Source organism: Cellulomonas fimi ATCC 484, from assembly GCF_000212695.1.
Taxonomy (GTDB): Bacteria; Actinomycetota; Actinomycetes; order Actinomycetales; family Cellulomonadaceae; genus Cellulomonas; species Cellulomonas fimi.
This window is the reverse complement of record NC_015514.1, coordinates 2,863,510-2,976,494: the sequence shown is the minus strand read 5'-3', so window position 1 is coordinate 2,976,494 and position 112,985 is coordinate 2,863,510. Positions and strand designations below refer to the sequence as shown.

109 protein-coding genes and 1 other RNA gene (1 of these 110 running past the window's edge) are annotated in these 112,985 nt (G+C 74.8%); 61 read left to right on the top strand and 49 right to left on the bottom strand.

Annotation, left to right across the window (positions count from 1 at the left end; all coding sequences use genetic code 11):
- Positions 1-9: 9 nt before the first annotated feature.
- Positions 10-894, bottom strand: coding sequence for a hypothetical protein (locus tag CELF_RS13495; protein WP_013771827.1), 885 nt, complete (start codon positions 892-894; stop codon positions 10-12).
- A 44-nt stretch (positions 895-938) separates the two neighbouring features.
- On the opposite strand from CELF_RS13495, the gene CELF_RS13490 reads away from it, so the two are divergent.
- Entirely contained in the window at positions 939-1,325 is a 387-nt protein-coding gene (locus CELF_RS13490; protein WP_013771826.1) for a DUF1304 domain-containing protein, read from the top strand.
- Between the two features lie 6 nt (positions 1,326-1,331).
- Here CELF_RS13490 and CELF_RS13485 read toward each other — a convergent pair whose 3' ends face one another.
- Positions 1,332-2,444 carry a heparan-alpha-glucosaminide N-acetyltransferase domain-containing protein gene (locus tag CELF_RS13485; protein ID WP_013771825.1) on the bottom strand — a complete coding sequence of 371 codons (1,113 nt, stop codon included), beginning with the start codon at positions 2,442-2,444 and terminating at the stop codon, positions 1,332-1,334.
- A gap of 132 nt (positions 2,445-2,576) precedes the next feature.
- Between CELF_RS13485 and CELF_RS13480 the strand changes: the two genes are divergently transcribed.
- On the top strand, positions 2,577-3,398 hold the full coding sequence (locus CELF_RS13480) for a methyltransferase domain-containing protein (protein ID WP_013771824.1): 822 nt from the start codon (positions 2,577-2,579) through the stop codon (positions 3,396-3,398).
- A 20-nt stretch (positions 3,399-3,418) separates the two neighbouring features.
- On the top strand, positions 3,419-4,204 hold the full coding sequence (locus CELF_RS13475; protein ID WP_013771823.1) for a fumarylacetoacetate hydrolase family protein: 786 nt from the start codon (positions 3,419-3,421) through the stop codon (positions 4,202-4,204).
- A 10-nt stretch (positions 4,205-4,214) separates the two neighbouring features.
- On the opposite strand, the gene CELF_RS13470 is transcribed toward CELF_RS13475, so the two are convergent.
- A complete protein-coding gene (locus CELF_RS13470) occupies positions 4,215-4,718 on the bottom strand; it encodes a hypothetical protein (RefSeq protein ID WP_013771822.1) in 504 nt (167 codons plus the stop codon).
- Positions 4,719-4,828: 110 nt separating this feature from the next.
- Here CELF_RS13470 and gltX point away from each other — a divergent pair, with 110 nt between their 5' ends.
- Both gltX and CELF_RS13460 read left to right on the top strand, forming a co-directional pair.
- Complete coding sequence (gene gltX, locus CELF_RS13465; protein ID WP_013771821.1) at positions 4,829-6,343, top strand: glutamate--tRNA ligase; 1,515 nt, start codon at positions 4,829-4,831, stop codon at positions 6,341-6,343.
- Complete coding sequence (locus CELF_RS13460; RefSeq protein WP_013771820.1) at positions 6,340-7,116, top strand: HAD family hydrolase; 777 nt, start codon at positions 6,340-6,342, stop codon at positions 7,114-7,116. The genes gltX and CELF_RS13460 overlap by 4 nt, the downstream gene beginning before the upstream one ends.
- 19 nt (positions 7,117-7,135) lie before the next feature.
- Here the strand turns inward: CELF_RS13460 and CELF_RS13455 are convergent, their stop codons facing one another.
- The 6 genes from CELF_RS13455 to CELF_RS13430 all read right to left on the bottom strand — a co-directional run bounded on the left by CELF_RS13455 (position 7,136) and on the right by CELF_RS13430 (position 12,322).
- The gene (locus CELF_RS13455) at positions 7,136-7,870 is read right to left on the bottom strand and encodes a class I SAM-dependent methyltransferase (protein WP_013771819.1); all 735 of its coding nucleotides are present in this window, start codon (positions 7,868-7,870) and stop codon (positions 7,136-7,138) included.
- Positions 7,871-7,902: 32 nt separating this feature from the next.
- Positions 7,903-8,700 carry an inositol monophosphatase family protein gene (locus tag CELF_RS13450; protein WP_013771818.1) on the bottom strand — a complete coding sequence of 266 codons (798 nt, stop codon included), beginning with the start codon at positions 8,698-8,700 and terminating at the stop codon, positions 7,903-7,905.
- Between the two features lie 49 nt (positions 8,701-8,749).
- Positions 8,750-9,832: a ribosome small subunit-dependent GTPase A gene (gene rsgA / locus CELF_RS13445; protein WP_013771817.1), complete on the bottom strand. Its 1,083-nt coding sequence runs from the start codon at positions 9,830-9,832 to the stop codon at positions 8,750-8,752.
- On the bottom strand, positions 9,832-11,142 hold the full coding sequence (aroA, locus tag CELF_RS13440; RefSeq protein ID WP_013771816.1) for a 3-phosphoshikimate 1-carboxyvinyltransferase: 1,311 nt from the start codon (positions 11,140-11,142) through the stop codon (positions 9,832-9,834). Before aroA ends, rsgA begins: the two co-directional genes overlap by 1 nt.
- A gap of 118 nt (positions 11,143-11,260) precedes the next feature.
- Positions 11,261-11,764 (bottom strand): hypothetical protein, encoded by a 504-nt coding sequence (locus tag CELF_RS13435; protein ID WP_013771815.1) that lies wholly within the window; start codon positions 11,762-11,764, stop codon positions 11,261-11,263.
- 12 nt (positions 11,765-11,776) lie between these two features.
- Positions 11,777-12,322 (bottom strand): ferritin, encoded by a 546-nt coding sequence (locus CELF_RS13430; RefSeq protein WP_013771814.1) that lies wholly within the window; start codon positions 12,320-12,322, stop codon positions 11,777-11,779.
- Between the two features lie 76 nt (positions 12,323-12,398).
- Here CELF_RS13430 and CELF_RS13425 point away from each other — a divergent pair, with 76 nt between their 5' ends.
- Together CELF_RS13425 and rsrA are read left to right on the top strand one after the other, a co-directional pair.
- Positions 12,399-13,184, top strand: coding sequence for a sigma-70 family RNA polymerase sigma factor (locus CELF_RS13425; RefSeq protein WP_013771813.1), 786 nt, complete (start codon positions 12,399-12,401; stop codon positions 13,182-13,184).
- On the top strand, positions 13,181-13,471 hold the full coding sequence (gene rsrA, locus CELF_RS13420) for a mycothiol system anti-sigma-R factor (RefSeq protein ID WP_013771812.1): 291 nt from the start codon (positions 13,181-13,183) through the stop codon (positions 13,469-13,471). The genes CELF_RS13425 and rsrA overlap by 4 nt, the downstream gene beginning before the upstream one ends.
- Positions 13,472-13,539: 68 nt before the next feature.
- Here the strand turns inward: rsrA and CELF_RS21520 are convergent, their stop codons facing one another.
- The gene (locus CELF_RS21520; protein WP_376698507.1) at positions 13,540-13,614 is read right to left on the bottom strand and encodes a 50S ribosomal protein bL37; all 75 of its coding nucleotides are present in this window, start codon (positions 13,612-13,614) and stop codon (positions 13,540-13,542) included.
- 140 nt (positions 13,615-13,754) lie between these two features.
- Here CELF_RS21520 and CELF_RS13415 point away from each other — a divergent pair, with 140 nt between their 5' ends.
- The 3 genes from CELF_RS13415 to CELF_RS13405 all read left to right on the top strand — a co-directional run bounded on the left by CELF_RS13415 (position 13,755) and on the right by CELF_RS13405 (position 16,393).
- Positions 13,755-14,843: a type IV pilus twitching motility protein PilT gene (locus CELF_RS13415; RefSeq protein WP_041553525.1), complete on the top strand. Its 1,089-nt coding sequence runs from the start codon at positions 13,755-13,757 to the stop codon at positions 14,841-14,843.
- A gap of 135 nt (positions 14,844-14,978) precedes the next feature.
- Positions 14,979-15,785, top strand: coding sequence for a DUF4097 family beta strand repeat-containing protein (locus CELF_RS13410; protein ID WP_013771810.1), 807 nt, complete (start codon positions 14,979-14,981; stop codon positions 15,783-15,785).
- Positions 15,785-16,393 (top strand): PadR family transcriptional regulator, encoded by a 609-nt coding sequence (locus CELF_RS13405; RefSeq protein ID WP_013771809.1) that lies wholly within the window; start codon positions 15,785-15,787, stop codon positions 16,391-16,393. Before CELF_RS13410 ends, CELF_RS13405 begins: the two co-directional genes overlap by 1 nt.
- Before the next feature lie 157 nt (positions 16,394-16,550).
- Here CELF_RS13405 and CELF_RS13400 read toward each other — a convergent pair whose 3' ends face one another.
- Entirely contained in the window at positions 16,551-17,144 is a 594-nt protein-coding gene (locus CELF_RS13400; RefSeq protein WP_041554339.1) for a GDSL-type esterase/lipase family protein, read from the bottom strand.
- Between the two features lie 150 nt (positions 17,145-17,294).
- Positions 17,295-17,468, bottom strand: coding sequence for a hypothetical protein (locus tag CELF_RS20665; protein WP_013771807.1), 174 nt, complete (start codon positions 17,466-17,468; stop codon positions 17,295-17,297).
- Between the two features lie 94 nt (positions 17,469-17,562).
- Between CELF_RS20665 and CELF_RS13395 the strand changes: the two genes are divergently transcribed.
- Positions 17,563-18,519 (top strand): GlxA family transcriptional regulator, encoded by a 957-nt coding sequence (locus tag CELF_RS13395; protein ID WP_013771806.1) that lies wholly within the window; start codon positions 17,563-17,565, stop codon positions 18,517-18,519.
- A gap of 84 nt (positions 18,520-18,603) precedes the next feature.
- Here CELF_RS13395 and CELF_RS13390 read toward each other — a convergent pair whose 3' ends face one another.
- From CELF_RS13390 to CELF_RS13370, 5 genes are all read right to left on the bottom strand, one after another.
- The gene (locus tag CELF_RS13390; RefSeq protein ID WP_013771805.1) at positions 18,604-22,413 is read right to left on the bottom strand and encodes a multifunctional oxoglutarate decarboxylase/oxoglutarate dehydrogenase thiamine pyrophosphate-binding subunit/dihydrolipoyllysine-residue succinyltransferase subunit; all 3,810 of its coding nucleotides are present in this window, start codon (positions 22,411-22,413) and stop codon (positions 18,604-18,606) included.
- A 262-nt stretch (positions 22,414-22,675) separates the two neighbouring features.
- Positions 22,676-23,485, bottom strand: coding sequence for an ABC transporter permease (locus CELF_RS13385; protein ID WP_013771804.1), 810 nt, complete (start codon positions 23,483-23,485; stop codon positions 22,676-22,678).
- The gene (locus CELF_RS13380; protein ID WP_013771803.1) at positions 23,485-24,453 is read right to left on the bottom strand and encodes an ABC transporter ATP-binding protein; all 969 of its coding nucleotides are present in this window, start codon (positions 24,451-24,453) and stop codon (positions 23,485-23,487) included. Before CELF_RS13380 ends, CELF_RS13385 begins: the two co-directional genes overlap by 1 nt.
- Before the next feature lie 36 nt (positions 24,454-24,489).
- A complete protein-coding gene (locus CELF_RS13375) occupies positions 24,490-25,575 on the bottom strand; it encodes a HAMP domain-containing sensor histidine kinase (RefSeq protein WP_013771802.1) in 1,086 nt (361 codons plus the stop codon).
- Positions 25,572-26,327 (bottom strand): response regulator transcription factor, encoded by a 756-nt coding sequence (locus CELF_RS13370; protein ID WP_041553523.1) that lies wholly within the window; start codon positions 26,325-26,327, stop codon positions 25,572-25,574. Before CELF_RS13370 ends, CELF_RS13375 begins: the two co-directional genes overlap by 4 nt.
- Positions 26,328-26,622: 295 nt before the next feature.
- Here CELF_RS13370 and CELF_RS13365 point away from each other — a divergent pair, with 295 nt between their 5' ends.
- The 3 genes from CELF_RS13365 (at position 26,623) to CELF_RS19595 (ending at position 31,013) form a co-directional block, all read left to right on the top strand.
- Entirely contained in the window at positions 26,623-27,951 is a 1,329-nt protein-coding gene (locus CELF_RS13365; protein WP_013771800.1) for a hemolysin family protein, read from the top strand.
- Entirely contained in the window at positions 27,948-28,991 is a 1,044-nt protein-coding gene (locus CELF_RS13360; RefSeq protein WP_013771799.1) for a hemolysin family protein, read from the top strand. The genes CELF_RS13365 and CELF_RS13360 overlap by 4 nt, the downstream gene beginning before the upstream one ends.
- Before the next feature lie 378 nt (positions 28,992-29,369).
- Complete coding sequence (locus CELF_RS19595) at positions 29,370-31,013, top strand: D-alanyl-D-alanine carboxypeptidase family protein (RefSeq protein ID WP_013771798.1); 1,644 nt, start codon at positions 29,370-29,372, stop codon at positions 31,011-31,013.
- 137 nt (positions 31,014-31,150) lie between these two features.
- Here CELF_RS19595 and CELF_RS13350 read toward each other — a convergent pair whose 3' ends face one another.
- Positions 31,151-32,086: an aldose 1-epimerase family protein gene (locus CELF_RS13350; RefSeq protein WP_013771797.1), complete on the bottom strand. Its 936-nt coding sequence runs from the start codon at positions 32,084-32,086 to the stop codon at positions 31,151-31,153.
- 95 nt (positions 32,087-32,181) lie between these two features.
- Here CELF_RS13350 and CELF_RS13345 point away from each other — a divergent pair, with 95 nt between their 5' ends.
- From CELF_RS13345 to CELF_RS13295, 11 genes are all read left to right on the top strand, one after another.
- Positions 32,182-32,940, top strand: coding sequence for an SDR family oxidoreductase (locus CELF_RS13345; protein WP_013771796.1), 759 nt, complete (start codon positions 32,182-32,184; stop codon positions 32,938-32,940).
- A 4-nt stretch (positions 32,941-32,944) separates the two neighbouring features.
- Positions 32,945-33,535: a TetR/AcrR family transcriptional regulator gene (locus CELF_RS13340; RefSeq protein ID WP_013771795.1), complete on the top strand. Its 591-nt coding sequence runs from the start codon at positions 32,945-32,947 to the stop codon at positions 33,533-33,535.
- Between the two features lie 2 nt (positions 33,536-33,537).
- On the top strand, positions 33,538-34,548 hold the full coding sequence (locus CELF_RS13335) for an NADPH:quinone oxidoreductase family protein (protein ID WP_013771794.1): 1,011 nt from the start codon (positions 33,538-33,540) through the stop codon (positions 34,546-34,548).
- Between the two features lie 54 nt (positions 34,549-34,602).
- Positions 34,603-35,334, top strand: coding sequence for a glucose 1-dehydrogenase (locus tag CELF_RS13330; protein ID WP_013771793.1), 732 nt, complete (start codon positions 34,603-34,605; stop codon positions 35,332-35,334).
- A gap of 79 nt (positions 35,335-35,413) precedes the next feature.
- Positions 35,414-36,010 (top strand): ArsR/SmtB family transcription factor, encoded by a 597-nt coding sequence (locus tag CELF_RS21455; RefSeq protein ID WP_013771792.1) that lies wholly within the window; start codon positions 35,414-35,416, stop codon positions 36,008-36,010.
- The gene (locus CELF_RS13320) at positions 36,007-37,680 is read left to right on the top strand and encodes a SulP family inorganic anion transporter (protein WP_013771791.1); all 1,674 of its coding nucleotides are present in this window, start codon (positions 36,007-36,009) and stop codon (positions 37,678-37,680) included. The genes CELF_RS21455 and CELF_RS13320 overlap by 4 nt, the downstream gene beginning before the upstream one ends.
- 116 nt (positions 37,681-37,796) lie before the next feature.
- Positions 37,797-38,549, top strand: coding sequence for an ABC transporter ATP-binding protein (locus CELF_RS13315; protein WP_013771790.1), 753 nt, complete (start codon positions 37,797-37,799; stop codon positions 38,547-38,549).
- Positions 38,546-39,262: an ABC transporter ATP-binding protein gene (locus CELF_RS13310; RefSeq protein WP_013771789.1), complete on the top strand. Its 717-nt coding sequence runs from the start codon at positions 38,546-38,548 to the stop codon at positions 39,260-39,262. Before CELF_RS13315 ends, CELF_RS13310 begins: the two co-directional genes overlap by 4 nt.
- On the top strand, positions 39,263-40,135 hold the full coding sequence (locus CELF_RS13305) for an ABC transporter permease subunit (protein WP_013771788.1): 873 nt from the start codon (positions 39,263-39,265) through the stop codon (positions 40,133-40,135).
- The gene (locus CELF_RS13300) at positions 40,132-41,289 is read left to right on the top strand and encodes a branched-chain amino acid ABC transporter permease (protein WP_013771787.1); all 1,158 of its coding nucleotides are present in this window, start codon (positions 40,132-40,134) and stop codon (positions 41,287-41,289) included. Before CELF_RS13305 ends, CELF_RS13300 begins: the two co-directional genes overlap by 4 nt.
- A gap of 1 nt (position 41,290) precedes the next feature.
- The gene (locus CELF_RS13295) at positions 41,291-42,562 is read left to right on the top strand and encodes an ABC transporter substrate-binding protein (protein WP_013771786.1); all 1,272 of its coding nucleotides are present in this window, start codon (positions 41,291-41,293) and stop codon (positions 42,560-42,562) included.
- Positions 42,563-42,673: 111 nt separating this feature from the next.
- Here CELF_RS13295 and CELF_RS13290 read toward each other — a convergent pair whose 3' ends face one another.
- The 5 genes from CELF_RS13290 to CELF_RS13270 all read right to left on the bottom strand — a co-directional run bounded on the left by CELF_RS13290 (position 42,674) and on the right by CELF_RS13270 (position 47,854).
- Positions 42,674-44,263 carry a long-chain-fatty-acid--CoA ligase gene (locus CELF_RS13290; protein WP_013771785.1) on the bottom strand — a complete coding sequence of 530 codons (1,590 nt, stop codon included), beginning with the start codon at positions 44,261-44,263 and terminating at the stop codon, positions 42,674-42,676.
- A complete protein-coding gene (locus tag CELF_RS13285) occupies positions 44,260-45,510 on the bottom strand; it encodes an acyl-CoA dehydrogenase family protein (protein WP_013771784.1) in 1,251 nt (416 codons plus the stop codon). The genes CELF_RS13290 and CELF_RS13285 overlap by 4 nt, the downstream gene beginning before the upstream one ends.
- A gap of 4 nt (positions 45,511-45,514) precedes the next feature.
- Positions 45,515-46,576 (bottom strand): phosphotransferase family protein, encoded by a 1,062-nt coding sequence (locus tag CELF_RS13280; protein WP_013771783.1) that lies wholly within the window; start codon positions 46,574-46,576, stop codon positions 45,515-45,517.
- Between the two features lie 124 nt (positions 46,577-46,700).
- Positions 46,701-47,108 (bottom strand): acyl-CoA thioesterase, encoded by a 408-nt coding sequence (locus CELF_RS13275; RefSeq protein WP_013771782.1) that lies wholly within the window; start codon positions 47,106-47,108, stop codon positions 46,701-46,703.
- Positions 47,105-47,854: a QsdR family transcriptional regulator gene (locus CELF_RS13270; RefSeq protein WP_013771781.1), complete on the bottom strand. Its 750-nt coding sequence runs from the start codon at positions 47,852-47,854 to the stop codon at positions 47,105-47,107. The genes CELF_RS13275 and CELF_RS13270 overlap by 4 nt, the downstream gene beginning before the upstream one ends.
- A 90-nt stretch (positions 47,855-47,944) precedes the next feature.
- Between CELF_RS13270 and CELF_RS13265 the strand changes: the two genes are divergently transcribed.
- Positions 47,945-49,141 carry an acyl-CoA dehydrogenase family protein gene (locus tag CELF_RS13265; protein WP_013771780.1) on the top strand — a complete coding sequence of 399 codons (1,197 nt, stop codon included), beginning with the start codon at positions 47,945-47,947 and terminating at the stop codon, positions 49,139-49,141.
- A gap of 100 nt (positions 49,142-49,241) precedes the next feature.
- The gene (locus CELF_RS13260) at positions 49,242-50,465 is read left to right on the top strand and encodes an acetyl-CoA C-acetyltransferase (protein WP_013771779.1); all 1,224 of its coding nucleotides are present in this window, start codon (positions 49,242-49,244) and stop codon (positions 50,463-50,465) included.
- 189 nt (positions 50,466-50,654) lie between these two features.
- On the opposite strand, the gene CELF_RS13255 is transcribed toward CELF_RS13260, so the two are convergent.
- The 3 genes from CELF_RS13255 to CELF_RS13245 are packed head-to-tail and all read right to left on the bottom strand — an operon-like array spanning position 50,655 to position 53,012.
- A complete protein-coding gene (locus tag CELF_RS13255) occupies positions 50,655-51,122 on the bottom strand; it encodes a MaoC family dehydratase (protein WP_013771778.1) in 468 nt (155 codons plus the stop codon).
- Positions 51,119-51,874, bottom strand: a complete 756-nt coding sequence (gene fabG / locus CELF_RS13250; RefSeq protein WP_013771777.1) for a 3-oxoacyl-ACP reductase FabG — start codon at positions 51,872-51,874, stop codon at positions 51,119-51,121. The genes CELF_RS13255 and fabG overlap by 4 nt, the downstream gene beginning before the upstream one ends.
- A gap of 19 nt (positions 51,875-51,893) precedes the next feature.
- Positions 51,894-53,012, bottom strand: coding sequence for an alcohol dehydrogenase catalytic domain-containing protein (locus tag CELF_RS13245; RefSeq protein WP_013771776.1), 1,119 nt, complete (start codon positions 53,010-53,012; stop codon positions 51,894-51,896).
- A gap of 208 nt (positions 53,013-53,220) precedes the next feature.
- On the opposite strand from CELF_RS13245, the gene CELF_RS13240 reads away from it, so the two are divergent.
- Positions 53,221-54,045, top strand: coding sequence for an alpha/beta fold hydrolase (locus CELF_RS13240; protein WP_013771775.1), 825 nt, complete (start codon positions 53,221-53,223; stop codon positions 54,043-54,045).
- 21 nt (positions 54,046-54,066) lie between these two features.
- Here the strand turns inward: CELF_RS13240 and CELF_RS13235 are convergent, their stop codons facing one another.
- Positions 54,067-54,852, bottom strand: coding sequence for a glycoside hydrolase family 16 protein (locus tag CELF_RS13235; RefSeq protein ID WP_013771774.1), 786 nt, complete (start codon positions 54,850-54,852; stop codon positions 54,067-54,069).
- Between the two features lie 191 nt (positions 54,853-55,043).
- On the opposite strand from CELF_RS13235, the gene CELF_RS13230 reads away from it, so the two are divergent.
- From CELF_RS13230 to CELF_RS13195, 8 genes are all read left to right on the top strand, one after another.
- Positions 55,044-56,270 (top strand): TadA family conjugal transfer-associated ATPase, encoded by a 1,227-nt coding sequence (locus tag CELF_RS13230; protein WP_013771773.1) that lies wholly within the window; start codon positions 55,044-55,046, stop codon positions 56,268-56,270.
- A gap of 225 nt (positions 56,271-56,495) precedes the next feature.
- Positions 56,496-57,356 (top strand): type II secretion system F family protein, encoded by an 861-nt coding sequence (locus CELF_RS13225; RefSeq protein ID WP_013771772.1) that lies wholly within the window; start codon positions 56,496-56,498, stop codon positions 57,354-57,356.
- Entirely contained in the window at positions 57,353-58,285 is a 933-nt protein-coding gene (locus tag CELF_RS13220; RefSeq protein WP_013771771.1) for a type II secretion system F family protein, read from the top strand. Before CELF_RS13225 ends, CELF_RS13220 begins: the two co-directional genes overlap by 4 nt.
- Before the next feature lie 375 nt (positions 58,286-58,660).
- Positions 58,661-58,867, top strand: coding sequence for a hypothetical protein (locus CELF_RS13215; protein WP_013771770.1), 207 nt, complete (start codon positions 58,661-58,663; stop codon positions 58,865-58,867).
- 56 nt (positions 58,868-58,923) lie between these two features.
- The gene (locus tag CELF_RS13210; RefSeq protein ID WP_013771769.1) at positions 58,924-59,319 is read left to right on the top strand and encodes a TadE family protein; all 396 of its coding nucleotides are present in this window, start codon (positions 58,924-58,926) and stop codon (positions 59,317-59,319) included.
- Positions 59,316-59,846 (top strand): pilus assembly protein TadE, encoded by a 531-nt coding sequence (locus CELF_RS13205; protein WP_013771768.1) that lies wholly within the window; start codon positions 59,316-59,318, stop codon positions 59,844-59,846. Before CELF_RS13210 ends, CELF_RS13205 begins: the two co-directional genes overlap by 4 nt.
- A gap of 197 nt (positions 59,847-60,043) precedes the next feature.
- Positions 60,044-60,520 (top strand): pilus assembly protein TadG-related protein, encoded by a 477-nt coding sequence (locus tag CELF_RS13200; protein ID WP_232014242.1) that lies wholly within the window; start codon positions 60,044-60,046, stop codon positions 60,518-60,520.
- A 612-nt stretch (positions 60,521-61,132) separates the two neighbouring features.
- On the top strand, positions 61,133-63,532 hold the full coding sequence (locus CELF_RS13195) for a zinc ribbon domain-containing protein (RefSeq protein ID WP_013771766.1): 2,400 nt from the start codon (positions 61,133-61,135) through the stop codon (positions 63,530-63,532).
- 59 nt (positions 63,533-63,591) lie between these two features.
- Here CELF_RS13195 and dinB read toward each other — a convergent pair whose 3' ends face one another.
- Positions 63,592-64,821 (bottom strand): DNA polymerase IV, encoded by a 1,230-nt coding sequence (dinB, locus tag CELF_RS13190; protein WP_013771765.1) that lies wholly within the window; start codon positions 64,819-64,821, stop codon positions 63,592-63,594.
- Between the two features lie 65 nt (positions 64,822-64,886).
- A complete protein-coding gene (locus CELF_RS13185) occupies positions 64,887-65,324 on the bottom strand; it encodes an NUDIX hydrolase (RefSeq protein WP_041553514.1) in 438 nt (145 codons plus the stop codon).
- Positions 65,325-65,376: 52 nt separating this feature from the next.
- On the opposite strand from CELF_RS13185, the gene prfB reads away from it, so the two are divergent.
- Positions 65,377-66,489: a peptide chain release factor 2 gene (gene prfB, locus CELF_RS13180; RefSeq protein ID WP_041554320.1), complete on the top strand. Its 1,113-nt coding sequence runs from the start codon at positions 65,377-65,379 to the stop codon at positions 66,487-66,489.
- On the opposite strand, the gene CELF_RS13175 is transcribed toward prfB, so the two are convergent.
- Positions 66,440-67,765 carry an MFS transporter gene (locus CELF_RS13175; protein ID WP_013771762.1) on the bottom strand — a complete coding sequence of 442 codons (1,326 nt, stop codon included), beginning with the start codon at positions 67,763-67,765 and terminating at the stop codon, positions 66,440-66,442. The genes prfB and CELF_RS13175 overlap by 50 nt on opposite strands.
- 82 nt (positions 67,766-67,847) lie before the next feature.
- On the opposite strand from CELF_RS13175, the gene CELF_RS19590 reads away from it, so the two are divergent.
- The 11 genes from CELF_RS19590 (at position 67,848) to CELF_RS13120 (ending at position 79,667) form a co-directional block, all read left to right on the top strand.
- Positions 67,848-68,438: a TetR/AcrR family transcriptional regulator gene (locus CELF_RS19590; RefSeq protein ID WP_013771761.1), complete on the top strand. Its 591-nt coding sequence runs from the start codon at positions 67,848-67,850 to the stop codon at positions 68,436-68,438.
- 311 nt (positions 68,439-68,749) lie between these two features.
- Positions 68,750-69,877, top strand: a complete 1,128-nt coding sequence (gene chvE / locus CELF_RS13165) for a multiple monosaccharide ABC transporter substrate-binding protein (RefSeq protein ID WP_013771760.1) — start codon at positions 68,750-68,752, stop codon at positions 69,875-69,877.
- Positions 69,878-69,958: 81 nt separating this feature from the next.
- A complete protein-coding gene (gene mmsA, locus CELF_RS13160) occupies positions 69,959-71,506 on the top strand; it encodes a multiple monosaccharide ABC transporter ATP-binding protein (RefSeq protein WP_013771759.1) in 1,548 nt (515 codons plus the stop codon).
- Positions 71,503-72,735, top strand: a complete 1,233-nt coding sequence (mmsB, locus tag CELF_RS13155; protein ID WP_013771758.1) for a multiple monosaccharide ABC transporter permease — start codon at positions 71,503-71,505, stop codon at positions 72,733-72,735. Before mmsA ends, mmsB begins: the two co-directional genes overlap by 4 nt.
- A gap of 39 nt (positions 72,736-72,774) precedes the next feature.
- Positions 72,775-74,019: an ROK family transcriptional regulator gene (locus tag CELF_RS13150; RefSeq protein WP_013771757.1), complete on the top strand. Its 1,245-nt coding sequence runs from the start codon at positions 72,775-72,777 to the stop codon at positions 74,017-74,019.
- A 77-nt stretch (positions 74,020-74,096) separates the two neighbouring features.
- Positions 74,097-74,876, top strand: coding sequence for an ATP-binding cassette domain-containing protein (locus tag CELF_RS13145; RefSeq protein WP_041554317.1), 780 nt, complete (start codon positions 74,097-74,099; stop codon positions 74,874-74,876).
- A 168-nt stretch (positions 74,877-75,044) separates the two neighbouring features.
- Entirely contained in the window at positions 75,045-75,734 is a 690-nt protein-coding gene (ftsE, locus tag CELF_RS13140; RefSeq protein ID WP_013771755.1) for a cell division ATP-binding protein FtsE, read from the top strand.
- A gap of 9 nt (positions 75,735-75,743) precedes the next feature.
- Positions 75,744-76,658, top strand: a complete 915-nt coding sequence (gene ftsX / locus CELF_RS13135; protein WP_013771754.1) for a permease-like cell division protein FtsX — start codon at positions 75,744-75,746, stop codon at positions 76,656-76,658.
- Between the two features lie 2 nt (positions 76,659-76,660).
- Positions 76,661-77,959, top strand: a complete 1,299-nt coding sequence (locus CELF_RS13130) for a peptidoglycan DD-metalloendopeptidase family protein (protein ID WP_013771753.1) — start codon at positions 76,661-76,663, stop codon at positions 77,957-77,959.
- Positions 77,960-78,061: 102 nt separating this feature from the next.
- Positions 78,062-78,532, top strand: a complete 471-nt coding sequence (gene smpB / locus CELF_RS13125) for an SsrA-binding protein SmpB (RefSeq protein ID WP_013771752.1) — start codon at positions 78,062-78,064, stop codon at positions 78,530-78,532.
- Between the two features lie 133 nt (positions 78,533-78,665).
- A complete protein-coding gene (locus tag CELF_RS13120; protein WP_013771751.1) occupies positions 78,666-79,667 on the top strand; it encodes a UDP-glucuronic acid decarboxylase family protein in 1,002 nt (333 codons plus the stop codon).
- Between the two features lie 98 nt (positions 79,668-79,765).
- Here CELF_RS13120 and CELF_RS13115 read toward each other — a convergent pair whose 3' ends face one another.
- The 9 genes from CELF_RS13115 to CELF_RS13075 form a co-directional block, all read right to left on the bottom strand.
- Positions 79,766-80,776 (bottom strand): glycosyltransferase family 9 protein, encoded by a 1,011-nt coding sequence (locus tag CELF_RS13115; RefSeq protein WP_013771750.1) that lies wholly within the window; start codon positions 80,774-80,776, stop codon positions 79,766-79,768.
- Positions 80,773-81,477, bottom strand: a complete 705-nt coding sequence (locus CELF_RS13110; protein ID WP_013771749.1) for an SDR family oxidoreductase — start codon at positions 81,475-81,477, stop codon at positions 80,773-80,775. The genes CELF_RS13115 and CELF_RS13110 overlap by 4 nt, the downstream gene beginning before the upstream one ends.
- Positions 81,478-81,547: 70 nt before the next feature.
- Positions 81,548-82,960, bottom strand: coding sequence for a PfkB family carbohydrate kinase (locus CELF_RS13105; protein ID WP_013771748.1), 1,413 nt, complete (start codon positions 82,958-82,960; stop codon positions 81,548-81,550).
- Positions 82,957-83,688, bottom strand: a complete 732-nt coding sequence (locus CELF_RS13100) for a D-sedoheptulose-7-phosphate isomerase (RefSeq protein ID WP_013771747.1) — start codon at positions 83,686-83,688, stop codon at positions 82,957-82,959. The genes CELF_RS13105 and CELF_RS13100 overlap by 4 nt, the downstream gene beginning before the upstream one ends.
- On the bottom strand, positions 83,685-84,920 hold the full coding sequence (locus tag CELF_RS13095; protein WP_013771746.1) for a glycosyltransferase: 1,236 nt from the start codon (positions 84,918-84,920) through the stop codon (positions 83,685-83,687). The genes CELF_RS13100 and CELF_RS13095 overlap by 4 nt, the downstream gene beginning before the upstream one ends.
- A complete protein-coding gene (locus CELF_RS13090; RefSeq protein WP_013771745.1) occupies positions 84,917-85,873 on the bottom strand; it encodes a glycosyltransferase in 957 nt (318 codons plus the stop codon). Before CELF_RS13090 ends, CELF_RS13095 begins: the two co-directional genes overlap by 4 nt.
- The gene (locus CELF_RS13085; RefSeq protein WP_013771744.1) at positions 85,870-86,925 is read right to left on the bottom strand and encodes a glycosyltransferase family 9 protein; all 1,056 of its coding nucleotides are present in this window, start codon (positions 86,923-86,925) and stop codon (positions 85,870-85,872) included. Before CELF_RS13085 ends, CELF_RS13090 begins: the two co-directional genes overlap by 4 nt.
- Positions 86,922-88,439, bottom strand: a complete 1,518-nt coding sequence (locus CELF_RS21450) for an HAD-IIIA family hydrolase (RefSeq protein WP_013771743.1) — start codon at positions 88,437-88,439, stop codon at positions 86,922-86,924. Before CELF_RS21450 ends, CELF_RS13085 begins: the two co-directional genes overlap by 4 nt.
- Complete coding sequence (locus tag CELF_RS13075; RefSeq protein ID WP_013771742.1) at positions 88,436-90,112, bottom strand: carbamoyltransferase family protein; 1,677 nt, start codon at positions 90,110-90,112, stop codon at positions 88,436-88,438. Before CELF_RS13075 ends, CELF_RS21450 begins: the two co-directional genes overlap by 4 nt.
- Before the next feature lie 246 nt (positions 90,113-90,358).
- On the opposite strand from CELF_RS13075, the gene CELF_RS13070 reads away from it, so the two are divergent.
- Together CELF_RS13070 and CELF_RS13065 are read left to right on the top strand one after the other, a co-directional pair.
- Complete coding sequence (locus CELF_RS13070; RefSeq protein WP_013771741.1) at positions 90,359-91,093, top strand: alpha/beta fold hydrolase; 735 nt, start codon at positions 90,359-90,361, stop codon at positions 91,091-91,093.
- Positions 91,090-91,923, top strand: coding sequence for an esterase/lipase family protein (locus CELF_RS13065; RefSeq protein ID WP_013771740.1), 834 nt, complete (start codon positions 91,090-91,092; stop codon positions 91,921-91,923). The genes CELF_RS13070 and CELF_RS13065 overlap by 4 nt, the downstream gene beginning before the upstream one ends.
- Positions 91,924-91,958: 35 nt before the next feature.
- On the opposite strand, the gene CELF_RS13060 is transcribed toward CELF_RS13065, so the two are convergent.
- Complete coding sequence (locus tag CELF_RS13060; protein ID WP_013771739.1) at positions 91,959-93,020, bottom strand: ATP-dependent DNA ligase; 1,062 nt, start codon at positions 93,018-93,020, stop codon at positions 91,959-91,961.
- A gap of 186 nt (positions 93,021-93,206) precedes the next feature.
- On the opposite strand from CELF_RS13060, the gene CELF_RS13055 reads away from it, so the two are divergent.
- A complete protein-coding gene (locus CELF_RS13055) occupies positions 93,207-94,841 on the top strand; it encodes a S1C family serine protease (RefSeq protein WP_013771738.1) in 1,635 nt (544 codons plus the stop codon).
- Positions 94,842-94,896: 55 nt separating this feature from the next.
- Here CELF_RS13055 and CELF_RS13050 read toward each other — a convergent pair whose 3' ends face one another.
- Entirely contained in the window at positions 94,897-95,775 is an 879-nt protein-coding gene (locus CELF_RS13050) for a hypothetical protein (RefSeq protein ID WP_013771737.1), read from the bottom strand.
- Positions 95,776-95,901: 126 nt separating this feature from the next.
- Here CELF_RS13050 and CELF_RS13045 point away from each other — a divergent pair, with 126 nt between their 5' ends.
- Together CELF_RS13045 and ssrA are read left to right on the top strand one after the other, a co-directional pair.
- Positions 95,902-96,462 carry a GNAT family N-acetyltransferase gene (locus CELF_RS13045; protein ID WP_013771736.1) on the top strand — a complete coding sequence of 187 codons (561 nt, stop codon included), beginning with the start codon at positions 95,902-95,904 and terminating at the stop codon, positions 96,460-96,462.
- 166 nt (positions 96,463-96,628) lie between these two features.
- Positions 96,629-96,997: a transfer-messenger RNA gene (ssrA, locus tag CELF_RS20010) on the top strand.
- Between the two features lie 85 nt (positions 96,998-97,082).
- Here ssrA and CELF_RS13040 read toward each other — a convergent pair.
- Positions 97,083-98,981 carry an acyl-CoA dehydrogenase family protein gene (locus CELF_RS13040; RefSeq protein ID WP_013771735.1) on the bottom strand — a complete coding sequence of 633 codons (1,899 nt, stop codon included), beginning with the start codon at positions 98,979-98,981 and terminating at the stop codon, positions 97,083-97,085.
- 182 nt (positions 98,982-99,163) lie between these two features.
- Between CELF_RS13040 and CELF_RS13035 the strand changes: the two genes are divergently transcribed.
- Both CELF_RS13035 and CELF_RS13030 read left to right on the top strand, forming a co-directional pair.
- On the top strand, positions 99,164-99,640 hold the full coding sequence (locus tag CELF_RS13035; RefSeq protein WP_013771734.1) for a CoA-binding protein: 477 nt from the start codon (positions 99,164-99,166) through the stop codon (positions 99,638-99,640).
- Between the two features lie 84 nt (positions 99,641-99,724).
- Positions 99,725-100,513: a GNAT family N-acetyltransferase gene (locus CELF_RS13030; protein ID WP_013771733.1), complete on the top strand. Its 789-nt coding sequence runs from the start codon at positions 99,725-99,727 to the stop codon at positions 100,511-100,513.
- A 15-nt stretch (positions 100,514-100,528) separates the two neighbouring features.
- Here the strand turns inward: CELF_RS13030 and CELF_RS20800 are convergent, their stop codons facing one another.
- Positions 100,529-101,434 (bottom strand): Ltp family lipoprotein, encoded by a 906-nt coding sequence (locus CELF_RS20800; RefSeq protein WP_013771732.1) that lies wholly within the window; start codon positions 101,432-101,434, stop codon positions 100,529-100,531.
- Positions 101,435-101,621: 187 nt separating this feature from the next.
- Between CELF_RS20800 and CELF_RS13020 the strand changes: the two genes are divergently transcribed.
- Positions 101,622-102,221, top strand: coding sequence for a hypothetical protein (locus CELF_RS13020; protein ID WP_013771731.1), 600 nt, complete (start codon positions 101,622-101,624; stop codon positions 102,219-102,221).
- A 104-nt stretch (positions 102,222-102,325) separates the two neighbouring features.
- On the opposite strand, the gene poxB is transcribed toward CELF_RS13020, so the two are convergent.
- A complete protein-coding gene (poxB, locus tag CELF_RS13015) occupies positions 102,326-104,044 on the bottom strand; it encodes a ubiquinone-dependent pyruvate dehydrogenase (RefSeq protein ID WP_013771730.1) in 1,719 nt (572 codons plus the stop codon).
- A 34-nt stretch (positions 104,045-104,078) separates the two neighbouring features.
- Complete coding sequence (locus tag CELF_RS13010) at positions 104,079-104,702, bottom strand: TetR/AcrR family transcriptional regulator (protein ID WP_232014241.1); 624 nt, start codon at positions 104,700-104,702, stop codon at positions 104,079-104,081.
- 127 nt (positions 104,703-104,829) lie between these two features.
- Here CELF_RS13010 and arr point away from each other — a divergent pair, with 127 nt between their 5' ends.
- Positions 104,830-105,258, top strand: a complete 429-nt coding sequence (gene arr / locus CELF_RS13005; protein ID WP_013771728.1) for an NAD(+)--rifampin ADP-ribosyltransferase — start codon at positions 104,830-104,832, stop codon at positions 105,256-105,258.
- Between the two features lie 68 nt (positions 105,259-105,326).
- Here the strand turns inward: arr and CELF_RS13000 are convergent, their stop codons facing one another.
- Entirely contained in the window at positions 105,327-105,713 is a 387-nt protein-coding gene (locus tag CELF_RS13000) for a hypothetical protein (protein ID WP_013771727.1), read from the bottom strand.
- A 267-nt stretch (positions 105,714-105,980) separates the two neighbouring features.
- On the opposite strand from CELF_RS13000, the gene CELF_RS21385 reads away from it, so the two are divergent.
- The 4 genes from CELF_RS21385 (at position 105,981) to CELF_RS12980 (ending at position 111,826) form a co-directional block, all read left to right on the top strand.
- Positions 105,981-109,247: a [FeFe] hydrogenase, group A gene (locus tag CELF_RS21385; protein ID WP_013771726.1), complete on the top strand. Its 3,267-nt coding sequence runs from the start codon at positions 105,981-105,983 to the stop codon at positions 109,245-109,247.
- Between the two features lie 176 nt (positions 109,248-109,423).
- Positions 109,424-110,290: a PhnD/SsuA/transferrin family substrate-binding protein gene (locus CELF_RS12990; protein WP_218916843.1), complete on the top strand. Its 867-nt coding sequence runs from the start codon at positions 109,424-109,426 to the stop codon at positions 110,288-110,290.
- Between the two features lie 145 nt (positions 110,291-110,435).
- Positions 110,436-111,209 (top strand): ABC transporter permease, encoded by a 774-nt coding sequence (locus CELF_RS12985; RefSeq protein WP_041553507.1) that lies wholly within the window; start codon positions 110,436-110,438, stop codon positions 111,207-111,209.
- Positions 111,206-111,826, top strand: a complete 621-nt coding sequence (locus CELF_RS12980) for an ATP-binding cassette domain-containing protein (protein WP_013771723.1) — start codon at positions 111,206-111,208, stop codon at positions 111,824-111,826. Before CELF_RS12985 ends, CELF_RS12980 begins: the two co-directional genes overlap by 4 nt.
- A gap of 29 nt (positions 111,827-111,855) precedes the next feature.
- On the opposite strand, the gene CELF_RS12975 is transcribed toward CELF_RS12980, so the two are convergent.
- From CELF_RS12975 to CELF_RS12965, 3 genes are all read right to left on the bottom strand, one after another.
- On the bottom strand, positions 111,856-112,233 hold the full coding sequence (locus CELF_RS12975; protein WP_145965421.1) for a hypothetical protein: 378 nt from the start codon (positions 112,231-112,233) through the stop codon (positions 111,856-111,858).
- Positions 112,234-112,420: 187 nt separating this feature from the next.
- A complete protein-coding gene (locus tag CELF_RS12970) occupies positions 112,421-112,660 on the bottom strand; it encodes a hypothetical protein (protein WP_013771721.1) in 240 nt (79 codons plus the stop codon).
- Between the two features lie 239 nt (positions 112,661-112,899).
- Positions 112,900-112,985, bottom strand: the 3' portion of a protein-coding gene (locus CELF_RS12965; protein WP_013771720.1) for a hypothetical protein. Its footprint extends 217 nt past the window's final position; 86 of the gene's 303 nt are visible here — the last part of the coding sequence; its start codon lies beyond the right edge, outside the window; its stop codon occupies positions 112,900-112,902.

Here is a 112,985-nt window from a genome sequence, read left to right as displayed (position 1 = left end):
GCAGCAGGGTCAGCCCAGCAGCAGCGCCGTGACGTCCAGGAGCCGACGACGCAGCGCGTTGCCCTGCTCCGCGTGCGCGCGCTGCCGCCGCACGTACTCCGCCTTGCCCTCGGCCGTCTCGATCGCGACCGGCGCGAGCCCGTACGCGCCGACGTCGTAGGGGGAGGCCTGCATGTCGAGCGTCCGGATCTCGCGCGCGAGCGCGAAGCAGTCGAGCAGCAGCTCGCCCGGCACCGCGGGCCCGAGCTTGAGCGCCCACTTGTAGACGTCCATCCCCGCGTGCAGGCAGCCGGGCTGCTCGAGCGCGACCTGCTGCTCCCGTGTCGGCTGGAGGGTGTTGCGGGGCGCGGCCTCGGGCGTGAAGAACCGGAACGCGTCGAAGTGCGTGCAGCGGATCCGGTGCGCCTCGACGACCGCGTCCGTGCCGGCGCCGCCGAGCCGCAGGGGGAGCGGGTGGCGGTGGGCGTCCTGGCCCTCGCGGTAGACCATCGCCCACTCGTGCAGGCCGAAGCAGCCGGTCTGGGCGGGCCGGCCCAGGGTCGCCTCGAGGAGCGCCGCGACGAACCGCACGGTGTCGCCCCGGTCGGCGAGGAAGGCGTCGACGTCGAGCGCGACGGTCCCGTCGTGCGCGGTCGCGAACCACCGCCACGCGGCGTGCGGCGCGGGGCCGTCGCCGTCCGGGGCCAGGCTGACGCCGGCGCCCGGGTGCCAGCGCCGCAGCGCGGCCGGCTTGGCGGGGTAGTACTCGAACAGGAAGTCCTCGACCGCGTGCCGCTCGTGCCGCGAGCGGCGGTCACGGTGCCCGGCGGTGAAGGCGTCCGCGCGTGCGGCGTGCGCGTCGGCCCGTGCACGCCACGTCGTGGCGGTCAGCGCGGGGGCGGCGGTCGCGGTCACGCCCTCCAGGGTAGGTCGGCGCGACGCGGTGCCACACTGGCCGCATGCTCGTCGCCGCCCTGGTCCTGGCTGCGCTCGCCGGAGTGCTGCACGTCGTCATCTTCGTCCTCGAGTCGGTGCTGTTCGAGCGCCCCGACGTGCACGCGCGGTTCCGCACGCGCCCCGAGGACGTCGCTGCCGTGCGGCCGTGGGCGTACAACCAGGGCTTCTACAACCTGTTCCTCGCGCTGGGCGCGTTCGCGGGGGTGCTCGCGGCGGCGCTCGGGCCCGACGACGTGGGCCTCGCGCTCGTCCTGCTGTCGTGCGGCTCGATGCTCGCCGCGGCGCTCGTGCTCGTCGCGTCGGACCGGCGCATGGGCCGTGCGGCGGCGACGCAGGGCACCGTGCCGCTGCTGGCCGTGGTCGCGGCCGTCGCGGCGCTCGCCGCCTGACGCGCCTCAGGCGAGGCGCGTGCCGGCGGCGGGCGGCTCGGGTGCCGGGGCGGCCGCCAGGTGCGACGCGTCCGCGGGCCCGCCGGGCTGCGCGGGCACGGGCGGGAGGGTGTCCGGGCGGACGTCCGCGGCGCGGGTCGAGACGCCGTGCAGCAGGCGCTCGAACGGCCCGCGGCCCAGCGCGGTGCGCCACGACCAGCACAGCACGGTCGTGGTGAGGAGGAACGCGAGCCACGTCTCGGTGCGCTGCGCCCACACGACGTCGGCGCCGAGCAGCGCGATGACGACGACGTGGATCGTGTAGGCGCTGAGCGCGAGCTCGCCCACCGCGCCGAGCGGGCTGACCAGGCGCGGGAGCCGCTCGGCGACGACCAGGCACGCGACCAGGACGACCAGCGCGACCCCGGTGTTGCCCAGCACCTCGAACGTGGTGGACGTGTGCGGCTCGGTCGTGGCGATCGTCGTCGGCCAGCCGAGCACCTCGCGGGCCAGCCACGCGCCGCCGTGCCCGACGACCACGAGCGCGGCCCCGGTCCCGGCCGCCACGAGCCGCACGCGCGTCGAGCGCAGGTCGCTGCGCCCGACGGCGAGCCCGGCGAGCAGGTAGGCGAGCCAAACCACTGCGGGGTAGAAGTGGCCGACCAGCATCTCGGCGAGCAGCGTCGGTGCGGCGCGCCCCTCCAGCAGGGCCTCGAGCGCGGTGCGGGCGAACGGGCCCACGAGCGCGACGGCGACCGCGGCCGCGACGAGCGCGCGCACGGGCCACCGCAGCGCGAGGCAGCCGACGGCGAACAGCAGCGCGTACGTCGGCAGGATCACCGCGACCGGCGTCCCCAGCATGACGAGCAGCTCGCCGACGACGAAGAGCAGCACGGCGCGGACGAGCACGCGCAGCCGGGACTGGACGAGCCGGGTGCCGGACACGGGGGCGACGCCGCCGGACAGCAGCGCGAGCCCCACGCCGGCGAGGACCACGAACAGCGCGGACGGGCGGCCGTCGGCGAGCTGCGACCAGCCGCCCGGGGGGACGGGTCCGTGGTCGTCGGGGCCCACGTGCGCGGTCATCATGCCAAGCACGGCGAGGCCCCGGGCGACGTCCACTCCGGCGATGCGGCGCATGGGTCGCATGCTAGGCGCGGCGGCCCACGAGGTCGGTGCCCGGGGACTCGGGCGACACCGCCCGGTCTCACGAAGCGGTACGTCGCGTCCCGGTTCTTGAAACCGTCGTCGCACAGATGATTAGAGTTCGGTGTGAACACCCCCGTCCACGCCGACGTGTACACGCACGGCCACCACGAGTCGGTCCTGCGCTCGCACCGGTGGCGCACCGCCGAGAACTCCGCCGCGTACCTGCTGCCGTCGCTGCGCCCCGGCCTGCGCCTGCTCGACGTCGGCTGCGGCCCGGGCTCGGTGACGATCGACCTCGCGTCGCGGGTCGCACCCGGCGAGGTGATCGGCGTCGACATGTCGGCGAAGGTGATCGACAGCGCGCGCACCGCCGCGGCCGACGCCGGCGCCGCCAACGTGACGTTCGCGGTCGCCGACGCGTACTCCCTGCCGTTCGAGGACGACGCGTTCGACGTCGTCCACGCGCACCAGGTGCTCCAGCACCTGTCCGACCCGGTCGCGGCGCTGCGCGAGATGCGCCGCGTCGCGAAGCCGGGCGGCGTCGTCGCGGTGCGCGACGCGGACTACGCGGGCATGACGTGGTACCCGCCGTCGCCCGGTCTCGACGAGTGGCAGGCGCTCTACCAGGAGGTCACCGAGGCCAACCGCGCGGAGGCCGACGCGGGCCGCCGCCTGCTGTCGTGGGTCCGCGCCGCGGGCTTCGACCCGGCCGGGATCGCCCCGTCCGCGGGCGTGTGGTGCTACGCGACGCCCGAGGACCGCACCTGGTGGGCGGACCTGTGGGCCGACCGCTGCGTGAAGTCGAACTTCGCCGCCCAGGCCATCGACCACCGGCTCGCCGACGAGGTCGGCCTCGAGCTGCTCGCCGACGCGTGGCGCGAGTGGGGCGCCGAGCCCGACGGCTGGTTCACCGTGCTGCACGGCGAGGTCGTCGCGCGGGCCTGAGGTCCACGTAACCTGGGCCCGTGCGCATCGCCCGCTTCACCACAGGTCAGGACCCGCGCTACGCCGTCGTCGAGGGCGAGCCCGGCGCGGAGGAGCTCGTCGTCATCTCCGGCGACCCGATCTACACGCCTATCCAGCCCACGGGGGAGCGGCGTCGCCTCGACGACGACGGCGTCCGCCTGCTCGCCCCCGTGATCCCGCGGTCCAAGATCATCGGCGTCGGCCGCAACTACGCCGACCACGCCCAGGAGATGGGCAACGAGGTCCCGACGGCTCCGCTGCTGTTCCTCAAGCCCAACACGTCGGTCATCGGCCCGGACGACCCGATCGTCCTGCCCGACTGGACCGAGCACGTCGAGCACGAGGCCGAGCTGGCCGTCGTGATCGGCAAGGTCACGAAGGACGTGAGCCCGGAGCGGGCGCTCGACCACGTGTTCGGGTTCACGGTCGCGAACGACGTCACCGCGCGCGACGTCCAGCGCAGCGACCTCCAGTGGACGCGCGCCAAGGGCTTCGACGGGTCGTGCCCGATCGGACCGTGGATCGTCCCCGGCCTCGACGTCGACGACCTGGCGGTCACCGCGCGCGTCAACGGCGAGACGAAGCAGGACGGCCGCACGTCCCAGATGATCTTCGACACCGCCTACCTCGTGTCCTACGTCTCCGAGGCGTTCACGCTCCTGCCGGGCGACGTGATCCTGACGGGCACGCCCGCGGGCGTGAGCCCGATCGTCGACCGCGACGTCGTCGAGGTGGAGGTCGAGTCGATCGGCGTCCTGCGCAACCCGGTGCTCCGCCGGGGGTGAGGTCCGCGCGTCACACGTGCGTGCCGAGCAGTCCTGTCGTGATGAACAGCGTCCAGACCGCCACGACGACGAGCACCGGCGCGGCGACGATCGTGGCGGCGAACGCGACCCAGTAGGCGGACGTCCGGCGCCCCCGGTCCGCGAGCCGGCGGGTCGCGACCGCCGCCGGGACGGCGCCGAGCACGCCGACCGCGGCGAGCTGGACGAGGCCCAGCAGGCACGGCAGCGCCGTGACGACGACGACGAGGGCCACGTGGCTCCGGCGCACGGGCGGCAGCGGCACCGTCGGCGACCCGCACACGGCGCACACGTGCCGGGGCTCGGCGCGGCCCGCACGGCGGCAGCCCTCCTGCACGCAGCCGCGCACCGGCGGACGCCGGGCGGGGCGTCGTGGGGGCTCGGCCGGACCGCCGGCGGGTGTCGACCGCCGTCCGCACAGCGCGCACAGGGCGTCGTGGGTGTCCACGCCGTGCCGCAGGCAGGACGCGTCCGCGCAGCGGTACGTCGTCGGCACGGTCACCTCCTCGACGGGTCCCGACGTGTCTACCGGACGAGCCCGCGGGTGGCGCCGCCCGGACGGGTGACCGATCGGGTCGCCCCGGCCGGGCGACTACCCTGGACGCCGTGACCACCCCCACCTCCGCGACCTCGGCCGTGCGCGTCCGCTTCTGCCCGTCGCCGACCGGAACGCCGCACGTCGGCCTCATCCGCACGGCCCTGTTCAACTGGGCGTACGCCCGGCGCACGGGCGGGACGTTCGTGTTCCGGATCGAGGACACGGACGCCGAGCGGGACTCGGAGGAGAGCTACCTTCAGCTCCTCGACGCGCTGCGCTGGCTGGGGCTGGACTGGGACGAGGGCGTCGAGGTTGGCGGCCCGCACGAGCCGTACCGGCAGTCGCAGCGCTACGACCTGTACACGGACGTCGTGCGCCGGCTCGTCGAGGGCGGCTACGCGTACGAGTCGTTCGCGACGCCGGAGGAGATCGAGGCCCGGCACCGCGCCGCGGGCCGCGACCCGAAGCTCGGGTACGACGGGTTCGACCGCGACCTGACCGACGAGCAGAAGGCTGCCTACCGCGCTGAGGGGCGCTCGCCGGTGCTGCGGCTGCGGATGCCCGACGAGGACGTGACCTTCACGGACCTCGTGCGCGGCGAGATCACGTTCAAGGCCGGCTCGGTGCCGGACTACGTCATCGTGCGCGCGAACGGCCACCCGCTCTACACGCTCGTCAACCCCGTCGACGACGCGTTCATGGGCATCACGCACGTGCTGCGCGGCGAGGACCTGCTGTCGTCCACGCCGCGGCAGGTCGTGCTCTACCGCGCGCTGCTCGACCTGGGCGTCGCGACCGTCATGCCGCAGTTCGGCCACATGCCGTACGTCATGGGCGAGGGCAACAAGAAGCTCTCCAAGCGCGACCCCGAGTCGAACCTGTTCCTGCACCGCGAGCGGGGCTTCACGCGCGAGGGCCTGCTCAACTACCTCGCGCTGCTCGGCTGGTCGATCGCGCCGGACCGCGACGTGTTCTCGCTCGAGGAGATGGCGCAGGCGTTCGACATCGCCGACGTCAACCCGAACCCGGCGCGCTTCGACCTGAAGAAGGCCGAGGCCATCAACGCCGAGCACGTGCGCCTGCTCGCGCCCGACGACTTCCGCGACCGGCTCGTGCCGTACCTGCACGCGGGCGGGCTGGTCCCGGCCGACTCCTACGCGGACCTGTCGGCCGAGCACCGCGCGCTGCTGGACGCCGGGGCGCCGCTCATCCAGACGCGCATCACGCTGCTCGGTGAGGCCGTCGGCATGCTCGGGTTCCTGTTCACGGCCGACGACGCCGTCGAGGTGGCCGAGGACGCGCACAAGGCCCTGCGCGACGACGCGGCCACGGTCCTCGCCGCGTCCCGTACCGCGCTCGCGGCGCTGCCCGCGGACGGCTTCACGACGGAGGCGACGCAGGAGGCCCTGCAGGCCGCGCTCGTCGACGAGGGCGGGCTCGGGATCAAGCCGCGGTTCGCGTACACGCCGCTGCGCGTCGCGCTGTCGGGGCGCCGGGTCTCGCCGCCGCTGTTCGAGTCGATGGAGATCCTCGGCCAGGCGTCCACGCTCGCGCGGATCGACCGCCTGCGCGCGGCCCTGTGACCGACCGCTCCGCCGCGCCGGAGCGCCTCGTCGACGGCGTCCTGTTCGACATCGACGACACGCTCGTCGACACGCGTGGCGCGTTCGCCGTCGCGCTGGCCGACGTCGCGCGCCGCTGGCTGCCCGACGTCACGCCGGACCGCGACCACGAGCTCGTGACGACGTGGCGTGCCGACGTGGGCGGTCACTACGCCCGCTACACGCGCGGGGAGGTCGACTACCACGCGCAGCGGCGCGCCCGCGCGAACGAGCTGCACGCCCGGTACGGCGGCCCGGCCCTCGACGAGGACGGCTACCGCGCGTGGAGCGAGGTGTTCGACGACGGGTTCCGCGGCGCGTGGGCGGCGCACGTCGACGTGGAGGCGGTCGTCGACGACCTGCTCGCGGCCGGGCTCGCGGTCGGGGCCCTGTCGAACGCGTCGGTCGCGCTGCAGACGGACAAGCTGCGCCGCGTCGGTCTCGTCGACCGGGTGCCCATGCTCGTGGGCGTCGACACGCTCGGCTTCGGCAAGCCCGACCCCCGCGTGTTCGTCGAGGCCTGCCGCCTGCTCGGCACGTCGCCCGCGCGGACCGCCTACGTGGGCGACGAGCTCGACGTCGACGCGGCCGCCGCCCGCGCGGCCGGTCTCGTCGGTGTCTGGCTCGACCGCCCCGGCCCGCGCCGCGTGCCGGTCCCGGACGAGGACGTCGCGACCGCCCGGGCGGCGGGCGTCCGGGTGATCGGCTCGCTGGCCGACCTGCCCGGCGCGCTCGGCCTGCGCGCGGGCCGCTGAGCCCGCACGCGACCGCGGGTCAGCGGCGGCTCGCCCGCCATGCGCGGGTGACGTAGGGGACGTCGACCTCGGTGCGGCCGCGCAGGTCGGGGTGGGTGGCGACGAGCTCGTCCACGCGGTCCAGGAGCGCGTCACGCTCGCCGGCGGGGAGCGTGAGCAGGTGGCTGCGGCTCGCGGCCAGGACCCGCAGGTCGGACGTCGCCATCCGCATCGACCAGGTGAACGTGCGGTGCTCGGGTGCGTCGAACGCCGGCCCGAGGCCCGGCTCGCGGGCGCTCGTGTCGAGCGGGTCTCCCGTGTGCACGATCTCCGTCCAGCGCGCGACCCAGTCGGTCGTCGCGTCACGCACGTTCCACAGGACCGCGAGCCGCCCGCCGGGGCGCAGCACGCGCGCGACCTCGCTCGCCGCGGCGGCCTCGTCGAACCAGTGCCACGCCTGCGCGACCGTCACGGCGTCCACGCACGCGTCGGGCAGCCCGGTGGCCTCGGCGCTGCCGGGGCGCGCGTCCGCCTCGGGGACCGAGCGCTCCAGCTCGGCGCGCATGCCGTCCGACGGCTCGACCGCGACGACGTCGTAGCCGGACGCGACGAGGCGTGCGGTGAGCTTGCCGGTCCCCGCGGCGAGGTCGAGCACGTCGCGCGCGCCGTGCGGCACGCACCAGCGGACCACCTCGTCGGGGTAGCCGGGCCGGGCGGCCTGGTACGCGGCGACGCCGTGCTCGAACGACGCCGCCCGTGCAGCCCTCTGGTCCATCGCGTCCCCCTCCGGCCGACGGACCCGGGCCGTCAGGGCATCGGGTCCAGCAGCTCCAGCGCCTGCTCGTGCAGGAGCCCGTTGCTCACCAGGGCCGATCCGCCGAACGGGCCGGGCACGCCGCGCACGGACGTGAACCGCCCGCCCGCCTCGGTGACGATCGGCACGAGGGCGGCCATGTCGTGCAGCGCGAGCTCCGGCTCCGCCGACAGGTCGACAGCCCCCTCGGCGACGAGCACGTGGCTCCAGAAGTCACCGTACGCGCGGGTGCGCCACACGCGCCGGGTGAGGTCGAGGAACCGGTCGAGACCGCCGTGCTCCTCCCAGCCGGTGAGGCTCGAGTACGACAGCGACGCGTCCTCGAGCCGGTCCACGCCGGACACCTGCATGCGCGTCGCGGAGGCGAGCGAGCGGCCCGTCCACGCGCCCGAGCCCTGCGCGGCCCACCACCGGCGGCCGAGCGCGGGGGCGCTGACCAGGCCGACGACGACCTCGTCGCCGTCGATCAGCGCGATGAGCGTCGCCCACACCGGCACGCCCCGCACGAAGTTCTTGGTGCCGTCGATCGGGTCGACCACCCACCGCCGCGGCCCGTGCCCGGTGTCGGGCATCTCCTCGCCCTGCACGGCGTCGCGGGAGCGGGCGCGGGAGAGCTGGCCGCGGATGAGCTCCTCGGCCGCGCGGTCCGCGTCGGACACCGGCGTCAGGTCGGGCTTCGTCTCGACGCGCAGGTCCTGCGCCTTGAACCGCGACATGGTCAGGGAGTCGACCTGGTCCGCCATCACGTGGGCGAGGCGCAGGTCGTCGTCGTACCCGGGGCGCAGGCTCATGGCGGACACCGTAGCGTCCGAGCCCGCGCGCGAGCCGCAGGTCAGCGCGTCACGGACGCGCGGACTCCCGGGACTCGCGCGGGTCCGGGTCGGTGGTGCCGAGCCGGCTCGCGAGCAGGCGGCGGAACGACTCGACGCGGGCCGCCCGTGCGTCACGCGTCTCGCCCTGCGCGTCCGCGACCCAGTCGTCGAGCGCGCAGTCGGGGGAGTCGCCCGCGTGCGTGCACCCGCGCGGGCACTCCTGCGCGACCTCCGCGAGGTCGGCGAAGGCGCCGAGCAGGTGGGCGGGGTCGACGTGCGCGAGACCGAACGACCGCACCCCCGGGGTGTCGATGACCCAGGTCGGTGCACCCTCGCCGGGCACCCGCAGGGCCACCGCGGACGTCGACGTGTGCCGTCCGCGGCCCGTCACGTCGTTCACCACGCCCGTCGCGCGCGCCGCGTGCGGCACCAGCGCGTTGACCAGCGTGGACTTGCCGACGCCGGAGTGCCCGACGAGCACCGACGTGCGCCCGTCGAGCGCGGCCCGCAGGTCGTCGAAGCCGTGGATGACCCGCTCGTCGCTCGGCCCCTCGGTGCGCGTCACGACGACGCGCACGCCGATCGGCGCGTACATCGCGACGAGCTCGGCCGGGTCCGCGAGGTCCGCCTTGGTGAGCGCGAGAAGGACGTCCATGCCCGCGTCGTACGCCGCCGCGACGCAGCGGTCGATCATGCGCGTGCGCGGCTCGGGGTCGGCGAGGGCCGTGACGATCACGAGCTGGTCGGCGTTCGCGACGATGACGCGCTCGACGGGGTCGGTGTCGTCGGCCGTGCGACGCAGCACCGTCCGGCGCTCGCCGATGCGCACGATCCGGGCGAGCGAGCCGTCGTCGCCGGTCGTGTCGCCCACGACGTCGACCCGGTCACCGGGCACGACGCGCTCGCGCCCGAGCTCGCGTGCCTTCATGGCGGTCGCACGGCGCTCGTCGGGGCCGCCCGGGTCGACGAGGACCGCGTAGCGGCCGCGGTCGACGCCCGTGACGAGGGCGACGTCCGCGTCGGCGTGCTCCGGACGGATCTTGGTGCGCGGCCGCGTCCCGCGACCGGGACGGATGCGCACGTCCCGTTCGTCGTAGCGGCGACCCGCCATCAGCGGCCCTGCGTCCCGGCGAGCATGGCGTCCCACATCGCGACGAAGTCGGGGAGCGTCTTGCCGGTGGTGGCGACGTCCTCCACCTCGACACCCGGGACCCGCAGGCCCACGAGCGCGCCCGCGGTGGCCATGCGGTGGTCCGCGTAGGTGCGCCACACCCCGCCCGTGAGCGGGCGCGGCGTGATGACGAGGCCGTCGGCGGTCTGCTCCGCCTGACCGCCGAGGCGGGTGATCTCGCTCGCCAGCGCCGCGAGCCGGTCCGTCTCGTGGCCGCGCAGGTGCGCGATGCCGCGCAGCCGGGTGGGGGAGTCGGCGAACGTCGCGAGCGCCGCGAGGGTGGGGGCGAGCTCCCCGGCGGGCTTGAGGTCGAGGTCGACGCCGTGCACGGTGCCCGTGCCGGTCACGGACAGCACGTCACCGTCCAGGCGCGTCGTGGCGCCCATGCGCTCGAGGATGCCGGGCAGCAGGCCGCCGGGCTGCGTCGTCGTCGCGGGCCAGCCGGGGACGCGCACCGTGCCGCCGACCGCGAGCGCGGCGACGAGGAAGGCACCCGCGTTCGACAGGTCGGGCTCGACGCGCACGTCGCGCCCCGCGACCGGGCCGGGCTCGACGCGCCAGATGTCGGGCCGCGAGTCGTCGACCGCCACACCGGCCGCGCGCAGCACGTCGACGGTCATCTCGATGTGGGGCAGGCTCGGCAGCGTCCGCCCCGTGTGCCGGACCGTGAGCCCCTGCTCGAACCGCGCACCCGCGAGCAGCAGGCCGGACACGAACTGGCTCGACCCGGACGCGTCGACGTCGACCTGCCCGCCGCGCACCTGCCCCCGGCCGTGCACGGTGAGGGGCAGGTGCCCGGGCTCGCCGTCCTCGTCGACGCGCACGCCGAGCGCGCGCAGGGCCTGGATCACCGGACCCATGGGGCGCACCAGCGCCTCGGGGTCCCCCTTGAAGTGCACAGGGCCGTCCGCGAGGGCGGCCACCGCGGGCAGGAACCGCATGACCGTACCGGCGAGGCCGCAGTCGATCGTCACGTGACCGCGCAGCGGCGCGGGGGACACGAGCCAGTCGCGCCCTGTCTCGACGCCGACGCCGAGCGTCTCCAGCGCGCCGGCCATGAGGCGGGTGTCGCGGGACGACAGCACGGAGCGCAGGCGGCTCGGCCCGTCGGCGAGCGCCGCGAGGACGAGGTAGCGGTTGCTGAGCGACTTGGAGCCGGGCACCTCGACGAGCGCGTCGAGCGCCCCGGAGGCCTGCGGGGCGGGCCAGAGCGCGGCGGTCGGGTGCGGCTGGGCGTCCAGGGCGGTCATGGCGCCAGGTTACTGGCGTGCCGCGGACGGCCGTCGGCAGCGCCCGGCGTGCGAGCGCCCGCGCGGGGCTGGCTCGGCTCCGCGGCTCGGCTCCGCGGCCGCGCGACGGGGCCGCCCGTCAGTCGTGCGCGGCGTGCCGGGCGCGCGCCTGCTGCACCCGCCACGACAGGCCGGGCCGGCCCTCGTGGTCCGCGGCGGCGAGGAGCGCGCCGCCGAGCGACGACAGCGCCCGGACGAGACGAGCCCGCCGGTGCGTGCGCGCCGACGCGTCGACGTCGCGGGAGCGGTCCGGCAGGTTGACGACGACGAGCGGGGCCGTGAGCGCCGCGAGCGCGAGCGCGGCGGTGCGCGGCGCCTTGCCCACCGCGAGCAGCACGCCCGCGGTCGCGAGCGCGGCGCCGTGCGCCTGGACCGCGGTGCGCAGCTGCTTCTCGGTGACGTCGAAGCCGAGGACGCCACGCGTCGCCCCGCGCCCGCGCACCGAGGCGGGCAGGCGCGTGCCGGCGGCGTCGAGCGCGGCGCGGGCCTCGGCGGCGTGCGAGGCCGGGTGCCGGACGACGTCGAGCCCCTCGGTGACGAACCACGTGGCGAGCAGCGGACGGGCGATGCGACGCAGCAGCACGGCGGCCTCCTCCTAGATCGCGCCGCCGGCGGCGGCCGGGGCGTCGGGCGACTCGCCGGAGTCGCCGATCGTCTCGCGGGCGACGTAGTTCTCCAGGTCGAAGAGGTTGTCGCCCGCGCGGGTCGCGACGGTGAGCAGCGTGCGCGCAGCCGCCACCTCCTCGACCTGCTCCTTGAGGAACCACAGGAGGAACTGCTCGCCCAGCGCGTCGCCCTCGGCGCGGGCGGCCCGGAAGATCGCCTCGATCTGGTCGGTCACCTGCTGCTCCTGCGCGAGCGCGAGCGCGAGGGGCTCGAGCACGGTGGAGAACGCGTTGCGCACGGGGCTCCCGGCGGGGATCTCGACGTCGAGGTCCCGGTCGAGCAGGTACTGGACGAGCATCATCGCGTGGTTGCGCTCCTCGAGCGCCTGCCGGTAGTAGTGCCGTGCGAGCTGCGGCAGGTCCTGGTTGTCGCACCAGACCGCGATCGCGACGTACTGCTGGTGCGCGTCGAACTCGTGCCCGATCTGCTCGCGCAGCAGCCGCAGGAACTCGGAACCCGCCGGGGTCGTCGTCATGGCAGCACGCTAGCCCGCAGGTGCCAGGTGCCGCGACGGCGGGAATGCGCCGCGCCTGCGTGTCGTTGTGCAGCGCATGACCTCAGCCGTCCAGGAGCGCACCGCGCCCGCCCTCGACGACGCCGTGGCTGGTGCCGCGCCGGGGGTCGTGCCCGGTGTCGTCATCGGGTGGCCCGGGACGAGCGCGGACGCGCCCGCCGGTGGCACCCCCGTCGGCGGACTAGGCTCGTGGTCGATGAGCGAGGACACCCACCGCGCGCCCGACGCCGAGGACGAGGGCGCCCGGACCGAGCGGTTCGAGGCCGAGGCGCTGGTCTACCTGGACCAGCTGTACGGCGCTGCGCTGCGCATGACCCGGAACCCGGCCGACGCCGAGGACCTGGTGCAGGAGACGTTCACGAAGGCCTTCGCGGCCTTCCACCAGTACCGGCCGGGCACGAACCTCAAGGCGTGGCTCTACCGGATCCTCACCAACACCTACATCAACTCCTACCGCAAGAAGCAGCGCGAGCCGCAGCAGTCGCGGTCGGAGGAGATCGAGGACTGGCAGCTCGCGCGTGCGGAGTCGCACACGTCGAGCGGCCTGCGATCCGCCGAGGCGGAGGCGCTGGACCACCTGCCGGACTCCGACGTGAAGGACGCGCTGCAGCGCATCCCGGAGGAGTTCCGGATCGCGGTGTACCTCGCCGACGTCGAGGGGTTCGCCTACAAGGAGATCGCGGAGATCATGGGGACGCCGATCGGGACGGTGATGTCCCGTCTGCACCGGGGTCGAGGGCAGCTGCGGGAGATGCTCACCGACTACGCGCGCGAGCGCGGCCTGGTCGCGGCGACCCCGGGCACGGCGGAGGGTGCTCGATGAGCGAGAAGGACGAGTCGGTCCAGCAGGTGACCGGCACGTGCGGGAACAACTGTCAGGACGCGCTCGACCGGCTGTGGGAGTACCTGGACGCCGAGCTCGCGGACATCGACGCGCAGACGGTGCGGACCCACCTGGCCGAGTGCCCGGGCTGCCTCGAGGAGTACGACGTCGACGTCGTGGTCAAGCACCTCGTACGCCGGGGCTGCCAGGAGGTCGCACCGGACACGCTGCGGGTGCGGATCCACCGGCAGCTCACGGTCATGGACGTGGACCAGACGCCGTCCTGAGCACGTCGAAGGCCCGGTACCCCGCGGGGTTCCGGGCCTTCGTGCTGGTGCGGTGTCGCGCCGAACGCTCAGGCGTTGGGACGCTTGCCGTGGTTCGCGCCGCTCCCGGCACGGGAACGACGCTTGCGGCCGCGCTTGCTCATGGGTGTCTCCTCGAAAGGGTCTGTGCCGGCTGGGTCCTGATCCACCACGGGACGAACCCGTGCGCCGGCCGGACTGCCCTCCATCGTCCCACATCCGGCGGGTCCTCAAGTCCGCCCGGCGGGTGTCCGATAACCGAGGCGTGAGCCCCAGCACGCAGTCCGTCATCCCGTTCCTGCACGCCCTCGCCAGCACGGGCGGGTCCGACCTGCACTGCAAGGTCGGGTCGGCGCCGCGCGTGCGCGTCGACGGGCGGCTGCGCAAGCTGCAGGTGCCGGACCTGCGCCCCGCGGACACCGAGCGGATGCTCGAGGAGGTGCTGCCGGACGACCTCGTCGAGAAGTTCCGCGACACGCACGAGGCGGACTTCGCGTACTCGCTGTCGGGCGTCGGCCGGTTCCGCGTCAACGCGTACCAGGCGCGCGGCACGTTCGGCCTGGTGTTCCGACGTGTCGCCGTGGGGGCGGAGTCGCTGGGCAGCCTGGGCCTGCCCGAGGTCGTGGGGGAGCTCGCGCTCGAGCCGTGTGGCCTGGTGCTGGTGACGGGGCCGACGGGCTCGGGCAAGACGACGACGCTCGCGTCGATGGTCGACCTCATCAACACGTACCGCGAGGTCAACATCGTCACGATCGAGGACCCGATCGAGATCCTGCACCAGGACAAGAAGGCGATCGTGTCGCAGCGCGAGGTCCGGCAGGACACCGCCGACTTCACGGTCGCGCTGCGGGCCGCGATGCGGCAGGACCCGGACGTGATCCTGGTCGGCGAGATGCGTGACGTGGAGACCGTGCGGGCGGCGCTCTCCGCGGCGGAGACGGGCCACCTGGTGCTGACGACGCTGCACACGATCGACGCGGCGGAGTCGATCAACCGCATCATCGACTTCTTCCCGCCGCACGAGCAGAAGCAGGTGCGTGTCGCCCTGTCGCAGGCGTTGCGGGGGATCGTGTCGCAGCGCCTCGTGCGCCGTGCGGACGGCAACGGGCGCCGGCCGGCGATCGAGGTGCTGGTCAACACGGGCCGCACGGCCGAGGTGATCCTCGACCCGACGAGCGGCCCGCCGCTGCTGGACCTGATCCGCGAGGGCGACTTCTACAAGATGCAGACGTTCGACCAGCACCTGTTCCAGATGGTGCGCGACGACGTCATCACCTACGAGGAGGCCATGTCGGCGTCCTCGAACCCGCACGACCTCACGGTCGAGCTGCGCCAGGCCGGCCTCGTGTCCTGACCCTCGGCGTCCCCCGGAGCGCGCGTCCCGTCCTGCGGCGGGTCGCGCGCTTCGTCGTCCCAGGGCTTGCCCGGGATCGAGACGCGATATAACGTGTCTGAAGGAGACGAGATATATCGCGAACAGGAGCACAGCATGGCCACGGAGTCCTGGGTCGTCGCCGGCCCGCAGATCATCGAGGTCGAGAAGGTGGAGGCCCTGCGCGTCCAGCTCGTCGGCGGACGCGTCGACGTCGTGGCGCGCGACGAGCCGGGCGCCCGCATCGAGGTGCACGGCGTCGACGGGCGGCCGCTCGAGATCACGCTCGTCGACGGGGAGCTGCGCGTCGGCTACGCGTTCACCCTGACCGGCTGGGACGGGTTCGTCGAGCGGTTCCTCAACTTCCGCGACAAGGACCGCGCCGACGTGCACATCGCCGTGCCCCGCGACGTGCACGCCAAGGTCGGCACCGTGAGCGCGGAGGGCCTGCTCGCGGGCGTCGTGTCCGACTCGTCGGTGTCCACCGTGTCCGGGTCGCTCGTCGTCGACGGCACCCGCGGGCGGCTGTCGGCGAACACCGTCTCGGGAGAGATCGTCGTGCGCGACCACGGCGGCGACCTGCGCCTCAACTCGGTCTCGGGCGAGCTGGCCGTGTCCGGTGACCTCGCCGTCGTGCAGGCCAACACGGTCTCCGGCGCGCTGAGCGTCGACGTCACCTCGGGCAGCTCCTCGCTCACCGCGTCGACCGTCTCCGGTGACGTCACCGTGCGGCTGCCCGCGGGCAAGGGCGTGCAGGTCAAGGCGCAGTCCGTGTCGGGCCGTCTCGTGGTCGACGGCGAGGAGTTCAAGGGCTCGAAGCCGGGCCAGCGCAAGGTCGACCTGCGCACGGGCGACGGTGCGTGCTTCGTGCAGGCCAGCACCGTGTCCGGGCACGTCACCGTCCTGCGGGGGGCCGGCAAGTGATGGCCCCGGTGTTCGCGCACGGGCAGCTGCGGCTCTACCTGCTGTCGCTGCTCGAGTCCGGCCCCAAGCACGGCTACGAGCTCATGACCGCGCTGTCCGACCGGTTCGGCGGCACCTACCGTCCGAGCGCGGGGACGATCTACCCGCGGCTCGCCCGGCTCGAGGAGGAGGGGCTCGTCGTCCGTGTCGACGAGGAGCGCAAGAGCACGTACGCCCTCACCGACGCCGGACGTGCCGAGCTCGCGGCCCGCAGCGCGGACCTCGCCGAGCTCGAGGAGGGCATCGCCGAGACCGTGCGGGACAGGGCCGAGGCCGTGCGGGACGACGTGCGCGGCTCGATGCGCGGCCTGCGGGCCGACCTCGCCGCCGCCGCGCAGCAGGCCCGGGCGACGGCCGTGCAGCACGCCGCGGGCAAGCCCGACGACCCGCACCTCGCGTCGCACGTGCGGCGCGCGGACGCCGAGGCCATGATCGGCCGGTTCCGCGACGAGCTGCGCGCCGATCTCCGGCGGGCCGACGCCCAGGGGAAGGTCGAGCAGCTCACGGTCGAGACGCTGCGCGCGGTCCTCGACTCGGCACTCTCCGCGGTGCGGCAGACGCTGCGCTGACCCGGGGTCGGCGCCTGCGCCTGCGCCAGCCGGTGCGCGGGCGCCGGCCCCGTGCCGTTCTGGCTCGCGGTCCGGCTGCGCCGGTCGGGCTGTGCCGGTCGGGCTGTGCCGGTCGGGCTGTGCCGGTCGGGCTGTGCCGGTCGGCCTGTGCCGACCCTCAGGCGGTGTCGTCCGGCAGGCCCAGCCAGGCGTGCCAGCCGGTGTGCAGCACGAGCCAGGCCATGAGGCCGTACCCGGCCTGCCCGGGCAGCACGCCGTTGCCCGCCGCGAGGTCGCCGAGCCACTGGTCGTGCGCGGCGAGCGGCGTGTACGTGTCGACGTACGGCACGCGCCGACGCAGCGCGACGTCGGCGAACGCCGCCGAGAGGTCGGCCAGCTTCTCGGCGTCGGCGGTCGCCCCGGGCGGGGGGCCGACGACGAACGCGGGGATCCGGCGCTGCTCCGCGACGTCGAGGATGTTGGCGAGGTTCAGCCGGCTGCGGGCCAGCGAGAGCCCGGCGGCGACGTCCGCCCGCCCGAGCGCGACGACGAGGCGGTTGTCGGCCTCCGCGGAGAGCCGGCGGCCGACCTCGTCCTCCCAGCGGGCGCCGAGGCCCGAGGTCGTCTCCCCGGGGACCGCGAGCGTGAGGGCGGTCAGCGGCTCGGGTGCGGGGGTGCGGGCGACGACGCGGCCGACCCAGCCGAGCCCCTTCGGGTCGCCGGCGCCGGCGGCCAGCTCGTCGCCGACCACCGCCAGTCGCAGCTCTCCCACCGTGCCCTCGCTCTCGCCCACGCCGCTCACGACGCCGGTGGCGCCGTCCGGAGCCCAGTGTCTCAGGGCGGAGGCGTCGGACGCGGCTCATCGGTGGGCCTGTCGCCCGACGGCGTGACGGCGCGGCCCGGAGCGGCGGGCCGCGCGGCGTCAGGCGGCGGAGCGGAAGGGGCTGCTCGGGAGGTCGGAGGTGGCGTCCGCCCAGTCGGCGTGCGAGGCCGGCGGGGGAGTCGTGCCGAGGCCGTCGCGGCGGACGGTGACGACGAGGCGGGCCACCCACCAGGCCGCGGTGGCAAGGACGAGGACGATCCAGAACGTGGTCATGGCAGAAAGTCTGCGACCGTCGATCGCGCGCCACGAGTGGCAGGAGAGACGGTGACCATTGAAATCCCGCCAGGCTCGTGACGATACTGGCGGCATGCTTCGTTCCGTCGCCGCGATCACGCTCCCCAACACGGCCCCGTTCGAGCTCGGCGTGGTGTGCGAGGTGTTCGGCATCGACCGGACCGACACCGGCGGCCCGCGCTTCGACTTCACCGTCTGCACGCCGGAGCCCGGCCTCGTGACGACGAAGGCTGGGTTCTCGCTGCTCGTGGAGCAGGGGCTCGACGTCACCGAGCACGCCGACCTGGTCGTCATGCCCGCCTACGGCGATCCCACCGAGGTGCCCGAGGTGGTGCTCGACGCGCTGCGCCGCGCGCACGCCCGCGGCGCCTGGATCATGAGCATCTGCAGCGGGGCGTTCGCGCTCGGGGAGGCCGGCCTGCTCGACGGGCGCCGGTGCACCACGCACTGGATGTACACGGACCAGCTCGCGCGCCGCTTCCCGCGCGCCGTGATCGACCCGGCCGTGCTCTACGTCGACGACGACCGCGTCATCACCAGCGCCGGCACCGCGGCCGGGATCGACGCGTGCCTGCACCTCGTGCGCCGCGAGCTCGGCGCGGCGATGGCGTCCGCCGTCGCGCGCCGCATGGTCGTCCCGCCCCACCGTGACGGCGGTCAGGCGCAGTACGTCGACACGCCCCTGCCGTGCGACGCCGACACGCTCGCGCCGCTGCTCGCGTGGATGGTCGAGAACCTCGAGCAGGACCTCACGGTGCCCGAGCTCGCTGCGCGCGCGTTCGTCTCCGAGCGGACCTTCGCCCGCCGGTTCAAGGCCGAGACCGGGACGACGCCCGCGGCCTGGATCACGCGGCAGCGCCTCGTGCGCGCGCAGGAGATGCTCGAGCGTTCCGACGCGACGGTCGAGGAGATCGCGCGCCTGTGCGGCTTCGGGACGGCCGCCGTCCTGCGCCACCACTTCGCGCGCACGCTCGGCACGAGCCCGCAGTCCTACCGCCGGACGTTCGCGGTGCCCCAGCCCGTCGCCTGACGCGGCTCGGCGGACGGCCGGCCCCGCACGCACGACGACGCCCCCAGGACGGCCGTGGGCTCGTCCTGGGGGCGTCGGTCGTCGTCAGCGCGCGAAGGCCTGCGAGACGAGCTCGGCCTGCTGGGCCTGGTGCATCTTCGCCGAGCCGGCCGCGGGCGACGCGGACTCGGGGCGGGACACCGCGCGCAGCGGGCGGCCGACGAGCTCGGGCAGGTGCGCCGACAGGAACGTCCACGGGCCCTGGTTGCGCGGCTCGTCCTGCACCCACACCAGCTCGGCGTCGCCGTACGGCGCGAGGGCCTCGCGCAGCGCGTCCTCGTCGAGCGGGTACAGCTGCTCGAGCCGCAGGATCGCGGTCTGCTCGTCGCCGCTCTTCACACGCTCCGCGAGCAGGTCCCAGTAGACCTTGCCGGAGCACAGCAGCACGCGCGTGACCTGCCCGGCCTTGGCCGCCGCGAGGTCGTCGCCGATGACCGGCCGGAACGTCCCCGTCGTGAAGTCCTCGACGGCCGACGACGCGGCCTTGAGGCGCAGCATCGACTTCGGCGTGAACACCACGAGCGGCTTGCGCGGGCGGTGGTAGGCCTGGCGGCGCAGCAGGTGGAAGTGCGACGCGGGCGTCGACGGCTGCGCGATGACCATGTTGTCCTCGGCGGCGAGCTGGAGGAACCGCTCGATGCGCGCGGACGAGTGGTCCGGCCCCTGGCCCTCGTAGCCGTGGGGGAGCAGCAGCACGACGGACGAGCGCTGGCCCCACTTCTGCTCGGCGGAGGAGATGAACTCGTCGATGACCGTCTGCGCGCCGTTGACGAAGTCGCCGAACTGCGCCTCCCACAGCACGAGCGCGTCGGGGCGCTCGACGGAGTAGCCGTACTCGAACCCCAGCGCGGCGTACTCCGAGAGCGAGGAGTCGTACACCCAGAACTTCGCCTGGTCCGCCGACAGGTAGAGCAGCGGCGTCCACTCGGCGCCCGTCTCCCGGTCGTGGAAGACGGCGTGCCGCTGGACGAACGTGCCGCGGCGCGAGTCCTGCCCCGCGAGGCGCACGGGGGTGCCCTCGATGAGCAGCGAGCCGAACGCGAGCAGCTCGCCGAAGCCCCAGTCGATGCCGCCCTCGCGCGACATCTGCTCACGCTTGGCCAGCAGCTGCTGCAGCTTGGGGTGGACCGTGAAGCCCTCGGGCGGGCGCACGTGCGCGCGGCCGATGCGCTCGAGCGTCGAGACGTCGACGGCCGTCTTCCAGCCGACCATGACGCCCGCGTCCTCGAGCTGGGACTCCGGCCGCTCCAGGCCCGCGACGGTCTCGGAGTCCGCCGGCGGGGGCGTCCAGCCGTCCTCGCGCGTCTCCGCGAACACCCGCTCGAGCTGCTGCTGGTAGTCCTGCAGCGCCTGCTCGGCCTCGGCGAGCGTGATGTCGCCGCGCGCCACGAGCGTCTCGGTGTAGAGCTTGCGCACCGAGCGCTTGGCCTCGATGAGGTTGTACATGAGCGGCTGCGTCATCGACGGGTCGTCGCCCTCGTTGTGACCGCGGCGGCGGTAGCAGAGCATGTCGATGACGACGTCGCGGTCGAACTGCTCGCGGTACTCGAACGCGAGCTCGGCGACGCGCACGCACGCCTCGGGGTCGTCCCCGTTGACGTGGAACACCGGCACCTGCAGGCCCTTGACCACGTCGGTCGCGTACTGCGAGGAGCGCGACGACGACGGGCCCGTGGTGAACCCGACCTGGTTGTTGATGATGACGTGGATCGTGCCGCCCGTGCGGTAGCCGCGGAGCTGCGCGAGGTTGAGCGTCTCGAACACCACGCCCTGGCCGGCGAAGGCCGCGTCGCCGTGGATGAGGATCGGCAGCACGGAGAAGCCGTCCCCGCCGAGGTCGATGCGGTCCTGCTTGGCGCGCACGATGCCCTCGAGCACCGGGTCGACCGCCTCGAGGTGCGACGGGTTCGCGGCGAGGTAGACCTGCGTGGTCGCGCCCGACTCGGCGGTGAACGCGCCCTCGGTGCCGAGGTGGTACTTCACGTCGCCCGAGCCCTGCACCGACTTCGGGTCCTGGTTGCCCTCGAACTCGCTGAAGATCTGCGCGTACGACTTGCCCGCGATGTTGGCGAGCACGTTGAGCCGCCCGCGGTGCGCCATGCCGATGCCGACCTCGTCGAGGCCCGAGTTGGCGGCCTTGGACAGGATCGCGTCGAGCAGCGCGATGACGGACTCGCCGCCCTCGAGCGAGAAGCGCTTCTGGCCCACGTACTTCGTCTGCAGGAACGTCTCGAACGCCTCGGCGGCGTTGAGCCGGCGCAGGATGCGCAGCTGGTCCTCGCGGCGCGTGCGCGCGTACCCGGACTCCAGACGCTCCTGGAGCCAGCGGCGCTGCCGCGGGTCCTGCAGGTGCATGTACTCGACGCCGATGCTGCGGCAGTACGAGTCGCGCAGCAGGCCGAGCACGTCGCGCAGACGCGCACGGGGCTTGCCGGTGAACCCGCCGGTCGGGAACGTGCGGTCGAGGTCCCACAGCGTCAGGCCGTGGTTCTGCACGTCCAGGTCGGGGTGCTTGCGCTGGCGGTAGGCGAGCGGGTCGGTGTCCGCCATGAGGTGTCCGCGCGAGCGGTAGGCGTGGATGAGCTCGCCGATGCGCGCGGGCTTCATCGCCTCCGCGTCGGGGTCGTTCGAGGTGTCCCGCACCCAGCGCACGGGCTCGTAGGGCACGCGCAGCGCCGCGAAGACGCGGTCGTAGAAGTTGTCCTCGCCGAGCAGCTTGAGGCCGAGGATGCGCAGGAAGTCGCCCGACTGCGCGCCCTGGATGATGCGGTGGTCGTACGTGCTCGTGAGCGTGAGGACCTTGGAGACGCCCATCGCGTTGAGGCGGTCCTCGGACGTGCCCGCGAACTCCGCCGGGTAGTCCATGGCGCCGACGCCGACGATCGTGCCCTGGCCCTGCATGAGCCGGGGGACCGAGTGGACCGTGCCGATCGTGCCCGGGTTGGTCAGCGAGATGGTCGTGCCGGCGAAGTCGTCGACCGTGAGCTTGCCGCCGCGCGCGCGCCGCACGACGTCCTCGTACGCCGTCCAGAACTGCGCGAAGTCGAGCGTGTCGGCCTTCTTGATGGACGGGACGAGCAGCTGGCGGGTGCCGTCCGGCTTGGCGAGGTCGATCGCGATGCCGAGCGCGACGTGCGCGGGCTGGAGCACGCCGGGCTTGCCGTCGACGAGCGTGTAGGAGGCGTTCATCGCCGGCATCTCCGCCAGCGCCTCGACCAGGGCGAAGCCGATGAGGTGCGTGAACGACACCTTGCCGCCGCGGCCGCGGGCGAGGTGGTTGTTGATGACGATGCGGTTGTCGACCATGAGCTTGGCCGGGACCGCGCGCACCGACGTGGCCGTCGGGACCTCGAGCGAGGACTCCATGTTCGTGACGACGCGGGCGGCCGGGCCGCGCAGCTTCTGCACGTCGTCGCCCGACTCGGGGTGCTCGACCGGGGAGGGCTTGCGGGCGACCTGCGCGTAGGGCGCGGTCGCGGGCTGGGCCGTGGCGACGGGCGAGGTCACGGCCGGCGGCTCCGCGGGCGCGGCGGACTGCTGCGCGGCGGCCTGCTGCGGGGCGGCGGCGGCGGGCCGGGCCGGAGCCGACGGCGACGCGGCCGGGGCGGGCGACGCGGCCGCGGGCGTCGGAGCGGCGGGCGCCGGGGTGGTGGCCGGGGTGCCGGCGGGGCGGGCGGGTGCGCCGTCGGAGGCGTCGGTCGCGCCGTCGTCGGGCCGGTACCCCTCGAAGAAGTCCCACCACGCGGGGTCCACCGCGTTCCGGTCGCGCTTGAACTGCTCGTACAGCTCGTCCACGAGCCACTCGTTGGCGCCGAAGTCGGCACGGGTCGAGTCTGGCTCCGCCTTCTGGGTCACGCTGGGATCGCCCACTTCCGCTGCGGTTCGTGACCGCGTCGTCGCCGGATCTGTTGATGACAACATTACGGCCTGCGGCGCCGCGCACCCGGCCGGGCGGGGGGTCCCGAGCGGATCCGTCCGCGGTCTTCACCTGGTCGGCACACCAGGGTCAACGGCGGGCAACGGCGCCCCCGGCGGGGCCTCAAGGTGAGGTCCGTGCGACGCCCGGGAGGTCATGCCTCGCCCTGGGTGCGACGAGGGGTGAGACGACGTCGGTCCGTCAGGTGATATCGCGACGGAACGTCGTGAGCCGGCCGACGACCGCGAAGGCCACCGCGTAGCCCAGCAGGACCAGCGCCCCCTGCCACGGCTCGAGCAGCTCCCCGAGGCCCGACTCCGAGTAGAAGCTGCCGCCGGAGACCGCCTCGCCGGCCGCCCCGGGGAGGAACTTCGCGACGTCGCCACCCCACGAGGTCAGCACGAGCACGAAGCGCAGCACGGGTTCGACGAACTGCGTGAACGCCAGCACGACGACGACGACCGCGACCTGGTTCGGCAGCAGCGCGCCGAAGCCCACGCCCACGACGGCCCAGAGCGCGAGCGCGACCGTCGACAGCGCGAGGGTGCCCCACGTCGAGCCGACGTCGAGGAACGTCGGCTCGCCGAGCAGCGCGAGGACGCCCGCCCCGACGCCCGCGGCCGCGGCGGTCCCCGCGAGCCCGAACAGCAGGCCGACCGCGGCACCCGCCACGAGCTTGGCCCCGACGACCACGTCGCGCCGCGGCTCGGCCAGCAGCGTCGGCGTGATCGTCTGGTGGCGGAACTCCGACGCGACGCTCAGCGCGCCCACGACCAGCGGGAACACGTACCCGAACGTCACGGAGATCGTGTAGACGGCCCGCACGACGGCGTCGGGACCGAGCGGCGGGGCGTCGCCGCCGGCGCCGCCCGTCATGTCCGCGCCCTGCGTCACGGCCCACGCCATGATCGCGGACAGGAAGCCCATGTACCCGACCATGGCGAGCAGCAGGATCCACCACAGGCGCGTCGTGACGAGCTTGCGGTACTCGGTGCGCAGCGCGGCGCCCATCAGGCGGCCACCGTCCGGGTCGCGTCCGCGGCGGGACCGTCCACGAGCTCGAGGAACAGCCCCTCCAGCCCGGGGTCGCGCGTGCTCAGCTCGTGCAGCTCGAGGCGCGCCCCGAACGCCGCGGCGCCCACGGTCGCGGCGTCGACGTCGACGAGCTCGACCGCTCCGGGTGCGAGGGTCCGTCCGCCCGGGGCGCGCGACCAGCCGGCGCGCTCGACGAGAGCGGCCAGGCCCGCGGCGTCGGGCGAGGCGACCGTGACGTGCGGCCGGGCGAGCCGGGCGAGGTCCGCCAGGGACGACGCGTGCACGAGGCGGCCGCGCGCGATGATCACGACGTCGTCCACCGTCTGCTCGACCTCGGACAGCACGTGGCTCGAGACGAGGACCGTGCGCCCCTCGGCGGCGAGGGCGCGCAGGAACCCGCGCAGCCACCGGATGCCCTCGGGGTCCAGGCCGTTGGCCGGCTCGTCGAGGAGCAGGACGGGCGGGTCGCCGAGCAGGGTCGTCGCGAGCGCGAGCCGCTGCCGCATGCCGAGCGAGAAGCCGCCGACGCGGCGCCGGGCCGCGTCCGTGAGCCCGACGAGGTCGAGCACCTCCTGGGCGCGCGGGTCGGGCACGCCGACCTGCGGCGCGTACGTGCGCAGGTGGTCGAGCGCGGTGCGTCCCGGGTGGAAGCTCGCGGCCTCGAGCGCCGCGCCGACGGTCCGCAGGGGGCGGCGGATCCGCCCGTACGGCAGGCCGCCGATGGTCGCGGTGCCCGACGTCGGCCGCACGAGGCCCAGCAGCATCCGCAGCGTCGTGGTCTTGCCCGCGCCGTTGGGGCCGAGGAAGCCGGTGACGCGGCCGGGGTGCACCTCGAACGAGAGGTCGTCGACCGCGCGGACCTGGCCGAACGACTTCGACAGGTGGTCCACGCGGATCGTGCGGTCGGTGCCCGGGGCGGCCGGGTTCGTCGACGGGAGGGCCATGCGGCCGACCCTACTGTTATATCGCGACTAGAACAATCACCCGGCGGAGCGAGCGCGCCCCTGCGCCGGCAGGGTCACGCGCATCGTGCACCCGGGACCCGCGTCGGCGACCTCGATCCGGCCCCCGTGCAGCGCGACCGCCCAGCGCACGATCGCGAGCCCCAGCCCCGTCCCGCCCGTCGACCCCTGGCCCGTGATCGCGGGGGTGTTGCCCCGAACGAACCGCTCGAACACGTGCGCACGCTGCTCCGGCGCGATCCCCGGCCCGTGGTCCACCACGTCGATCCGCACGTCCGGGCCCACGCGCGTCGCCACCAGCCGCACCTCGTCGTCCGGCGGGGAGTGCCGCACCGCGTTGTGCAGGAGGTTCGCCACGACCTGGTGCAGGCGCTCGCGGTCGGCCTCGACCGTCAGGTCGGGCGGGTCCACGACCACCGGGAAGTGCAGCCGCTTCGTCGCCCCGACGAGCGTCGCGCCGTCGGCGGCCTCCTGCAGGAACTCGTCCAGCCGGACCTCCTCGACCTGCAGCGGCACCGCACCCGCCTCCAGCCGGGACAGGTCGAGCAGGTACGTCACGAGGCGGCCCAGCCGCTCCGTCTGCGCGAGCGCCGCCTGCATCGTCACCGGGTCCGGGTCGCTCACGCCGTCGACGATGTTCTCCAGCTGGGCCTGCAGCGCCGTCACGGGTGTGCGCAGCTCGTGCGCGACGTTCGCGACGAGCTCCCGGCGGAACGTGTCCGCCTGCTCGAGGTCGTCCGCCATCGTGTTGAACGCGTCCGCGAGCTGCCCCACCTCGTCCGCGCTCGTCGCCCGCACGCGCCCGCTGTAGTCGCCCTCCGCCATGCGGCCCGCCGCGTGCGTCATCTCGCGCAGCGGCGACGTCATGCCCCGGGCCAGGAGCTGCGTCACCACGAGCGAGACGGCGATCGCGATCGGCAGCGTGCGGCTCGGCCCCAGGTGGAACTGCGACAGCCCCACCCACGTCACGAACGACGCGAGCGCGACCGACGCGGCCACCAGCACGCCCAGCTTGATCTTGATCGAGCGGAACCGGTCCAGCGGGCGCACGTCCGGCAGTCGCGCCCGACCCTCGCCGCGCACGTGGCGCGGAACGGCGCTCACGACCCGCCGGCCCCGGCCTCGTCGGCGGGCTCGAACGCGTACCCCACGCCGTGCACGGTGCGGATCAGGTCCGCCCCGAGCTTGCGCCGCAGCGCCTTGACGTGCGAGTCCACGGTCCGGGTGCCGCTCGCGTCGACCCAGTCCCACACCTCGGCCAGCAGGCGCTCACGGGTCAGGACGGTGCGCGAGGAGTTCGCGAGCGCGACCAGCAGGTCGAACTCCGTCGGTGTCAGGTGCACCTCGCGGTCGCCGCGCGTGACGCGCCGCTGCGCCCGGTCGACCGTCACGTCACCGATCACCAGCGGCGGGTCGGGCACCGCCGCCACCGCGATCTCGGCGGCCCGGGCCGCGCGCTCCTGCCGCCGCAGCAGCGCCTTCGTGCGCGCCACGAGCTCGCGCATCGAGAACGGCTTGGTCATGTAGTCGTCCGCGCCGACGCCGAGCCCGACGAGCATGTCCGTCTCGTCGTCGCGCGCCGTGAGCATGAGCACCGGGACGGGGCGCTCGGCCTGGATCTGCCGGCACACCTCCAGCCCGTCGATGCCGGGGAGCATGACGTCGAGGACGACGAGGTCCGGCTGCACGCGCGTCGCCGCGCTCACCCCGGACGGCCCGTCGGCGGCCACCTCGACCCGCCACCCCTCCGCCGAGAACCGGTGGGCGACGGCCTGGGCGATGGCGGGCTCGTCCTCCACCACGAGGACGGTCGTCGCGGGCGCGCCGGGCACCTGCGTACCGCTGCTGTTCACCATGACGTCAGGGTGGCACAGCGGGTCTCCTCGCACCCGCATCCACGTGGCACGACGCGGGGGGAAGGCGCGTGGGAGCAGGGAAGAGAACGTGTCGGACCCGTGCAGGGCGCGTCGCCGTAACGCGGCGTCCACCCCCGGCGTGCGCGCGGCCTTCCTCGTAGGATGTCGCCACCATGAGCGGCTCAAGTAGCTGCCGGCGTCCCGCCCGGGCCGACGAGCCCGGGGGCGACCACGCCGGCTCCCGTGTCCCCCTCCTCCCGACCGACCCGAGCTCGTCGACCCCGGACGGTGCGCCGTGCTGACGGAGTGGCTCCTCGTCGGGCTCGGCGTCGTCCTCACGCTGGGCACCGCGGTCTTCGTGGCCGCCGAGTTCTCCCTCGTGACGCTCGACCCCGGTGTCGTCGACAAGCAGACCCGCCCCGACGACCGGCGCGGCCAGTCCGTGCTCAAGGCGCTGCGGCGGCTGTCCACCGAGCTGTCCGGCGCGCAGGTCGGCATCACGATCACCACGATCCTGCTCGGCTACACGACCCAGCCCGCGGTCGTCCGGCTGCTCGGCGGGCCGCTCGAGGGGTCGTTCCTCGGGGACGTCGTCGGCGGGGCCGTCGCCGGGCTGCTCGCGCTCGTGCTCGTCAACGGGTTCTCCATGGTCGTCGGCGAGCTCATCCCGAAGAACTTCGCGATCAGCCGCCCGATGGGTACCGCGCGCGCCGTCGCCCCGCTGCAGCGCGGCTTCACCACGACGCTGCGCCCCCTCATCGCCCTGTTCAACGGCAGCGCGAACGCCCTGCTGCGGCGCGTCGGCGTCGAGCCGCGCGAGGAGCTCTCGGGCGGGCGGTCGCCGCAGGAGCTCGCCGCGCTCGTGCGCCGTTCGGCCGAGGTCGGCACGCTCGACGAGTCCACCGCGACGCTTCTCATCAACTCGGTCGAGTTCACCGCGCTGACGGCCGTCGACGTCATGACCGACCGCCAGCGGCTCGTCGTGGTGCGCCGCGACGAGGACTCCGCGGCCGACGTGGTCGCGCTCGCGCGCACCAGCGGGCACTCGCGGTTCCTCGTCATCGGCGACTCCGCGGACGACGTCGTCGGCCTCGTCCACCTGCGCCGCGCGGTCGCGGTGCCCTACGAGCGGCGTGCCGAGGTCCCCGCCGCCGCGCTCATGGCCGAGGTCGCCCGCGTCCCGGAGACCGTGCACCTCGGACCGCTGCTCGTCGAGCTGCGCGAGCAGGGCGACCAGATCGCCGTCGTGGTCGACGAGTACGGCGGCACGTCGGGCGTCGTGACCCTGGAGGACGTCGTCGAGGAGCTCGTGGGCGACGTCGCCGACGAGCACGACCGCCGCCGCCAGTCCGCCGCCCGCGCCGCCGACGGCTCCTGGGTGCTGGCCGGGGTGCTGCGGCCCGACGAGCTCGCCGAGGTGACCGGGCTGCGCGTGCCCGACGACGGTCCCTACGAGACGCTCGGCGGGCTGCTCATGCACCGGCTCGGACGCATCCCCGCCCAGGGCGACGAGGTCGAGGTCGACCGGGTGCGGATCGTCGTGGAGCGCATGGCCGGGCGGCGCGTCGAGCGCGTGCGCGTGCAGGCCGTGCCGGACGGCGACGACGCGGGGGAGGGCGCGTGAGCAGCACCGCGGCCCTCGTCCTCGGCGTCCTGCTGCTCGCCGGCAACGCCTTCTTCGTCGGCGCCGAGTTCGCGATCATCTCCGCGCGGCGCAGCCAGGTCGAGCCGCTCGCCGAGGCCGGCGACCGGCGGGCCCGGACCGTGCTGTGGGCCATGGAGCACGTGTCGCTCATGCTCGCGTGCGCGCAGCTCGGCATCACCGTGTGCTCGACGAGCCTCGGCGTCGTCGCCGAGCCCGCGATCGCGCACCTCATCGAGGACCCGCTGCACGCGCTGGGGGTCAGCGAGGACCTCACGCACCCGATCGCGTTCGTCCTCGCGCTCGCGCTCGTCGTCTACCTGCACGTCGTGCTCGGCGAGATGGTGCCGAAGAACCTCGCCGTCGCGGGTCCCGAGCGGGCCGTGCTGGTGTTCGGGCCCCCGCTGGTGTGGATCGCGCGCGTCGTGCGGCCCGTCATCGGCGCGCTCAACTGGCTCGCCAACCACGCGCTGCGCCTCGTCGGCGTCGAGCCGAAGGACGAGGTCTCGTCGGCGTTCACCGCGCAGGAGGTGCACTCGATCGTCGAGCGGTCGCAGGCCGAGGGCCTGCTGGAGGACGAGCAGGGCCTGCTCACGGGTGCCATCGAGTTCTCGGACCGCACCGCGGGCGACGTCATGGTGGCCGTCGACGCGCTCGTCACGGTCGGCCCCGGGGGGACTCCGGACGACGTCGAGCGGCTCGTCGCGCGCACGGGGTACAGCCGGTTCCCCGTGGTCGACGAGGGCGGCGCGCCCACCGGCTACCTGCACCTCAAGGACGTGCTGTACGCCGACGCCGACGCACGGCACCTTCCCGTGCCGCCGTGGCGGGTGCGCGCGCTCGCGGTCGTCGCACCGGGCGACGAGGTCGAGGACGCGCTCGCCGCGATGCAGCGGTCCGGCTCGCACCTCGCGCGCGTGGACGACGGGGGCCGGACGGTCGGGGTCGTGTTCCTCGAGGACATCCTCGAGGAGCTCGTCGGCGAGGTCCGCGACGCGATGCAGCGCGGGCAGGCGTTCTGAGCGACGAGCGCGTCGAGGGGTCCTGACACGTCAGGCCGACGTGCCCGTGCGGCTCCCGTGCCGGTCGGGGTCACGTCCCGGTCCGGGTCCCGTGCCGGACGGGGGCGCGTCCGGTCGGGGTCGCCTGCCGGTCGGGGTGAGGCATCGGTCGGCGCGCCGGACGGGTGGCTCGTGGCACCTCCCGCGGTCGCAAGCGCCCGGTATGCACCGCGTGTCGGCGTGCGCCGGCGTTGGACGGCCGTCCAGGGGGCTTGGAAGCGCGACCGCGACCCGTTATGGTTTCGTGACCGCGGTCGCCGGAGCCGCCCGAAGCCTGGGGCTCCCCGACCGCGCACGTGCGCAGAGCCGGACAGCCCGGCGGGAGCGAGTGGAGGTGTCGTGGGGCCCGATCGAGAGTCGACCCCGGCACGGCCGACCCGTCGCGAGCTCCGCGAGGCCGAGCGTCGCGCGCAGGCCTCCAGCGCCGTCCTCACCCCGCCCGGGGTGCCCGTCGCCCCCGCGTCGCGCCGGTCCGTCCCCGCCGAGCCGCCCGCCGTCCCGTCCTGGACGCGGACCGCGCCCGCCGTCGCGTCGTCCGTGCCGCCGGCCCCGGGGCCGCGCACGGGCCTCCCCGTGCCCGGCAGCGTGACGTCCGGGCCGTCGTCGCGCCCCCGCGCCACGACGCCCGCCCCCGCCGGGCTCGGGACGCTGCCCGCCCCCGGGTCCGTGGGTGGCCCGCCCGCCCCGCGCACGGTCAGCACCCCTGGTCCGCGCACCGTCAGCAGCCCCGCTGCGCGCACGGTCGGCGCGCCCGGCCCGCGCACCGTGAGCACGTCCGGCCCGCGCACGGCGGACGCGCCGGCCCCCCGCACCGCCGACGCGCTCCGCCCGACGGCCCCCGGCACGTCGGCCCCGCGCCCCGTCGAGCCCGCGGCTCCGCGCACCACGCTCCCGGCGCCGGGGCCCCTCGCGGGGCGCCCCGCCGAGGCGAGCGCGCCCGCGAGCCCCGCCCCCGTCGCACCGGCTCCGTCGTCGTCGTGGCCGTCCTGGTCGTCCGGGACGGCGGCCCCCGCTGCGGCCCCGGTCGGGCAGCCCGCGTCCCTCGGTGCCGCCGGAACGCCGGCCGTCGCCGAGACGAGCGTGATGGCGCCCCTGACGTTCGAGGACGACGAGCCCGCCGCCGAGCGCCTCGTCGCCGCGAGCGCCGTCGACGCCGAGCCGCCGGTGCGCACCGACCGCGACCGCTCCGGCGAGCGGGCCACGCGCTCCGCGCGCGGCGCGTCGGCCGCGACCCGCCCGGCGGGCCGCGGGATGTCGCGCATGCCGCGCGCCGCGGTCCGGCTCGGGGTGCTCGGTGCGCTCGCGGGCGTCACCGTCGTCATCCCGACCGTCAGCCAGGGTGCGCTCGACGGGGTGGGCCTGCCCGGGTCCGACGCGGCGCTCGCCGAGTCGACCCTCCCGGACACGGTCACCGCGCTCACCGCGGGGTCGCTGTCGATCCTGCCGCCGTCGTCCCTGGTGTCCGCCGACGGCGCGCTCGCGGCGCGGCAGGCGGCCGCGGGTGCGGCCAGCCGCTCGGAGGAGCGGTCCGCGCTCGCGAACTGCGACGGCACGACGCGGCCGTCCGGCGAGAACGGCCTGCTCAAGACGTCCGACCTGTGCACGCTCTGGGACGGGCACACGCAGCTGCGGGCCGACGCCGCCGTCTCGCTCGCCGAGTTCAACCAGGCGTTCGTCGCCCGGTTCGGCGCCGACCTCTGCCTGAGCTCGGGGTATCGCTCGCTCGCGCAGCAGCGGGCCGTCAAGGCGCAGAAGGGCGGCCTCGCCGCCGCGCCCGGCAAGAGCAACCACGGCTGGGGCCTGGCGATCGACCTGTGCCAGAACCAGACGTCCGGCACCAAGTGGGCCTGGATCACCGAGAACGGCCCCGCGTTCGGCTGGGAGAACCCGGCCTGGGCGAAGCGCGGCGGCAGCGGCCCCTACGAGCCGTGGCACTGGGAGTACGCGAAGGGCGTCCAGGAGGACGGCGAGTACTACGGCTGACCGCCGCTGAGCGGCGGCTCCTTCCCCGTCTGACCGGCGGTGAGGGGCGGCATTGTCGCCGAGGACGTCGCGGCGGCCTCGCGGCAGGGCCGTGCCGGCCCGGGCCGCCGGCGGACGCCGACGACCCGGGCGGTGCGTCAGAGCAGGCGCAGGCCCCAGGTGACGCGGTGGCTGGACCCCGGCGCGAGGCGGACCAGCAGGTCGCCGGTGCGGAAGGCGTCCGCGATGCACGTCATCGGCTCGGCCGCGACGCCGCGGCGGTCGATGCGGGGGATGCCGTCGCCGGTGCAGACCTGCCACGCGTCGAACGTGTCGTCGGCCCACAGCGCGGCCGTGCGGCCGTCGGGGGCCGCGAGCCGGATCCACGACAGGCCGTCGGCGTCGCGCGTGACGTCGAGCCACGCGTCGTCAAGCGCCACGCCGCGCAGCGCGGCCGGGGTGCGCAGGTCGAACTGCCCGTGCACCGGCTCGGTGCCGGTGGGCAGCAGGCGCCCGTCGACCGTGACGTGCGTGGTCGCGTCGACCTGGAGCGTGCAGTCGTCGACCGCGGCGTCCCCGGGGGACAGCCAGGGGTGGAAGCCGATGCCGTAGGGCGCCTCGGTCGCGTCGACGTTGGTCGCGGTGACCTCGACGCGCAGGCCGGCGTCGTCGAGCGTGTAGGCGACCGCGAGGTGGACGGACCACGGGTAGCCGGGCGTCGGCACGACGGTGTGCTCGAGGACGAGGTGCGTGTCCGTCGCGGTGGTCGCGGAGAACGCGACGTAGGCGACGAGCCCGTGCAGGGCGGTGCCGCGCGCGTGCTCGGTGACGGGCACCTCGTAGTCGGTGCCGTCGAACGTGTACTCGCCGTCGGTCAGGCGGTTGGGCCACGGGGCGAGGACGGCGCCCGAGAACGCGGGGGCGGAGTCCGTCTCGGCGAACGGCAGCACGACGTCGCGGTCGCCGACGCGGTACGAGCGCAGGCTCGCGCCGACGGCGGCGACGACGGCGTGCTGGTCGCCGTGCGTGAGGGTGTGCTGGGTACCGGTCGGCAGCGCGCGGGCGGGCCGGGCGGGGGCGGTGCTCGTGTTCACGCTCACACGGTAGTGGGCGAGGGGTGCACGGCGGCCGGGACCGTCGTGTACCCTCCGACATACCGAACGGTCGGTTTCGAGACGAGGGGGTCCCGGTGCGCAGGTTCGAGGACCGCGTCGCGCTGGTCACCGGCGCGAGCCGGGGGATCGGTCTCGCCGTCGCGCGGCGGCTCGTCGACGAGGGGGCGCGCGTCGTCCTGACGGGCCGCGACCCGGACACCCTCGCGGCGGCGGTCGAGGCGCTCGGGGCGGACCGTGCCGCCGCCGTCGCGGGCAAGGTCGACGACGCCGGGCACCGAGCGCAGGCGGTCGCCACGACCGTCGAGCGGTTCGGCCGGATCGACCACCTCGTCAACAACGCCGGCATCAACCCCGTCTACGGACCCGCGCTGCAGATCGAGCGCGCTGCGGTCGACAAGATCCTCGCCGTCAACGTCGTCGCCGCGCTCGAGTGGACGCGCGACGCCGTGGCGGCGGGACTGGGTGCGCACGAGGGTGCGTCCGTCGTCTGCACGGGGTCGGCCGCAGGGCTCACGGCGAGCCCCGGGATCGCGTTCTACGGCGTGTCCAAGGCTGCCCTGCTCAACCTCACGGCCCAGCTCGCGGTCGAGCTCGCGCCGCGCGTGCGCGTCAACGCCGTCGCCCCCGCCGTGGTGCGGACGCGGCTCGCGCGGCGCCTGTACGAGGACGACGAGGCGGCCGTCGCCGCGCGCTACCCGCTCGGCCGGCTCGGCGAGCCCGAGGACGTCGCCGGGCCGGTCGCGTTCCTGCTGTCCGACGACGCCTCCTGGGTGACGGGGCAGACGCTCGTGCTCGACGGTGGCGTCAGCGTGCGCCCGTGGGGGGAAGGATGACCGCATGAAGCAGACCAGCGTGGCCGACGACGTCCTGCGGGCCGCACTCGGGCTGTTCGCGGCCCAGGGGTACGCGAACACCTCCGTGCAGCAGGTGGTCGAGCAGGCCGGCGTCACCAAGGGCGCCATGTACCACTACTTCCAGTCGAAGGACGACCTGCTCTTCGCGATCTACGACCGGATGCTCACGCTGCAGACCGACCACCTCGACGCGATCGTCGCGCGGGGCGAGCCGATCGAGGTGACGCTGCGGGCGGTGTGCGTCGACGTCATCGAGACGTCGATCGACTTCCTGCTGGAGGGCACGGTCTTCTTCCGCAGCGTGCACATGCTGTCGCAGCCGCGGCAGCAGGAGGTCACGCGCCGCCGCCGCGCCTACCACGACACCTTCGCCGGGCTCGTCGAGAAGGGCCAGGCCGAGGGGCTGTACCGGACCGACGTCCCGCGCGGCGTGCTCGTCGCGCACTTCTTCGCCGACGTGCACTACCTTCCGACGTGGTTCTCGCCCGAGGGGCCCGAGACGAAGGAGCAGGTCGCCGCGCAGCTCACGGAGCTGTTCCTCACCGGCATCGCCGCCGGGCCGGGACGGGGCTGACCGTGCGCGCGTGGCACGTGGTGCGGTACGGGGAGCCGGACGACGTGCTGCACCTCGTCGACGTCGACGACCCGCCTGCCCCCGGTCCCGGCCAGGTCCTCGTGGGCGTGCGCGCCGTGGCGGTGAACTTCCCGGACGTGCTCCTCGCTCGCGGGCAGTACCAGGAGCGTCCGCCGCTGCCGTTCGTGCCCGGCATCGAGCTGTGCGGGGAGGTCCGGGCGGTCGGCGACGGCGTCGCGCACGTCGCCGTCGGGGACCGCGTGGTCGGCTCCCGGATCGGGGTGCTCGCCGAGCAGGCGCTGCTCGGCGCCGACGAGGTGTGGCCGTGCCCGCCGGAGCTGTCGGACGCCGAGGCCGCGGGCTTCGTCATCGCGTACCAGACGGCGTGGTTCGCGCTGCACCGGCGGGCGTCGCTGCAGCCCGGGGAGACGGTCCTCGTGACCGCGGCGGCGGGCGGGGTGGGGACCGCGACCGTGCAGCTCGCCGTCGCAGCGGGTGCGCGCGTCGTCGCCGTCGTCGGGTCCGCCGCGAAGGCGGATGCCGCACGCGCGGCCGGGGCGCACGTCGTCGTGGACCGCTCGACGCAGGACGTCGTCGCCGCCGTGCGCGAGGCCACGGGCGGTGCCGGGGCGGACGTGGTCGTCGACCCCGTCGGCGGTGACGCGTTCGAGGCCGCGACACGGTGCGTGGCGTTCGAGGGGCGCGTTGTCGTCGTGGGCTTCGCGGCCGGCACCATCCAGGACGTGCGCGCGGGGCACGCGCTCGTGAAGAACTACGGCGTCCTCGGCCTGCACTGGGCGCTGTACGCACGCCGGCGCCCCGACCTCGTGCGGGCGGCGCACCGGGCGCTGTCCGCGCTCGTCGCCTCGGGGGCCGTGCGGCCCGTGGTGAGCGACGTCGTCGCCTTCGCGGACGCGCCCGACGCCGTGGCCCGGCTGGCCGCCGGGGGGACGACGGGCCGCCTGGTCGTCGCGGTGGCGTCGGGGGCGGACGGCGCCGGGGGTGCGCGGTGACGCGGCTCGACCCCGGGGGTGCGCGGTGACGCGGCTCGACCCAGGGCTTGTGCGGTGACGCGGCTCGACGGTGCCGTGGCGCTCGTGAGCGGCGGGGCGCGCGGGCTCGGGGCCGCCTACGTGCGCGCGCTGCACGCGGCGGGTGCGGCGGTCGTCGTCGGGGACGTCCTGACCGACGAGGCCGACGCCTTGGCCGCGGAGCTGGGGGAGCGGGCGGTCGCGGTGCCGCTCGACGTGACGTCCGAGGAGTCGTGGTCGGCGGCGGTCGAGCGCGCCGGTGCGCTCGGGGTGGTCGACGTGCTCGTCAACAACGCGGGGATCGCGAACGCGGGACGGATCGAACGGTACGGCCGGGAGCAGTGGGACGCGGTCCTCGCGGTCAACCTGACCGGGACCTTCCTCGGGGTGCGGGCCGTCGTGCCCGGTATGCGCGCGGCGGGGCGCGGGTCGATCGTCAACATCTCGTCGGTCGAGGGGATGCGGGGCGACGCGGGCCTGCACGGGTACGTGGCGTCGAAGTTCGGCGTGCGCGGCCTGACGAAGTCGCTCGCGGTGGAGCTCGGGCCCGCGGGCATCCGGGTGAACTCCGTGCACCCGGGGTTCGTCGTGACGCCCATGACGGAGCACCTCGACGTGTCGCGGCAGCGCATCCCGCTCGGGCGTCCCGCGGAGCCGCAGGACGTCGCGGGTGTCGTGGTGTTCCTGGCCTCCGCCGAGTCGCGGTACGTCACGGGCGCCGAGCTGGTGGTCGACGGCGGCATGATCGCGGGCGTCCCGCACGGCTGAGCGCGCGGTGTGCCGGACCAACGGCCCGCCCAGCACGGATTGAGGACTTGCTAAACTCCGCAAGTCCTCAGGAGGTCATGTGCCCGGCAGTACCGCCACCCCCAGCCCTGCCACCCCCGGCGCCACCCCCGGCCCCGCCACCACCGGCCCCGCGACCCCCAGCTCCGCGACCGCGCCGCTGTACGCGATCAAGGCCGAGCTGTTCCGGTGCCTCGCCCACCCGACGCGCATCCAGGCGCTCGAGGTGCTCAGCGCCGCACCCGAGCACGCCGCTCCCGTGAGCGAGCTCCTCGCCGCGACGGGGGTCGAGGCGTCGGTCCTCTCGCAGCACCTGGCCGTGCTCAAGCGGGCGGGGGTCGTGACCTCCACGCGCTCGGGCAACGCGGTCGTGTACCGGCTCGGGCGCCCGCTCGTCGCCGAGCTGCTCGTCGTCGCGCGGGCCTTCCTGCGCGAGACGCTCGCCGACTCGGGGGCGCGCCTCGCCGCGGCCGACGCGCTGCCCGCGCTGACCGGCGCCGACATGCCCCCGGGGGCCGCCGCGCGTCCGGGTCCCGAGGTGGCGGCCGCCGGTCCCGCGGGAGCCGGTGCGACGGTGGGAGCCGGCGCCCCGCAGGGCGTCGGCACGCGTGCGGGTGCCGACGAGCCGCCCGCCGACGACGCCCGGGACGCCCGGTGATCGCGTCCGTGCGGGCCCTGCTGCCGGGCCGGGCCGACGTCGACCTGCGTCCGCGGGTCGCGCGGGCCGACCTGCTCGCCGGGCTGACCGTGGGCGTCGTGGCGCTGCCGCTCGCGCTCGCGTTCGGCGTCAGTGCGGGTGTCGGCCCCGCCGCCGGGCTCGTGACGGCGGTCGTGGCGGGCGTCGTCGCGGCGGTCTTCGGCGGCTCGCACGTGCAGATCTCCGGGCCCACCGGCGCGATGGCCGTCGTCCTCGCGCCGCTGGTCGCGCAGCACGGCGCGGGCGCGGTGCCCGTCGTCGCGGTGCTCGCGGGCGTGCTCGTCGTGCTCGCGGGGGTCGCGCGGCTCGGGCGGGTCGTGACGTTCGTGCCGTGGCCCGTGGTCGAGGGGTTCACGCTCGGGATCGCGGCGATCATCGCGCTGCAGCAGGTGCCCGCGGCGCTGGGCGTGACGGAGCCGGTCGGCGGCAACCCTCTGGTCACGGCCGTCCGCGCGGTGGGGGACAGCCTCGGCAACGGGGTCACGACGCTGTGGACCCTGGCGATCGTGGCGGCGGTCGCCGTCGTCATGCTCGCCCTGCCGCGTGTGGCCCCCGCGGTCCCGGCGTCGCTCGTCGCGGTCGTCCTGGCCACGGTGGTCGCGCAGGTGGCCGACGCGCCCGTCGCGCGGATCGGTGCGCTGCCCGCGTCGCTGCCGGCGCCCGCACTGCCCGTGCTCGACGCAGGCACGCTGCGCGCGCTGATCGGGCCTGCCGTCGCGGTCGCCGCGCTCGCCGCGATCGAGTCGCTCCTGTCCGCCCGGGTGGCGGCAGCGATGCCCGTGCCCCCGCTGCCGGGCGGGGGAGGCGACGACGACGAGCTGCGGCGCTACGACCCCGACCGCGAGCTCGTGGGCCAGGGGCTCGCGTCGCTCGCGTCGGGCGTGTTCGGCGGCATGCCCGCGACGGGCGCGATCGCCCGGACGGCCGTCAACGTGCGCGCGGGTGCCCGCACGCGCGCCTCGGCGGTCGTGCACGCGCTCGTGATCCTCGCGGTGATCGCGTTCGCGACGGGGCCCGTCTCGGCCGTGCCGCTCGCGGCGCTCGCGGGCGTGCTCGTCGTGACGGCGACCCGCATGGTGTCGCTCGCGACCGTGCGCGCGGTGCTCGGCTCGACGCGCGCCGACGCCGTCGTGCTCGTCGTGACGGCCGTCGTCACGCTCGCGGTCGACCTCGTCGAGGCGGTCCAGATCGGGCTGCTCGTCGCCGCGTTCTTCGCGCTGCGCTCCGTCGCGAAGGCCACGGCCGTGCACCGCGAGCCGCTGCCCGGTCCGGCGCACGAGGGTGACGAGCACATCGCGCTCTACCGCCTCGACGGGGCGATGTTCTTCGGCGCCGCGGACCGGATCCGTTCGGAGATCCGGGCCGACGCGGACGCCTACGTCGTGGTGCTGCGGCTGTCGCACCTGCGCCTGGTCGACGCGACCGGGGCGCACGCGCTCGGGGAGCTCGTGGCGGACCTCGAGCGGTCGGGCGTGACGGTGCTGGTCAAGGGCGTGCAGGACCGGCACCGCCAGCTGCTCACGCGCGTGGGCGTGCTCGACGAGCTGCGCCACGAGAGCCACCTGTTCGACGACCTGGACCGCGCCCTCGCGCACGCGCGCTCGCACGTGGGGAGGCGCGTCGCGGCCTGAGCCCCGCACCTGCGGCAGGGCGGCGTTTCCGATCGCGCCGTGCAGGGCATACCGGCTAGTCGGTTTCTGTTGTACCGTCGCCCCATCGTCACGACGAGGTGCACGACGGAGGGCCAGTGAGCCGAGCCACGACCGCGCCGACGGCGCGGGCCGACACGGGCCTCGCCGTGCGCGGCCTCACCGTCCGCTTCGGCGGCCTGACGGCCGTCGAGGACGTCGACCTCCACGTCGACGACGGCGAGGTGGTCGCGCTCATCGGTCCCAACGGCGCGGGCAAGACCACCGTGTTCAACGCGGTCTGCGGGCTCGTCCGCCCGGCGCGCGGCACGGTCACGCTCGACGGGCGACCGCTCGGCCCCACGGCAGGCCTCACCCGCCGTGGCGTCGCCCGCACGCTGCAAGGACTGGGCGTGTTCCCCGGGCTGACCGTCCTCGAGAACGTCGTCGTGGGCGTCCCCGCCGGGGAGCCCCGGGCGCACGAGCGTGCGCGCAAGGAGCTCGACGTCCTCGGCCTCGGGGAGCACGCGGCACGGCCGGTCGGGGCGCTGCCGTACGCCGAGCGCGCCCGGGTCGCGCTCGCCCGCGCGCTCGTCGCCCGGCCCCGGCTGCTGCTGCTCGACGAGCCCGCAGGCGGGCTCGGCCACGACGACATCGCCGCGTTGGGCCGGGTCGTGCGGGACGTCGCCGCGCGCGGCACCGCGGTGCTGCTCGTCGAGCACCACGTCGACTTCGTCATGGGCGTGAGCGACCGGGTGGTCGTGCTCGACTTCGGCCACGTCATCGCGGTCGGTGCCCCGCAGGACGTGCAGCGGGACCCCCGCGTCGAGGAGGCCTACCTCGGCGTGGCGGCGGCCGGAGGCGCGCGATGACGGCCGGGCTCGCCCTGCACGGCGTCACCGCCGGGTACGGCGGGGCGCCCGTCCTGCACGACGTCACGCTCGACGTCCCGCCCGGGACCCTCGTCGCGCTCGTCGGGGCCAACGGCGCGGGCAAGACGACGCTGCTGCGTGCCGCGTCGGGGCTCCTGCCCCTGCGCGCCGGCGGCGTGCGGCTCGACGGCGCCGACCTCGCGTCGGTCGCGGTCGAGGACCGGGCCCGCCGGGGGATCGCCCACGTGCCCGAGGGGCGCGGCGTGGTCGTCGAGCTCAGCACCGACGAGAACCTGCTGCTCGGTGCGCTGTGGGCGCACCGCAGCGCCGCCGCCCGGCGCGCGGCCGTCGAGGACGTGTACGCGCTGCTGCCGTCGCTCGACCGGCGCCGGTCGGCACTCGGCCACCAGCTCTCGGGCGGCGAGCGCCAGATGCTCGCGCTCGGACGCGCGCTCGTCGCCCGACCGCGGGTGCTGCTGCTAGACGAGCCGTCGCTCGGGCTCGCCCCGCAGGTCGTCGCGCAGATCATGGGCCTGCTGCGCGCGCGGTGCGACGACGGGCTCGCGGTGCTGCTCGCGGAGCAGAACGTCGCCGCGGCCCTGTCCGTCGCCGACCGCGGCGTCGTCCTCGACCTCGGGCGCGTCGTCGCGGCCCGACCCGCCCCGGACCTCGCGCACGACGAGGCCCTCCGCCACGCCTACCTGGGGTTCTGAGTGGACCGCTTCGTCTTCCTCGTGGGCACCGGTGTCGCCCGCGGCACCGTCCTGGCCCTGTTCGCGCTGTCGCTCGTGCTCATCTGGCGGGCCGCGCGGATCGTCAACTTCGCAGCGGGCGCGATGGCGGTGGTCGCCGCCTACGTGGCCGTCGCCGTCGCCACGGCGACGGGCGGCTGGTGGTGGGGTGCGCTCGCGGGCGTCGTCGCCGGTGGGGTGCTCGGCGGCGTCGTCGAGCGGGGTGTGATGCGGTACGCCACGACCCCGCTGGGCGGCGTGATCCTCGCGATCGGGCTCGTCATGGTGCTGCAGTCCGTGCTGGGGATCCTCGCCGGGCCGCAGTACGTGCCCGTGGCGCCGCCCGTGAGCGACGCGCCGTGGTCGGTCGCCGGCGTGCCGCTCGGGTCGCCGTACGACCTGCTCGTCGTCGTCGTCGCGCTCGGCCTCATGCTGGGGCTGCGGCTCCTGTTCACCCGGACGACGCTCGGGCTGCAGCTGCGCGCGTCGGCGTTCGCGCCCGAGGTGTCCCGGCTGCTCGGCGTGCGGGTCGCCCGCATGCGCACCGTCGCGTGGGCGCTCGCGTCGGCGGTCGCGGCGCTCGCCGCGCTGCTCCTGCTGCCCACCGAGCTCGGGCTCAACCCGCACGCGACCGACGTGCTGTTCGTCCTCGCGTTCACCGTCGCCGTCGTCGGCGGGCTCGACTCGCCGGGCGGGGCGCTCGTCGCGGGACTCGGGGTAGGGGTGCTCATGAGCCTCGTCACGGGGTACGTCGGTGCCGGGGCGACTCCCGTCGCGGTGCTCGCGATGCTCGTCCTCGTGCTCCTCGTGCGTCCGCAGGGGCTCGTCGCCGGGGTGGAGGCGAGGAGCGCATGAGCCTGCTGCCGTCCCGTCCCGGGGTGCCGCGCACCGTCGCCGTGGCGCTGCTCGGGGCCCTCGCCGCGGTCGCGGGGACGTTCCTGCTCGACCCCTACCGCAACTACCAGCTCGCGCTCGTGGCGGCGTACCTGTGCGCCACAGCCGGGCTGACCGTCCTCGTCGGCCTGTCGGGGCAGCTCTCGCTCGGGCACGCCGCGCTCATGGCCGCGGGCGGCTACGGGTACGCGCTGACGGCCGGGGCGCTGCCGGACGCACCCGGCGCGCTGCGCGTGGCCGCCGGCTTGCTCGGTGGCGCGGTGCTCTCGGGGGCGGTGGGCCTGCTGCTCGGCCTCGCCGGGGCGCGGCTGCACGGCCCGTACCTCGCCGGGCTGACCCTCACCCTCGTCGTGGCGCTGCCCGCGATCGCGTCGAGCGTGCGCGCGCTCGGGGGCGACCAGGGGGTGCGAGCCCCGCTCGAGCCTGTGCCGGACGCGCTGCGGCGCGTGATCGCGCTCGAGCAGTGGCACGCATGGGTCGCGATCCTCGTGACGGCGGCCGTGCTGGGCGTCCTGCACGTCCTCGTCCGCGGCCGCACGGGGCTCCGGCTGCGCGCGGTGCGGGACGACGCGACGGCCGCCGCGCTCGCCGGCATCGCCCCCGGACGGGCCAAGGTCCTCGCGTTCGTGGTCAGCTCCGTCGCGGCGGGCCTGGGCGGTGCCGTCCTGGCCGTCGTCACGCAGACCGTCGCCCCGGGCGGGTACGGCCTCGCGACGTCGCTGCTGCTGCTCGTCGCCGTCGTCGTCGGCGGGCTCGGCTCGTTGCGCGGCGCGGCCGCCGGTGCGGTCCTCGTCGTGCTGCTGCCGTGGCTCGTCGGGACGGTCGTGGACGCGCTGCCCGTGCCCGGCGAGCTCGCTCAGCGCCTCGACGGCAACCTCGCGCTGCTCGTGTTCGGGCTCCTGCTCGTCGTGCTCATGGCCGCGGCGCCCACCGGTCTCGCCGGCGCGTGGGACGCCGCGCGCGCCCGCCGCAGGGCCGCCCGCGCCGCCGCCACGGCACCCCGCGGGACGACGGCCCCGGCCGCCCCCGCCGCCCCAGCCCCCGGCAGCGCCGCACCGCCCCGCGCGGACGTCACCGCCGGGTCCCCCCTGTCCGGAACCGAAAGCGAGGGATGAGATGTCGCTGCTCCGCACGCACCCACGCACCATCGCCGTCGCGAGCGCCGGTGCGCTCGCGGTGACGCTCGCGGGGTGCAGCACCCCCGAGGCCAGCCCCGGCGTCACCGACGACACCGTGACGGTCGGCACGCACACGCCCCTGACCGGCCCGGCCGCCGCCGGGTACTCCTCGATCTCGAAGGCCGTCTCCGCGTACTTCGCCTACCTCAACGACCAGGGCGGCGTGCACGGCCGGACCATCGAGTACGTCGTGAAGGACGACGGCTACAACCCCGCGACGACGCAGACCGTCGTGCGCGAGCTCGTGCAGGAGGACCAGGTCTTCGCGGTGCTCAACGGGCTCGGCACGCCCACGCACGCGTCGGTGCTCGACTACCTCAACGAGAACGAGGTGCCGGACCTGTTCGTGGCGTCGGGGGCGCTGCTGTGGGACGACCCCGAGGAGCACCCGTGGACGTTCGCGTTCAACGTGGACTACACGACCGAGGGGAAGGCGCTCGCGCGGTACGCCCAGGACGAGGGCGGGGACGCGGCCGTGTTCTGCGTGCTCGCGCAGGACGACGACTACGGCGAGGACTTCGTCGCCGGGCTCGAGGCGGTGCTGGGCGCCGACGCGCTCGCCGTGAGCGAGACGTACGCGGTGTCGGACCAGGACGTGACCGCGCAGGTCGGCGCGATGCAGGCCGCGGGGTGCACGCACAACTTCCTCGCGACGGTGAACGGGTTCACGGCACGCGCCGTCGGGACCGCCGCGCAGATGCGGTACGCCGCGCAGTGGCTCGCGTCGTCGTCGGGCGGGGACTACCCGACGCTCGCGGGGTACCTCGGCGAGGAAGTCGCGGCGGCCGTGCTCGAGGGGTTCGTCTCCGCGAACTACCTGCCGTTCAGCCCCGACAGCGACTGGGTCGAGCTGTTCCGGCGGGTCAACGACGAGTACAACGCCGGCGAGCCGTTCACGGGCAACACCGTGTACGGGATGTCCGTCGCGTACACCTTCGCGCAGGCGCTCGCCGCGGCGGGCGAGGAGCCGACGCGCGAGGCGCTCGTCGAGGCGCTGGAGAGCGGCGACGTGACCGGCAACGGGATCATGCCGCTCGCGTACTCCGCGGACAGCCACCGGTCGTTCGCCGGGGTCGGCATCACGGTCGTGGCCGACGGCGTGCAGGACTACGTCGGCACGGCGTACACGACCGACACCGGCGACGGGGACGTCGAGCCGTACGTCGGCGAGGCTCCCGCGCCGGAGAACGAGGGCGTGCCGGCCACCTGACACGCACCGACGCGACGAGGGCGGCGACCCCGGGTCGGGTCGCCGCCCTCGTGCCGTCCGGCGGGGGTCGGTGCGGCGGGCTCGGCGGGTGCGGGCGCGGGCCTCGCGCGCTCAGGCCGACGGTGCCGGTGCGGGCGCGTACTCCGCGACGAGCTCGCGCTTGAGGATCTTGCCGCTGCCCCCCATGGGCAGGGCGTCCCGCACGTGCACCACGCGCGGGTACTTGTAGGCGGCGATCCGGTCCCGGACGTACCCGACGAGCTCGTCGGCCGTCGCGTGCGCGCCGGGCTCGAGGACGACGGCCGCGTGCACCTCCTGCCCGCGCACGGGGTCGGGCACCCCGAACACCGCCGCCTGCGCGACCGCGGGGTGCCGCACGAGGGTGCCCTCGACCTCGCTGGGGTACACGTTGTAGCCGCTGCGCACGATCATGTCCTTGGTCCGGTCGACGATCGTCACGACGTCGTCCTCGTCCTTGGTGCCGAGGTCCCCGGTGCGGAACCACCCGTCGACGACCGCGGCGGCCGACGCCTCGGGGTTGCCGAGGTAGCCCTTGAACAGGTTGTGGCCGCGGACCACGACCTCGCCCAGCTCACCGGGGCCGAGCAGGTCGACGCGGTCGGTGACCCACGGGTCGGCGATCTCGACGTCGACTCCCCACAGCGGCCGGCCCACGGTGCCCGGGCGCGGCCGCTCGCCCACGTAGTTGAAGGACACCGTCGGCGCGGTCTCCGTCAGGCCGTACCCCTCGTGCACGGGCGCGCCGAACGTCGCCTCGAACGCCTCCAGCAGCGCGACGGGCAGGGCCGCACCGCCCGAGACCGCGAACCGCAGCGGCGGGCGGTCCGCGGTGCGCGTGGCCGCCTGCACCAGGCCGACGTACATCGTCGGGACCGCGGTGAAGATCGTGGCGCCGTGCCGGGTCATCGCGGCGAGCGCCTCGTCGGGGTCGAACCGGGGGAGCAGCACGACGGAGGCGCCCCGGCGGAACGCCGTGTTGAGCACCGACGACTGCCCGAACGTGTGGAAGAACGGCAGGCCGCCGAAGATCACGTCGTCGGCACGGATGTCGCACGTGTCGATGAGGGTCACGTGCACCTGCTCGACCAGCGCGAGGTGGCTCGACACCGCGCCCTTCGGCCGGCCCGTCGTGCCGCTCGTGTAGAGGATCGTCGCGGGGTGCAGCGGGTTGACCGACGCGTACGTCCGCAGCGGGGTCGCGGCCGCGGCCTCGTCCTCCAGTCGCGGCGCGGGCACGTCGACGCCGTCCGGGACGAGGACGGTCACGGTGGGGACACCGGCCGCCGCGGCCGCCGGGAGCGACTCGCCCAGCAGCGGTGCGGCGGCGACCAGCAGCCGGGACCCGCTGTCCCGCAGGACGAACTCGATCTCGCCGGACTTGAACAGCAGGTGCACGGGCACCACGACCGCGCCGAGCGACAGCACCGCGTAGTAGACGCGCGCGAAGTCGGGCACGTTCGGCACGTGCACCGCGACCCGGTCGCCGGGTCCGACCCCGCGCTCGCGCAGGGCGCCCGCGTACGCGAGCGTCTGCTGCCACAGGGGCCCGTAGGCGACGGTGCGGTCACCGATGTGGAACGCGGTGCGGTCGGGGTGGCGGCGCGCGGTCTCGGCGAGGATCGCCGCGACCGACATGGTGCCGTAGCCCTCGCCGTGGAGGGCCGGGTCCGTGGTGGTCATCGTGGCTCCCTGGGTGCGGTCGGGTGGTGCGGGTCGGTGGTGCTGCGGGGCCGCAGCTCGGCGCGGCCGAGAGCCGCGAGGTGCACCTCGTCGGGCCCGTCGGCGAGCCGCAGCGCTCGCGCCGCGGCGAACATCTCGGCGAGCGGCTGGTCGGCGGACAGCCCCGCGGCGCCGAACACCTGGATGGCGCGGTCGAGGATGCGCTGCACCGCGGACGGCACCGCGACCTTGATCGCCTGGATCTCCGTCATGGCTGCGCGGTTGCCGACGGTGTCCATGAGCCACGCGGTCTTGAGCACGAGCAGCCGCAGCGCCTCGACGTCCACGCGCGCCCGCGCGACCCACTCGCGCACGACGCCGCGCTCGGCGAGCGGCCCCGCGGAGGTCACCCGCGCGTTCGCGCGGTCGCGCACCAGGTCGAGCGCGCGCTCCGCCATGCCGAGGGCCCGCATGCAGTGGTGGACGCGCCCCGGGCCGAGCCGCGCCTGCGCGATCGCGAACCCGTCACCGGGCCCGCCGAGCAGTGCGTCGGCGGGCACGCGCACGTCGTCGAGCTCGACCTCCGCGTGGCCGCCGTGGTCCCGGTCGTCGTAGCCGAGGACGGTGAGCGGCCGCACGACGCGCACGCCCGGCGCGTCCCGCGGGACGAGCACCATGCCGTGCCGCCGGTGCCGCGGCGCGTCGGGGTCGGTCATCCCCAGGACGACGAGCAGCTCGGCGGCGGGGTCCATCGCGCCGGTCGACCACCACTTGCGCCCGCTGACGACCCAGTCCGCGCCGTCGCGGCGGATGCGTGTGCGGATCGTCGTGGCGTCCGAGGACGCGACGTCCGGCTCGGTCATGCAGAACGCGGAGCGGATGTCGGCGCGCAGCAGCGGGGCGAGCCACCGCCGCTGCTGCTCGGGCGTCCCGACGTGGGCGAGCAGCTCCATGTTGCCCGTGTCCGGTGCGGCGCAGTTCATCGCGACGGGCGCGAGGCGCGGGCTGCGTCCGGAGAGCTCGGCGACGGGCGCGTACTGCAGCGTCGTCAGGCCGCCGCCGTGCGGGCCCGTCAGGAACAGGTTCCACAGGCCGCGCTCGCGGGCGAGCGCCCGCAGCTCGTGCACGACCGGGCGCGCGCCCCACTCGTCGGGAGTCGCCGCGACCTGTGCCGCGAGGACGGGCTCGGCGGGCAGCACGTGGTCGTCGAGGAACGCCCGGGCGCGTGCGGTGACCTCGCGGGTGCGCTCGTCGGGGGCGAAGTCCACGTCGTCACCCCCGCCCGGTCGTGCGCGCGGCGAGCAGCGCGAGGCCCTCGCGCGCGAGCGGGTCGACGAGGCCGCCGATGCGCTCGAACCCGTCGCCGACGGTGCCGCCCGCGCGGTAGCGGAAGTGCACGCCCTCGAGGATCACCGCGAGCTTGTACGCCGCGAACGCCCGGTACCAGCCGAGGTCCGGCGGCGGGGCGCCGAGCCGCTGCGCGTAGGCGTCGACGAGCTCGTCGAACGGCGGGTAGCCCGCGCCCGGGTCGACGGCGCTCACGGTCGGGTCGTCGCCCGCGACGCGTCCGAGCTCCCAGTAGAGGCCGAGCATGCCGAGGTCGACCGCCGCGTCGCCGAGCGTCGCCATCTCCCAGTCGAGCACCGCGGTGACGCGCGGCTCGTCGGTGCCCGCGACGAGCACGTTGTCGAGCCGGTAGTCACCGTGCACGACCGCGGCGCGCCACGTCGTCGGGACGCGTTCGCGGAGCCGGTCCTGGAGGTCGTCGAGCGCGGGCACGGCGCGCGAGCGCGAGCCGTCGAGCTGGACGCCCCAGCGGTGCACCTGCCGGTCGAGGAAGCCGTCGGCGCGGCCGAGGTCGCCCAGGCCGGCCGCGTCGGCGTCGACGAGGTGGAGCTCGGCGAGGAGCGCGGCGAGCGTGAGGCTCACGGTGCGCAGCGCGGCCGGGGTGCGGTGGGCGTTGTGCGCGCGGGTGCCGAGCGCCTCGCCGTCGACGCGGTCCATGAGGAAGAACGCGGTGCCCGTGCCCGCGGCGCCGTCGGTGTCGTCGACGAGCACGTGCGTGCCCGGGACCGGGACGGGGGTCGGGCCGAGCGCGGTCAGGACGCGGTGCTCGCGGGCCATGTCGTGCGCGGTGGCCTGGACGTGGTGCAGGGGAGGGCGGCGCAGGACGAGCGGGACGCGCGCGCCGTCGACCCGGTACGTGAGGTTGGACCGGCCGCCCGTCAGGAGCGTCGCGGCCAGCGGTCCGTCGCCCGCGAGGTCGGGGCGGTGCGTGCGCAGCCAGCCGTCGAGGCGGGCGACGTCGAGCCCGGGCAGCGTCTGGGGTGCCAACGGCGGCCTCCGCGGGTCGTGCCCGGGCGGCGGTGCCCGGGGCGTCGGGAGGAGCATACCGCGCGGTCGGTATGCCGTCACGGGTGCGCGGGACACCGTGCGCGACGTGGCCGCGGCGGTCCGGTCAGGACGCGAGGTCGCGGGAGATCGCCGCACGCACCTCGTCGGGCACCGGCACGGGCCGCCGCGACGCGCGGTCGACGAAGACGTGCACGAACCGGCCCGTCGCGAGCGGCTGCTTCGCCTCGGGTCGCAGGATGCCCAGCTCCCAGGTGACGCTCGTCGTGCCGACGCGCCCGGCGCGCAGGCCGATCTCCAGCGGCTCGGGGAACGAGGCCGACTCCCGGAACTCGCACGACGACGCCGCGCACACCGCGATCCAGCCGCCCGCGAGCGGGTCGAGCCCGGCGCGCAGGAGCCAGACGTTGATCGTCGTGTCCATCGCCTCGTAGTAGACGGCGTTGTTCATGTGGCCGTACTGGTCGTTGTCGTTCCATCGGGTCGGGAACGCGGCGCGGTGCGGGTACGTCATGCGGGCTCCTGCGGCGGGGTGGCGTCGGTGGCCGCCGGCGGGGGCGCGTCGGCGGGCGGTGCGGCCGGCTCGGGGCGCAGCACGACGTCGAACGCCGCCCGGGCGCGCGCCGCGCTGGGGGTGTCGCCGGAGATGAGGTCGGCGTACGTGAACGACTCGCTCACCCGGACCAGGACGAACGCGAGGTCGCCCGCGTCGATCGACCGGCCGAACGGGTGCTCGCCGAGCTCGGCCAGGACCAGCACGCGCACCGTCGCGACGTAGCGGCGGTGGATCTCGCTCTCGTTGGTCGTGAGCAGCCGCAGCGCGCGGGCGGGCTCGCGGCGCAGGAACGCGCGGAAGTAGGGCGCCCGGATCAGGTCGGACGCGAAGCTCGTGAGCACCGCGGCCACGCGGTCGGCGCCCGCGCGCCCGGCCGCGGCGTCCTCGGCCTGCTGCAACGTGGGGACGGCGAGCGACCACAGCACCTCGGACAGCAGCGCGTCGCGGTTGCCGACCCAGCGGAACAGCGACGTGCGGTCGATGCCGAGCCGGGTGGCCAGGCGGCCCATGTCGACGCGCTCCCCGGCGATGAACTGCTCGCGGGCGAGCCGGAAGGCGCGGACGGCGTCGGGGTGCTCGCCGTCCTCCAGGCGCTCGGACAGCCAGGACGGCGCGGCGGTCGTGCCCACCGCCGCGAGCGACCCGGGGCGCGGCCGGTGGGCCGTCGCCGAGGTGCTGTCCGGGGGTGGGGTGCTCGCGGCCATGCGGCCGACTCTAGACCGCGGCCCAGGACGTGGTGCAACATTCTCGAAGATGTTGCATCAGACGGTCGACGACGATCGAGGAGACGCACGATGACCACCACCGACACCCCCGTCCACGCCCCGCTCGCCGCCGACTTCTACGGCTTCCAGGAGGCCCTCACGCCCGTCGAGCACGACGCCTCGGCGCGCCTGCGCGACTTCATGGAGCGCGAGGTCCGGCCCCTCGCGCTCGACTACTGGGACCGCGCGGAGTTCCCGCACCAGATCATCCCCGGGCTCGCCGACTGCGGGATGTTCGGCGCGATGTGGCCCGAGACGATGCGGTTCGAGAACTCCGCGGTGTGGCGCGGGTGGGCCGCGCTCGAGCTCGGCCGCGTCGACCCGTCGACCGCGACGTTCGTCGGCGTGCAGAGCGGGCTGTCGATGAGCTCGATCGCCATCGGCGGGTCGCCCGAGCAGCGCGCGCAGTGGCTGCCGCCCATGGGGCGCGGCGAGCTGATCGGCGCGTTCGGGCTGACCGAGCCGTTGTCCGGCTCCGACGCCTCCAAGGGCCTGCGCACCACGGCCGAGCGCCGCGGCGACACGTGGGTCCTCAACGGCGCCAAGCGGTGGATCGGCAACGCGACCTTCGCGGACGTCGTCGTGATCTGGGCGCGCGACACCGCCGACGGTCAGGTCAAGGGCTTCCTCGTCCGCCGCGGCACGCCCGGGTTCACGACGACCAAGATCGAGCGCAAGCAGGCGCTGCGCATCGTCCAGAACGCCGACATCACGCTCGACGGCGTCGAGGTCGACGAGGCCGACCGGCTGCCGAACATCCACTCCTTCCGCGAGGTCGCCGTCGTGCTGCGGCTCACGCGCGCCGAGGTCGCGTGGCAGGCCGTCGGCGTCGCGGTCGGCGCGTACGAGGCGACCGTGCGGTACGTCGCCGAGCGCGAGCAGTTCGGGCGGCCGCTCGCGTCGTTCCAGCTCGTGCAGGACCGGCTCGCGCAGTGCCTGGGGAACATCACCGCGTCGATCGCCCTGTGCCTGCAGGCGTCGCGGATGCAGGACGCCGGCCGCCTCGGCGACGAGCACGCCGCGCTCGCCAAGGGCTACGCGACGACCCGCATGCGCGAGACCGTCGCGTGGTGCCGCGAGCTGCTCGGCGGCAACGGCATCCAGCTCGACCACGGCGTCGCCAAGTTCTTCGCCGACGCCGAGGCGGTCTACTCGTTCGAGGGCACGCGCGACATGAACAACCTCATCGTCGGCCGCGCCATCACGGGCGTCTCCGCGTTCGTGTGACGCGCTCCCGCCACCGACCCGTCCCCGAACCGCCCGCGAACCGCTCCCGAACCGCCACCGCACCGTCCCGCGCCACCGTCGTCGCACCAGGAGGTCCGCCGTGCCCGAGGCATTCGTCGTCGCCGCCGCCCGCTCACCCATCGGGCGTGCCTTCAAGGGGTCGCTCAGGGACGTCCGCGCGGACGACCTCGCCGCCCAGCTCGTGCGCGCCGCGCTCGCGCAGGTCCCCACGCTCGACCCGGGCCGCGTCGAGGACCTGCTCCTCGGCTGCGGCATGCCCGGCGGCGAGCAGGGGATGAACATGGCGCGCGTCGTCGCGGTCCTGTCGGGCCTCGACGAGACGCCCGGCACGACCGTGAACCGGTACTGCGCGTCGTCGCTGCAGACGACCCGCATGGCGTTCCACGCGATCCGCGCGGGGGAGGGCGACGTGTTCGTCTCCGCGGGGGTCGAGTCCGTCAGCCGGTCGGTGCGCGGCTCGTCCGACCACATCCCCGGCGAGGACGTCACCAACCCGCGGTTCGCCGACGCCGTCGCCCGCACCGCCCGGGCCGCCGCGGGCGGCACCACGTGGCACGACCCGCGCGAGGACGGCGCGCTGCCCGACGTCTACGTCGCGATGGGGCAGACCGCCGAGAACGTCGCCCAGCTCACCGGCACCGGCCGGTGGGAGCAGGACGAGTACGCGGCGCTCTCGCAGAACCGCGCCGAGGCGGCGGTCGCGTCCGGCTTCTGGGCCGACGACATCACGCCCGTCACGCTGCCCGACGGCACGGTCGTCGCAGCGGACGACGGGCCGCGCGCGGGCGTCACGGTCGAGGCGCTCGCGGCCCTGCAGCCCGTCTTCCGGCCCGACGGCACCGTGACGGCGGGCAACTGCTGCCCGCTCAACGACGGCGCCGCGGCGCTCGTCGTCGTGAGCGAGCGCATCGTGGAGGCGCTGGGGCTCACGCCGCTCGGCCGGATCGTCTCGACCGGCGTGAGCGCGCTGTCGCCCGAGATCATGGGCCTCGGCCCCGTCGAGGCGAGCCGTCGCGCACTCGAGCTGGCCGGTCTGACGATCGACCAGGTGGACCTCGTCGAGCTCAACGAGGCGTTCGCCGCGCAGGTGCTGCCGTCGGCCAAGGCGATCGGGGTCGACGTCGAGCGGCTCAACGTGCACGGCGGCGCGATCGCGGTCGGCCACCCGTTCGGCATGACGGGCGCCCGGATCACCACGACGCTCCTGCACGGCCTGGCCGCCACCGGCGGCCGCTACGGCCTGGAGACGATGTGCGTGGGCGGCGGCCAGGGCATGGCGATGGTCGTCGAACGGGTCGCCTGAGGTCGTCCGCGGTATCGGCATGACGTCGGTGGGCGGGTCGTCGTAGCGTCGCGCGTGAACCCGCCCAAGGCGCGTCTACCTGGTGAGGGCGCGTCCCAGCCCGCAGTCGGAGAGGGTGGCTGCCCGTTCAAGCCGGGCCGGGTCCGGAGGGGCCCTCGCGCTGCGGGCGCGATGGGCCCCTCGCTCGTCTCAGGCGCCGTCGGGTGCGGGGACGTACAGCGCGATGGTCGCGGCGACGAGGGCCGGGCGGTCAGCACCCTCCACCTCGACGGTCACGTCGGCGGCGACGCGCCAGCCCTGCGGCGACGGCTCCGCGGACCGGACGGTCGTCGTCGCACGGACCCTCGACCCGGCCCGCACCGGCTGCAGGAAGCGCACCTTGTCGAGGCCGTAGTTCACGACGGCCGACGTGCCGCCGACGTCGAGGAGCCCCTCGGTGAGCGCGGGGACCAGTGCGAGGGTGAGGAACCCGTGCGCGACGGTCCCCCCGAACGGGCCTGCGGCGGCGCGCTCGGGGTCGACGTGGATCCACTGGTGGTCGTCGGTCGCGTCGGCGAACAGGTCGATGCGGCGCTGGTCGACGGTGGACCACGGGCCGGTCGCCGAGCGTCCGACGACGCCGGCGAGGTCCGCGGGGGCGGTGACGGTGATGGTCATGCGCGCGGCCCTCCCGCGACGTAGAGCACCTGGCCGGAGACGAACGACGCCTCCTCGGACACGAAGAACGCGACCGCGGCGGCGATGTCCTCGGGCTGCCCGACGCGCCGCACGGGCACCTGCGTCGCCTCGTGCGCGAGGAGCTCCTCGAACGGCACGCCGACCCGGTCGGCGACCGCGCGCGTCATCTCGGTCTGGATGAACCCCGGCGCGACGGCGTTCACGGTGACGCCGAACTGCCCGAGCTCGATCGCGAGGGTCTTGGTGAACCCCTGCATGCCGGCCTTCGCGGCGGCGTAGTTCGCCTGCCCCCGGTTCCCGAGCGCGGAGGTGCTGGACAGGTTGACGACGCGGCCCCACCGCGCCTCGACCTGGTAGGCCTGCACCGCGCGGCTCATGAGGAACGCGCCGCGCAGGTGCACGCGCAGGACGTCGTCGAAGTCGCTCGTGCTCATCCGGAACAGCAGGTTGTCCCGCAGGATCCCGGCGTTGTTCACGAGCACGGTCGGTGCCCCGAGGGTGTCGGCGACGCGCGCGACGGCGGCCGCGACGGCGTCCTCGTCGGCGACGTCGGCCCCGACGGCGACGGCCTCGCCGCCCGCGTCGCGCACGGCCTGCGCGGTCACGTCGGCTGCCTCCTCGGACAGGTCGAGCACGGCGACGCGCAGGCCGTCGCGCGCGAGGCGCAGGGCCGTGGCGGCGCCGATGCCGCGGGCGGCGCCGGTGACGATCGCGGTGCGAGTGGTGGTCATCGAGTGGGCCTCTCGTCGGTCACGGGCGGGTCCGGGTGTCGGGCGTGATGAGCTGACGCAGCTCGCCGCCGGCGGCGAGCCGGTCCATGGCGAGGTCGATGTCGGTGAGGGTGACGCGGGAGGAGACGAGGGCCTCCAGGGGGAGCCGTCCGGCGCGCCACAGGTCGACGTACCGGGGCACGTCGCGCTCGGGGACGGCCGAGCCGAGGTAGGAGCCGACGACGGTGCGCGCCTCGGCCGTGAGCGTCAGCGGGCTGACCTGCGCTCGCGCACCCGGCGCCGGCAGTCCCACGGTCACCGTCGTGCCGCCGGGTGCGGTCGTCGCGAGCGCTGTCTCGAACGCGCGGGCCGACCCCGCTGCCTCCACGACGACGGGCGCGCGCACACCCGCAGCATCCAGGTCGTCGGGCTCGACCGCGACCGCGGCGCCCAGCCGGCGGGCCGTCGCGAGCTTGTCGGGCCGGGTGTCGACCCCGACGACCTCGTGCCCGAGCGCGACGGCGACGAGCAGCGCCGCCATGCCGACGCCGCCGAGCCCGACGACCGCGACGGTGTCGTCGGGCGCGGGCCGGCCCGCGTTGACGACGGCGCCGCCCCCGGTCAGCACCGCGCACCCGAGCAGCGCCGCGACCTCGGGCGGCACGTCGTCGTCCACGCGCACCACGGAGGTCCGGCTCACGACGGCGTGCGTGGCGAACGCCGAGACGCCGAGGTGGTGGTGCACGTCCCGGCCGTCGCGGTGCAGGCGCGTCCCGCCGCCGACGAGGGCGCCGGCCGCGTTGGCGGCGCTGCCGACCCGGCAGGGGAGCCGCCCGTCGGTGGCGCACTCGGGGCACGCCCCGCAGCGGGGGAGGAAGGTGAGGACGACGCGGTCGCCGGGGCGCACGTCGTGGACCTCCGGGCCGACCGACTCGACGACGCCCGCGGCCTCGTGCCCGAGGAGCATCGGCGTGGGCCGGACGCGGTTGCCGTCGACGACGGACAGGTCGGAGTGGCACACGCCCGCCGCCTCGACGCGCACCAGCAGCTCGCCGGCGTGCGGCTCGTCGAGCTCGAGCGGGCCGACGGTGAACGGCCGCGAGGACGCGTACGGCGGCGGGCTGCCCGTGCGCTCGAGCACGGCCCCGACGATCTGCACGGCGACCTCCGCGTCGACGGTGACGTGTGGACGGGTTCCGGCGCCGCGCGCGACCCCGGACCGCCTTAATACCGACTGGCCGGTATGTCGTCGACTGTAGCGTATCGCGCCGCACGCAACACAGAGTTCACACGCCGGCCGTAGCGCCGTCGTGCGGCCCGTGACGATGCTGAGGACGACACACCCGTCATCGCAGGGAGGCGCGCGCATGGGAACGATCACGACCACCGACGGCGTGGAGATCTACTACAAGGACTGGGGCTCCGGGCAGCCGATCGTGTTCAGCCACGGCTGGCCCCTGTCGGCGGACGACTGGGACGCGCAGCTCCTGTTCTTCCTCGGTCACGGCTACCGGGTGATCGCGCACGACCGTCGCGGCCACGGCCGGTCCTCGCAGGTCGGCGACGGCCACGCCATGGACCACTACGCCGACGACCTCGCGGCGCTCACCGCCCAACTCGACCTGCACGACGCGATCCACGTCGGTCACTCGACGGGCGGCGGGGAGGTCGTCCGCTACCTCGCGCGGCACGGCGAGAGCCGGGTCGCGAAAGCCGTGCTCATCGCCGCGGTCCCGCCGCTCATGGTGCAGACCGACGCCAACCCGGGCGGCCTGCCGAAGAGCGTGTTCGACGGTCTGCAGGCCGAGGTGGCCGCGCACCGCTCCGACTTCTACCGCGCGCTGCCGTCCGGCCCGTTCTACGGCTACAACCGCCCCGGCGTGGAGCCGTCCGAGGCCGTGATCGCCAACTGGTGGCGCCAGGGGATGATGGGCGGCGCCAAGGCGCACTACGACGGCGTCGTCGCGTTCTCCCAGACCGACTTCACCGACGACCTCAAGAAGATCACCGTGCCGGTGCTCGTGCAGCACGGCGACGACGACCAGATCGTGCCCTACGCCAACTCCGGCCCGCTGTCCGCCGAGCTCGTGCAGAACGGCACGCTCAAGACCTACGAGGGCTTCCCGCACGGCATGCCGACCACGCACGCCGACGTCATCAACGCCGACATCCTGGAGTTCCTCCGCTCCTGACGTCCCTGCGGGAGGCCCGACTCACGCGGGTGGTCCGGCACGGTCGGACCACCCGCGGACGTGCTCGACGACGAGCTCCGGGACCATGTCGTCGCCAGGCTCGGCGCGGGCGGGGAAGTCGAAGACCGCGAGCATGAGCTGCAGCGGGTAGGTCGGCGGGCCGTCGCACGAGCGCACCAGGGTCCCGTCGACGCTGAAGTCCGCGCGCTCCGGAGTCCACCGCACCGCGTAGGTGTGCGTCTCCGCGACGTCCAGCGGCAGGCGCACGGCGGCGAAGTCCTCCTGAACCGCCGGGTCGCGGAACGCGTGCAGCCCCATGCCGACGGCCGCCGACTCGCCCGGCACGACGTCCGCGCCGAACACCTCCATGACGCAGATCTCCGCGCACCGCTGCGGGACGTCCTCGAGCCCGACCATCCACAGCGACACCATCGACCGCGGCGACACCACGGCCCGCGCCCGCATCTCGACGTACCCGGGCCCGGGCGTCCACCCCAGGAACCGGCCCTGCTCCTCGCGCACGACGAGCCCCTCGCGGTACGGCTGCTGCCCTGCCGTGCTGCCCACCGGGCCTGACAGGTTCGCGGACTGCACCGCCGACACCCGCAGCGGCGGCTCGTGGTCGCCCGCGCACCACAGGCCCTGCTCGGGCGGGACGCTCAGGTGCAGCCGGGAGTCGCGCACCGCGTACGTCGCGGCGCTCGCGGCGCGCGAGCTCCACGCCGGCAGGTAGTGCGGCGACCACACCGACCGGTCCAGGTCGGTCCCGTCGAAGTCGTCCTCGAACGTCGCGCGCGCCCCCGGCATCCGGCCATCATGGCCGACCGCGCCCGCGGTGGAACTCTTGTGCTCCCGCCGTCCTCGGCGGCCCGCCCCGGACAAGCAGCTTCCATGAGCGCGTCCTGCGGTCGCCTGTGGACGGGCCGTGACCGCGATCGCGACCGTGCCCTACCTTCTGACCTGGTCGAGAACGGGACGAACCGGGCAAGGGGTGCGGCGTGGACGGTGTGGCGATCCTCGAGCGGGAGGTGCGCGAGCTCATCCGGCGGCGCGGGATCGACCCGGTGCGCGACCGTGCCGGCATCGCGACTCTCGTCTCCGACGCGATCGCCGACTACGACGACCGCTCGCTGCGCGGCACCGTCCCGCCGCTCGTCGACGGTGCCGCCGCGCACAAGGCCGTGGTCGACGCCGTGGCGGGCCTCGGGCCGCTGCAGAAGTACCTCGACGACCCCGAGGTCGAGGAGATCTGGATAAACTCCCCGACGCAGGTGTTCGTCGCGCGCCGCGGCGAGCCCGAGCTCACGACCACGATGCTCACCGACGGCCAGGTGCGCGACCTCGTCGAGCAGATGCTCAAGGTCTCGGGGCGCCGGCTCGACCTGTCGAGCCCGTTCGTCGACGCGTCCCTGCCCGGTGGGGAGCGCCTGCACGCGGTGATCCCCGACGTCACCCGGCAGCACTGGGCGGTCAACATCCGCAAGCACGTGGTCCGCGCCCACCACCTCGACGACCTCGTCGGCCTGGGCTCGCTCACGCCGCACGCCGCCGCGTTCCTGCACGCCGCCGTCCGCGCGGGCCTCAACGTCCTGGTGTCGGGCTCGACCCAGGCGGGCAAGACGACGATGCTCAACGCGCTGGCCGGTGCCATCCCGGCGCGTGAGCGCGTCGTGACGTGCGAGGAGGTCTTCGAGCTGCGCCTGGCCGCGCGGGACTGGGTCGCGCTGCAGTGCCGGCAGCCGAGCCTGGAGGGGACGGGCGAGATCCCGCTGCGGCGACTCGTCAAGGAGGCGCTGCGCATGCGCCCGAGCCGGCTGATCGTCGGCGAGGTGCGCGAGGCGGAGGCGCTCGACCTGCTCATCGCGCTCAACGCGGGGGTCCCGGCCATGTGCACCATCCACGCCAACTCGGCCCGCGAGGCGCTCGTGAAGCTCTGCACCCTGCCGCTGCTCGCGGGCGACAACGTCTCGGACCGGTTCGTCGTCCCGACCGTGGCGTCCGCGGTGGACCTCGTCGTGCACCTGGACCTCGACCACACCGGGCGACGACGCGTCCGCGAGGTCGTGGCCGTGCCGGGCCGGGTCGAGCAGGGCGTGGTCGAGACGGCGGACGTGTTCGTCTCGCGCGGCGGTCCGCTGCAGCGCGCCGACGGCTACCCGCCCCACCCGGAGCGCTTCGCGCGGCTGGGCATCGACCTGGCGGCGCTGCTGCGGGGGCGCCCCTGAACCGGTCGCCGCGCACCTCGTCGCGGTCCTCGCGCAGGCCGTGGGCATGGTCTTCGGGCGTCTGGACTGTGGACGAGGCGCCCCGGCGTGCCGACGGATGCTCTAGTTTTCTCCGCGAATCGGACCAATCGGGCAGGAGGTGCGTGGTGACCGGGCGACCCGCTCGCACGTCGCGTCCCGTCCGAGCCGTCCGGCCGCAGGTCCCCGGGGAGGGGTGACGGCGCGATGGGTGTGGTGGTCGGGCTCCTGCTGGGGGCGGGCCTGGCGTGCATCTGGTGGTCGTGCTGGGCGCCCTCCCCGGGCTCCGGGTCGAAGGTCGACGGCTGGCAGGCGCGCACGCAGGACCACCTGGTCCAGGCCGGGATGGGTGGTGTAACGCCCGCCGGCCTCGTGCTCGTCAGCGGTGGTGTGGGCGTGCTTGGGCTCGTCCTCGGTCTCGCGGTGACGCGCGTCCCGTCCATGGCGCTGTGTCTCGGTGCCTTCGTCGCGATGGCGCCGTCGGCGCTCGTGCGCAGCCGTGCCCGCCGCCGCCGCGCCCGACTGCGCCGGCTGTGGCCGGAGGTCGTCGATCACCTCGCCTCCGGGATCCGCGCCGGGCTCGCGCTGCCCGAGGCCCTGGCGCAGATCGGCGAGCGCGGCCCGGTCGAGCTGCGGGAGCCGTTCGTGGCGTTCGCCGAGGACTACCGCGCGACCGGCAGGTTCGGTGAGTGCCTCGACCTGCTCAAGGCGCGTCTCGCCGACCCCGTGGCCGACCGGATCGTCGAGGCGCTGCGGATGACGCGTGACGTCGGCGGAACCGACCTCGGCCGCCTGCTGCGGACGCTGTCGACCTTCCTGCGCGAGGACCTTCGCACCCGCGGTGAGCTCGAGGCGCGCCAGTCGTGGACCGTGAACGCCGCCCGGCTCGCCGCCGCGGCGCCCTGGCTGGTGCTCGGCCTGCTCGCGACCCGCAGCGAGGCCGCAGCCGCGTACGACTCGACCGCCGGGCTGCTGGTCCTCGCTGCCGGTGCCGCCAGCACCGTCGTCGCGTACGCGCTCATGCTGCGCATCGCGCGGCTTCCCGAGGACCCCCGGGTGCTGCGGTGACGCCGGAGACGGCCGGCGCGCTCGCCGGACTCCTCGCGAGCCTCGGGGTCCTCGTCGTCGTGTCGCGGCTGCGGGCGCGCCGCATCCGGCTCGATCAGCGCCTCGCGCCGTACCTGCGACCGCAGCGGTCCTCCTCCGCGCTGCTGCGTTCCCCGACGACGACGGGCCCGCTCGCGACGGTCGAGCGGCTCGCCGCGCCGGTCCTGCGGGACGCCGTGCACCTCGTCTCGCGGCTCGGCTCGCCGTCCGCCGACCTGCGTCGGCGCCTCACGCGAGCCGGCCGCGACGAGACGGTCGAGCAGTTCCGCGCCGGGCAGGTCGTCTGGGGCGTGCTGGGCCTGGCGGCAGGCCTGACGCTCGCGCTCCTGCTGGCGGCGACCCGGGGGACCCCGCCGGTCGTCCTCGTCGTGCTCGTCGTGCTCTGCGCCGTCACGGGGGTCCTGGCGCGCGACTGGGCGCTCGGTCGTCAGGTCGCCCAGCGCGAGTCCCGGATGCTGCAGGAGATGCCGACCGTCGCCGAGCTGCTGGCCCTCGCGGTCGGCGCGGGCGAGGGGGCGACCGGTGCGCTCGAGCGGGTCGTGCGCAGCACCCGCGGTGAGCTCACGGCCGAGCTCGAGCGCACGCTCGCCGACGCGCGAGCCGGCGCGCCCCTGACCGCCGCGCTGGACGGGCTCGCCGACCGCACGGGGCTGGCGGCTCTCGCCCGGTTCGCCGAGGGCGTCGCGGTCGCGGTCGAGCGCGGGACGCCGCTCGCCGAGGTCCTGCGCGCCCAGGCCCAGGACGTGCGCGAGGAGGTCCGGCGGGACCTCATGGAGACCGGCGGCCGCAAGGAGGTCGCCATGATGGTGCCGGTCGTCTTCCTGATCCTTCCGGTGACCGTCGCGTTCGCCGTGTTCCCCTCGCTGCTCGTCCTCCGGGTCGGCCTGTGACCTCACCGACTCCGACCGCCGTGCCGCACGCGACCGCCGTGCCGCCCCCGACCGCCGTGCCGCCCCCGACCGCCGTGCCGCACGCGACCGCCGTGCCGCCCCCGACCGCCGTGCCGCCCCCGACCGCCGTGCCGCACGCGACCGCCGTGCCGCCCCCGACCGCCGTGCCGCCCCCGACCACCGTGCCGCACGCGACCGCCGTGCTGGACGTGACCGCCGTGCCGCACCCGACCGCGACGGCGCACCTGACCGCGGCGCGGCCCGCCGACTCGACGCGGGTCGGTGCCGCGCGGGACCCGATCTGCTGCACCGCTCGACCACGACCGGGGCGGTCCGCCGGGCCGCCCGACGACACCGACCGAGGAGAGACGACACATGAAGCCCCAGCGACGCGCGGTCTGGTGGAGGCGCCTGCGGACGATCGTGGTGGCCCGGACGGGCGACGACCCGGAGCGGGGCGACGTCCCCGGCTGGGTGCTCGTCACGCTCATGACGGCAGGCCTGGTCACCGCGTTGTGGTTCGTCGCGGAGCCCGCCCTGAGCGGCGTGTTCGAGGACGCCATCTCGAACGTGACGCCCTAGCACGCGCGGCGCGCAGCCGGCATGCCGGCCGCTCTGTCCCACGGGCCGGCGGCCGGATGCGTCCCTTGCGGCGCGCGCTGCGAGGGGACGACGGCTCGGCCGCCGTGGACTTCGCACTCGTCGGCGCGCTCGTCACGGTGCTGTTCGTCGCCGTGGTGCAGCTCGCGCTGGTCCTGCACGTGCGCAACACGCTCGTGGACTGCGCGGCCGAGGGCGCCCGGTACGCGGCGCTGGACGGTCACGAGGCAGCGGACGGTGTCGCGCGGACCCGGTCGCTCGTCGAGCAGTCGCTCGCGCCGAGCTACGCGCAGGACGTCCGGGCCGTCCGCACCACGCTCGGCGGCGTCGACGTCATCGAGGTGACGGTGCGGGCACCGCTGCCGGTCGTCGGGCTGATCGGCCCCCGGGACGCGCTGACCGTGCGCGGCCACGCGTTCGCGGAGGACCAGTGACGACCGACCGCCCCCAGGCGCTGCGCAGGGCGTCCCGAGCGTCCACGGCGGTGCGGCGCGCGGTGGACGGGCTGCGGGCGCGGCTGGCGACGGCCGGCGGTCCCGACGACGGCAACGCGGTGCTGGAGTTCCTCGGCGTCGCGCTCGTCCTGCTCGTTCCGACGGTCTACCTGGTGCTCGTGCTCGGACGGCTCCAGGCCGCCACGTTCGCGGTCGAGGGCGCTGCCCGCGAGGCCGCTCGCACGGCGGTCTCGGCGGACGACCCAGCCCAGGCGAGCCGTCGAGCGGCCGCGGCGGCCGGCATCGCGCTGCGCGACCAGGGCTTCGACGACGACCCGTCGTCCGCCCTCACGCTGAGCTGCTCGTCGTCGCCGTGCCTGGCGCCGGGCAGCACGGTCGCCGCGCACGTGGAGGTCGTGGTGCCGCTGCCGTTCGTCCCCACGTTCGTGCGCGACGTCGTGCCGCTCGAGGTCCCGGTGAGCGCCGACCGCGTCGCCCCCGTCGACACCTACCGGGCGCGACCGTGACGAGACCGGTGACGGCACAGATCCGACGCGAGAGCGCGCAGCGCCCGCAGCGCTCCCGCGCCGCGCAGCGTGCCCCGTCGGCCGCGCCGGCCTCGTCGGCCTGGTCGGCCACGCCCGCCTCGTCGGCCCGATCGGCCGCGACGGCCTCGTCGACGCCTGCGACGGCGTCCACCCGCAGCGCTCGCATGGTCGCGGGGGTGGCGCAGCGGCTGCGCGGGCTGCGCGGCGACGACTCCGGTCAGGTCCTGCTGCTGACGCTCGTGTTCGTCGTGATCGCGCTGCTGCTGGTCCTCGTCGTCTCGGCGGCGACCGGCGTGCACCTGGAGCGCAAGCGGCTCGTCGCGCTGGCGGACGTCGTCGCGCTGGACGCCGCCGACGCACTCGCCGACCCGGGGTACTACGCGCCCGGCGCCGGTCAGGGCGACCCGGACCGCGGCGGCCTGCAGCTCACCGATGCGAGCGTCCGCTCGGCCGTCGACGCCTATCTGCGCGCCCACCCGGAGGCGACGAGCGCGTTCGCCGACGTCCGCGTCGCGGAGGCCACCTCGCCGGACGGGCGCTCGGCCCACGTCGCACTGGCCGCGGTGGTCCGCGTCCCGGTCGTGGGGACCGTCCTGGCCCCGTGGTCGTCGGGGGTCCTCGTGACGGCGGAGTCGTCGGCGCGGGCCCAGTGATGCCCGGCACGCCGGGAAGGCGCGAGCCGTGACGAGGTGGCGCTCGTCGTGGCGCGCGGCGGCGTCGCGTGACGGCCCGATCCGCTCGTCGAGCACCACGGGGCGCCGGTGGTCGGAATCATTTGCGGGTGCATGACCTCGCGCTCGTTGCCCACCGCGATGTCGGCCGCGTTGTCGGTCGCGTTGTCGGTCGCGTTGTCGGTCGTCGGCATGCCGTATTCTTTCACGACTTCGACCATTTTCGTCCGGTGTGCCCCGGCGCGGTGATGTGCGGCATTCCCGTGCGGTGTTGGGGCTTGAGGGGAGGGCAAAGGACGCATCGACGCGCTGGTCGAGGAGGAGGATTCGCCGCAGGCCGCCCGGCTGCATCCCCTCGGCACGTCGCCGAGGGACAGTGCGGCTCGCCCCCGTCTCGTCCGGCCGTCGTGTCGCGCTCAGGGCGCCGTGGGTTCCTTTTCTGACACCCGTGCCAGAAAAACGCCGCGGCTGCGCGACCCACTTTGTATGGGGGCGGCCGTTTTGGCGTGGTTGTGCGAACTCGTGCGGCTGATTCTGCGATATCGTTCGCGCTTTGTCGACGTCGCCGATCCACTCGTGCAAGAAGGACCGTAAATGAGTACAACCGACTCTCCCGACGCTGCTCTTCCCGAGGAGGCGCAGACGACGACCCCCGCGCGGGGACTCCCCGTCCAGGAAGCTGCCCCCACCGTGGAGCAGACGCCGCCCCCCGCCGGTCAGACGACCCAGATCGTCGTCACTGCGCCCAACCTCGGCTTCCTCGCGACGCCGGCGATCGCCGCCGCAGCGTCGTACGGGGCGATGCTGCTCGTCGCGATCATCGCCGGCGTCGTCGCGTCCAGCGCATCCCCGGACAGCGGTGCGGTGCCCGACGGTGCGACGACCAAGCTGCCGTTCCTGCTCACGGGCATGGCGCTGTTCGGACCCCTGCGAGCGGGCGGTTCGGCCAACGAGGGGCTCGCGTCGGCGTACGGCCAGATCACGCTGGTCCCGCTGAGCCTCACCCTCGTGGGCCTCGCCGCGGCGTGGCTCGTGACGTCGCTGCGAGCCGTCCCGTCGCTGACGGCGAAGGACCGCTGGCGTGACTCCGTGTCGGCGGGTGCGATCCTCGGCGTCATCGGTGCGGTCGTCGCCGGCGTCGCGAAGATCACGTGGGCGGCGGACTTCGACCTGCTGTCCGCGGACGCGTCCATCGGGGTCAAGCCGTTCGAAGTGCTCTTCGGCGGACTCGTCGTGGGGACGCTCGGCGCGGCGCTCGGGTACGCGACCGCGGGCGGTCACCTCGACCTCGGCCGGCTCGGCATCCGCGTCCCCACCCTCGTGGGACGGGCGGTCGCGAACGTCGCGACGGGCACCGTCGCAGCGGCCGGGATCGGTGCGGTCGTCGCGCTCGTCGTCGGCCTCGTCAAGATCGGGTTCGCGGGCACGGTGGGGCTCTTCCTGACCGTCCTGCCCAACGCGCTCGCCTACGTCGCCACGATCGGCGGCCTCGGCAGTCTCACCCTCACCGGAGACCTCGCCAGCGACGGCGACAACACCCTGAGCCTGTTCACCGACGACGTCCCCGGTGCGCTGTGGCTGACGCTCGCCCTCGTCGTGATCGGCGTGCTCGTCGCCGGCGTGCGGGGGCTGCTCGCGTCCGGCCCCCGGGACTGGCGCGGCGCATGGGTCACGCCCGCCGTGCTCGCCGCCGCCTGCGTCGTCACGATCCTCGCGACCAAGGTGTCCGTCTCGGGCGCCGGTGACCTCGGGTTCATCGGCAGCGGGGCAGGGGGCGGCAGCCTCCAGATCGCGTGGGTGACCGTCGTGATCGCGGCCGTGTGGGGCCTCGTCATCGAGGTCGCCGAACGCTACGCCGCGCCCGTCGTCGTCGCCCTGGTCCCCGGCCTGCCCGGCCTGTACGCGCGGGTGACGAAGCAGGACCCGGCGATCACGGGGGCGACCCTGACGGGCCCCGACGGCTCGTCGGCACCGCGGACCGTCGACTCCCGCAAGGCGAAGATCATCGGCTTCAGCGTCCTCGGCGCGGCTGTGCTCATCGGCGGGGCCGTGGGGGCGCGCGCGGTCGTGCAGAACGTCGTGTTCACGCCGGCCAAGCCCGTCGAGCAGTATGTCGCCGCACTCGAGGCGGGAGACGTCGAGGGTGCCTTCGCGCTGGCGGACCCGGACCTGCCGAACGCCCGGCGGACGCTGCTCACGAACGAGCTCTACGCCGACGTCGAAGGGCGCCCGACGGGCGCCCGGATCACGAAGGTCACGACCGAGGGCGACAGGGCGTTCGTGACCGTCCAGGCGAAGCAGGACGGGTCGACGGTGACGCAGCAGTTCACGCTGTCGAAGTCGGGCACGCAGTACCTGGTGTTCGACCGGTGGGAGCTGGACGCGCCGCAGGTGCCGTCGTTCGACGCGTCGATGGTGCTGCCGATGGACGCCGACGAGCTGCTCGTCAACGGCACCACCGTCGAGCGCGACAGCGTCTCGGTGCTGCCGGGCACGTACACCCTCGCGTTGGCGGTGCCCGCCGACGCCGAGGGGCTGCTGGAGAGCCCGCAGGTCACCGTCACGGTGTTCCCGGACGGGTCGGTCGACGGCCTCGACGGGTCGTCGTTCCTGACGTACGACCTCACCGACGAGGCCGTCGCCGCAGCCGAGGAGCAGGCGTCGCAGCTGCTCGACGAGTGCCTGGCGAGCACGGTCCTCGACGTGGACGACTGCAACCTCGACGTGTACGACTGGCGCGCTGACGAGGCGGTCAACGTCACGTGGTCGAGCGACGGCGAGCCGACGTTCGAGACGTCCTCCTTCGACATGTTCTCGCTGACGCTGTACGTGACGGGCACCGCGAAGGTCACCTACGACCTGCCCGCCGCGGAGTACTGGGAGGCCGAGCCGGGCCAGTCGGACACCGACGACTACTGGTTCGAGGTGTCGTACGGGTTCAGCGGTGGTGAGCTCCACCTCGCAGGGCTCAACGGCGAGTCGTTCGGCGACTGACGCCCGGACGAGCGCCGCACCTCGGGCAGCCGGGGTGCGGCGCTCGTCCGTCCCCCGCCCTAGTCGGGCAGGAGGGGGACGGCGATGCCGTCGCCGCGGTGCAGGAGGCTCGCACGCGTGACGGTGCTCCGGCCGAAGCGGTCGGCGAGGGAGTCGAGGGTCGAGTCGAGCAGGCCGGTGTCGGGGCCGTCGAGGGGGAGCTGGGGCTGGACGACCGCGTCGGACTCGAGGTTCGTCAGGGCGACGCCGACGAGGGTCAGGCCGCGCTCGCGGACCAGGGGAGCCGCGGAGTCGAGGAGCGCGACGGCGGCGGCTGCGAGGTCGGCGCCGGACGAGGTGGCGTGCCGGAAGGACCGCGAGCGGGTCGCGCGCGTGTAGTCCTCGAACCGGAGCCGCAGCACGACGGTGCGGGCGGTGCGGTGCGCGACGCGCATCCGGCGGCAGACGCGGTCGACGAGGCCGAGCAGCGCGGCGTGCACGTGCTCGGGTTCGTGGGGGCCGCGACCGAGCGCGCGCTGCGCGCCGATGGAGCCGCGCCGACGGCCGGTCTCGACGCGCTCGGGCGTGCGGCCGTGGACGACGGCGTGCAGGTGCCGGCCCGCGGCGGGTCCCAGGGCGCCGACGAGCACCGACTCGGGGAGCGTCGCGACGTCGCCGGCGGTGACGAGGCCGTAGCCGTGCAGCTTGCGGGCGGTGACCTCTCCGACGCCCCACAGGAGCTCGAGGGGGAGCGGGTGCAGGAACGCGTCCTCGCGGTCGGGCGGGACGTGCACGAGGCCGTCGGGCTTGCCGACCCGTGAGGCGACCTTGGCGAGGAACGGCGTGCGCGCGACGCCGACCGTGATGGGCAGGCCCACCTGCTCGCGGACCTGACGGCGCAGCCGCACGGCGATCCCGACGGGCGGGACGTCGATGCGGTGCAGCCCGGACACGTCGAGGAACGCCTCGTCGATCGACACCCCCTGCACCTGCGGCGTCGTCGCGTGGAAGATGTCGAACACCGCCCGGCTCGCCTGGACGTAGGCGTCGAAGCGGGGGCGGACCTCGATGAGGTCGGGGCACAGGGCGCGGGCCTGCCGGCCGCTCATCGCGGTCTTCACGCCGCGGCGCTTGGCCTCGTACGAGCAGGCGAGGACGACGCCTCCGCCGACCGCGACGGGGTGCCCGCGCAGGCGCGGGTCGTCCCGCTGCTCGACCGACGCGTAGAACGCGTCGAGGTCGGCGTGCAGGATCGCCGCGCGTCGACCGGGCACCTCGCTCACGAACACATGTTCGAACGTGCCACCCACATCGCGCCAGCACCCGGGCGGGGGAGATCGACCGGGACGCGGTCGCCGCGGGCCCGGTTCCCGCGTCAGGCGGGGTCGGGGAGCAGGCCCGCCATGCGGCGGGCCCTGTCGACGAGCTCGACGCGGTAGAGGTCGTCGAGGTCGGCGAGCGGGACCCAGGCGGCGAGGTCGGTGCTGCCGTCCGACTCGTGACGCAGGTCGCCGCCGACGACGTGCGCGCGGTAGACGACCCGCAGCAGGTGCGTCTTCTCGGGCAGGTTCGTCGGGGCGACGGCGGGGTCGACGACGAGCGACGACAGGCCGAGGAGCTCGTCGACCGCGACGTCGTACCCGGTCTCCTCGCGCACCTCGCGGACGACGGCGTCGGCGGGGTCCTCGTACGGGTCGATGCCGCCGCCGGGCATGGTCCACTTCGGGCCGACGCCGACCATGGGGGCGAGGCGGGACAGGAGCATCCCGCGCGGCTCGACGACGACGGCGTACGCGCTCACCCGGATGGCCACCGTCCGAGGCTACGAGATGGTCCGGGCGCGACACCGGGTAACCTGGACGGTCGTGGCCACCACCGACTTCCCCGCCGAGATCCGCGAGCTGCGCACGACCCTGGAGTCCATCCAGGCGGTGAGCGACCCGACGGCGCTCAAGGCGAAGATCGCGCTGCTCTCGGAGCAGGCGAGCGTGCCGAACCTCTGGGACGACCCGGACGCGGCGCAGAAGGTCACGAGCGCGCTGTCGGCGACGCAGGCGGAGCTGGACCGGGTCGCGAAGCTGGGCGGGCGCATCGACGACCTGGAGACGCTCGTCGAGCTGGGCGTCGAGATGGAGGACGAGGACAGCCTCGCCGAGGCCGAGGTCGAGCTGACCGGGATCCGCAAGGACCTGGGGGAGCTCGAGGTCCGCACCCTCCTGAACGGCGAGTACGACCAGCGCGAGGCGGTCGTGACGATCCGGTCGGGCGCGGGCGGCGTCGACGCCGCGGACTTCGCGGAGATGCTGCTGCGGATGTACCTGCGCTGGGCGGAGCGGCACGGCTACCCGACGACGGTCCTCGACACGAGCTACGCCGAGGAGGCGGGCCTGAAGTCGGCGACGTTCGAGGTCAAGGCGCCGTACGCGTTCGGGCACCTGTCGGTCGAGGCGGGCACGCACCGCCTGGTCCGCATCTCGCCGTTCGACAACCAGGGGCGCCGGCAGACGTCGTTCGCGGCGGTCGAGGTCATCCCGCTCATCGAGCAGACGGACTCGATCGAGATCCCGGAGTCGGAGATCAAGGTCGACGTGTTCCGCTCGTCGGGCCCCGGTGGCCAGTCGGTCAACACGACCGACTCGGCGGTCCGCATGACGCACATCCCGACGGGCATCGTCGTGTCGATGCAGAACGAGAAGTCGCAGATCCAGAACCGCGCCGCGGCGCTGCGGGTCCTGCAGTCGCGCCTCCTGCTGGTCCGCAAGGCCGAGGAGGACGCGAAGAAGAAGGAGCTCGCGGGGGACATCAAGGCGTCGTGGGGCGACCAGATGCGCTCCTACGTGCTGCAGCCGTACCAGATGGTCAAGGACCTGCGCACGGAGCACGAGGTCGGCAACCCGTCGGCGGTGTTCGACGGCGACATCGACGACTTCATCGAGGCGGGGATCCGCTGGCGCCGGTCGCAGTCGGTCGAGGCCTGACCGCGGCACCCGTGGGGCGCAGCCCGGGCGTGACGACGGCGAGCGTGCCGAGCAGGAGGACCGCGGCGGCGCCGACGAACAGCGCGGTGAGCGAGGCGTCGAGGAGTACGCCGGCGGCGAGGTAGGACACGGGGGCGACGACCACCTCGGCGAGCTCGGCCCAGCTCATGATCCGGCCGAGCGCCTCCGCCGGTGCGCGCTGCTGCAGCCACGTGACGAGCAGGACGTTCAGCGCGCCCGCGGCGGTGCCCATCGCGAGCAGGCAGGCGGCGGCGACGGGCAGGGTCGGGGTCGTGGCGAGCGTGACGAGTGCGGCGACGAGCACCCCGGCGACGGTCGTCATGGCGACGCGCCAGCGGGGGACGCGCCGGACCGACCCGGCGATCACGACGCCCAGCAGCGAGCCGGCGGTCCACAGCGACAGGAGCAGGCCGAACGCGGCGGCGTCGAGGTCGAGCTCGCGGCGCGCGAGCCACGGGACGCCGACGGTCACGGGCCCGCTGAGCGCCAGCCCGGCGGCGGCGACGAGGGCGAGGACGCGCAGGGCGAACGGGTCGTGCCGCAGCGCGGCGGCCCCCTCCCGCAGGTCGGCGAGGGTGCGGCGCAGGCTGCCGCGCGTCCCGTGCGGCGGAGCGGGCTGCGCGGCGGCGGACGTGCCGCGCCACGGCGACCCGGCGGGCGCGCGGACCAGCAACGACGCCGTGACGACGAACGCGAGGGTGTAGCAGCTCGCGACGGCGGCGAGGGTCGGGCCGGTGCCGGCGAGGGCGACGAGGCCGCCGCCGAGGACGGGCCCGGCGGTGCCGACGACCTCCGCGGTCCCGCGCAGCAGGGCGTTGCCCGCGCGCAGCTGCTCGGGCGGGCACTCGCGCGGCACGACGGTGTGCACCGCGGGGGCGGCGAAGGCCGTCACCGCGCCGAGCGCGAGCCCGGCGGCGACGAGGTGCCACAGCCGCAGCCCGCCGGCGGCCGCGGTGACCGCGAGGGCGGCGACGACGGCGGCGCGGGTGGCGTGCGCGGCGGCGAGGACCCGCCGGTGGTCGTGACGGTCGGCCGTGACGCCGCCGACGAGCGTGAGCGCGGCGCGCGGCAGCATGCCGACGACGAGGACGGTGCCGAGCGCGAGGCCGGACCCGGTGAGGTCGAGCGCGAGCCAGGCGAGCACCACGAGGTGGATCTCGGCGGCCAGCAGGGCGGCGAGCTGTCCGGCCCACAGGCGGCGCAGCGCGGGGGTCCGCAAGGGGGTCAGCACGGAGGTCGACAGGAGGGTGGGCACGGGGACCTCGAAGGGCTCGGACGATTCGGATGCCGAACGGTATTCGGATTCCGAACGGTACGTCAACGGGTACGATCGCGACATGGACGCACCCCGGACACGCGCCGAGAGCCAGGCCCGGACGCGCGAGGACCTCCTCGACGCCGCCCAGGAGGTCTTCGGGCGCCGCGGCTTCCACGGCGCCTCGGTCGCCGATGTCGCGCGGGCCGCGGGGCGTACCAAGGGTGCGGTCTACGCGAACTTCGCCGGCAAGGAGGAGCTGTTCCTCGCGGTCCTCGACCGGCACATCGCGCGCGCGGGCGGGCAGCCGTCGCGCCCTGCCGAGGGCGCTCCGGCCGGGGGCGACGAGCGCCGCGGGCGCGGCACCGAGGCCCAGTTCGACCGGTCCTGGGGCCTGCTCGCGTTCGAGGCGGTGCTCTACGCCGTGCGCGAGGCGCCCGACCTGCTCGCCGAGTTCGCGACCCGCTACCGGCAGGTCGACGCGCTGACCGCCCGTCGCCTGCGCGCGTCCGGCGACGTCCCGCCCGAGCGGGTCGACGACCTCGCGGTGGCGCGCAGCGCGCTGGGGGAGGGGCTCATGCTGCGCCACCTGGTGGACCCCGAGACGGTGAGCCACGCCGTCATCGAGCGCGTCTTCGACGCCGTCTTCCCCACGCCGGCGGACGGCGGCTGACGCACGCTCGGGCTCGGTGAGCGCTTGCCGGTCCGTGCCCTCCGGCAACCGTCCAGGTCGCACGCCCCCTGGTCACCATGTCTTCGTATCGCAAAGTTAACCCGCACGAGGGACGCGAAAGCGGACCTACAACGATGGATGACACAGGTTGGTAACGGGACTTGCTCGAACCTTGGCTTCGGGTCTTGAATTCAACCGACATGACCGACCACCCGGACGGCGTGGGACCACGGAGGTCCGACGCGGGGTGTCGACGGGCAGAGACGCCTCGGACGACGTGGTCGGACGGTGCAACCAGGGAGCGGACAACGATGTCTTTTGCATGGAGGAAGGTCGCCGTCGGCATCGCCACGGCCGGCCTGATCGTCGGACTCTCGGCCTGCAGCCAGGAGCGTGAGCCCGCCGCCGGTGAGGAGACCGGGGGCAGCTCCGAGGGCGCGCTCATCGGCATCGCGATGCCGACCAAGAGCCTCGAGCGCTGGAACCGCGACGGCGCCCACCTCGAGGAGCTGCTGCAGGACGCCGGCTACGAGACGACGCTGCAGTACGCCGACAACAAGGTCGACCAGCAGATCACGCAGCTGCAGAACATGATCAACCAGGGCGCCAAGGTGCTCGTCGTCGCCTCGATCGACGGCACGGCGCTCGCGCCCGTCCTCGAGGACGCGGCCGCGGCCGACATCCCGGTCATCGCGTACGACCGCCTCATCAACGACACGGAGAACGTCGACTACTACGCGACGTTCGACAACTACAAGGTCGGCACGCTCCAGGGCGAGTTCATCGAGGAGGCCCTCGACCTCCAGAACGCCGCGGGGCCGTTCAACCTCGAGCCGTTCGCCGGCTCGCCGGACGACAACAACGCCAAGTTCTTCTTCTCCGGCGCGTGGGACGTCCTCAAGCCGTACGTGGACGAGGGCAAGCTCGTCGTCCCGTCGGGCAAGGCCCCGGCCTCGAACGACGACTGGCAGTCCATCGGCATCCAGGGCTGGGGCTCCGACACCGCCCAGGCCGAGATGGAGAACCGCCTCAACTCGTTCTACGGCGGCGGCCAGAAGGTCCAGGTCGTCCTGTCGCCGAACGACTCGCTCGCGCTCGGCATCGCCCAGGCGCTCGAGGGCGCCGGCTACGCGCCCGGCGACGGCTACCCCGTCCTCACGGGCCAGGACGCCGACCAGGCGTACGTCCTCAACATGATCGCCGGCAAGCAGTCCATGTCGGTCTGGAAGGACACCCGCGCGCTGGGTGACCAGGTCGCCAAGATGGTCGACCAGATCGTCAAGGGCGAGACCGTCGACGTCAACGACGAGGAGACGTACGACAACGGTGTGAAGGTCGTCCCGACCTACCTGCTCGACCCGCAGGTCGTGACCCCCGACACCGTCGAGTCGGTGCTCGTCGAGTCCGGCTTCTACACGGCCGAGGACCTGGGTCTCTGACACCCGCCAGGGCCGCCGGCGCGCACCTGAGCGCGCGCCGGCGGCCCGCACGGCCGTGACGGACCACTGGAGCGAGGGGCAATGACCACCGACCACATCCTCGAGATGCGCAGCATCACCAAGAAGTTCCCCGGCGTGATCGCGCTGCAGGACGTGAACCTCTCGGTGCGCCGTGGCGAGGTGCACGCGATCTGCGGCGAGAACGGCGCCGGCAAGTCCACGCTGATGAAGGTGCTCTCGGGCGTCTACCCGCACGGCACGTACGAGGGCGACATCGTCTTCGACGGCCAGGTCGTGGAGTTCAAGGGCATCCGCGACTCGGAGCACCACGGCGTCGTCATCATCCACCAGGAGCTCGCCCTCAGCCCGTTCCTGTCGATCGCCGAGAACATCTTCCTCGGCAACGAGCAGGCGGAGCGGGGCGTCGTCGACTGGAACAAGACGAACTCGGAGGCGGCCAAGCTGCTCGCCCGCGTGGGGCTGACCGAGCGGCCGGACACCAAGATCGTCGACATCGGCGTCGGCAAGCAGCAGCTCGTGGAGATCGCCAAGGCGCTCTCCAAGGAGGTCAAGCTGCTCATCCTCGACGAGCCGACCGCCGCGCTGAACGACGAGGACTCCGCGCACCTGCTCGGCCTCATCGACGGGCTGCGCGAGCACGGCATCACCTCGATCATCATCAGCCACAAGCTGAACGAGATCGAGGCGATCGCGGACACCACGACGATCATCCGCGACGGCAAGACGATCGAGACGCTCGAGATGCGTGGTGCGGAGAAGGTGAGCGAGGAGCGCATCATCCGGGGGATGGTGGGCCGCTCGCTCGACAACCGGTTCCCCGACCACACCCCGACCATCGGCGACGAGGTGCTGCGCATCGAGGACTGGACGGTGCACCACCCCATCGACCAGACCCGCAAGGTCGTCGACTCCGCGAGCCTGCACGTGCGGCGCGGCGAGATCGTCGGCGTCGCGGGCCTCATGGGTGCCGGTCGCACCGAGCTCGCGATGAGCCTGTTCGGCCGCTCCTACGGGTCGCGCGTCAGCGGCAAGGTGTTCAAGGACGGCAAGGAGATCGAGCTGCGCAGCGTCGGGTCGGCGATCCGGCACGGCATCGCGTACGCGACCGAGGACCGCAAGCGGTTCGGGCTCAACCTCATCGACACCATCCAGCACAACATCTCCGCGTCCGCGCTCGGCAAGGTCGCGCGGTTCGGCGTCGTCGACCGGCGCGCCGAGGAGAAGGTCGCCGAGCAGTACCGGCGCGAGCTCAACATCAAGACGCCCACGGTGTCGGCGCTCGTCGGCAAGCTCTCCGGCGGCAACCAGCAGAAGGTCGTGCTGAGCAAGTGGATCCACGCGGACCCGGACGTGCTCATCCTCGACGAGCCCACCCGCGGCATCGACGTGGGCGCCAAGTACGAGATCTACGGGATCATCAACCGGCTCGCGGACGCGGGGAAGGGCGTCATCGTCATCTCCTCCGAGCTGCCGGAGCTGATCGGGATCTGCGACCGCATCTACGCGCTCAGCCAGGGCCGCGTCACGGGCGAGGTCGCCCGTGAGGACGCCACGCAGGAGCGCCTCATGCAGTACATGACGATGGAGAAGGACGTGACGGCCCGATGACCACGGACACCAACCTCGCACCGGCGGCCCCTCCGGGGTCCCAGCCGCGCGTGCCGCTGTCGCAGCGCATGCAGGGCCTCGGCGGGAACGCACGCCAGTACGGCATCTTCGGCGCGCTCGTCGTGATCGTCCTGCTGTTCCAGGTGCTCACCGACGGCAAGCTCCTGCTCGCCAACAACGTCGCGGCGCTGTTCCAGCAGAACGCCTACGTGATGATCCTGGCCATCGGCATGGTCATGGTCATCGTCGCCGGGCACATCGACCTGTCGGTCGGCTCGGTCGTCGCCTTCGTCGGCGGCATCGTCGCGGTCACCATGCGCGACTTCGACATGCCGTGGGTCGTCGCGATCCTCATCGGCCTCGCGGTCGGTGCGCTCGTCGGCGCGTGGCAGGGCTTCTGGGTCGCGTACATCGGCATCCCGGCGTTCATCGTGACGCTCGCCGGCATGCTCGTGTTCCGCGGTCTCGCGCTCGTCATCGTCGGCGAGACGGTCGCAGGCCTGCCGTCGCAGTTCATCCGGATCTCCAAGGGGTCGCTGCCGAACTTCCTCGGCTTCGCGAACAACATGGACGTCGTCACGCTCGTCATCGGGGCGCTCGCGGTCGCCGCGATCGTGTTCTCGCAGCTGCGGGCCCGCGCGTCGCTGCGCAAGCACGAGCTGTACGTCGAGCCGACGGGCGCGTTCGTCGCCAAGCTCGCGCTCGTCGCCGTCGGCATCGGGATCCTCACCGTCATCCTGTCGTTCTCGGCCGGCGGCACCCCGATCGTCCTCGTGATCGTCGGCGTCCTCGTCGTCGCGTACACGTTCCTCATGGGCCGCACGGTGTTCGGCCGGCACATCTACGCGATCGGCGGCAACCGCCTCGCCGCGAGCCTGTCGGGCGTCAACACCAAGCGCGTCGACTTCTGGATCTTCGTGAACATGGGGCTCCTCGCGGGCGCCGCGGCCATCGTGACCACGGCCCGCGCCGGGGCGGCCATCGCGGCGGCCGGCCAGAACTTCGAGCTCGACGCGATCGCCGCCTGCTTCATCGGCGGCGCCGCCGTCACGGGCGGCATCGGCCGGATCTCCGGGGCCATCGTCGGTGCGCTCATCATGGGCGTGCTCAACATGGGCCTGTCGATCATGTCGGTCGACCCGTCGTGGCAGATGGCGATCAAGGGCCTCGTGCTCCTGCTCGCCGTCGCGTTCGACCTCATCAACAAGCGGCGTGCCGGGACCCAGTAGCGGTCCCACGGTCCCGACGGCGCGGTAGGTTCTGGCCCCGTGAGCAGGCGAGCAGCAGCGGCCGGCTCCCAGTCGTCCCTGCGCGAGGCCAACCGGGCCCTCGTCGTCGAGACGGTCAAGCGGTACGGCGGGCTCACGCAGGTCGAGCTCGCCACCGCGACCGGCCTCTCGCAGGCCACGGTGTCGACGATCGTCCGCGAGCTGCTCGCCGCGGGCGTCGTCGACACCGCCGTCACCACCCGCAGCGGGCGGCGTGCCCAGATGGTCACGCTTGCCCGCCGCGTGGGTCTCGCGGCCGGTGTCCACGTCGGGCACCGGCACCTGCGCGTCGTCCTCGGGGACTTCACCCACGAGGTCATCGCCGAGCAGACGCTCCCGCTGCCGGCCGAGCACCGGGTCGACACGAGCCTCGACCGCGTCGCCCTGCTCGTCGTCGACCTGCTGGAGCGGGTCGGCGCCACGCTCGACGACGTCGTCGGGCTCGGGGTCGGGGTCCCGGTCCCGGTGGACTCGTCGACCGGGCTGCTGTCGGTCACGGGACTCATGCCCGGCTGGGACGACGTGCACGTCGGGCAGGTGCTGTCCAAGCGGCTCGGCCTGCCCGTCTACGTGGACAACGACGCGAACCTGGGCGCGATCGCCGAGTCGACCCTCGGGGCGTCCCGGCAGCACAGCGACTCCGTGTACGTGCGGGTGTCGCACGGCGTGGGCGCAGGCATCGTCATCGGCGGGCACCTGCACCGCGGTGCGGGTGGCGCGGCGGGCACCATCGGGCACGTCCCCGTCCAGTTCCCCGGCGACCCGTGCCGGTGCGGCAACGCCGGCTGCCTCGACACCGTCGCGGGCGCCCCGGCGATCTTCGAGCGCCTCCGCGCCAGCCACGGCACGCTCGCGCTGCGCGACGTCGTCCAGCGCACGCGTGACGGCGACGAGCGCTGCACGCAGGTCGTCGCCGAGGCGGGCGTCGCGATCGGTCGGGTCGTCGCGGGCCTCGGGGCCACGATCGACCCTCAGGTCGTGGTCGTGGGCGGCGAGCTGGCCGACACGGGGGAGGTGCTGCTGGGTCCGCTCCGCGAGGCCGCGCGCCGCACCGTGGTGCTCGACCGGTTCGTGCCGCTCGAGGTCGTGCCGGCGGCGCTCGGCTCGCGTGCCGAGGTCGTGGGGGCGCTGGCGCTCGCGCTGCGGTCGACGGACGTACCGTTGCATGTCGGCACCGACTCCGAGACCGAGGTCGGCTCCGGCACCGACGACGACGTCGGGCCCGTCACCGCGGAGCTCGCATGAGGCCGGGGGCTTGACGTGGTGCCGTGCGCGCCATTCACTGCACGCAGCGCGTGCCCGACGGGGAGCAGGTGAACGAGATGAGCAGCGACGTCCCCCTGCTCTCGATGCGAGGCATCACCAAGCGGTTCCAGGCCGTCGAGGCGCTCGTGGACGTCGACCTCGACGTGCACGCGCACGAGATCGTGGCGCTCGTCGGCGACAACGGCGCCGGCAAGTCGACCCTCGCGAAGATGATCTCGGGCGTCCTCGCGCCCGACTCGGGCCTCATCGAGATCGACGGCGAGCAGGTGACGATCCCGACCGCCACGGCGGCGCGCGGGCTCGGCATCGCCACGGTCTTCCAGGACCTCGCGCTGTGCGAGAACCTCGACGTCACGTCCAACCTCTTCCTGGGCCGCGAGCTGCGCAGCGGTCCCTCGCGCGACGACGGCCAGATGGAGCACATCGCGCGCCAGGTGCTGCGCGACCTCAACAGCCGCATCCCGTCGGTCCGGTCCCCGCTGTCGTCGCTGTCGAAGGGCCAGCGGCAGTCCGTCGCGATCGCGCGCACCCTCATCGGCAGCCCGCGGATCGTCGTCCTGGACGAGCCGACCGCCTCGCTGTCCGTCGGGCACACCGCCGAGGTGCTGGTGCACATCGAGCGGCTGCGGGACCTCGGCCTCGGGGTCCTGCTCATCTCGCACAACATGAACGACGTCCGGGCGGTCGCCGACCGGATCGTCGTCCTGCGGCACGGCCGCAACAACGGGGTGTTCGACGCCGCGCAGGTCAGCCACGAGGTGATCCTCGCGGCGATCACGGGCGCGACGGAGTCCGAGATGGTGTCGGGACCGCTGTCGACGCTGCTGCGCCGCTGACGCACGGTTCGCCACATTCGTCCTGGTCCGCCCCGCGCGGGTCGCCCAGGGCGGACAACTCACAGGCTGCGCGCGGCGTGTCACGCGCCGGGCGGGCGTGCGCCGCTGCCTACGCTCGACGAGGCCAGCACCACAGCCCTGTCCCCGACCCTGGCCGCCCCCATCCTCGTGATCCGATTCGAGAACGTCACCAAGGTCTACGCGCGCGGCGCCCGGCCCGCGCTGGACCGTGTGTCGCTGGACGTCGAGCGGGGGGAGTTCGTCTTCCTCGTCGGCGCGTCCGGCTCCGGCAAGTCCACGTTCCTGCGGCTCGTCCTGCGCGAGGAGCGGGCGTCGGCGGGTCGGGTGTTCGTCGCGGGCAAGGAGCTCGGCACGCTGTCGTCGTGGCGCGTGCCGCACCTGCGCCGCCAGATCGGGGCGGTGTTCCAGGACTTCCGGCTGCTGCCGAACAAGACCGTGTTCGAGAACGTCGCGTTCGCGCTGCAGGTGATCGGCAAGCCGCGCCACCACATCCTCACCACGGTCCCCGACGTGCTCGAGATGGTCGGCCTCGCCGGCAAGGAGAAGCGTCGCCCGCACGAGCTGTCGGGCGGTGAGCAGCAGCGCGTCGCGATCGCGCGGGCGTTCGTCAACCGGCCCAGCATCCTGCTGTGCGACGAGCCGACCGGGAACCTCGACCCGACGACCTCCCTGGGGATCATGCGCCTGCTCGACCGCATCAACCGGACCGGCACGACCGTCGTCATGGCGACGCACGACGACGAGATCGTCGACCAGATGCGCAAGCGCGTCATCGAGCTCTCGACCGGCCAGATGGTGCGCGACCAGTCGCGCGGCGTCTACGGCTCGGACCGCTGAGGGGGAGCCGTGCGCGTCCAGTTCATCCTCTCCGAGATCGGCCAGGGCCTCCGGCGCAACCTGTCGATGACCGTGTCCGTCATCCTCGTCACCTTCGTCTCGCTGACCTTCGTCGGGTCCGCGGCGCTGCTGCAGCTGCAGATCGGCAAGATGAAGGACGACTGGTACGACAAGGCCGAGGTCTCCGTCTTCCTGTGCCCGCAGAACTCGTCGGAGCCCACGTGCGCGGGCGGTGAGGTGACCGACGAGCAGCGCGCCGAGATCCGGGCCGCGCTCGACGCCCCCGAGATCGGCCCCTTCGTCGAGACGGTGTACGAGGAGTCGAAGGAGGAGGCGTTCGCGTCCTTCCAGGAGCAGTTCGCCGACCAGTTCTGGGCGTCCGCCGCGACGGTCGACGACATGAACTCGTCCTACCGGATCAAGCTCACGGACCCCGAGAAGTACCAGGTCGTCGCGGACGTCGTGTCGGGCCGGCCGGGCGTCGAGGAGGTCCAGGACCAGCGACGCCTGTTCGACAAGCTGTTCCTCGTCCTCAACCGCGCGACGCTGCTCGCCGGTGGGCTCGCGGCCGTCATGCTGCTCGCCGCCGTCCTGCTCATCACGACGACGATCCGGCTGTCCGCGCTGAGCCGCCGCCGCGAGACCGGGATCATGAAGCTCGTCGGCGCGTCCACGATCTTCATCCAGCTCCCGTTCATGCTCGAGGGCGCGATCGCCGCGACGGTCGGCGCGCTGCTCGCCGTCGGGGGCCTGTGGCTCGGCGTCGAGTACCTCGTGTCCGACTGGCTCGGCTCGTCGGTCGGCTGGATCCCGTACGTCAGCACGGCCGACGTGCTCACCGTCGCGCCCGCCCTGGTCGCGGTCGCGATCCTCCTCGCGGCGATCTCGTCGCTCGTGACCCTCAGCCGCTACACGAAGGTGTGACCGTGCGACGTCGCCTGCGCCTGCCCGCCCTCCTCGCCGCGGCCTGCCTGCTCGTCGGGGTCGCCGTCGCGTCGCCCGCGGTCGCCGACGAGATCGACGACCGCCGCAAGGCCGCCGAGCAGAAGGCCGCCGCCAACGAGAAGGCGCAGGCCGACGCCGAGGCCGCCATGGAGGGCCTCGACGCGAGCCTGCAGGCGACCGCGTCCCGGCTGCTCGAGCTGCAGGCCCAGATCCCCGCCGCCCAGGCCCGGCTCGACGAGGCGAAGGCCGCCCTGGAGAAGGCGCAGCGCGAGGCGGCGATCATCGCGGCGCGGCTCGTCGACGCCCAGGAGCAGCAGGTCACGCTGTCCGCGACGATCCAGCAGGACACCGAGCAGGCCGAGAAGATGCGCGCCGCGATCGGGCAGATGGCCCGCGAGGCGTACCGCGGCGGCGCCGAGGTGTCCGGCGTGAGCGTCATCCTCGACGCCGAGAGCTCGGAGGACTTCGTCGAGCGGTACGGCCTGGTCTCGACCGCGCTGCGGACGCAGGCGCAGGTGCTCGACGCGCTCAAGGCCGCCGAGGCGAGCAACCGCAACGCCCAGGCGCGGCTCGACGCCGTCGAGGACCGCATCACCGAGCTCAAGGCCGAGGCCGACCAGAAGGTCGTCGAGGCCGACGCCGCGCGCGACGCCGCCGAGGACGCGAAGGCCACCCTGGACGGGCTGGTCGCCGAGCAGCAGGCCCAGCAGGCGACGCTCGAGTCGCAGAAGGCCGCCCTGGCCAGCGCTCTCGCGGCGATGGACGCCGAGGCGAAGGCCATCGAGAACGAGCTGCGCGCGGCGATCGACGCGCAGCGCGCCCGGGACGCCGCCGCCGGCAAGCCCGCCCCCGCACCCGGTCCCGTCGGCAGCTCGCTGTTCGGCAACCCGACGAGCATCAGCCCGATCTACGTGACCTCCGAGTACGGCATGCGCCTGCACCCGACGCTCGGGTACGTGCGCCTGCACGCCGGGATCGACCTGCGCACCTACTGCAGCACCAAGGTCTACGCGGGCCGGGCGGGCACCGTCACGTGGGCCAAGACCCGGTACGGGTTCGGCAACCAGGTGATGATCGACAGCGGGTTCGTCAACGGCAACGCCGTGTCCGCGTCGTACAACCACCTGACGTCGTTCGCGGTCTCCTCCGGGCAGCGCGTCGAGCGTGGCCAGCTCATCGGCTACTCGGGCAACACCGGCACCTCCGCCGCCTGCCACCTGCACTTCGAGGTGTACGTCAACGGCTCGACGGTCAACCCGCGCCCCCTGCTCGGCCTGTGACCCGCGCGTAATCCGCGTGGTCGTCCCCGGAGCGACGGGTAGGCTCGTGCGGCACTGCTGAGCCGGGCCGCCGCCCGCACGCACGAGGACGGAGGCCGGGACGTGGCCAAGGAGACAGGGCGCAAGCTCGTGGCCGCGAACCGCAAGGCCCGGCACGACTACACCATCGAGGACGTGTTCGAGGCCGGCGTCGTCCTCACCGGCACCGAGGTCAAGGCCCTGCGCGCCGGGCGCGCCTCGCTCGTCGACGGCTGGTGCGAGATCGAGGGCAGCGAGGCCTACCTGCACGGCGTGCACATCCCCGAGTACTCGCAGGGCACCTGGACCAACCACGCACCGCGGCGCAAGCGCAAGCTGCTGCTGCACCGCGAGGAGATCGACCGGCTCGAGGCCCGCACGCGCGAGAAGGGCCACACGATCGTGCCGCTCGCGCTGTACTTCCTCGACGGGCGCGCCAAGGTCGAGATCGCCCTCGCCCGCGGCAAGAAGGACTGGGACAAGCGGCAGGCGCTGCGCGAGCGGCAGGACAACCTCGAGGCGCAGCGCGCGATGCGGGACCTGCGCGACCGCTGACCTGCGGGTCGTCGGGGCACCGCTCGGGATGCGGGCCGGCGGCAGCGGCGGGACGCTGGTCCGGTCGACCGGCGCGTCGTGCCCGCACGTGCCGGTCCGCGCCGAGAAGAGGCGCCCCCGCCCACGAGAGGCCATGCCCGTGGCGACCACCGACAGCACCTCCCTGGCGCACGCGCGCCCCCGCCGTCCCGTGCACCGCGCCGTCGTCACCGGCGGCGCCGGGTTCCTCGGCAGCCACCTGTGCACCGCGCTGCTCGACCGCGGGGCCGAGGTCGTGTGCCTCGACAGCTTCCTCACCGGCTCGCCCGCGAACGTCGCGCACCTGCTCGGGCGGCCCGGTTTCCACCTGCAGCGGTGCGACCTCACCGACTTCGTGCACGTGCCCGGGCCCGTCGACCTCGTGCTCCATCTCGCGTCGCCCGCCTCGCCCGTCGACTACCTGCAGCTGCCCATCGAGACGCTCAAGGTCGGCTCGATCGGCACCGCGCACGCGCTGGGGCTCGCGAAGGACAAGGGCGCGCGGTTCCTCCTCGCGTCGACGTCCGAGGTGTACGGAGACCCGCAGGTGCACCCGCAGCCCGAGTCGTACTGGGGGCACGTCAACCCCGTCGGGCCTCGCGGCGTGTACGACGAGGCCAAGCGGTTCGCGGAGGCGATCACGACCGCCTACCGGAGCACGCACGGCGTCGACACCGCGATCGTGCGGATCTTCAACACCTACGGCCCCCGCATGCGGCCGCGTGACGGCCGGGCCATCCCCACGTTCGTCCGGCAGGCGCTCGCAGGTGAGCCGGTGACCGTCGCCGGGACGGGGGAGCAGACCCGGTCCGTGTGCTTCGTCGACGACCTCGTCGAGGGCGTGCTCGGCCTCGCCGCGAGCGGTCACCCGGGACCGATGAACATCGGCAACCCCGAGGAGATGACGGTCCTGCGGATCGCCCAGGACGTCATCGCCGCGACCGGGTCGTCGTCGACCGTCGAGCACGTGGGGCGGCCCGTGGACGACCCCGAGGTCCGGCGGCCCGACATCACGCTCGCGCGCACCGAGCTCGGGTGGGAGCCGCGCGTCGCGTGGGCGGACGGGCTGCGTCGCACCGTCGAGTGGTTCGCGCAGGAGCTGAGCGTCTCGGCCTGAGTCCGCGCAGCCTGGGTCCGCGCACCGCCGACCGGCACCGGCCCCGTGGCCGGGGCCGACTGCGGGCGGCGAGCGGCACACCGACCCGGCGCGGTCCGTCAGGCCGTCGCGGGGACGCGCGCGACCGGGCCGCGTGCGAGCTGGTCGACCGCCGCCGCGAGCACCTCGTCGACCGTGATGCGCAGCAGCGCCGGGTCCGGGTCGGCGGCGTGCGGGTCGCCCGGGTCGTCCGGGTGCCCGTGCCACAGGACGGTGTGGCGGTCCCGGTCCAGCAGCGGGCCCCAGCGGTCCGGCGACGTCGGGCCGAGCAGGTGCACGGTGGGCGTCCCGACGGCGGTCGCCAGGTGCGCGACGCCGGTGTCGCCGCACACCACGAGCCGCGCGGACGCGACCAGCCGCGCGAGCGCGTCGAGGTCGAGCCCGCCCGCCGTGCTCACGACCCGCAACGCAGGCGACGGCACGCGCGTCGCCGCCCGCACCTGCTCGCACAGCGCGACCTCGTCCGGGCCACCCGTGAGCGTCACCGTCACGCCCCGTGCGGCCAGCGCGGTCCCGAGCGCGGACCAGCGCGCCGGCGGCCACCGGCGCGAGCCCGACGCCGCGCCGGGGTGCAGCAGCACGTCACCGACGGGTCCGACCGCACGGCCGTCGCTCCGGTCGGGGACGAGCCGCAGGTCGTCCGGCCCGCACGCGACGCCGAGCGTCGCGACCAGGCGGCACCAGCGGTGCACCTCGTGCTCGTCCTCCGCCCACGCCGGCCCGTCGAGGTGCCCGGCGGCCGGATGGGCGAACGCGACGAGCCGCCGCGGGCGCGTGCGCAGGAGCCGTTCGTGGCTGGCCGGTCCGCGGCCGTGCAGGTCCACCGCGACGTGCCCGGGACGCGTCCAGGGGATCGGCGGCGGCGCGGCGAGACCCTCGACCGGCACGACCTCGTCGACCACGCCCTGCCGGCGCAGCCAGTCACCCACCCCGCCCGGACCGGCCAGCCACAGGCGCGCGCGCGGGAACGCGCGCCGCAGCCCGCGCAGGGCCGGGACCCCCGTCAGGGCGTCACCCAGCCCGAGCGCCCGCAGCGCCAGGACGTCGGTGACCTCCGTCGCGTCGGTCACGGCCAGGACGACTCGCCGGACGCCATGACGAGCATCTCCCGGATCTCCGAGCCGACCGGCTGCCGCAGGGCCGTGAGCACGGCACCCGCGGTGTGCGCCGGGTCGTTGAGGTCCGCGTCCGGGCCCGGCCGGTACTGCTCGGTGCGGCCGTCGAAGAACGGCGTGCTCATGCCGCCCGGCACCAGCAGCGTGACGCCCACGCGGCCGGCGAGCTCCGCCGCGAGCGCCTGCGTGAAGCCGCGGACCGCGAACTTCGACGCGCAGTACGCCGTCGCGTCGCCGACCCCGCGCAGGGCGAGCGTCGACGCGACCGTGACGACCGTGCCGCGGACGCGCTCCAGGTGCGGGACGCACGCCCGGACCACGGCGACCGTGCCGAACAGGTTGACGCGCACGACGCGCTCCCAGTCCGACGGCGCGACCGACGTCAGCGGGCCGCACGCGTCGATCCCCGCGGCCGTGACGACCGCGTCGGGCGGGCCGACCTGGGACACGAGGTCGGCCACCGCGTCCTGCGCCGCCTGCCAGTCCGACAGGTCGACGGTGACTGCCGGGACGTCCGCGTGCGGGGCGGACTTGTCGAGCACGGCCGCGGTGCCGCCCGCGTCGCGCACGGCCTCGACGACGGCGGCGCCCAGGCCGCTGGAGCCGCCGGTCACGTAGACCGTGCCGACCGGGCGGGATGTGGTGGTGCTGGTCATCGGTCCTCCTCGGGTCGGGCCGCCCGCCGGGGCGGCCTGCGTGCGGTGCCGGGGGAGCGCGCGGCGTCCGTCAGCGGGACGAGCGCGCGAGCATGCCGGTGGTGGAGCGGCCGTCCAGGTACGGGAGCAGGACGACGCGACCGCCCCCTGCGCGGACCACGTCGGCCTCGGGCAGCCGCGCCCCGCCGTAGTCGCCGCCCTTGGCCCACACGTCCGGGCGCAGGCGGGCGAGTGCCGCGCGCGGGTCGTCCTCGTCGAAGACGACGACGGCGTCCACGCAGTCGAGCGCGAGCAGCACGCGCGCGCGGTCGGCGGCGTCGACGACCGGCCGCGTCGGCCCCTTGAGGCGCCGCACGGAGTCGTCCGAGTTGAGCAGCACGACGAGCGCGTCGCCCAGCCGGCGGGCCGCCTGGAGCGTCGCGACGTGGCCCGCGTGCAGCAGGTCGTAGCAGCCGCCCGTCGCGACGAGCCGGCCGCGGCCACGCAGCCGTGCGGCGGCGGCGTCGACCGTCTCCACGCCGACGTCGCCGTCCTCGCGGGTGGCGTCGTCGCGCACGTCCGCGGGACGGCCGTCGTGGGCGCGCGCGTCGCCGGCACGTGTGCGGGCGCGGAACCCCTCGCAGCCGCCCGCGCCCACCCAGGAGGACGCCTCCGCGACCGCGGCGACGACCGCCGGGACGACGTCCGCGCCGCGCGCCAGCGCCACCACCGCGGTCGCCGCGAACCGGTCGCCCGCGCCGCACGGGTCGCCGTCCCGCGTGACCGGGGCCGGCACGAACGTCGTCGCGTCGTCGTCGCGCGCCAGGTAGGCGCCCCGCTCGCCCGCGGTGACCGCGACCGCCGCCGCCCGCCAGACCGTGCGCAGCGGCCCGGGCAGCGCGTCGGCGGTGCCGTCGATGCCGCCCAGGGCGTGCCGGGCCTCGGCGGCGTTGGGCGTCACCAGGGCGCACCCCTCGACCGGGACGGCCCCGCGCGGGTGGGGGTCCCAGACGGTCGGCGTCGTGCGGGCCGCCGCGGTCAGGAGCGTGCGGACCCGCGGGTCGTGCGTCGTGCCCGCGCCGTAGTCGGACACGAGCACCGCGTCCGCCGACGCGAGGAGCGTGCGCAGCGCGTCGACCGGGACGTGCGACGGTGTGCCGGGACCGCCCGCGTCGATCCGCACGAGCGACGTCCCACCCGCGCGCACGCGCGTCTTGGTGCGCGTCGCCCCGTCGTGGTCGAGGCGCAGCACGTCGACACCGCCCAGGCCCGCGACGAGCTCCGCGCCGTCGTCGTCGTCCGCGACCGGGGCCACGAGCGTCACGCGCGCCCCGGACGCCGCGCACAGCAGCGCCGCGAGGCCGGCGCCGCCGGGGCTGGAGCGCGTGGCCGTCACGTCGAGCACGGGGGCGGGCGCATCGGGGCACAGACGGTCCGTGCGGCCCACGACGTCCCGGTCCAGGACCGCGTCCCCGACGACGACGACCCGCGGTCCCGCGGTCACGCGGGCACTCCGGACGCACGGCCGGCGGGCACGCCTGCCGGTCCGGCGACGAGCCGGGCCCCCCGAGCGGCCGCGACGCGGTCGGGCTCGTCGCGCGTCCCCGTGACGTGACCGGGGGTGGCGGGCCCGGCGTCGAGGCGCACGCCGGCGTCGACGGCGGCCGGCAGGTGTGCGTCGAGCGCCGCGCACAGCGCGTGGACCGCGACGAGGTGCACGGCCTGGATCGCCGCGGTGCTCGGTGCCGGCACGCACAGCGACGCGTGGCACAGGGCCGCGAGCGGGTTCGGCGCGGGACCGGTCAGGCCCCACACCAGCAGGCCCGCGGCCCGGCCCCGCTCGGCCGCGCGCACCACGTTGGGGCTGCGGCCCGAGGTCGACAGCAGCACCAGCACGTCGCCCGGCCGACCGTGCGCGTCGACCTGGCGCGCGAACACCTCGTCGGCGCCGTAGTCGTTGACGATCGCCGTGTAGCTCGCGCTGTCCGCGCACAACGCGATCGCCGACAGCGGCCGCCGGTCCGCGAGGAACCGCCCGACGAGCTCACCGGTGAGGTGCTGCGCCTCCGCGGCGCTGCCGCCGTTGCCGGCCGCGAGCAGGCGCGACCCGGCCGCCAGGCGGACCGCGAGCACGCGGCCCCACCGCTCGACCGTGCGCGCCTCGTCCTGCAGCGCGGACAGCCCGAGCGTCAGCTCGCGCCGGTGGTCCCCGATCCAGTCCCGTGCGCTCATACCGCCCTCACCTCCCGCGTCCCGACGCCGTCCCGCGTCCCGACGCCCGTCGTGACCGTGGCGTACACCTCGGCCGTCGCGGCGGCGACCCGCTCCCACGCGTACAGCCGGACGGCGCGCTCGCGCGCCGCGCGCCCCGTCGCCGCGGCCCAGACCGGGGCGTCGACGAGCGAGCGCACGGCACGGGCGACGGCCTGCGGGTCGCGCGGCGGCACCAGCACGCCCGTGCGGCCGTCCACGACCGAGTCGAGCAGGCCGCCGACGGCGCTGCCGACGACCGGGACGCCGCACGCCGCCGCCTCGAGCGGCACGATCCCGAACGGCTCGTACCACGGGGTCGCGACGACGACGTCCGCGGACCGCAGCAGCCCGGGCATGGCGTCGTGCGCCACCCGGCCGAGCAGGTGCACGCGGTCGGCGACGCCGCGCGCGGTGGCACGCGCGCGCAGCCGGACCACCTCGGGGTCGCCGTCGAGGTCGTCGGCACCGGGGCCGCCCGCGACGCACAGCTCGGCGTCGGGCAGGTCCGCGAGCGCGTCGATCACCGTGTCGACGCCCTTGCGCTCCACCAGGCGACCGACGACCAGCAGGCGCACCGGCTCACGGCGCGGCGGCCCGGCGGGTGCGGCGGCCGGCGAGAAGTGCGCGACGTCCACGCCGCACGGCACGACGCGCACGTGGCCCACGGGCACGCCCATGCGGCTGAGCTCGGTGACCTCGTCGGTGCACGTCGCCACCACCGCCGCGACCCGGCGGCCGACCGTCGTCTCGGTGACGACGCGTCCCGGCGGGCTCGTGTCCTTGGCGCCCTGGTGCCGCCGCTTCACGGAGCCCAGCGCGTGGAACGTCTGCACCACGGGCACACCCGTCGCCTCGCCGGCCTGCACCGCCGCGAGGCCGGACATCCAGAAGTGCGCGTGCACCACGTCGGGGCGCTCGTGCGCCCACGCGTCGACGAGGACGCGCGCGAACTGCGGCATCCACGGCAGCAGGTCGTCCTTCGGCACGGCCTCGGGCGGGCCCGCGTCGACGTGCCGGACGCGCACGCCGGGGCACAGGTCGACCTCAGGCGGCAGGCCGGGGTCGTCGCGCCGGGTGTAGACGTCGACCGTGTGCCCCAGCCCCGCGAGCGCCGCGGCGAGAGCCGCGACGTGCACGTTCTGCCCTCCCGCGTCGACCCCGCCGAGCACCGCCAGCGGGCTGGCGTGCTCCGACACCATCGCGATCCTCATCGCGTCACCTCCTTCAGCAGGTGCTGCCAGTCGGTCAGGAAGCGCTCCAGGCCGAAGTGCGCGAGCGCGTGCGCCCGGGCCGCGGCGCCGCGCTCGCGCGCCTCGTCCGGGTCGTGCAGCCAGCGCCGCGCGGTCGCGACGAGCGCGTCGACGTCCGACGTCACCAGGCCCGCGGAGGCGGGCACGGCCTCGGGTGCGGCGGTCGTCGCGAGTGCCAGCACGGGGGAGCCGAGGGTCATCGCCTCGACGAGCGACAGGCCGAGGCTCGTCCAGCGGAACGGGTGCACGTAGGCACGGCTGGTCGCGAGCGCGTCGTGCAGCGCGTCCTGGTCCAGGTCGTGCACGCGGCCCGCGAGGTGCGGGGCGTGCGCGACGAGCTGGTCGGTGCCCATGCCGTGGACCTCGAGCGGGACCGCCGCGGCGACGCGCAGCAGCACGTCGGTGCCCGCGACCCACCAGCGCCGCACCGGCTCGTTGACGGCCGCGGCGAGCGTCGCACGCCCGCCCGTGTACCGGGCCCCCGGGTCGACGACGCCGTGCTCGACGACCACGACCGGCGCCCGACCGTTGTTCCAGGCGAGCGCGTTGAACGGCGTGACGTGCACGAGCACGACGTCGTCCCGCAGGCCGACCGGGTGCCACGTCGCGTCGCCCGGCACGCGCGGCGTGTTGTGCTCGACGTACACGGCGGGCACGTCGGTGCCCGCGCGCAGGCCGGTCCACGCACGCAGCAGCTCGGCGTCGCGAGGGCGCTGCAGCACGACGACGTCGACCTGCTCGTCGCGCAGCCGGTCGGCGGGCACCTCGACCGCGGACGCGGGCCAGTCCCACGTCTGCGCGCGTCCGCGCCCGTCCGGGCCGCGCCCGGGCACGACGGGCAGCACGTAGGTGTCGGGGCCCTGGACGAACGCGGTGGTCCACGAGCCGTGCACGTGCCACAGCAGCACCCTCATGCGGGCACCCCCTGCCGCACGGGCGCGAGCCGGTCGACGGCGTCGACGACCGCGCGCGGGTCGATGCCCGTCAGGCACGGGTGGCCGGGCACGGGGCAGGCGCGGGCCCGGGTCGCCGCGCACGGTGCCTCCTGGTCGCCGAGCACGACGTGCGGCACGCCCCAGGGACGCCACCGGTCCGCGGGCACGACGGGCGCGAAGAGCGAGACGACCGGCGTCCCGACCGCCGCGGCGAGGTGGGCGGGGCCGGTGTTGCCCACGACGACGGCGTCGGCCGCGGCGAGGACCGCGGCGAGGGCCGCGAGGTCGGTGCGCCCGCCGAGGTCCGTCACGGGCGCGTGGGCGGCGGTGCGGGCGGCCTCCGCGACGTGCGCGGTCAGCGCCCGCTCGGTCGGGCCACCGGTGACCACGACGTGCCGCCCGGCCGCGGCGAGGGCGACGGCGAGCGCGGTGGCGTGGTCCGGTGCGGGCGCGCGGGCCGGTACCGACGCACCCGGGTGCAGCACGACGAAGGGGCGGCCGGGGAGGAGGGCGGAGACGTCGGGCAGCGGGGTGCGCACCGCGAGCGCGTCGCCCGGACGGCCGTCCGGCGTCGGGACGGGTCGTCCGCCCGCCGCGACCGCCAGGTCGAGCGCCGCCTGGACCTCGTGCCGCCCCTGCGCGCGCCGGTGCCGCAGGTCCAGCAGCGACCCGGGGTAGTCGTCGCAGTCCGCGGCGACGAACCGCACGCCCGCGAGGCGCAGCAGCAGCGCGGTGGGCAGCGGGGACTGGTGCGCGGACGTCAGCACGACCGCGCGCTCGTACCGGCGGGCGGCCAGCTCGGCGACGGTCCGCGCGACGCGGGTGGCGTCGACGGGTGGCGGCACGTACCCGCTCCACGGTGCGTCGAAGACGAGGACGTCGCGCACGCCCGGCAGCAGCCGTCCCGCGGCGGCCCCGGCGGGGGAGGCGAGCAGGTCGACGTCACCCGTCGCGGCCAGCGCCCGCACGGCAGGCCCGCACAGCAGGACGTCGCCCTCGGAGTCGAGCCGCACGGCCACGACCCGGGTCACGGCGCACCGACCGGCAGGACCAGGCGCACGGCCGCGTCGAGGTCGTCGGCCAGGGCACCGACCGCCGCGGCCGCCGCGACCTCGGCCGGGCGGGTCGAGGGCGTCGGCACGAGGACGCCCCGCGCGCCCGCGGCGACGGCTGCGTCGAGGTCCGCCCCGATGTCGCCGACCACGGCGCACTCCCACGGCGCGACGCCGAGCGCGGCGGCGGCGTCGAGGACCATGCCCGGGGCGGGCTTGCGGCACGCGCAGCCGTCCTCGGGCGCGTGCGGGCAGACCCGCACGACGTCGAACGGTCCGAGCAGCGCGGCGACGCGCGCGTTCACCGCGTCGACCTGGGCCGACGTGAGCAGCCCGCGTGCGACGCCGGACTGGTTGCTGACGAGCCCGACGCGGATCCCCGCGGCACGCACCCGGTCCAGCACCTCGCGCGCACCGTCGACGGGCCGGACGGCGTCCGGGTCGCCGTTGTACGGGACGTCGTGCACGAGCGTCCCGTCGCGGTCGAGCAGCAGGGCGCGGACGGGCCGCGGCCACGCGGGTGCCGCCCCCCGCCACCGCGCCTCGCCGCGCAGCCGGTGCACGACGGCGACCACCGGCAGGACGAGCGACGTGCTCACCATCCGGGCCCACTCCGCGGGCCAGCCCGCGTCGCCCGGGCCCGGGCCGGGTCGCAGCCGCCGGCCCGTGAGGTCCGCGGTGAGGGCGAGCCACGCGACGGCCCCCGCGACGGTGAGCGGCCGTCGTCGCAGCGCGGCGCCGCCGAGCGTGGCGAGCGCTGCCGCCGACGTCGCGACGTGCGGCACGAACCGCCCCGTCCCGGCCTCGGTCAGCTCGCGCCAGCCCGGCCCGTACCGGGCGCGCAGCAGCGCGTCGTCGGCGTTGCCCCGCTGGACGCGCACGCTGACCCACGCGTCGGCGGGGCGCACGGGGTGGTGCGTCGTCCGCCGCCCGCGCTCGAGCCGCCAGCCGGCCTGCCGCACGCGCAGCGCGAGGTCGGCGTCCTCGCGGTAGGCCCGGGGGAACCGCTCGTCGAACCCGCCGACGGCGGCGAGCGCGTCGCGCCGGTACGCCATGTCGGCCGTCGCCCACCGCGCCCGCTCGAGCCCGGCCGTGCTGCGTTCCCAGTCGGTCGGCGGCCGGTCGTCCGGCAGCGGCACGTGCAGACGGGCCTGGCTGCCCGCGACGTCGGCCGCCGCGTGCGCGAGGTCCTCGTGCAGCGCGTCGCCCCAGCCGTCGGGCAGCAGCACGTCGTCGTCGAGGAACACGACCCAGGGCGACGTCACGGACCGCCAGCCCGCGTTGCGCGCCGCCGCGGGGCCGCGACCGCCGGTCCGCACGACGCGCGCTCCCGTCGGGCGCAGCGGCTCGTGCGCGGTGAACGGGCGGTCGTCCACGACGACGACCCGCTCCGGACCGGGGCGGTCGTCGGCCCAGCGCTGCGCCGCGAGGCTCGCGAGCAGGCGGTCCAGCGAGGGACGCCCGACCGTCGGCACCACGACCGACCACGTCACGACGGCACCCGCTCGCCCGCGCGGAGCCGGGGTGCGGCGAACAGCGACGCGCGCCGGACGAGGTGCGGGCCGACGACGAGCACGTCCACCGGCGCCGACCCGAACAGCTCGAGGGCGTCGCGGGGGTCGTCGACCATCGGGCGGCCCGCGGTGTTCAGGCTCGTGTTCACCACCACGGGCAGGCCGGTCAGGTCGCGGAACGCCCGCAGGGTCGCCGCGAGCCGCGGCTGCGCGTCGGCGTCGACCGTCTGGATGCGCGCGGTGCCGTCCACGTGCACGACCGCCGGCACCCGGTCCCGCCACTGCTCCGCGACGCGGTGGACGAACAGCATGTAGGGGCTGGGCAGCGGCCCGTCGGAGAAGATCTCGGCCGCGTCCTCGGCGAGCACCATCGGGGCGACGGGGCGGAACTGCTCGCGCCCCTTGACGTCGTTGAGCCGCTCCAGGTTCTCCGCGACACCCGGGTGGGCGAGGAGCGAGCGCTGACCGAGGGCGCGCGGGCCGAACTCGGCGCGACCGTCGAACCAGGCGACGACCGCGTCCTGCGCGAGCGCCGCCGCGACCTGCCGGGGCAGGTCCTCGGGCGTCTCGAACGGCACGTGCGCGGCCCGCAGCCAGCCGGCGAGCTCGTCGTCGGACCAGCCGCGCCCGAGGGCCGCGGTCGTCATCGGCGCGATCGTGTCGCCCGCGTCGGCCGCGACCTGCAGCGCGGCCCCGAGCGCCGTCCCCGAGTCGCCCGACGCGGGCTGCACCCACACCTCGTCGAACCCGGCCTCGCGCCAGATCCGCGAGTTCGCGACGCAGTTCAGCGCGATCCCGCCGGCCATCGTGAGCCTCGACTCACCCGTCTCCTGACGCAGCCACGTCGCGAGCTCGACCAGCACCTCCTCGAGGCGGGCCTGCACCGAGCACGCGAGGTCCGCGTGCGCGCCGTCCCACGTGCCGTCGTCGACGCGCGGCGGCGCCCACCGCGACCAGTCCGGCGGCACCGCGACGTACCCGCCGTCGCCCGTCACGCGCAGCAGCCCGCGCAGCTCGTCGAGGAACCGCGGACGCCCGTACGACGCGAGCGCCATGACCTTGTACTCGTCGCTCGACCGCAGGAACCCCAGGTGCTCGGTGAGCGACTCGTAGACGAGCCCGAGCGAGTGGGGCAGGTCCTGCGTGGCGACCGTCTCCAGCCGGCCGCCGTCGTAGCGGCCGAGCAGGGCCGAAGCGCGCTCCCCGCGACCGTCGAGCGCCATCACCGCGGACGACGGGAAGCCCGCCTGCAACCCCGCCGACGCGGCGTGCGCGACGTGGTGCGCGACGAACCGCACCCGCCCCGGGTCGAGCCCCGGCAGCACCGACGCGAGGAAGCCCGGCGCCCGCTCGGCGTACATGATCCGCAGGTGGTCCCACGGGTCGTCGAGGCCCATGTCCTCGGCGGCCTTCGCGAGCGCGGGGTCGAACCCGTAGGCGACCGCGTCGAGGTCCTGCGGCCGCAGCCCGGCGTGCACGAGGCACCACCGCGCCGCCTGGTCGGGGAGCTCCCACGCGGCGAACGGCACGGGCCGCTTGCCGTGCTTGCGCCGGCTGAACCGCTCTTCCTCCGCGGCGGCCACCACCTGCCCGTCGACGACGAGCGCGGCGGAGGAGTCGTGGAAGACCGCATTGATCCCGAGGACGCGCATGGCGCATCGACCTTCCGGGGAAGGCACCCCTCGCGCGCACGGCTGCACGGCCGGTGCCCTTCCGGACCGAGAAGCGGGCGCGTCTGGTCGACGGCTCTCTCCGGGTCCGGCTCCCTGCCAGGGTCGAGCACTTCACCCGGAACCGCATCTCGAACCGCTTCTCGAACCGCTTCTCGAACCGCTTCTCGACCGTTTCTCGCCCGCCCCCGCGTGGCAGGAGGCGGGTGGTGCGGCGAGGATCGTGTGGTGACCAGCCACGACGCCGACGCGCCCGCCACGACGCGATGGTCGGTCGAGGCGTACGGCGCTCCGGGCGACGCCACGACCTGCGTCCTCGTGCACGGCATCGGGGTGTCCGCGCGCTACTTCCGCCGGCTCGCGACCGTGCTCGGACGCGACCGCCTCACGCTCGTGCCGGACCTGCCGGGCTTCGGCCGCACGCCGCCCCTCGACGGGGAGCCGACGATCACGGCGCTCGCCGACGGCCTGGTCGAGGAGATCGCCGGGCGCGGGGTGCGGCGCGCGGTCCTCCTCGGGCACTCGATGGGCGCGCAGGTCGTCGCCGAGGCCGCCCGCCGCCACCCCGACGTCGCCGAGCGCGTGGTGCTGCTGGGGCCGGTCGTCGACCCTGCGGCCCGCTCCGCGCGCGCCCAGGCGCTGCGGCTCGCCCGCGACACGCTGCACGAGCCCCTGGACGTCAACGCGATCGTGTTCAGCGACTACGTGCGGGCCGGTCCCCGCCGGTACGCCGCCCAGCTGCCGCACATGCTCGGGTTCGACCTCGACGCGGCGGTGACGCAGGTGCGTTGCCCGGTCGTCGTCGTGCGTGGGGAGCAGGACCACATCGCCCCCGACGCGTGGGTCGCCCGCCTCGCCGGGCTCGCGCGGGACGGGCGCGCGCTCGTCGTGCCGGGCGCCGCGCACGTGGTGCAGCACGTGCGTCCGGGCGAGGTCGCCGCCCTCTGCCGGGAGGGCTCGTGACCACCGACCCGGCCGGTGCCCGCCCGAGGGCCACCCACGGCCCGGGCGGCGAGGCGTCGGTGGTGCGCCCGGAGGGGGACGTGCGGTCCCGCCCCGGAACCGCGGTGCACCGGACCTGGTGGCGCGTCGCCGACTACGCGTACGCGGGCTGGTACCAGGTGCGCGGGGTGCTCGCGCCCGGCGACCCCGACCGGTACGCCGAGCCGACGGCGCGCCGCGCCCCCGACGTCGTCCTCGTCCCCGGCGTGATGGAGCCGTGGCCGTTCCTGCAGCCGCTCGCGGCGCGCCTGTTCGCGGCGGGCCACGCGGTGCACGTCGTCCCGGGCCTCGGCTACCACGTGCAGGACCTGGCCGAGGCGGTCAGGACCGTCGCCGAGCTGCTGGCCGACCGCGACCTGACGGACGTCGTCGTCGTGGCGCACTCCAAGGGAGGGCTCGTCGGCAAGCTCCTGCTGGCCGACCCCGGAGCGGGACCGCGCGTGCGAGGGCTCGTCGCGGTGGCGACGCCGTTCGCGGGGTCGCGGCTCGCGCGGTTCCTGCCGCTGCGGTCCATCCGGATCTTCCGGCCGGACCACCCCGACATCGTGGGGCTCGCGCGCGTCGCCGACGTCGACCGGCGGATCGTCTCGGTCTTCTCCCGGTGGGACCCGCACGTCCCGGAGGGCAGCGTGCTCGCCGGTGCGCGCAACGTCGAGCTCGAGACGCCCGGGCACTTCCGCGTCCTGGCCGACCCGCGCCTGCCCGAGGTCGTGCTGGACGCCGCGCGCGCGTTCGTCACGCCCGGCCCGCCGGGCGGCGGCCCGTGGCCGCCCGGTCCGCGCGCCGACTGACTCCGCTGCCCGACCGCCGGCGCCGGGCGCCGGCGTCAGCGGCCGAAGATCTCCGCCAGGTCGAACGTGACCGGCTGCTCGAGCTGCGCGTACGTGCACGAGCGCGGGTCGCGGTCCGTGCGCCAGCGACGGAACTGCGCGGTGTGCCGGAACCGGTCGCCCTCCATGTGGTCGTAGGCGACCTCGACCACGAGCTCGGGACGCAGCGGGACGAACGACAGGTCCTTCTTGGCGTTCCAGCGGCTCACCGCTCCCGGCATCCGGTTGCCCGCGTGCGCCTCCGCCTGCGCCCAGCGGCCCCACGGGTGGTCGGCCAGCTCGACGTCCCGGTACGGCGCCAGGTCGTCGAGCAGCGTCCTGCGGCGCGCCATCGGGAACGACGCGCTCACGCCCACGTGCTGCAGGTCGCCGTCGTCGTCGTACAGCCCGAGCAGGAGCGAGCCGACGACGTCCCCCGTCTTGTGCCAGCGGAAGCCGGCGACCACGCAGTCCGCCGTGCGCTCGTGCTTGATCTTGAACATCGTGCGCTTGTCCGGCTGGTAGGTCCCGTCGAGCGGCTTGGCGACCACCCCGTCCAGGCCCGCCCCCTCGAAGCGCGTGAACCAGTCCTGCGCCTGCGCCAGGTCGCCGGTCGCGGGCGTGACGAACACCGGGTCGCGCGCGTCGGCGAGCGCCTCGACGAGGGCCGCGCGGCGGTCGCGGAACGGGCGCTGCATGTAGTCCTCGTCGTCCAGCGCCAGCAGGTCGAACGCCACGAAGCTCGCGGGCGTGCTGCCCGCGAGCAGCCGGACGCGGCTCGCCGCCGGGTGGATGCGCTGCTGCAGCGCGTCGAAGTCGAGCCGGTCACCCGTCACGACGACGATCTCCCCGTCCAGCACGCAGCGCTCCGGGGTGTTCGCCCTGATCGCCTCCACGAGCTCCGGGAAGTAGCGCGTCATGGGCTTCTCGTTGCGGCTGCCGAGCTCCACCTCGTCGCCGTCGCGGAACACGATCGTGCGGAACCCGTCCCACTTCGGCTCGACGTGCCCCACGTCGGGGATGGTCGGCACGGACTTCGCGAGCATGGGCGCGACGGGCGGCATCACGGGCAGGCGCATGACCACATCCTGCTCGCCCCCGCCCACACCGGCCGGTCGAACGCGCACCCGCCGTCGTGCGGGGCCCGTCCCCGTCACCCGCACGTCCTCACAGGTGGCGCACGGGTCCGCTCCAGGGCGCGTCCGGGGAGGCGGCGTTGTCTGGTGCACGAACCAGACGACGAGCCGCGAGCCAGGAGGCCGACCATGAGCGACACCACCACCCCCGCCGGCGCGGACGACCCGCGCCCCACGTCCGGTCCGGCCGCCCCCGCCGGCGCGCAGGACGCGCGCACGGCCGCCCCGGACGTCCCCGGCGCCCCGACGCAGCCCGTGCCGCCGACCCCGGCACCGGCCGGTACGGCACCCGCCGCCCCGACGCAGCCGCTGCCGCCGACCCCGGCACCGACGGGTGCGGCACCCGGCGCCCCGACGCAGCCGCTGCCGCCGACGCCGGCAGCGGTCGGCGGGGCACCGGACGCGGGTCCCGGTGCCCCGCCGCTGCCGGACGGTCCCCGGCCGACCGGACCGCACCTCGAGCCGCCGCCGCCCGCGCACGCCGCCGGTGCGTCGTTCGGGCCGTTCCGTGCACCCGCAGCCCCCGCAGCACCCGCGGCGCCGAAGGCGCCGAAGCCCCCGCTCACCGTGCGTCGTGGCGCGGCGGTCGGCGTGGTCGGCGCGGCGCTCGCTGTCGGGCTGGTCGCGGGCGGCGGGACGGCGTGGGCGGTCGCGGCCACGCGGGACGACGCGACGCGGCCGTCGTTCTCCGACGCCGACCGGCCGGGTCGGCCCGGCGACGGCGAGCTGCCCGCACTGCCCGACAGGTCCGGCCCGCGGGGATGGTCGGACGACGGCTCGGACTCGTCCGGCTCCCCGGACCAGGACGACGCGTCGGGCGGCACCGGCACGACGAGCGCGCAGACCACCACGGCGGCGACCGCGGAGCAGCAGGTCGGCGTCGTGACGATCACGTCGACCCTCGGGTACCAGGGCGGCTCGTCGGCGGGGACCGGGATGGTGCTGACGACGGGCGGGCTGGTGCTGACCAACCACCACGTCGTGGAGGGGGCGACGGCGATCTCGGTGACCGTCGAGTCGACGGGGGAGACGTTCGAGGCGACCGTCGTCGGGTACGACGCGTCGGCCGACGTGGCGCTCCTGCAGCTCACGGGCGCCTCCGGCCTGGCGACCGTCACGCTGGACGACGACGGCGGGGTCGCGCCGGGCGACACGGTCACGGCGGTCGGCAACGCCGACGGCACGGGCGAGCTCGTCGCGGCGACCGGCGAGGTCACGGGCACCGACGAGACGATGACCGCGCGCACGTCGACCGCGGGCGAGGCGGAGACCCTCAGCGGCCTGCTGGAGTTCTCGGCCGCGGTGGTCGGCGGCGATTCCGGCGGGCCCGTGCTCGACGAGGAGGGCGAGGTCGTCGGCATCACCACGGCCGCGTCCGTCGGCGGGACGTCGACCGTGGCGTACGCGATCGACGTGGTCGACGCGGTGGCGGTCCTGCAGCAGATCTCCTCGGGCGAGGAGACCGCGACCGTGCGGATCGGTTACCCGGCGTTCCTCGGGATCGGCCTCGACGCGGGTGCGGGCACCGTGACGGGTGCGCGGGTCGCGGGCGTGCTCGACGGGACCCCCGCGGCGGGCGCGGGCCTGGCCGCGGGCGACGTCGTCACGGCCGTGGACGGCACGGCGGTGTCCTCCGCGACGGCCCTGCAGGAGCTGCTCGACGGCTACGCGCCCGGCGACGCGGTGACGCTGACCTGGACCGACGCCGCGACCGGCGTGTCGGAGCAGGCGGCGGTGACGCTCACGCAGGGCCCGGTCGGCTGACCGGCCCGACCGCGGGGTCCCGGGCCGTCGGTCCGGGACCCCGCCCTGCGACGTGTCAGGGGAAGGCGGTGTGCGTGATGGTGGCCTGGAACGCGCCGCTGTTGTTCTGCACGCCGACGTCGTTGACACCCAGGTAGAGCTCGCCGTCGCGCGGGCACGCGTAGACCGCGGACTCGCCGACGACGAAGAACGTCGCGGGGTCCTCCTCGAGGCTCCCGATGACCGTCATGGTGTTCGCGTCCGGGAAGCCCTCGACGTTGAACTGGTGGTACAGCGGGTCGAGCAGCCCCGTCGGCCCGACCGTCCCTGCCGCGGTCTGGTCGTGCGACGCGGACCCGGACATCACGATCCGCAGGGTGTCGCCGGCCGCGCACGTCACGCCCATCGCCGTCCAGACCTGCGTCGCGGGCAGTGCGCGCTCGGCGACGACGACCGTCGGTTCGTCGCCCGTGGTCCCGTCGCCGTCGTCCGTCGCGTCACCGTCCGCCTCGTCGGGTGCGGAGCCGTCCTGCGTCGGGGCGGTGGCCGTGGCCGCGGGCTGCGCCGACCCGCCGTCGTCGTCCGTCGCGTTCGACCACACGAGGACGCCCGCCACGACGACCACGGCCAGCGCCGCGGTCGCGCCGACGCCGAGGAGGACCCCTCGGCGCAGCTGGCCCTGCGGGTCGCCCGCCGCTGCGGCCCCCGACCCGGACGTGGGCCCCGAGCCGCCGGCGGCCGGCGTCCCCCACGCCGGTGCCGCCGGCGACTCCACCCACGCGTCCGCCGTCCGCGCCCCTGCGGTCGACGCGGGTGCCTCGGTCGGCGTCGCCGGCGTCGCGCCGGCCGTCGACGTCCCTCCCGGCGACGGCTCGCCACCCGTCGGCGTCCCTCCCGGCGACGGCTCGCCACCCGTCGGCGTCGCCGCCTCACCCCTCTGGTCCTCGTCGTCCACGTCCACCCCTCCTCGCCCGGGCGCGCCGCAGCGGCGCGAGACGTCGAGAAGAAGGAGCCGGGAGCGGCCCACCGGATACCGCCCGGACGCGGTCCGGGTGTGGGTGGCGCCGCCTACCGTGAGCGGATGGTCATCGACGTCCGCCCCGCGCTCGGCCGGTTCGACGACTTCGCCACCGTCGTCGGCCCGAAGGGCCCCGGCGTGCAGGGGTGCTGGTGCATGTCGATCCGCGACGGTCGCATCCCGCCCGAGGAGCGCCCGGCCGTCATGCGCGACCAGTGCGCCACCGACCCCGGCCCCGGTGTCCTCGTCTACGTCGACGACGAGGTGGCCGGCTGGTGCTCCGTCGCGCCGCGCAGCACCTACCGGCGGCTCATGCGCTCGCGGACCCTGCCGTTCGTCGACGAGTGCGACCCCTGGAGCGTCGCGTGCTTCGTCGTGCGCCCGGGCTTCCGCAAGCGTGGCCTCATGCACGTCCTGCTCGACGGTGCGGTCGAGCACGCGCGGGCGCACGGAGCGCAGGTCGTCGAGGGGTACCCGGTGGAGACGGCCGGCACGCGCGTGGACACCGTGTCCGGGTACGTCGGCACGGTCGAGCTGTTCGAGGCGTCCGGCTTCGAGGTCGTCGCGCCGACGACGAGCCGCAGCGGGCACCGCCCGCGCGTGGTGGTGCGCCGCGAGCTCTGACCGCCGTCAGGTGCGCCCGGCCCGCGCTGATGACGCCCGCGCCTCGGATGCCGCGTGGTCGACCGGTGGGAATCAGGGCGACGCGTCGCGCGTTGGGGCAGTAGTCTGATGCGGTGCCGCGCGCGGGCCGAGTGCCCGCCGAGCAGCACGATTGACAACTCAACATGGGGGTGATCGGTTTCGACGGTGATCGTCGAGCCAGGAGAAGCGGGTCGAGGACGCACGGTTATCTCGTCAACGCTCCGTGCAAATCATAGGTGCCGATAACAAGCGCACCGACTTCGCCCTCGCCGCCTGAGCGAGCCTCGAAGTCCGTCGGCCTAAGTACGCTTCCGACTTAGTTCCCGGCGTCATCTAGGGAGCCACTGCTGGTCCTCATCGTCAGTGTGAGGATCGGGACTTCTAGCTGACTGGGCCTGTCCACCTTCTCGTCCGTGGGAGTGGTGGAGGCCGAGAAAATCCATCACGGACTGCACCCGGAGAATCCCTGGTTCCACGTCATCGGACGCGGGTTCGATTCCCGCCACCTCCACGTCAGGGCCTCTGGTCAGGGTGAACACCCCGGCCAGGGGCCCTTGTTGTACGTCCGCACGCACGTCCTGCGGCGGCCCGTCTCGGCGTCACGGCGTCCGGGGCGCGATCCAGGGTCCCGTGCCCTCGGAGGGGTCGAGGATGCCGTCCTCGACCCAGCGCAGCCGGCCGGTCATGACGGCACGGGCCAGCCGTTCGTCGGATGCCGTGGCCGAGCCGCGCAGCCGCCGGAACAGCGCCTCGACCCGGAGGCGCGACTGGGCGCAGAAGGCGTCGGCGAGGTCGGTCGCGCTCCGACCGGTCGCCGGGTCCTGCCGGCGCATCGCCGTGGCGCGCGAGCACACCGCGGACATGGCGAACAGCTCGGCGCCGATGTCGACGACGTGTCCCAGCAGCACCTGCTTGCGGTCGAGCCGGGCCTGGTGGCGGGCCATCGCGTAGAACGTCTGGCGGGCCAGCGAGCGGGACGACCGCTCGACGAAGCGCAGGTGGCGGGCCAGCGGGCCGAAGTCGCCGTACGCGGTCGGCCGCGTTCCTTCCCCGACGAGCAGGGCGGGGAACCAGCGCGCGTAGAAGCGGCTGGCGCCGACGGCGGCGCGCGCCTTGGCGCCGAGCGACGCGTCGCGGGACGCGAGGTCGCCCGCGGCGGTCAGGTGCGTGTCCACGGCCTCACGGGCGACGAGCAGCCGCATGATCTCCGACGAGCCCTCGAAGATGCGGTTGATCCGCATGTCCCGCAGCAGCTGCTCGGCGGCGACCGCCCGCTCACCGCGGGCCGCGAGCGAGTCGGCGGTCTCGTACCCGCGGCCGCCGCGGACCTGGACCAGCTCGTCGGCCACCCGGTAGGCCATCTCGCTGGCCCACAGCTTGGCCAGGGCCGCCTCGATGCGCACGTCCTTCTGGCCGGCGTCGGCCAGCCGCGCCGACAGGTCGAACACCGACTCGAGCGCGAACGTCGTCGCCGCGATGAACGCCAGCTTGCTGCCGACCGCCTCGTGCTCGCCGACGGGCCGGCCCCACTGCACCCGCTCGACGGACCACTGCCGGGCGACGGACAACGCCCACTTGCTGCCGCCCGCGCAGATCGCGGGGATCGACAGCCGGCCGGTGTTCAGGGTCGTGAGCGCGATCTTGAGGCCCTCGCCCTCGCGTCCGAGCCGGTTCGCGGCCGGCACCCGGACCTGCCGGAGCCGGGTCACGCCGTTCTCCATGCCGCGCAGCCCCATGAACCGGTTGCGGTGCTCGACGGTGATCCCCGGGGTCGTGGCCTCGACGACGAACGCGCTGATGCCGCCGCGCTGCCCGTCGTGCGGCGGGACGACCGCCATGACCACCAGCAGCTCGGCGATCGGACCGTTCGTCGTCCACAGCTTCACGCCGTCCAGCACGTACGCCGTCCCGTCGTCCGTCGGTGTCGCCGTGGTCGCGAGCCGCGCGGGGTCCGAGCCGACGTCGGGCTCGGTCAGCAGGAACGCGGAGATCGCGCCCGCCGCGCACCGTGGCAGGAACTTCTGCTTCTGCTCGGGCGTGCCGAACATGTGCACGGGTTCGGGGACACCGATCGACTGGTGCGCGGACAGCAGCGCGGCCAGGCTCGGGTGCACCGTGCTGACCAGCATCAGGGCACGGCCGTACTCGACCAGCGACAGCCCCAGGCCGCCGTACTCCTGTGGGATCTTCATGCCGAACGCGCCGACGCCTCGCAGTGCGTCGAGCACCTCGTCGGGGATGTGGTCGTCGCGCTCGATCGCGCGGCCGTCGATGCGCGCGCACACCTCGCGCAGGGCCACGTGGAACGTGGCGCCACGCGCCGTGGCGTCCGGGTCGGACGCGGGGTAGGGGTGGACGAGCCCGACGTCGAACGCGCCGAGGTAGATCCCTCGGGCGAAGCTCGGCCGGGTCCACTGCTGCTCCCGGGCCGCCTCGGCGACCTCTCGAGCCTTCCGTTCCCCGGCGGTGGGCGTCTGGTCCACGGCGACGCTGCTCATGGTGAGCCTCCTCGGCGGGACCCGCACCGAGCAGGCCGGCCGCTCGTCCTCGATGCTATCGACCGGTCAGGAGCGGGCAAACCGGCACGGGTCCGCACCGGCGCCGCGAACCCGGCCGAAGGTCCCGGTCGGCGTGTGGCCGGCGTCACTAACGTCACCAGGAGCAGAGGGACGGAGGGGCCGTGACCAGCATCAAGGCGGCGGCGGAGGTGTTCCTCGACGCGCGGCGGATCGCCGTCACGGGCGTCTCTCGGACCCCGGGCAGCCACGGCGCCAACGTCGTCTACACGCGGTTGCGCGAGCTCGGGTACGAGGTCTTCGCGGTCAACCCGAACGCCGAGGACGTCGAGGGCGACCCCGCCTACGCGAACCTGGGGGCGATCCCCGGCGGCGTGGAGGCGGTCGTGGTCGCGACCCGGCCTCAGCACGCGTCGGCGACCGTGCAGGAGGCGATCGACCTGGGGATCATGCAGGTCTGGATGCACCGGTCGGTGGACAAGGGAAGCGTCGACGACGACGCGACGCGGCTCGGCCGCGCGCACGGGCTGACGGTCATCGACGGCGGCTGCCCGCTCATGTACGGGCGGGCGTCCGACCGCGGGCACCGCGTCATGTGCCGGGTCCTGTCGTTGACGCGGCGGATCCCGCGGACCGTGTGACGGGCGCCCGTGGTCCCCGTGGCGGGCCCGCAGGCAGCAGGACGACCCCGGTCGTGATCAGGGGTCGTGATCAGGAAGGTGCGCGTGGACGGACGGCTCGACGAGGCTCGGCGCACGCTGGACGGCGTCCCGATCAACACCATGTTCGCCGTGGCGGCCCTCGACGCCGGGGCGCCGCTGTGGTCCGACCGGGAGGTCGACCCGCGGGCGTTCCACGTCGTGCACCCCTACGGCATGTCGTTCGTGTGGGGCCCGGCGCTCGACGAGGCGGTGGGCGTGGTCGCCGAGCACCTCGTGAGCCGGACGACGGGGGAGGAGTGGCTGCAGGTGGAGCCCCGCTGGAACGGGCTCGACTGGGACGGCGCCCTCGCTGCTGCGCACCCGACCGGCGCGCGCGTCGCCGTGACGCGGCACGCGCGTCTCAACTTCGCCTTCGACGCCGACGCCTTCGCGGCACGTCGCGGTGCGCTCGCGCCGACGGACGGGTGGGCCGCGCGGCGTGCCGTCGCCGACGACTTCGGGTGGGCCGGGTCGGTGGTGCCGAGCCTGTTCTGGGCGGATGCCGGCACGTTCCTCTCGCAGGGCGGCGGTGTCGTCGTCGAGCGGGACGGCGAGACCGGCGCCATGGCGTTCACGTCGTACCGGCGCGGGGACCGTCTGGAGCTCGGCATCGAGACGGCGCATGCGTGGCGGCGCCGCGGGCTGGCGTCCGCGGCGGCCGCAGCCATGATCGACGTGGCGCTCGACGCCGGCCTCGAACCCGTCTGGTCGTGCCGGGACGGCAACGTCGGCTCGCACCGGCTGGCGTGCGCGCTCGGCTTCACGCTGACGACCCGCACGCCGTACTTCCACCTCGCGGCGGCGCCTTCCTGATCCGGCGTGGTCCGGCTAGAGGCCGGTGGTGCTGACCCCGTACTCGGCCTGCTCCGGGCTGAAGCCCTCGAAGACCAGCTGCTCGACCAGGCCCGCGTGCGAGAAGGCCATGAACTCCAGGTAGCTGGCCGCCTTCGCCGCCGCCTGGGCGTTCCAGTCGACGCTGCCCTCGGCCTCGAGCCGCGCGAGCGCGAACTCGGCGTCGGCGGCGCTGTACCCCTCGAACTCCAGCTGGTGGGCGAGCCCCGAACGGGAGAACGCGCTGAAGTCCAGGTAGCTGACGGCGGTCCGGTAGGCGTTCTGCTGGGCGACGCTGCCGATCCGGGCCGCCTCGGCAGCCTCGGCGGCCGCCGCTGCCGCCTCGTCCGCGAGGCGCTGCTCCTCCGCGAGCCGCTCCTCCTCCGCCTTCGCGGCGGCCTCGGCCTCTTCGGCCGCCTTCCGCTCCGCCTCCTCGGCGGCCTCACGCTCCGCCTCGGCCTCCTCGTCGACGGCGTCCTGCGACTGCTCGGCGACGGCGACCGCGTCCCGCTCCTCGCCCCTGCCGCCGCCTCCGGCGACGGCGCTGGCCGCAGCGATCACGACGAGGAGGAGCAGGAACGCGCCGATGCCGACGAGCTCCGCGTGGCGGGCGATCCACGACCGGGCGGGCTGCTCGCCGGACGGCGGCCCGTCGGGCGCCGCCGGGGGCGGACCGGCCGCGACTCCCGGCGGCCCCGAGGGAACCGGCGGTGCGGGCGGCGTCGGTGCCGGTCGTCCGGCGGGGGGTGCGAACGGGCCGGCGCCCGCGGCGGTGTCGTCGACCCAGACGCGCCAGCCCGGCGGCGGCGGACCCCAGGCGGGATCGGGAGCCCAGCCGGGCGGTGGTGTCCACCCGACCGGTGGCGGGGGCCAGTTCGGCGGCGGGTTGAAGCGCGTGGCCATGGTCACTCCATCGATGACGATCCGTTGTGGCCGACAGCTCACGCTCCCACCACGGCCGTCGGCCGCGAATCCACCACCCGGGGTGAAATCCGGTCGTGACGCCCTCCGCTTCGTCGTCCGTCAGCACGCCGCAGTCGTCGGGCGAAGCCGGTCGTAGACCGTCCGGTTGCGGTCCTACAGTGCCGGCATGGACTTGGACGGCGTGGTCGTGGACGGGTTCCGGATCGCGCCGCTCGGTCCGGCGACGTGGCAGGCGTTCGCCGACCTGGCGGAGCGGCACAACGGCGTGTGGGGCGGCTGCTGGTGCACGTGGTTCCACTGCTACCCGGATCCGCCCGAGCGCAAGGAGCTCGGGAACCGGGAGTTCAAGCGGCAGCTCGTCGAGAGCGGGCACGCGCACGCGGCGCTCGTCCTCGACGGGGAGCGCGCGATCGCCTGGGCGCAGTTCGGCACCGTGGCCGAGCTGGCGAACATCCACCACCGCAAGGAGTGGGAACGCGGGCTCGAGCGGCCCCCGGACTTCCGGATCACGTGCCTGTTCGTCGACCGGGACCGCCGGCGCGCGGGCGTCGCCGCCGTCGCCGTGCGCGGCGCGCTGGCGCTGATCGCGCGTGAGGGCGGCGGTCTCGTCGAGGCCTACCCGCACGACCTGCCCGAGGGGAAGCGGACCTCGTCGTCGTTCCTCTACAACGCGACGCGGACGATGTACGAAGAGCTCGGGTTCACCTACCAGCGGCCCAAGGGCAAGGGGAACTGCGTGATGACCACGGTCGTCGCGCCCGCTTGAGGCCGCTCGTCCGAGCGACCTGCCGCCCGGACGGGCCCGGCGCTCCGGGGCCCTGCGTGCGTGAACAGGCGCCCGGAATGACCAGGGTCGGCCCCGTGGGCGGATCAGAAGACCTGGCGGAGGTTGGCGCGGGTCAGGTCGAGGAGCTCGTCGCCGCGGCCCGAGAGCAGCGTGCGCAGCGCGTACAGCGCGAAGCCCTTGGCCTGGTCGAGCTTGACCGACGGCGGGATCGTCAGCTCCTGCCGCTCGGTGACGACGTCGACCAGAGCGGGCCCGTCGTACGCGAACGCCTCGGCGAGCGCACCCCGCAGGTCCTGCGACCGCTCGACGCGGAACGCCTTGAGCCCGGCAGCCTGCGCGATCGCGGCCAGGCTCGGGTTCTCCAGACCGGTCGCGTGCGTGACGAACCCGGCCGCCTTCATCTCGAGCTCGACGAAGTTGAGCGACGCGTTGTTGAACACGACGACCTTCACGGGGAGCCGGTTCTGCGTGAGCGTCAGCAGCTCGCCGAGGAGCATCGCGATGCCGCCGTCGCCCGACAGCGCGACGACCTGGCGTCCGGTCGCAGCCGCCGCGCCGACGGCCTGCGGCAGCGCATTCGCCATCGAGCCGTGGATGAACGAGCCGATGAGGTTCCGGCGGCCGTTCATCTTCAGGTACCGGGCTGCCCAGATGACGGGGGAGCCGACGTCGGGGATGAAGACGGCGTCGTCGGCGGCGAGCTCGTCGACCACGCGCGCGACGAACTGCGGGTGCAGCGGCTGGTCGCCCTTGCGCGGGGTCGCGAGGTCGTCGAGCTTGGTGCGCGTCTTCGCGTAGTGCGCGAGCGAGTCGTCGAGGTGCTCGCGGTCGGTCGCCTGGTCGAGCAGGGGCAGGAGGGCGTCGACGGTGTCGCCGACGTCACCGACGAGCCCGAGGTCGAGCGCGGTGCGGCGGCCGAGGTGCTCGCCGCGCAGGTCGATCTGCGCGACCTTCGCCTTCTCGGGCAGGAACGCGCGGTACGGGAAGTCGGTGCCCAGCATGAGCAGCGTGTCGGCGCCCTCCATGGCCTTGTAGCCGGAGGCGAACCCGAGCAGCCCGGTCATGCCGACGTCGTAGGGGTTGTCGTGCTCGACGAACTGCTTGGACCGCAGCGTGTGGACGACCGGTGCGGCGAGCTTCCCGGCGAGCGCGACGACCTGGTCGTGCGCGTGCTCTGCGCCCGCGCCGGCGAGGATCGTCACGCGGTCGGAGCCGTTGAGCAGCGCGGCCGCCTGCACGAGCTCGTCCTGCGACGGCAGCACGCGCGGACGCGTCGCGCGCACCGGCGTGACAGTGGTGTCGACCGCCTCGGCGAGAGCGATGTCGCCCGGGATGACCACCACCGCGACGCCGCGCTTCTCCAGCGCCGTCTGCATCGCCGTGCGCAGGATGCGCGGCATCTGCGTCGGCGACGAGACGTACTCCGAGTAGACGGACGCCTCGCGGAACAGCTCCTGCGGGTGCGTCTCCTGGAAGTAGCCGCTGCCGATCTCCTCGGTGGGGATGTGCGCGGCGATCGCCAGCACGGGGACGCGCGAGCGCTGCGCGTCGTACAGGCCGTTGATGAGGTGCAGGTTGCCCGGGCCTGCGCTGCCGACGGCGACGGCGATCTCCCCGGTCAGGGCCGCCTCCGCCCCGGCCGCGAACGCACCTGCCTCCTCGTGGCGCACGTGCACCCACTCGATGCCGGAGCCGCGCAGCGCGTCGGTGAAGCCGTTGAGCGAGTCCCCGGGGATGCCGTAGACGCGCTTCACGCCCGATGCGACGAGGGTGTCGACGATGTTCTTGGCGACGGTGGTCATGGGAGTCCTTCTTCGGTGTCGTGTCGTCGCGAGGTCAGGAGGCGGCGGCGGGTGCGGCTGGGGAGGTGACGCAGATCGTGGGCCAGACGAGGTCGCAGACCTGCCGGGCCAGGCCCGGCTCGAGCGGGGCGTGGCCCCACACGAGCCGGTGGTAGACGGGGGCGAACAGCACGTCGACGACGAGCGCGAGGTCGGCGTCGGGGCGGACGAGGCCCTGCTGGACGCCCCGCTCGAGGTGGTGGGCCGCGGTGGCACGGCGCGGCTCGAGCCAGCGGTCGAGCATCGCGACCCCGACCGCGCGGTCGCTCGCGGCGGCGGCGAGGAGCTGGCGGACCAGTGCCCCGGCGGCGGTGTCGCGCAGGAGCGTGACGAGGGCGTCGACCTGGAGCGTCAGCGCCTCGCGCACCGGTAGCGCGTCGTCGAACTCGATGCTCTCGTGGAACCTGTCGAGCAGTCCCTCGGCCAGCACCGCGGCCGACGACGGCCACCACTTGTAGATCGTCGTCCGGGACACGCCGGCCTGGGACGCGACGGCGTCGATCGTCGGCACGCGACCGCCCGCGAGCGCGAGGTCGGTGGCGGCGTCGAGGATCGCGTGGCGGGTGGCCTCCGAGCGGGGACGACCTGCCCGCGGCGCGGCCGGCGCATTACTGGACACGCTGTCCACTATAGGCACGTCGCTGCACGCGTGCGCCCCGACGTGTTCGATCCCACATCGGGGTGCCACACGCGAGGTCACCCGTGGCAGGGTGCCGGAGACGCCGCTCGCCGAGGAGAGGACTGCCATGGCCGACGCACCGGTCCCGTTCGAGGTCCACGAGTCTGGCGGCTACCTGCACGGCACCCGCGCCGACCTGCGGGTGGGCGACCTGCTCGAACCGGGCCGACGCTCCAACTACGGCGCCGGCCGCGCGGCCGGGTACGTCTACGTCACGCAGACGCTCGACGCGGCCACGTGGGGAGCGGAGCTCGCGGCCGGGGACGGGCCGGGGCGCATCTACCTCGTCGAGCCGACGGGCGACCTCGAGGACGACCCGAACGTCACGAACCAGCGGTTCCCGGGCAACCCGACCCGCTCGTACCGGACCCGCGAGCCCGTCCGGGTCGTCGGCGAGATCGTCGACTGGGTCGGCCACCCGCCCGAGCAGCTCGCGGCGATGCGTGCCCACCTCGACGACCTCGCCCGGCAGGGCGTCGAGGCGATCGAGGACTGAGCTCGGCCGCTCGCCCGGGGGGCACCCCACGACCGGCGCCCGGCTCCGTCAGACCGGCGGCTGGTCGGTCACTGGCGGGGGTCGGTGTGCTTGCCGGGTGTCGGGGTGTCCGGGTCGATGCGGTCCGCGTGGCTCAGGCGGTCGTCGAGCTCGGAGCGGGCGGTCGTCGCCTCCGCGCCGCGGGCGCGGGCCTCGTTCTGCAGGGCGGCGGCGTCGGCGGCGCGTGCGTCGGCCTCCGCCTGGGCGAGCCGGGCCTGGGCGTCGAGGCGGGCGGCCTCGGCCTCGCGCCGCTTGACCTCGACCTGCTCGGCGGCAGCCTCCTCGCGGATCTGCTGGGCCTTGGCGCGTTCGGCCTCGGCGCGGTGCGCGCCGCGCCGCCTGCCCACGGCGACGGCGATCGCGACGACCACGACGACCACGACGACGGCGATGACGATCCAGACGATGGCGTCCACGGTCCTACCTCCTCAGGAGACCCCCCGCACCGCATTCGACTGCCGACCGCCGGGGGGCGCAACCGGGGTGTGGCAGCGGTCGTCGGTGGCACGGACCGCGGGAAGCGCGTTCCCACAGGTTGGGGCCGCAGACCTAGGCCGGAGGTCCCTTCGTGACGGGCACCACACGGTCCTAGCGTCGGCCACGAGGGCCAATGGCGGCGCTCTACCGCGCAGCGGCCCGCCCGGGTCGCCCGTGCCGCCGGGCCACGGACCGTGGGAGGTCGCGTGCACGAGGGCCAGGAGTCGGAGCACGTCACCGTGACGGTGGACGGCCGGTCGATGCAGCTGCGCGAGGGGACGACCCTGCTGCGGGCGCTGCAGGCGGAGGGTGTCGACGTGCCGTCGCTGTGCCACGACGGGCGGCTGGAACGCGCGAACGGCAGCTGCGGGCTGTGCGTCGTCGAGGTCGGGACCGGCGCGGACGGGGCGACGCGCGACGTCAAGGCGTGCATCACGCCGGTGTCCGCGGGGATGGTCGTCACGACCGTGAACCCGCGCCTGCGCGAGTACCGGGCGGTGAGGCTCGAGCAGCTCCTGTGCGACCACAACGCCGACTGCGTGGCGCCGTGCGTGCAGACGTGCCCGGCGAACATCGACATCCAGACGTACCTGCACCACGTCGCCACCGGGAACTTCGAGGCGGCGATCCGCGTCATCAAGGACCGCAACCCGTTCCCGTCGGCGTGCGGGCGCGTGTGCCCCCACCCGTGCGAGGCGGAGTGCCGGCGCAACCTCGTCGACGAGCCCGTGGCGATCAACCACGTCAAGAGGTTCGTGGCCGACTGGGACCGGGCGCGCGAGGAGCCGTGGACTCCGCGGCTCGCCGACCCCAGCGGGAAGCGGATCGCGGTCGTCGGCGCCGGGCCCTCGGGACTGTCCGCGGCGTACTACGCGGCGCTCGCCGGGCACCGGGTCACGGTGTTCGAGAAGGAGGACCGCCCCGGCGGGATGATGCGGTACGGCATCCCCGAGTACCGGCTCCCGAAGGCCACGCTCGACGAGGAGATCGCCTTCATGGAGGCGATCGGCGTCGAGATCGTGACCGGCAAGGCGCTCGGCACGCACCTGCGGCTCGACGACCTGCGACGGGAGCACGACGCCGTGTACCTCGCGGTCGGGTCGTGGCGGGCGACGCCGCTCAAGCTCGACGGTGAGCACCTGCCCGGGGTGCACCTGGGCATCGACTGGCTGCGGGGCGTCGTGCAGGGCGTCGACGAGCCCGTCGGGGACACGGTCGTCGTCGTGGGGGGCGGGAACACGGCCATCGACTGCGTGCGGACCGCGCTGCGGCGCGGGGCGCGGGACGTCAAGCTCGTCTACCGCCGCACGCGCGACGAGATGCCCGCCGAGCCGCTGGAGATCGAGGAGGCGCTGCACGAGGGCGTCGACATGGTCTTCCTCGCGGCCCCGACCGGCATCACGTCCGTCGACGGGCGGCTGCACGTCGGGTGCGTGCGGATGGAGCTCGGCGAGCCGGACCGGTCGGGTCGTCGCCGGCCGGTGCGCGTCGAGGGCTCGGACTTCGTCATCGAGGCCGACACCGTCATCGGCGCGATCGGGCAGACGACGGACACGACGTTCCTGTGGGACGACCTGCCGGTGCGGCTCAATGAGTGGGGCGACGTCGACGTCGACGGCCGCACGCTGCAGAGCTCCGAGGCGAACGTGTTCGCAGGCGGCGACTGCGTCACCGGCCCCGCCACCGTGATCCAGGCGGTCGCCGCGGGCCGGCGGGCCGCGCAGGCCATGGACGAGTTCGTCCGCGACGGGTACGTGCGCCCCTCGCAGGAGGACTACACGTGCAGCCGCGGCACGCTCGAGGACCTGCCGCGCGACGAGTTCGAGCTGCAGCCCCGCGCGCGCCGCGTCGCCATGCCCGCCCTGCCGCCTGCCGAGCGCATCGGCAGCTTCGTCGAGGTGGAGCTCGGGCTGACGGAGCAGCAGGCCCGCGACGAGGCCGCGCGCTGCCTGGAGTGCGGCTGCTCCAAGCAGAACCGCTGCGACCTGCGGGATGCCGCCACCGCGCACCACGTCGAGTTCACGCTGCCGCTGCACGTGCGGCCGTGGACGCCGGTCGCGCAGGACCACCCCTTCATCGTGCGCGACCACAACAAGTGCATCTCGTGCGGGCTGTGCGTCGCGGCGTGTGCGCAGGTCGAGGGCGTCGACGTCCTGGCGTTCCAGTTCGACGGCGGGCGGCTCACGGTCGGCACGCGCGACGACCAGCCGCTCGGGCTGACCGACTGCGTGTCGTGCGGGCAGTGCGTCCGCGCGTGCCCGTGCGGCGCGCTGGACTACGTGCGCGAGCGCGGCGGCGTGTTCTCCGCGATGCACGACCCCGACAAGGTCGTCGTGGGCTTCGTCGCCCCCGCGGTGCGCAGCGTCATCGCGGACCACTACGGGCTCGCGCCCGAGCAGGCGTCCGGGTTCATGGCCGGACTCATGCGCAAGGTCGGGTTCGACCGGGTCTTCGACTTCGCGTTCGCGGCCGACCTGACGATCCTCGAGGAGACCACCGAGTTCCTGGAGCGCGTCGGCAGCGGCGAGCGCCTGCCGCAGTTCACGTCCTGCTGCCCGGGGTGGGTCAACCTCGTCGAGCGGCGGTTCCCCGAGCTCATCCCGCACCTGTCGAGCTGCAAGTCGCCGCAGCAGATGATGGGCGCCACGGTGAAGCGGCACTTCGCGGAGCGCGCCGGCATCCCCGTCGACCGGCTGTACACGGTGTCCGTCGTGCCGTGCCTCGCCAAGAAGTACGAGGCGGCGCGGCCCGAGTTCGCCCCCGACGGCGTCCGGGACGTCGACGCGGTGCTCACCACGACCGAGCTGCTCGAGATGGTGGAGATGCTGCGGCTCGACCCCGCCGACGTCGAGCCCGGGGCGTTCGACGAGCCGTACGCGCAGGTCAGCGGCGCCGGCGTGCTGTTCGGGGCGTCCGGCGGCGTCGCCGAGGCGGCGCTGCGGATGGCGGTCGAGAAGCTCACCGGCGAGCCGCCCGCCGAGCTCGACGTGCACGCCGTCCGCGGCCTCGAGGGCGTCAAGGAGGCCACGGTCGCCGCCGGAGGTGTCGAGGTGCGGGTCGCCGTCGTCAGCGGGCTCGGCAACGTCGACGCGCTCGCCCGCCGGATCCGCGACGGCGAGGACGTCGGGTACGACCTCATCGAGGTCATGGCGTGCCCCGGCGGGTGCGTCAACGGCGCCGGGCACCCGGCCCCGCGTGACGCGCACGAGACGGTCGCGCGGCAGCAGGTGCTCGTCGACATCGACCGCACGGCACCGCTGCGGCGCTCGCAGGCCAACCCCGACGTGCTGCGGCTCTACGACGAGTGCTACGGCGAGCCGAACTCGCCGCTCGCGCACGAGCTCCTGCACACCTCCTACGCACCGTTCCGCCGTCCCGACCGTGCTCCGGCTGCTGCTGAGCCCGTCGGCGCCGGTGCGCACGCGCCGACCGGTCCCGTCGTCGAGCACGGCACGCCGGGCGGTGCGTCGTGACGCGCCGGCTCCTCCGTCTCGCCGCGGCCGTCGTCGCGGTCGCCGCTCTCGTCGCGGGGTGCGCGCCCGGGGCCGCGGCTCCGGCCACGTCGTCGGCCCCCGCCGCGGAACCGACCCCTAGCGCGACGGTGGAGCGGACCACGGTTCGGATCGCCTCGCTCAAGGGCCCCACGACCATGGGGCTCGTCAGGCTCATGGACGAGGCCGCCCGCGGCGCCGCGCGGCACGACTACCAGGTGACGGTCTACGGCACGCCCGACGAGGTGCTGCCGAAGGTGCTGCACGGCGACGTCGATGTCGCGCTCCTGCCCGCCAACCTCGCCGCGGTGCTCGACGCGAAGACGACCGGCACGCCCGCAGCCATCCAGGTCGCCGCGATCAACACGCTCGGCGTCCTGCACGTCGTCGAGGTCGGTGACACCGTGCACTCCCTGTCCGACCTGCGCGGACGCACCGTCTACAGCACGGGCAAGGGAGCCACCCCCCAGCTCGTCCTGGAGCACCTGCTCGACCTCACCGGCCTCGACCCCGCCGCCGACCTGTCCGTGCAGTACCTCAGCGAGGCGACCGAGGTCGCCGCCCGGCTCGCCGCCGAGCCCGGTGCCGTCGCCGTCCTGCCGCAGCCCTACGTGACCGTCGTCGCGGGGCAGGTCCCCGGCGCTCGCGCGGCCCTCGACCTGACCGAGGAGTGGGCCGCCGTCGAGCCCGACTCGCAGCTCGTCACGGGGGTGGTCGTCGTCCGCGCCGCCTTCGCCACCGAGCACGCCGCGGCCTTCGAGGAGTTCCTCGACGACTACGCCGAGTCGACCGCCTTCACGAACGAGCATCCCGACGAGGCGGGCGAGCTCATCGCCGCCGCGGGGATCGTGCCTGCCGCGGCCGTCGCCACGAAGGCGATCCCGGGCTCGCACATCACCTACGTCGACGGAGCCGAGATGCGTCACTCCCTCGCGGGGTACCTCGCGGTCCTGCACGCCGCCGACCCTGCGTCGGTGGGAGGAGCCCTTCCCGATGACGGCTTCTACTACGGCGCGGACGGCTGACCCGGCCGCGCAGGGAACGGGCCGCGCGACGCGCGGAGGACCCGTGCGGGCGCTGCGGCGGCGGGCCGTCGCCCCGCCCGGGCGCGGGGTGCGGCGTGTGCGGCAGTGGGCTCGTGGTCGACGAGGGAGCGCGGTCGTCCGCGTCGTGCGGCCCGTCCTGGTCCTGGCGTTCTGGCTCGTCGTCTGGCAGGCGGCGGCGCTCGTCGTCGGCCAGCGGCTTCTCCTGCCGGCGCCTGCCGAGGTCGGTGCGCGGTTCGGCGAGCTGGTCGTCGAGCCGGCGTTCTGGGCCACGGTCGGGCACTCGCTCGTGCGGGTCCTGTCGGGATTCGTCCTCGGGACCGTCGCCGGCACGGTCCTCGCGGTGACGGCCGCCCGGTGGTCCGTCGTGCGGGCGCTCGTGACACCGCTGGTCGGCGCGGTGCGGGCCGCGCCCGTCGTCAGCTTCATCATCCTCGTGCTGATCTGGGTCGACAGCGGGCGCCTCGCGGTCGTCGTCAGCGCCCTCATGGTCCTGCCCGTCGTGTTCGCCGCGGTGCTGGAAGGCATCGGGCGCCGTGACGTCGCGATGCTCGAGGTCGCTCTCGTCTTCCGTCTGCCGGTCTGGCGACGCGTCCGCGCGATCGACGTCCCCGCCGTCCTGCCGTTCTTCGCCGCCGCGTGCCAGGTCGGCATCGGGCTCGCGTGGAAGAGCGGCATCGCCGCCGAGGTCATCGGCCTGCCCGCGGGCAGCGTGGGGGAGCGGCTCTACGACGCGAAGCTCCTGCTCGAGACCGCCGACGTGTTCGTCTGGACGGGCGTCGTCGTCGCCCTGAGCCTCGCCGCCGAACGCGGGCTGGGTGCGCTGCTGCGTCGGGTGCCGTCGGCGCGTGGCGCGGTGGCGGGCGGCGGTGCTCGTGGCCGGGGAGGCGGGGCGTCGTGATCACGGTCCGGGACCTGCGGGTCGAGCTCGGCGGCCGGGTCGTCCTCGACGGCCTCGACATCGACCTGCCGGACGACGGCGTCGTCGCCGTCATGGGACCGAACGGCAGCGGCAAGACGACGCTCGGCCGCGTCCTGCTCGGGCTCGTGCCGCCGACGAGCGGCGTGGTAGACGGCAGGCCGGCGCGCTGCTCGGCCGTGTTCCAGGAGGACCGGCTCTGCGAGCACCTCGACGCCGTCGCCAACGTGCGCCTGGTCCTTCCCCGCGACGTGTCGTCGACGAGCGTCGTCACCGCGCTCCGCGACCTGGGCCTGCCCGCTGACGCGCTCCGTCGCCCGGTCCGCGCCCTGTCCGGCGGGCAGCGCCGCCGTGTCGTCATCGCCCGCGCCCTCCTGCCCGCCGCCGACCTCGTTTTCCTCGACGAGCCCCTCACCGGCATCGACGCCGACGGTCGCGAGGCCGTCCTCGCGTGGATCGCCGAGGCCTGCCGTGGCCGAGCGGTCCTGCTCGTCACGCACGACCGCGCCGACGCCGAGCGCCTCCACGGGGACGTCGTGGAGCTTGCACCGCACCACGACCGGCGCGCGCTCGACGGTGTGACCGACGCTCGGCTGTGAGGCGCCCGGGCGTCAGGCGCGTCATGGTGTCACCGCATGCGGGACAGCGCGTCGATGTGTGCCAGAGCGCCCGCCGCGTCGTCGCGGAGGTCAGGATCGTCGCGGGCGACCGCGGGCAGCGTCGGCAGCAGGCGCACGACCTCGGCGTAGGCCGTGGGTGAGAGCTGGTCGAGCTCGAGGCAATACGGTCCCTCCCGCGCGATCTCCTGCAACCAGGACCGGAGCGAGGGGTCCGCGGTGAGCCGTGCCATCGACTCCAGCGCCCAGGCGAAAGGGGTGAGGGGGCCCTCCCACACGGAGCTGTCGGTGGCGTAGAAGGAGGCGCTCGGGTCCGCCGCCTCGCGCAGGAGGCGCAGGAGCTCGCGCTGCTGGGTCCTCGGGCAGTCGTCGATGCTCAGCCAGCTCACGCCGCCCTCCGACCGATCCATCAGCACGGCGTGCAGGTGACGGTCGTCGGTCCGTTCCGCCATGGACTCGAGCGTCCAGTAGAAGATGCCCTTCGAGGGATCCCACGCCGCACCCCCAAGTCCGAAGAGCGTGGCACTTATCCGCTTCTCCTCCAGGTCGACTGACCGGGTCGCTCGCTCGGGCTCATCAGGGCGCCTCGCTGCCGTCGACGAGTGCGATCAGCCGGTCGATCTGCGCAATGACCGCGTCGCGCTCGTCGAACGCGGGGAGGTCCCGCCGAGCGGCAGCCGGGGTGTCGCGCAGCAGGACGAGTAGCTCCCGCTGCTCGCTCGGGGTGAATGCCTCGAGATCGAGCCAGTGCACCTCATCCGTGAAGCGCTCGAGCAGGGTCGCCGCAAGGCGTGGGTCCACCGCGCGCGCTGCCATCGACTGGAGGGTCCAGAAGAAGGCGCTGCGTGAGCCGCGCCATCGTCGCTGGTCGAGTCCGAAGATCGTTCCACTCACAGTTCCCCCACGGTGGGGACCTGGTCTCCGTCGGGTGCGACGCGCGAGTCTGTGCAGCACATGCCGTCTTCTCCTCGTTGTTCTTGTCGAGGGAGGGGCGGCCTCCCGCGTCCGGAGGCGGATGACGTCCCGCGTGGTGTCGCCTCGAGGTCGGGGTCGGATCACTCGAGAAGGAGCAACGCGTCGAGCTGATCCTCGACGTACGTCTTCCCGTCCGGCCTGTGCGCGAACTCTCGACGCGCGATCG

Excerpts from the sequence above, each read along its gene's own strand:
- CELF_RS13490 (WP_013771826.1), top strand. The coding sequence starts at position 939 with ATGCTCGTCGCCGCCCTGGTCCTGGCTGCGCTCGCCGGAGTGCTGCAC.
- CELF_RS13485 (WP_013771825.1), bottom strand. The coding sequence starts at position 2,444 with ATGCGCCGCATCGCCGGAGTGGACGTCGCCCGGGGCCTCGCCGTGCTT.
- CELF_RS13455 (WP_013771819.1), bottom strand. The coding sequence starts at position 7,870 with ATGGACCAGAGGGCTGCACGGGCGGCGTCGTTCGAGCACGGCGTCGCC.
- CELF_RS13450 (WP_013771818.1), bottom strand. The coding sequence starts at position 8,700 with ATGAGCCTGCGCCCCGGGTACGACGACGACCTGCGCCTCGCCCACGTG.
- rsgA (WP_013771817.1), bottom strand. The coding sequence starts at position 9,832 with ATGGCGGGTCGCCGCTACGACGAACGGGACGTGCGCATCCGTCCCGGT.
- aroA (WP_013771816.1), bottom strand. The coding sequence starts at position 11,142 with ATGACCGCCCTGGACGCCCAGCCGCACCCGACCGCCGCGCTCTGGCCC.
- CELF_RS13430 (WP_013771814.1), bottom strand. The coding sequence starts at position 12,322 with ATGACGACGACCCCGGCGGGTTCCGAGTTCCTGCGGCTGCTGCGCGAG.
- CELF_RS13425 (WP_013771813.1), top strand. The coding sequence starts at position 12,399 with ATGACCTCAGCCGTCCAGGAGCGCACCGCGCCCGCCCTCGACGACGCC.
- rsrA (WP_013771812.1), top strand. The coding sequence starts at position 13,181 with ATGAGCGAGAAGGACGAGTCGGTCCAGCAGGTGACCGGCACGTGCGGG.
- CELF_RS13410 (WP_013771810.1), top strand. The coding sequence starts at position 14,979 with ATGGCCACGGAGTCCTGGGTCGTCGCCGGCCCGCAGATCATCGAGGTC.
- CELF_RS13405 (WP_013771809.1), top strand. The coding sequence starts at position 15,785 with ATGGCCCCGGTGTTCGCGCACGGGCAGCTGCGGCTCTACCTGCTGTCG.
- CELF_RS20665 (WP_013771807.1), bottom strand. The coding sequence starts at position 17,468 with ATGACCACGTTCTGGATCGTCCTCGTCCTTGCCACCGCGGCCTGGTGG.
- CELF_RS13395 (WP_013771806.1), top strand. The coding sequence starts at position 17,563 with ATGCTTCGTTCCGTCGCCGCGATCACGCTCCCCAACACGGCCCCGTTC.
- CELF_RS13385 (WP_013771804.1), bottom strand. The coding sequence starts at position 23,485 with ATGGGCGCCGCGCTGCGCACCGAGTACCGCAAGCTCGTCACGACGCGC.
- CELF_RS13380 (WP_013771803.1), bottom strand. The coding sequence starts at position 24,453 with ATGGCCCTCCCGTCGACGAACCCGGCCGCCCCGGGCACCGACCGCACG.
- CELF_RS13370 (WP_041553523.1), bottom strand. The coding sequence starts at position 26,327 with ATGGTGAACAGCAGCGGTACGCAGGTGCCCGGCGCGCCCGCGACGACC.
- CELF_RS13340 (WP_013771795.1), top strand. The coding sequence starts at position 32,945 with ATGAAGCAGACCAGCGTGGCCGACGACGTCCTGCGGGCCGCACTCGGG.
- CELF_RS13310 (WP_013771789.1), top strand. The coding sequence starts at position 38,546 with ATGACGGCCGGGCTCGCCCTGCACGGCGTCACCGCCGGGTACGGCGGG.
- CELF_RS13300 (WP_013771787.1), top strand. The coding sequence starts at position 40,132 with ATGAGCCTGCTGCCGTCCCGTCCCGGGGTGCCGCGCACCGTCGCCGTG.
- CELF_RS13295 (WP_013771786.1), top strand. The coding sequence starts at position 41,291 with ATGTCGCTGCTCCGCACGCACCCACGCACCATCGCCGTCGCGAGCGCC.
- CELF_RS13290 (WP_013771785.1), bottom strand. The coding sequence starts at position 44,263 with ATGACCACCACGGACCCGGCCCTCCACGGCGAGGGCTACGGCACCATG.
- CELF_RS13275 (WP_013771782.1), bottom strand. The coding sequence starts at position 47,108 with ATGACGTACCCGCACCGCGCCGCGTTCCCGACCCGATGGAACGACAAC.
- CELF_RS13270 (WP_013771781.1), bottom strand. The coding sequence starts at position 47,854 with ATGGCCGCGAGCACCCCACCCCCGGACAGCACCTCGGCGACGGCCCAC.
- CELF_RS13265 (WP_013771780.1), top strand. The coding sequence starts at position 47,945 with ATGACCACCACCGACACCCCCGTCCACGCCCCGCTCGCCGCCGACTTC.
- CELF_RS13255 (WP_013771778.1), bottom strand. The coding sequence starts at position 51,122 with ATGACCATCACCGTCACCGCCCCCGCGGACCTCGCCGGCGTCGTCGGA.
- fabG (WP_013771777.1), bottom strand. The coding sequence starts at position 51,874 with ATGACCACCACTCGCACCGCGATCGTCACCGGCGCCGCCCGCGGCATC.
- CELF_RS13240 (WP_013771775.1), top strand. The coding sequence starts at position 53,221 with ATGGGAACGATCACGACCACCGACGGCGTGGAGATCTACTACAAGGAC.
- CELF_RS13235 (WP_013771774.1), bottom strand. The coding sequence starts at position 54,852 with ATGCCGGGGGCGCGCGCGACGTTCGAGGACGACTTCGACGGGACCGAC.
- CELF_RS13225 (WP_013771772.1), top strand. The coding sequence starts at position 56,496 with ATGGGTGTGGTGGTCGGGCTCCTGCTGGGGGCGGGCCTGGCGTGCATC.
- CELF_RS13215 (WP_013771770.1), top strand. The coding sequence starts at position 58,661 with ATGAAGCCCCAGCGACGCGCGGTCTGGTGGAGGCGCCTGCGGACGATC.
- CELF_RS13210 (WP_013771769.1), top strand. The coding sequence starts at position 58,924 with ATGCGTCCCTTGCGGCGCGCGCTGCGAGGGGACGACGGCTCGGCCGCC.
- CELF_RS13195 (WP_013771766.1), top strand. The coding sequence starts at position 61,133 with ATGAGTACAACCGACTCTCCCGACGCTGCTCTTCCCGAGGAGGCGCAG.
- CELF_RS19590 (WP_013771761.1), top strand. The coding sequence starts at position 67,848 with ATGGACGCACCCCGGACACGCGCCGAGAGCCAGGCCCGGACGCGCGAG.
- chvE (WP_013771760.1), top strand. The coding sequence starts at position 68,750 with ATGTCTTTTGCATGGAGGAAGGTCGCCGTCGGCATCGCCACGGCCGGC.
- mmsA (WP_013771759.1), top strand. The coding sequence starts at position 69,959 with ATGACCACCGACCACATCCTCGAGATGCGCAGCATCACCAAGAAGTTC.
- mmsB (WP_013771758.1), top strand. The coding sequence starts at position 71,503 with ATGACCACGGACACCAACCTCGCACCGGCGGCCCCTCCGGGGTCCCAG.
- CELF_RS13145 (WP_041554317.1), top strand. The coding sequence starts at position 74,097 with ATGAGCAGCGACGTCCCCCTGCTCTCGATGCGAGGCATCACCAAGCGG.
- CELF_RS13120 (WP_013771751.1), top strand. The coding sequence starts at position 78,666 with ATGCCCGTGGCGACCACCGACAGCACCTCCCTGGCGCACGCGCGCCCC.
- CELF_RS13110 (WP_013771749.1), bottom strand. The coding sequence starts at position 81,477 with ATGACCAGCACCACCACATCCCGCCCGGTCGGCACGGTCTACGTGACC.
- CELF_RS13100 (WP_013771747.1), bottom strand. The coding sequence starts at position 83,688 with ATGAGCGCACGGGACTGGATCGGGGACCACCGGCGCGAGCTGACGCTC.
- CELF_RS13095 (WP_013771746.1), bottom strand. The coding sequence starts at position 84,920 with ATGAGGATCGCGATGGTGTCGGAGCACGCCAGCCCGCTGGCGGTGCTC.
- CELF_RS13090 (WP_013771745.1), bottom strand. The coding sequence starts at position 85,873 with ATGAGGGTGCTGCTGTGGCACGTGCACGGCTCGTGGACCACCGCGTTC.
- CELF_RS13075 (WP_013771742.1), bottom strand. The coding sequence starts at position 90,112 with ATGCGCGTCCTCGGGATCAATGCGGTCTTCCACGACTCCTCCGCCGCG.
- CELF_RS13060 (WP_013771739.1), bottom strand. The coding sequence starts at position 93,020 with ATGCGCCTGCCCGTGATGCCGCCCGTCGCGCCCATGCTCGCGAAGTCC.
- CELF_RS13055 (WP_013771738.1), top strand. The coding sequence starts at position 93,207 with ATGAGCGACACCACCACCCCCGCCGGCGCGGACGACCCGCGCCCCACG.
- CELF_RS13045 (WP_013771736.1), top strand. The coding sequence starts at position 95,902 with ATGGTCATCGACGTCCGCCCCGCGCTCGGCCGGTTCGACGACTTCGCC.
- CELF_RS13040 (WP_013771735.1), bottom strand. The coding sequence starts at position 98,981 with ATGAGCAGCGTCGCCGTGGACCAGACGCCCACCGCCGGGGAACGGAAG.
- CELF_RS20800 (WP_013771732.1), bottom strand. The coding sequence starts at position 101,434 with ATGGCCACGCGCTTCAACCCGCCGCCGAACTGGCCCCCGCCACCGGTC.
- CELF_RS13020 (WP_013771731.1), top strand. The coding sequence starts at position 101,622 with ATGGACTTGGACGGCGTGGTCGTGGACGGGTTCCGGATCGCGCCGCTC.
- poxB (WP_013771730.1), bottom strand. The coding sequence starts at position 104,044 with ATGACCACCGTCGCCAAGAACATCGTCGACACCCTCGTCGCATCGGGC.
- arr (WP_013771728.1), top strand. The coding sequence starts at position 104,830 with ATGGCCGACGCACCGGTCCCGTTCGAGGTCCACGAGTCTGGCGGCTAC.
- CELF_RS12990 (WP_218916843.1), top strand. The coding sequence starts at position 109,424 with ATGGGGCTCGTCAGGCTCATGGACGAGGCCGCCCGCGGCGCCGCGCGG.
- CELF_RS12970 (WP_013771721.1), bottom strand. The coding sequence starts at position 112,660 with ATGGCAGCGCGCGCGGTGGACCCACGCCTTGCGGCGACCCTGCTCGAG.